The following is a 112,897-nucleotide window of genomic DNA, read 5'->3' as shown; positions in this document are numbered from 1 at the left end:
TCTGGCTCGGCGGCTACAAGTCGGACATGCTGGGCACCAAAGCCGAGAAGCTGGCGGAATGGGCGCGCGGGCAAGGCCGGGCTTTCCTGCGCCACGACTATTCCGGTCATGGCGAATCGGGCGGCGCCTTTGCCGACGGCACCATCTCTAACTGGCTTTCGCAAAGCCTCGCTGTCTTCCGCCATTTCACGCAAGGCAGGCAAATCCTGGTCGGCTCGTCGATGGGCGCATGGATCGCGCTGCGCATGGTCCAAGAACTGCGCCAAGACAAATCAGGCGAAAACCGCATCGCCGGCCTGGTGCTTCTGGCGCCGGCGCCGGATTTCACCGCAGAGCTGGTCGAGCCGGCGCTGACCAAAGCGCAGAAGCGCGATCTTGCCAAAAAGGGTTTTTTCGAAGAACCGTCGGGCTATTCGGCCGAGCCTTACATCTACACCCGTGCGCTGATCGAGGACGGCCGCAGCAACCTGACAATGACCGGGCCGATCGACACCCATTGCCCTGTTCACATTTTGCAAGGGCTGGCCGATGCCGACGTGCCGCCGAGCCATGCGCTGAAACTGGTCGGCCTGCTGCCGGCCGACGACGTCACGCTGTCGCTGATCCCCGACGGCGACCACCGCCTGTCGCGGCCTCAGGATCTCGACATGCTGGTGCGGGCGGTCGACGCCATGGTGCGGCAGGCAGGCTAGGGACATGCGCATTTCCATTCCGGTATCCGCCTTCGTCGCGGCGATTGTCGGCTTCGGCGGCACGCTGGCCATCGTCATCGCTGCCGCCAAGGCGGTCGGCGCGACGCAGGTCGAAACCGCGAGCTGGGTGACGGCGATCTGCCTCGCCATGGCGATTGAGAGCCTGTGGCTGTCATGGCGCACCAGGATGCCGGTCATCGCCGCATGGTCGACGCCGGGGGTGGCGCTGATCGCGGCATCGAGCGGCTTTTCGATCGGCGAGGCCGTCGGCGCCTTCATCGTCACCGGGATTTTGCTGATTGCCACCGGCCTGTTCAGGCCTTTGACCAAGCTGATCGCCAGGATACCGGCCTCGGTCGCGTCGGGGATGCTCGCGGGCATCGTCGTCACCTTCGCCATCAATGCGGTAAAGGCCATTCCCGTCGACCCGTGGCTGATCCTGCCGCTGATCGCCGCCTTCTTTGTCATCCGCTTGTTCAATCCGGCGCTCTCGGTGCTGGCGGTGGTGGTCGGCGGCGGCGCTGCCGCCTTCCTCACCGGCCGGGTCGGTGGTCTGCCGACCCCGGAACTTTCGACATTGACGCTGATTGCGCCGCAGTTCACCGTCACGGCGATCATCGGCCTGGCGCTGCCGCTCTATCTCGTCACCATGGCCTCGCAGAACCTGTCCGGCCTCGCTGTGCTGAGGGCCGCGGGCTATCACCCGGAACCTGGCCCGCTGATCGGCGTCACCGGCCTGCTTTCGCTGCTGTCGGCGCCGTTCGGGGCCTCGACCACCAATCTGGCGGCGATCTCGGCGGCGATCTGCACCGGCCCCGACGTGCATCCCGATCCGGGCGAGCGCTGGAAGACCGGTCCTTTCTACGCGCTTGCCTATCTCGTCTTCGCCATTTTCGGCGCCTCGCTGGTGGCGATCTTCGCGGTGCTGCCGCAGAGCCTGATCGTGCTGGTGGCCGGACTGGCGCTGATGTCGCCGCTCGCCAACGCGCTGTCGATCGCCTTGAAGGAAGACGGCGAACGCATGGCCGCCACCGTCACCTTTGCCGTCACCGCCTCCGGGCTGACGCTGTTCGGCGTTGGCGCGGCGTTCTGGGGGCTGATTGCGGGCCTGGTTGTTCTTTTCCTTGAAACGTTCAAAAAGCGATAAGGATTTCAAATGCTTGTCCGGTTTTGGCCGACACTGTCTTGAATCGCCGTTTTTCCCATCCCATTTCGATTCCACGCAGCCGAGATTGGCTGTCTCCAACTGAAGGATTGGGAGAAAATGAACACATCTGCATTGATCCGTCCGGCCTGGACGCCGGCGACCATCGCTCTGATGGTGATCGGCTTCATGGTGTTCTGGCCGCTCGGCCTCGCTATGCTCGCCTACATCATCTGGGGCGATCGGCTTGAGGGCTTCAAGCGCGACGTCAACCGCGCGACCGACGGCATCTTTGCCGGTTGCCGCCGCGGTTCCGACAGAGCGGCGCGCTGGGGCCACGGCTCCGCCCGCACCGGCAACGTCGCTTTCGACGACTGGCGCGAAAAGGAACTCGAGCGGCTCAATGAAGAGCGCCGCAAGCTCGACGAGATGCTGAGCGAGTTCGATGAATATGCCAGGGAATTGCGTCGCGCCAAGGACCAGGAAGAGTTCGATCGCTTCATGGCGAACCGCAACAAGCCGACATCTCCTACAACTGGTGGATCGACCGGCTCGACGGGAACTGGCAACGGTGGCAAATCCACGCCAGGCCTACTGGACGAGTAACGCACTTGGCCCGATATAAATAATCAAACACGGCGTCGCGTCAGCGGCGCCGTTTCTTTTTTGTTCTATTCGTTTTCCTCGAATCACGTATCGTCCTGCCATGTCATTCGGCTTCTTCCGCAACCTGACCAAACCCAGGCCCGCCCCCGTCGTGGAGCGGGAGCATTGTGTTGCCGGCCGCACGCTGCCGCTCAAGATCGTCGAGAGCGACCGGGCACGGCGGCTGACGCTGCGCATCGATTCCGGCGGCCGTGGTCTGCGCATCACCGTGCCGCCGGGCCTGCGGCGGGGCGAGGTCGAAAAATTCCTCGATCGCCATCAGGACTGGCTGGAGCAGCGGCTGGCCAAGGTGCCCAACCGGCCGCAGGTGCGGCCGGGCATCAAGATACCGGTGCGCGGCGTGCCGCATCGCATCGTTCATGAGCCTTCGAAACGCGGGACCGTCACGCTGTCGCGCGACGAACGCGGTCCGCTGATGATCGTGCATGGCGATCGCGTGCACCTGCCGCGCCGCATCGCCGATTTTCTCAAGCGCGAAGCCAAGCGCGAGATCGAGGCGCTGGTGGTCAAGCATACCGGGGCGGTCGGCAAGCGCGCCAAGGCAATCCGCTTCAAGGACACGTCGAGCCGCTGGGGATCGTGCACGTCGGACGGCAATCTATCCTTCTCCTGGCGCATCATGATGGCGCCGCGACCGGTCATAAACTACCTCGTCGCGCATGAGGTGGCGCATCTCAAGGAGATGAACCACGGCCCGAAATTCTGGAAATTGTGCGAGCAGCTCTGCCCCGACACCGAGCGCTGCAAGGATTGGCTCAAGCGCAATGGCGGCTCGCTGCAAGCGATCATGTTCGAGTAGATCGCCGGATCAATCGTCGTTGGCAGCGTTGAGCTCTTCAGGACGCAAGCCTTCGTCGGTATGGCGCGGCCATGGCAAGAAGTCCTTCTTGAAGGCGTTGCTGCCGAAATAGTCGAGCGCGCGGTGCGCCTCGGCGCCGTTGAAGGCGGCCTTGTCCATCAGATGAGCGATGACTTCGCGGGCCTGCGCGATCTTTTGCCTGAGTTGGGCGACGGTTTCGTCTGCCATGCTTGTTTGCTCCCGCCTGTACTATCTGAAGTAAGCTAGCGCGTTCCGCTCTCTTGTCTTAGGAAGGTAGCGCGTTCCGCGCTGGCGGCAAACAGAACGCTTTTTCTCGACTCTTTTGCCGTTTCGTGCCAATCCCGCGCCATGGCGCTCGACATCAAGATATGCGGATTGAAGACCGACAAGGCGTTGGCCGCGGCATTGGCCGGCGGCGCCAGCCATGTCGGCTTTATTTTCTTTGCCAAAAGCCCGCGCTGTCTCGAACCGGCGGGAGCCGGCCGCTTGCGCGAAGCGGCAATCGGCAAGGCCAAGGCGGTTGCCGTGACGGTCGACGCCGGCGATGCGTTTCTGGATGAAATCGTCGAAAAAATGCGCCCGGATATGCTGCAGCTGCATGGTTCGGAAACGCCCGAGCGGGTGGCCGAGATCAAGGCCCGCTATGGCCTGCCGGTGATGAAGGCGCTGTCGGTCAGCGAGGCTGCCGATCTGGAGCGGATAAGACCCTTCGTCGGCATAGCCGACCGTTTCCTGTTCGACGCCAAGCCGCCGAAAGGTTCGGAACTGCCCGGCGGCAACGGCATTGCCTTCGACTGGCGCGTTCTGGCCGGCCTTGACGCAGGCGTCGATTACATGCTTTCCGGTGGGCTCAACGCCGCCAATATCGGCGATGCCCTTCGGCTTGCCAACCCGTCCGGATTAGACATTTCCTCGGGTGTGGAAAGCGCGCCGGGCGTCAAGGATCCCGCGCTGATCGAACAGTTTTTCCGGGCCGTCAGGGCAGCACGCGACAACCGCGCCGCCTGACCGTGCTTCAAACCACAAGCTAGGAGATCGGCGATGAACAAGCCGGCGATACCCAATTCCTTCCGCACCGGACCCGACGAGCAGGGCATGTTCGGCATCTTCGGCGGTCGTTTCGTTGCCGAAACGTTGATGCCGCTGATCCTCGACCTCGAGCGGCACTGGAATGAAGTCAAGGACGATCCGGATTTCAAGGCCGAACTGACTGATCTTTCAACCCACTATGCCGGGCGGCCGTCGAAGCTTTATTTCGCCGAAGGCCTAACCCGGCATCTTCGCGAGGTTTCCTCGGCGCAGGGTCTTGGGGGCGGCGCAAAGGTCTATTTCAAGCGCGAGGATCTGAACCACACCGGCTCGCACAAGATCAACAATTGCCTCGGCCAGATCCTGCTGGCTAAGCGCATGGGCAAGAAGCGCATCATCGCCGAGACCGGCGCCGGCCAGCACGGCGTGGCGTCGGCCACGGTGGCGGCGCGTTTCGGCTTTCCGTGTGTCGTCTATATGGGCGCCACCGATGTCGCCCGGCAAAGCCCGAACGTCTTCCGGATGAAGCTGCTCGGTGCCGAGGTGCGGCCAGTGATCGCCGGCCACGGTACGCTGAAGGACGCCATGAACGAAGCTCTTCGGGATTGGGTGACCAATGTCGAGGACACCTATTACCTGATCGGCACCGCCGCCGGCCCGCACCCCTATCCGGAGCTGGTGCGCGACTTCCAGTCGGTGATCGGGATTGAGGCGCGCGCCCAGATCCTCGAGCAGGAAGGCCGGCTGCCGGACACGATCATCGCCGCCGTCGGCGGCGGCTCGAATGCCATCGGCCTGTTCCATCCCTTCCTCGACGACAAAGAGGTCCGCATCATCGGCATCGAGGCCGGCGGCCGCGGCCTGGACGGCATCGAGCATTGCGCCTCGATGAGTGCCGGCGCGCCCGGCGTGCTGCACGGCAACCGCACCTATCTCCTGCAGAACGCCGACGGGCAGATCATGGACGGGCATTCGATCTCGGCCGGCCTCGACTATCCGGGCGTCGGGCCGGAGCATTCCTGGCTGCGCGACTCGGGCCGCGTCGACTATGTGCCAATTCTCGACGACGAGGCGCTGGAGGCATTCCAGCTGACGACACGCGTCGAAGGCATCATCCCGGCGCTCGAATCCGCCCACGCCATCGCGCATGCGGTGAAGATCGTACCCGCCATGGACAAGGACCAGATCGTCATCGTGAATTTGTCCGGCCGCGGCGACAAGGACGTGCACACGGTGGCCAATATGCTGGGCATGGAGATCTGATCATGACCACCCGCATCGACCGCCGCATGGCTAAGCTGAAGGCCGAGGGCCGCCCGGCGCTCGTCACCTATTTCATGAGCGGCGACCCGGACTACGACACCGCTTTGGCGATCATGAAGGCGCTGCCCAAGGCAGGCGCCGACATCATCGAAATGGGCATGCCGTTTTCCGATCCGATGGCCGACGGCCCGGCGATCCAGGCGGCCGGGCTGCGCGCGCTGAAAGGCGGCCAGACGCTGGTCAAGACGCTGAAAATGGCGTCGGAATTCCGTGCCGCCGATAATGAAACGCCGATCGTACTGATGGGCTACTACAATCCGATCTACATCCACGGCGTCGACCGCTTCCTGAGCGACGCGTTGGCCAGCGGCATCGACGGGCTGATCGTCGTCGATCTGCCGCCGGAAATGGATGAGGAATTGTGCATTCCGGCGCTGAAGGCCGGCATCAATTTCATCCGGCTGGCGACGCCGACCACCGACGACAAGCGCCTGCCCAAAGTGCTGCAGAACACCTCCGGCTTCGTCTATTACGTATCGATGACCGGCATCACCGGCTCAGCGCTTGCCGACACCGGCAAGGTGGCCGCGGCAGTCACGCGCATCAAGGGCCATACCGACCTGCCGGTCTGCGTCGGCTTCGGCGTCAAGACCGCTGAGCAGGCACGCATCATCGGGGCGTCGGCCGACGGCGTCGTCGTCGGCACCGCGATTGTCAATGCGGTCGCCAATGTTCTGGGGCCGAAGGGCGAAAAGACCGCCGACCCGGCCGAGGCGGTTGCCACGCTGGTTAGCGGGCTTTCGCAAGGCGTGCGTGCGGCTCGCCTTGCTGCCGCCGAATAGTCTTGATCTTCTGGTTGACCATGATCTCCAGCGAAACCGGTTTTCACTTTTCGGGATCATGGTCTAACTCTTCGTCAGGACAGGAGCCGAAGCGATGAACTGGATCACCAACTACGTTCGCCCGAAGATCAATTCGATGCTCGGCCGGCGCACCGACATGCCCGAGAACCTCTGGATCAAGGATCCGGAGACCGGCGAGATGGTCTTCCACAAGGACCTGGAGCAGAACCAGTTCGTCATCCCGTCCTCCGGCCATCACATGAAGATCTCGGCCAAGGAGCGGCTGAGATTCTTCATGGACGACGGCAAGTACGAGACGCTCGAAAATCCCAAGGTGGTCCAGGACCCGCTGAAATTTCGTGACGAGAAGCGCTACACCGACCGGCTGAAAGACGCCAAGGCCAAGACCGGGCTGGAGGACGCCATCATCAATGCGGTGGGCACTGTCGAAGGCCTGCCGGTGGTGGTGACCGTGCAGGACTTCGCCTTCATGGGCGGCTCGCTCGGCATGGCCGCCGGCGATGCCATCGTTCGTGGCTTCGAGGTCGCAGTGCAACGCAAGCGGCCGCTGATCCTGTTCGCAGCCTCCGGCGGCGCGCGCATGCAGGAAGGCATCCTGTCGCTCATGCAATTGCCGAGAACCACGGTCGGCGTCGATCGGCTGAAGGAAGCCGGTCTTCCCTATATCGTTGTGCTGACCAACCCGACCACCGGCGGCGTCACCGCCTCCTACGCCATGCTGGGCGACGTGCACATCGCCGAGCCCGGCGCGCTGATCGGCTTTGCCGGGCCGCGCGTCATCGAGCAGACCATCAGGGAAAAGCTGCCCGACGGCTTCCAGCGCTCCGAGTATCTGATGGAGCACGGCATGGTCGACATGGTGGTGTCGCGGCTCGATATGCGCCAGACGATCGCTCGGCTGCTGAAAATGCTGCTCAAGCTGCCGGAAGAAGAAAAGCCGCTGGAACCGGAAATCCTGCCGCCGGTGGCGCTCCCGGCGGAAGCACGCCCGCAAGCCTGACGCGACATCCTTCGTCGCGAACCCCGATTGCGCGCCATCTGTGGCGCTGTAGCATCTTGATTTCGCGCATGATCCTTTCCGAAGATCGATTTCGATTTTCGGGGTCATGCACTAGGATTCTCCCATGACCACGCTTGCCGCCGACCGCGAAATCGAAAGCCTGATGTCGCTTCATCCGAAGGGCTTCGATCTTTCGCTCGACCGTATTTCGCGGCTGCTGGAGCGGCTGGGCAATCCGCAGGAGCATCTGCCGCCGGTCATCCACATCGCCGGCACCAACGGCAAGGGCTCCTGCGCCGCCTTTTCGCGGGCGCTGCTCGAAGCGGCCGGCCACCGCGTCCATGTCCACACATCGCCACATCTGGTGCACTGGCATGAGCGCTACCGGCTGGCCGCCGACGGCGGCGGCAGGCTGGTCGAGGACAAGGTCTTCGCCGACGCCATCGCCCGCGCCGCCAAGGCCAATGAGGGCCAGAAGATCACCGTCTTCGAAATCCTCACCGCCGTCACCTTCCTGCTGTTTTCCGAACATCCGGCAGATGCCGTCATCATCGAGGTCGGTCTCGGCGGCCGCTTCGACGCCACCAATGTCATCACCGAGCCGGCGGTGTCGGTGATCATGCCGGTCTCGCTCGACCACGAATCCTTTCTCGGCGACCGTGTCGAACTGATCGCCGCCGAAAAGGCCGGCATCATCAAAAGCGGTTGTCCGGTGATCATCGGCGCGCAGGAAAGCGAGACGGCGCTGCAGGTGCTTATCGAAACCGCCGAGCGGCTCGACTGTCCCGCCTTCGTCTACGGCCAGGATTTCCTCGCCTTCGAGGAAAACGGCCGGATGGTCTATCAGGACGAAGACGGGCTGATGGACCTGTCGCCACCGCGCCTGCCCGGGCGCCACCAGTTCGCCAATGCGGCGGCGGCGATTGCGGCAGTCAAGGCGGCGGGCTTCGAGATCAGCCATCGCGTCGCCGACAAGGCGATGGCCAAGGTCACCTGGCCGGGGCGGATGCAGAAGTTGCCGCAAGGCAGGCTGACGGAACTGGCGCCGAAGGGCGCCGACATCTGGCTCGACGGCGGCCACAATCCGGGCGCCGGCGTGGTCGTCGCCGAAGCACTTGCCGAGCAGGAAGAAAAGAACCCGCGGCCGCTGTTCCTGATTTCCGGCATGATCAACACCAAGGACCAGAGCGGTTATTTCCGCGCCTTCAAGGGTTTGGTGCGGCATGTCTACACGGTGCCGGTGAGCCTCAGCGAGGCCAGCGTGCCGAATGACGAACTGGCGATCCGCGCCGTCGAGGCCGGCCTGTCGGCCGAACCGGTCAGCTCCGTCGCCAACGCGCTGATGCTGCTACGCGACACATGGGACGGACCACCGCCGCGCATCCTGATCAGCGGCTCGCTCTATCTGGCCGGCGCGGTGCTGGCCGAAAACGGCACGCCGCCGGTTTGATAGTCCCACGCCTGACGCGGTTCTGCCCCTCGACGGTGAAATTGCCCGGCGCTCGGCTCGAGAGCTTCAGAAATCCCACGGCGAGATCAGCTCAAGGCTGGTGTTGCCAAAGTCACTCAGATTGCGCGTTGCCAGCCGACCGCCGTTTACGCGCGCGATCGCAGCAATCATGCCGTCGGGAGCTGACATGCCACGGCCTTGGCCCACGGCAGTTCCCATGATCTCGCCATAGGTCAGGGCAGCTTCTTCCGTCAGCCCAAAAATCCGGTCGGCAAACCGACGGCGCCACTGAGAGAAATCCCCGCTCCAAGCGATCGGCGCGTTCGTCAGGGCGTACTTTTTGAATGCCAAAGGCAATTTCAGCGATCGTCACGGTAGGAAGTGCCGACTCAGCATCATACCAGACAAGCCAGGCTACGACGGCCCGGTCCGGTGCCTTCTTCAGAGTCTCTGAAATCACGTTAGTATCGATGAAAATCAAAGATCGGGTCCCGTATGGGCTTGGCGGTCTTCGCGGATGATTTTCTCCAGATCAATGTCAGCACCACTGCTTGCCGTCAGGCGAGCATAGAAAGAGTGAGCCGGCTCGCGGCCCGCTTCACGAATTTCATAGGATTCAAGCGCACGTTCGACCACGTCGGCAATCGAACGATTTTCTCGACGAGCAAGCCTATGGGCCAGATCGCGTGCTTTTGCGCTACGCACAGAGAGCTGTGGCTCGGCCATTTTCAACCTTCCTGCTTGCAAGATATACATCTGCGCAGCTTTGCCATCAAGATGGCAACTGGCAGCTTGCCGTCTCGCACAAGTCGGACCGTTTGCTCCATCTCACGGCATCTACTTCAGCTCGATCTCGATGAAGGCATACTCGCCCTCATTGGCATTGATGACGTCATGCTCCACGCCCTCCTTGCGGAAGTAGGGCGCCCCCTTCTTCATTTCGGCAAAGGATTCGCCGTCCTTGGCCAGGAGCTTGAGCTTGCCGTCCATCAGCGGCACGATGACGTAATCGTGGCCATGACGGTGCCAGCCGGTGTTGTCGCCTGGGGCGAAGCGGTATTCGGTGACGATGACGCGGTCATTGTCGATGAAGACGGTGGCCTTGGCGGATCCGGTCATGTCGTTCTCCTGCTTTAAGCCAGACAAGAACATGAGGCGGCAAGTGGCGAGTGCCAGATCGGCAGATCGGTGACACCAACAAAAAGCCCGGCGCGAGGGCCGGGCTTGTCTGCGAAATTCTCAGTCGGATCAGGCGAGATTGCCGTTGATCCAGTGCGACAGCGCCGTCTTCGGCGCGGCGCCGACCTTCATGTCGGCCATTTCGCCGCCCTTGAAAATCATCAGCGTCGGGATCGAGCGCACGCCGAACTGCGCCGCAAGCTCGGGATTCTCGTCAATGTTAAGCTTGGCGATCTTCACCTTGCTGCCGAGTTCAATGGCGATGTCTTCCAGCGCCGGCGCGATCATCTTGCAGGGGCCGCACCATTCCGCCCAGAAATCGACGACGACCGGCTCCTTGGCGTCAAGTACATCGGTCTGGAAATTGCTCTTGTCGACCTTGACGGTGGCCATGCGAAAATCCTTTCGAGAGTTATTGTCGCACCAAATGTGGTGGTGATCGCGCCCTTCTTCAAGCAACTGTTGTGTCACGCTCCCGTGAGTCGGGCAAGAGCGTCGTCCATGACTGCCGGCGGCAGCTCGATCAATCGTGGCGCTTCAGTGAACAGCAGCGCCGCCGAGACCTCGTGCTCGGGATAAAGCGGCTGGAGCAGCGCGCGATAGAGCGCGAGCTGCAGGACATAGGCCTGTGGAACGTCCGACAGGGTTGCTGGCGCCGGCCGGTTGGTCTTGTAGTCGACGATCGACACCTTGCCTGATGTGACCGCCAGCCGGTCGATCTTGCCGGAGATCGAGCGCAACTTGCCCTTCACGTTCAGGCTGCCCATGACCGCGACTTCAGCGCGCGACGATGATGCAAACAATGGCGCGAAACGGCTGTCGGCAAGGATCGCTGCCACCGAGGCCAAGGCCTTGTCGCGCTCGGTTTCAGGCCATTGCGCGCCGGCGCGCCTGAGATAGCGTTCCGCGGCATCGCGGCGTTCGGCCTCCGCAATGCCGGGCAGCATCTGCAGCAATTTGTGCAGCGCCAGCCCCCGCATCACCGCAAAGCCTGACTCCTTCTCAGCGTCCAGCACCGGCGAGCCGGTGTCGATCACCGCTTGCTTGGCCTCGTCGATCAGCGCCGAGGCGCCGGACGGCGACAGCGGGCGCGGCAGGTCCTCGAAGGGCGGCAAGGGCTGGAACAGGGTCTTCGGCAACGGCTCGAACTGGTGCGCCTGCCGCGCCTCTTCGGCCGCCGCCTGTGCGACCGGCGGCAATTTTGTCACATGAAAGCGATGCACGGTCTCGCCGGTGGCGGGGTGCTGCCGCTCGATGCTTTCGGGGGCGCCGACCAGCGCGCGGCTGACGATGGAATGCCAGGTGCCGGCGTTCGGTGCCCGCTTGCCGTGATAGCCGCAGACGATCAGCCGGTCCTCGGCGCGGGTCATGCCGACATAGAGCAGCCGGCGGTATTCGTCGTCGGCCAGCTCGCGCGCGCGGACCGAAGCGGCCCGTGAAAATCCATTGGCGACATCGCTGGCCGAACGCCAGAGATAGCCCTTGCCGTCCCAGTGTTCGCCCGAGCCATCGAACGGCATCAGCCGCGGCAAATGGCGATCGCTGAACGGCGCCGAGCCACCATCGACCAGGAACACGACAGGCGCCTCCAGGCCCTTGGCGGCATGCACGGTCATGACACGAACCTCGTCGCGGGTCTGGTCCATTTCGCGCTTGATCTCGGGACCGGCATTTTCCAGCGTCGCCAGGAAGGATTCCAGCCCCGGCAGGCCGGTCCGCTCCTCGGCCAGGCAGAAGCTCAGAAACTCGTCGAGGATGTCGCCGGCCTCCGGCCCGAGCCGCCCGATCATCTTCTTGCGCAGGCCGTCGCGGGCGAGAGCCCCGGCATAGAATTCGAACACCGGCTTGAATGCGGCTTCATCGGACCATGTGTCGAGCTGGGCAGCGACTGCGGCCAAGGCAGCGCTTTCGCCGGCTTGCTGCCTGAGCGATGCTATCAAGGAGAGGCCGGACGGCCGCGCGCCGGCGAGCGCGAAAAGCATCTCTTCCGAAACATCGAAAATCGGGCTGCGCAGCACGGCGGCAAGCGACAGATCGTCCTCAGGCTGGACAAGAAAGTGGCCGAGCGCAATCAGGTCCTTCACCGCGATATGGCCGGGCAGGCTGAGCCGGTCGGCGCCGGCGACCGGGATGTTGCGGCGCTTCAGCGCGCGCGTTAGCGCATGGACGAAACGATCGCGCTTACGCACCAGCACCAGCACGTCGCCGGGCCGAAGCTTCTTGCCGCGGCCTTCGATGATCTCGCCGACGCCGATCCAGCCGGCAATGGTTGCCGCCACATTTTCGGCAACGCGCACCGCCGGCGCGTGGGCGTGGTCGACGGCTTGCGTCCAGTCGTCGGGTTCGTCGACGACGTCGGCGCCGATCGACGGCCAGACCTCGACATAGCCCGGCGCATCCGTGCGGATCGCCTTGTGGTTCAGCGGGTCGGGATCGTGGCTGATGCCGCGCCGCACGGCTGGGTCGGCAAAGACACGGTCCACCGCCGCAAGCACGTCGTCGGTCGAGCGGAAGGACCAGGTCAGCTTGAGATCGGCGAAGTCGGCGTTGGCGTCGCGCACCTTTCCGGCAAACAGCAGCCTTGAGTCGGCGAAGGAGTCGGGCGCCGCTCCTTGAAAGGAATAGATCGACTGTTTTTCGTCGCCGACGGCAAAGACCGTGCGGTGGACCGTGTCGCGCGCGCCGAGCCCGGCAAAGAATTCCTCGGCCAGCCGCTTCACCACCTCCCACTGGTCGGGACTGGTGTCCTGCGCCTCGTCGAGCAGGATATGGTCGATGCCCTGGTCGAGCTTGTATTGCACCCAAGGGCCGGCGTCGGGCCGCGCCAGGAGATTGACCGTTCGGGTGATGAGATCGTTGAAGTCGAGAAAGCCGCGGGCGCGCTTCAAGTGCTCGTAGCGGGCGATCAGCCAGTCGGCGATGGTCAGCGCGGCACGTGTGCCCTCCAGCATCCTGAACAAGGCCAGCCGGTCGGAGATTTCGAGGATGGCTTCGGCCGCTAAGAGATAGCGCTCGGCAAGATCCGGCAGCCGGTCGAGCAACGCCTTCTTGAACGTCTTTGCCGGCTCATAAGGCTCGCCATCGGCTCGCAGGAAGGCTTTTGCCAGCAATTGCAACCGGCGAACCGGCTCATCCTCGGCGAAGGCAAGATGGGCGTAGGGCAGCAAATTGTTCAGCACGATGCGTGCATCGGCGGCCTCAGCGGCACTGGCAAAGGTGACGAAATAGTCCGGCAGGAAGCCCGGCAGCGGCCAAACGGACGCCGCCAGGCCTTCGGCGGTCTGGCCGGCGCGAAACCTAAACTCGCCGAACAGCGCCCGGAAGCCATCGCCGCCGGCCGCGCTGATGAAGGCGCGCAGACCGTCGCGCTTGCGCACGATCTCGGTCAGCAAGGCGTCGAGCCCGTGTTCGCCGCCGCGTTCCAGAATGGTGGCGAAAGCCTCGGCCAGCCCCGCATCGCCGGCGGCTGTGCCCGAGATCATGTCGCGGCGGGCGGCGGCGAAGAGCGACGCCTCCATCTGCGGATCGAGCATTTCGAAATGAGCCGGTATGTTGGCTTCCAGCGGGAACTGGTGCAGCACCGATTCGCAGAAGGCGTGGATGGTCTGGATCTTCAGCCCGCCCGGCGTTTCCAGCGCCTCGGCGAACAGCCGGCGGGCGCGGCGCATGGTTTCGCGATCGGGCTGGCGACCGTCCAGCCCCTCTATCCTTGCCGCCAGTTCGACGTCGCCAAGCGCCGTCCACTCCGACAGCGTCGAAAACACCCGGTTCGACATGTTGGCGGCGGCAGCACGGGTATAGGTCAGGCACAGGATCTTCGACGGATCTGTGCCGCGCAGCAAGAGCCGGATGACGCGCTGGGCCAGCACATGGGTCTTGCCCGATCCGGCATTGGCCGACACCCAGGCGGAATTTTGCGGGTCGGAGGCGCTGGCCTGGCTGGCGGCGGTATCCGTCGGGATGGGATAGGCCTTCTTCATGCCTCCCCTCCCTCGTCGTCGGCGTCGCCGCCGGCTGACCATTCGAGCACGCGGGCGAGATGGTCGTAATCGCCATCGGTCTCGCCCTCGCGGAACGGCAGCGCGCGCGACAGATAGAAGGTCGCCGGGTCGGCATAGTGGATCAGCAGTTTTTCGAGCCGCGCCCAGGCCTCCTCGGCGAGATCGGCGGCGGTTCGCGGCTTGCGGTTGTATTCGAGAATCGATTCCTCGAACACCTCGCCATTCGGCTTCAGCCTGATGAAGGCCAGCTGCGACGGCTCGCGCGCGCCAAGCCCCTTGAAAGCGCCGCGCCTGAGCAGCGCGCCCTCAAGCGCCAGTTGCGGCGAAAGCAGCGTATGGGCCTGTGCCTTGGACGGCGAGGAGCCGGTCTTGTAGTCCAGGATGTCGGCCATGCCGCCGGCCAGGAGGTCGACCCGATCGGCATAGCCGGACAGCGTCACGCCGGACTGGCCCACGCCGGTTTTTTCGGCGCGTTCCTCCGCATGCCGCATGGACACGGCGAAGGCGCGGCCGCGCTCCCATTCGATGATGCCGGCGGCGAGCTTTTCGAAGCGCGGCCACCACACCGCCTCGACATCGGGAGGAAGAGCGGCCTCGGCAAAGCATGCGCGGCCGGCAGCGATGAGGCCGCCCAGCGCCTCCGGCACGAGCGGATCGGCCACTGTCCGCGAAAAAAGATGCAGGATGGCGTGAAACAGCGTGCCGCGCTCGGCAGCGCCCGGGTCGCGGATGACCGGATCGAGCGGCATCAGGCCGAGGATCCTCCTGGCATAGACCGCGTAGGGGTCGCGGCGCAGCGTCTCGATCTCGGTGACGGAGAAATGCTGCGGCCGCACAGCCAGCGGTGGCTTCGGCTGCGGTCGCGGCGCGAAGTCTCTTCTTTCGCCGGCATCGAGCGCACGGGCCCAGGACAGGAATTCATCCCCACGCCGGCGAAGCACCGCCGCATGGTCCTTGCCGATGAAGGTCAGGAGACGCTGCAGCCAGCGCGACGGCACCGCCGGCGCGTCACCCGAGCGGGCGGAGCGCGCAAGCACCACTTTCTTCGCCCCCATCGCCATCTGGAAATCATGGGCGGCCAAGCCGATGCGTCGTTCGGGCGGTTCGAGATCGATGCCGGTCTTCATCAGCCGAGACATGAAGCGATCGCTTTCCGGCTTGCGCGGCCACACGCCTTCGTTGAGCCCGCCAATGACCAGCATGTCGAGGTTCTGCAACCGGGCTTCCAGCGCACCCCAGATGGCGATATTCCTGTCGGTCCCTTGTGCCGGCTTGACGGTTTCGGGCGCGATCAGCGCTTCCATCACATCGGGCCATTCGTCCGCCGCGAAAGAGAACGACGCTGAGGCAGCGACCAGCCCGCGCAAGAGCTCGGCGACCTTTTCGCCGGCATCGCCGGCATAGAGTTCGCTCAGGCTGCCATCCGCGGTGCGGCCCAGACTTTCGAGCGCGACGACGCTGGCCCGGGTCAATTCGGCAAGATCGGCTTCGGCTTGACTGCGAAAGGCGGTCAGCGGCGCCAGCGCAGCGGCAAGGCGGACGAGCAATTCGCGGGCGCGCTCGATATTTCGGACAGTCAGGCGGGAAAACCAGAACGGCGGGCGGGTGCCGCCCAGGCCGGTGAGGCGGGCCTCGAAGAGCTCGGGCAGCGATGCGATGTCGGGGCGGCCGGTGCCGCCGCGCAGCGCCACCAGTTCGACGATCTCCGCCGCATGACGGACGCTTGTGCGTTCCAGGCCGAGGCGAAGCAACGGGTGCTTGAGCAGCGACAGCAGAGCGACCGGATCGCCGGGGCGGAAAGCGGCCTGGAGCGCCAGCCTGAGCAGGCCGGCAGCTGGCGTGTTGATGAGCGGGGTGCCGCCCGAATCGTCGGCGACGACCCCGAACCGCAAGAGCTCGACTGAGACGCGCCGCGCCAGGGCGCGATCGCCGGTGACGAGTGCGGCGCGCTGGCCGGGCTGCTCGACGGCCTGTTTGAGTGCAACGGCGATCGCCACCGCTTCGTCGCGTTCGCTGGCGGCTTCGAGAAGCGTCACGTCGGCGAAGGCTTCGGTGACATCGCCGGCCGTAAAGCGCGCGCGCGTCTCGGCCCACAGCTCGGTGGTCTCAGCCGGCCGCAGCGCCTCGCCGACAAGTGCGGCACGCAGCGCGAGCGGCCTTTCGGCAACGGCGATCTCCCCGACATCGCCGCGCAGCACGCCGATCTTGCCGATCAGTTTTGCCAGGCCGTATTGCGGGTGGCCAAGCAAGGCCGGCCGGGCGCCAGGTGCGGCGATCGCCGCGAAAGACGGCTCATCCAGCATCAGGTCGAGGCCGGGCAGCACGACCGCGCCGCTGGGCAGGCCCGCGATCACCGCAAGCAGCTCGGCGGTGGCGGGAATGGACCCGGTGGAGCCGGCGGCGATCACCGGTCCGGCCGGAGGATTGCGCTTCAGCCGCGCCGCTTCCAGCCTTATCAGCGCATTGCGATGCGCGGCAGGGTTGGAGCGATTGCGTTCCTCGAGAAGATTCGGCCAGTTTTCGGTGACGATACTCAGGAAGTCGAGCGTCACTTGCCACCAGCCGGCAAGATTGCCGGTCACCAGATCGGCGAGCCTGGTCCAGTCCGTACCTTCCGTCTCGATCTCGTCCATCAGCCGGGCCAGGTCGCGCGCCAGCCAGATGGCGTCGGCGGCCGACGCCGGCACGACGATCTCTTCGTCGAAAAGTGCCGCGACATGCGCTGGCAGGCGGCGTTTCCAGGCGCTGACCAGCGGCGCCAGCAGCAGCAGGCGCTCGATCGCGGCGATCGGCGGTGCGAGGTCAATCGCGGCGGATGCGTCGGCCGCAAATGCAGCTTCGTCCTCGTCGAACTCGCCGAGCGGCCGGATGACCGGCAGGATCGCCGAGCGGCCCCCCAGACGGTCGACGAAGACGCCGCGCAGCGCTCGTGCCGCGCGGCGCGTCGGCACGTAGATGGTGGCGTCGGCCAGCGCCAGCGGGTCGCCGTCGAAGCGGAAATCGGAAACGAGGCGTCCTGACAGCAGGGCCTCGGCCAGCGTCGGCAGAAACGGCGCTCCGGGCGGGATCGAGAAAACGCGGCGGGAGCCGCTCATTTCAACTCGGTGAGAGCGCTGGTCAACTCGGTAAGAGTGCCGGGCGACTCAGCAAGAGCGGTGGCAACGGCCGCTTCCGCAAGCGGAATGGCGTCGGGCGTGCCGACGGTGATCCAATGGCCGTGCATTACCATGCCGTACAGGCGGCCGGCTGCGATAGCCGCATCGAAATAGGCGTTGAGCGAGTGTGGGCCGGCTGGCGCATCCTTGAAAAGCCTGGGATGGACGATCGCCGCGCCGGCATAGATCAGGCCTGTCGGGTCGCCTTTCGAACGCCGCAAGGCGCCGGCCGGCGACATCATGAAATCCGTGCCGCCGCTGTGCCCGGTTGCTGACTGGGGTTCCGCGAGCATCAGCAGAATATCCATTTTCGCCGCGTCCCATGCAAGGGCGAGGCGGGCAAGGTTGGGCACGCCGCTGTCGATCCAGAAGGTGTCGGCGTTGACAATGTAAAAGGGACCCCCTCCCAGTTCCGGCAAAGCATGGACGATACCGCCGGCGGAATCGAGCAGTCTTTCGCTTTCGTCGGAAATGACGACCCGCGGGGCGCGGCGCGCGGCGACATGGGCGACGATCTGCTCGGGAAAATAATGGACGTTGACCATCGCCTTGTCGACGCTGGCCTGGGCCAGGCTGTCCAGGCTCCAGTCGAGCAATGTCTTGCCTGATATCTTGACCAGCGGCTTCGGCATCGTGTCGGTGATTGGCCGCATGCGCTTTCCGAGCCCAGCGGCAAGCACCATTGCGATCTTGGGGCGCGTCGTCACAGCGATCGTTCCTCCAACAGGCCGTGGGCGGTATAGAAATCCCGCAGGCTGGCCAGCCCGGGATGCGCCAGCGCTCGCCGGAGATAATCGCGAATGCGCGGCAGGTGTTTTAGATAATAGGGTTTGCCGTCGCGCTTTTCGAGCCGAACAAAAATGCCGAGAATCTTCGAATTGCGCTGCGCCGCCATGATCGCATAGGTTTCGACGAATTCGTCTTCGTTAAAAGCGCCAGCCTTATGGCGCGCGGCGATATAGGCATCGAGCGTCCGCCGCTCGATCTCAGGCGAAATCGTAACGCGGGCATCCATGGCGAGCGAGGCGAGATCGTAGGCGGAAGGGCCGATCAGCGCGTCCTGGACATCGACGATGCCGAGGCGATCGTGTCCGGTACGCTCGCCGCGCCAGATGATGTTGGGCGAATGAAAATCGCGCAGCATGAGCGTGTATTCGCGCCCCTCCAACCGGTCGAGAACCGCATTCCATTCTTTTGTATAACCGGCGCGCAAGGCATCGTTTGCCGGGTGGCCTGATATAGCCGGCACATACCAGTCGAGCAGCAATTCGGCTTCGATCATCATGGCGTCGCGGTCGAAAGGCGGCACGTTATGAACGACGCCGGGCGCAGCCTCGATGCGATCGGGCCACGTCTTGCCGTGCATCATGGCAAGCAGTTCGGCCGCCGACGCGTAGCGCTCCGCCACAGGCCGACCGTGCTGGCCGAGAAAACCCTCCGAGCCGAGATGCTCGAGCAGAAGAAATCCCTGGTCCAAGTCCTGCGCGTGGATCTCCGGGGCGCTGACGCCGCCGGCCCGCAACGCCCGGTCGATGGCGACGAAGGCCGCGACGGATTGCGCGGTGTGGGCAATCACCGCATAGGGCTTGCCGTCGCGGACCGGCGGCCCGAGCACCAGCCGCGGCGAGTTCATCAACACGCGCCGCGGCAGGCCGGCCAGCGAGACGATCTCATAGGAGCGGGCCGAGGCGTCGCCGATAAAATAGCGTCTCTGCGCTTCGCCCCAGCCAGCTCTTTCCAGAAAATCGCGCATTGCCAGCGATCGCGCCGTGCGCTCGACCGCTGCGCCTTGTCCCGACAATCTCGCCAGGCGGCCGTCGTCCTGATGGACCAGTTCGATCAGCACCGAAGTCTTTGGCAAATAGGCCTCTGCCCGTTCCGGCCATTCGACCAGGGCAGCGCCTTGCGCCAGCGCCTCATCGAAACCCAGCTCGTCCAGTTCGGACGCCGAGGACAGGCGATAGAGGTCGAAATGATGGACGGGAACGCGCGCTTCATAGCTCTGGACGAGCGTGAAGGTCGGGCTCGGCACGTCGAGACCGGCATCGTCGGTCATGGCCCTGATCAGTGCCCGTGCCAAACTCGACTTGCCGGCGCCGAGATCGCCTTTGAGAGCCAGCACGTCGCCAGGGCGCAGCGACATGGCCAGATCCTCGCCCAGCCTTGCGGTCGCAGCCTCGTCGGCGAGAAAACGCTCCAGCACCATGCCTGCCATCGAACGCGCTACTCGGCCGCCGCGCGGATGCCGGACGGCGTGTCGGGAAAGGCACAAATGACGGTGGTGCCCATGTCCTTGCCGGTCTCGATGCGGACGCTGCCGCCATGCAACTCGACAAAGCTCTTGACGATCGACAGGCCGAGGCCGGCGCCGCGCCGGCGGCCGCCATTGGTGCGCGGTTCGAAACGGCGGAACACCGAATCGAGCAGGTCAGGCGGCATGCCGGGACCATCGTCGTGAACGGAGAATTCCACGCCTTCGGCAAGCGAGCGGCAGGTGAGCGTGATGGTGCTCGCCTCCGGAGCGTAGTTCGCGGCATTGCTCAGCAGATTGTAGAGGATCTGGCGGATGCGGGTTTCGTCGCCGTGAAACGTCTTTGGCGCGGTAGCCGCATCGACCTTGAGCCTGATTGCATGCTCCTCCAGCCGGTCGGCAACAAGCTCGGCAGCGGCAGCGATGGTCCGGTCGACGTGAACTTCGGAGATATCGAGCTCCATGATGCCGGCATCCACGGTCGCCAGGTCGAGGATGTCGTTGACGATGGTGAGCAGGACCGAGGAAGACGAGCTGACATGCTCGACATATTCGCGCTGCTTCTGGCTCAATGGCCCGGTCGAGGGCAGTGAAAGAAGCTCGGTGAAGCCGATGATGTTGGTCAGCGGCGAGCGCAATTCGTAGGAGACGTGCTGCACAAACTCGTTCTTGAGCTGGTCGGATTTTTCCAATGCCTCGTTCTTGTCCTTCAGCGCCCGCTCGACATTGACGCTGTCGGTGACGTCGACGAAGGTCATCATCACCTGCCCGTTGGGCAGCGGGATCATCGCGTAGCGCAGCACGTTGCCGTTGTTCAGCTCGGTCTGGCCGTGGCGGTCGCGGCGCTCATCGTCGAAACCGGTGATGGCGGCAACGAACCCGCGCCAGGGACTGTCAGCGGCGCGCCGGTCGCACAGATCGCGGATCGTGGAGACGTGAACGTTGGGCTTGGCGGCGTCGGCGTCCAGTCCCCAAAGTGCTGCGAATGCCGGGTTCGACAATCTGAGCCTGCCGTCGGGGCCGAACACGGCCACGCCTTCGGCAAGATTGTCGAGCGTTTCGCCCTGGACCCGCACCGCGGTCTGGTAGCGGCTTTCGAGGTCCATCTTCTCGGTCAGGTTCTCGAACACCCAGGTCACGCCGCCCTTGGGCTGCGGATTGGCGACGACGCGGATGGTCTTGCCGTCCGGCAGATGCCACCAATGTTCCTGCGACTCGACCGCGCGATAGGCGCCAAGCAGGCTTTCCTTCCAGCGCCGCCATTCGGGCTGCTCGGCGATCTTGCCTTCGCTGCGCAGTCGGTCGAGCAACAAGGCATTGTCGGGAGCGCTGTGCAGGAAGCCGCTGTCGAGACCCCATAGTTTCTGGAACGCCTGGTTGAAAAACCGCAGCTTTTCGTCGGTATCGAAAATCGCCACGGCGGTGTTGAGCTGATCGAGCGTGTCGGCGTGGCTGCGCACGGTCCGCTCATATTCGTTACGGATAGTTTCGATGGCGCTGGTGTCGCAGGCAAGACCCGCCGAGCCGTCGGCACCGGCGAAGTCGGTCACGGCGAACATGCGGCGGTCGCCTTCGATCACGGTGGAAAGCGCCTGCTCGAAGACGGGATGCGACTTGTGCTGTGCAGCGATCGCATCGCGCGCCTGGCCACCCAAGAATTCCTTCGCGTCGCGAACCGCCGCTTCGGCGTTTTCCGCCTCGACCGCCTTGGCATAGGCGCGGTTGACCCACTTCAGCCGCCCGTTCGCCGTGCGCAGCCATGCTGGCATGCTGAGTGCGTTGAGAAGGCCGAGCATGGTGTCATAGTCGGCGGCGAGACGCTGGTTCTCGATTTTCAGCCTGGCCTCGCTTCGCTGCGTTTCTGAAAGCGAGACGAAACGGACGACCACGTGTGCTGCGCTCTTGCGCCCGTGCACTTCGAGCGGCGCTCCAGCCTGCGATTCGATAACGAGGTCGAACGGCTTCGCCTTTTCCCGCAGTCTCGCCACGGCATTTTCGAGCGCCGCCGCCGAGCGCGGCATCAGCCAACGGCCAAAGGCGAGGAAGGCGGCACGGTCTTCCGGAGCGCCGCTCTCAACCGGCAATGTCCCGACGAGCTCGGGTTTCTTGTTTTCCGAGGCCCATACGACGACACGCTGGCCGCGCAGGTTGAGCAGCGCCTCGGAGCGCTGCAGCGCTGCGTTGACGTCGGCCAGGCGGGCTCTGAGTTCGACATTCTGCGCCGAGGTGCGCGCCCGTTCGCGGATCAGGAAAATGGCCGAGACAAGTGCGGCGCCCATGACGCCGACAAACATCGCGAGTTGCATGACCTCGACGGTGCTGACCGACAGCCCGGCTTTGGACGCAGCAGCGGGTCCAGCATGTGCCGAACGGCCAAGCAGCGGACCGACGAGCGCGGACGAAGCAAGCAATTTTCCGACGCGGCTACCAGCGCGCCATAAGAGGCTTCCGCCTCTGGCAGCGGAAACCTTCGTTGCCGAATCGTTGTGGCCGCCGGAAACGGCCTGTCCCGCGCAAGGCGGGTAATCCCCCGGCATGTCCTGGTCCTCTTCGCCGCCTGAATGCAAGACCGCCCTGATGCGGGTGTCGGCCCTCGTCCCCCGGACCCGCGAATCAGCACCATAGCGCTTGCGCGAATCGGCGTGAAGAATCAATCAGCGCAAAAATAATGCCGGGCGAAAAGTCAATCGCCCGGCATCAATATCTAGTGGTAACTTCAGCTGTGGTTAATAGCGGTAGTGTTCCGGCTTGAACGGCCCCTGCGGAGTCACGCCGATATAGGCTGCCTGTTCGCTGGACAGCTCGGTGAGCCGGGCGCCGAGCTTGTCGAGATGCAGGCGCGCGACCTTTTCATCGAGATGCTTCGGCAGGACATAGACCTGGTTCTGATACTGGCCGGGCTTGGTGTACAGCTCGATCTGGGCCAGCACCTGGTTGGTGAAGGACGCCGACATGACGAAGCTCGGGTGCCCGGTGGCGTTGCCGAGATTGAGCAGGCGGCCTTCCGACAACAGGATCATCCGCTTGCCGTTCGGGAAGGTGATCATGTCGACCTGCGGCTTGATGTTGGTCCACTTCAGGTTGCGCAGCGACGCCACCTGGATCTCGTTGTCGAAGTGGCCGATATTGCCGACGATCACCATGTCCTTCATCGCCCGCATATGGTCGATGGTGACGACATCCTTGTTGCCGGTGGTGGTGATGATGATGTCGGCGGTCGGGGCGGCATCTTCGAGCGTGACGACTTCGAAGCCGTCCATCGCCGCCTGCAATGCGCAGATCGGATCGACCTCGGTGACCTTGACGCGGGCGCCGGCGCCCTTGAGCGATGCCGAAGAGCCCTTGCCGACGTCGCCATAGCCGCAGACGACTGCAACCTTGCCGGCCATCATCGTGTCGGTGCCGCGGCGAATGCCGTCGACCAGCGATTCCTTGCAGCCGTATTTGTTGTCGAATTTCGACTTGGTCACGCTATCGTTGACGTTGATCGCCGGGAACGGCAGCAGGCCCTTCTTCTGCAACTGATAGAGGCGGTTGACGCCGGTGGTGGTCTCTTCGGTGACGCCGCGGATCGCTTCCTTCTGCTTGGTGAAGAAACCGGGCGATGCCGCCATACGCTTCTTGATCTTGGCAAACAGGATTTCTTCCTCCTCGCTGCCCGGATTGGAGAGCACATCCTCGCCGGCTTCGGCACGCGCGCCGATCAGGATGTACATGGTGGCGTCGCCGCCATCGTCGAGGATCATGTTGGAGGTGCCGCCATCGGCCCACTGGAAGATATTGTCGGTGTAGACCCAGTAGTCCTCGAGCGTCTCGCCCTTGACGGCGAAGACCGGAATGCCGGCCTCGGCGATGGCCGCGGCCGCATGGTCCTGGGTCGAGAAGATGTTGCAGGAGGCCCAGCGGATATCGGCGCCGAGCGCCTTCAGCGTTTCGATCAGCACCGCCGTCTGGATGGTCATGTGCAGCGAGCCGGTGATGCGCGCGCCCTTGAGCGGCTGCGCCTTGCCGAATTCTTCGCGGCAGGCCATCAGACCCGGCATTTCGGTTTCGGCGATCTCGATCTCCTTGCGGCCCCAGCCGGCAAGCGAGATGTCGGCGACCACATAGTCATTGCTACCCGTCATGGCAGTGCTCCGATCAAGAATTGTCTTCGGGATGCGCCCGCGCCGGAAGGCGTGTCGAAGGGCGCGAGTTGCCGGCCTGACTAGCAGATCGTCGGTCGGACGACAATGGGATATAAAGAAATCTTTATCCGTGCATGTCTTCGGGGGCGCCTCGGCGCGAAACCGGAATTGATTTTGGAAGCAGGATGTCCAACGGACGTGCGGCGCTCTGGGCGTCAGGACTCCTCGCCGAAGCGGGAGGCGACCAGTTGCTCCAGCGCGTCGATCACCTGCTCGGCCTGCGGGCCGCTGGCGGTGACGCGGATCGAATAGCCGGGGCTCGCCGCCAGCATCATGAGGCCCATGATCGAGGTGCCGCCAACCGTGACGCCGTCCTTCTCGACCTGGACGGAGGCGTCGAAGCCGCTGGCGACCTGAACGAACTTCGCCGAGGCGCGGGCATGCAGGCCACGCTGGTTGACGATCGGAAATTCCCGGACGATGTCACCTTTCTTGGCCGACACCGCGTTCATTTGCTGCTCAGCAGCTGGCTGGCGACATTGATGTATTTGCGGCCGGCCGCCTGCGCCTCGTCCAGCGCTGCGCTCATATTGTCGCCCTTGCGAATGCTGGACAGCTTGATCAGCATCGGCAGGTTCATGCCGGCAATGACTTCGGTACGACCGGATTCCATCACCGAAATGGCGAGATTGGAGGGCGTTCCGCCAAACATGTCGGTCAAAACGATGACCCCCGCCCCGGTGTCGACACGGGCAACGGCGTCGACGATGTCGCTGCGGCGCTGCTCCATATCGTCATCGGCGCCGATCGCCACGGTCTCGAAACTGTCTTGTGGCCCGACGACATGTTCCACGGCATGGCGGAATTCGGCGGCCAGTTGACCGTGCGTTACAAGCACGAGTCCGATCATTCTTTGGTGGCTCCCGTCATCGCCGCTTCATAGGCGTTTCATGCTCGCCGGCCATTTCAGGCGGCGGGAGCGCTATCTTGTCGACGCGAGACGCGTTGACAAGCCCAAAATTGCACCGGCCCAGGCCATTTTGACGCATTGCAGCAAAAAACCGGGAACCGGGTCATACGAAAGGCGCAATTGGCAGCCGCGCCATCATGGCCAGCAAGGCGGGGGAGACGTTGCGTTCGGCAAAATCGATTCGCGGCACCAGAACGCCCGCGATCGGCTCGCCGAGATCTTCCTGGAAACGGGCCATCTCGTTTGCTGGCACCAGCCGGACATGAAGGTCGATCACGCCGCCGGGCTCGAACGACAATGGCCGCGGACCGAATCCGGGCACCTCGGCGAGGCCGGCGATGGGGGTGGGCACCCGGCAAACCAGCCGCCCCGCATGATTGGCAGCGAGGAGCCTGTCGTCACCGATCAGCCGCGAAAACAATCCATGCTGGCGGCAATGATCGATGAGGGCGAGCGCCAGCGTGGTCTTGCCCGAGCCGGACGGTCCCGTGATGAGGACACCACGCTCGCCGATCAGGATCGCCGTGCCGTGAATGTTCTCGGCCTGCACAGTCGAATCAGGCATGATCTTGTCCGAAACCCGGTTCCCACTTTTCGCTGCCGCGGACCCACTTTTCGGAGCCATGTTTTTTGGTTTGCGCATGATCTTATCCGAAAACCGGTGCCCACTTTTTGGGATCATGCGTCAGCCTTCGGCCGGCAGTGTCACGACGAAGCGCGCGCCCTTGATCTCGCCGGGTTTGGTGCCCGGGATGTTCTCGGCGGTCAGCGTACCGCCATGGGCTTCGACGATCTGCCTGCTGATCGACAGGCCGAGGCCTGAGTTCTGGCCGAACGCCTCGCCGGCCGGCCGGTCGGTGTAGAAGCGTTCGAAGATGCGGTCGATGTTGTCGGCCCTGATACCGGGACCATTGTCGTCGACGGTGATGATGTTGACCTTGCCGGCGCGCGCCAGAGATATGGCGATGTGGCCGCGCTCTTCAGGAACGAAGGAGCGGGCATTCTCAATCAGATTGGTGATGACCTGGCCGATCCTCAGATCATGGCCGGCGACGAAATAGCCTTTGACGCCCTGCGGCAGTTTGGCGACCTTGAACTCGATGTCGACCGTCTTCTTGTTGCGCGTGGCCGTGCGCGAAACGTCGACCAGATCCGTGATGAATTTCTTGAGATCCACGGTTCCTGCGTCTTCCCGCGCGAGCTCGGCGTCAAGACGGGAGGCGTCAGAAATGTCGGTGATGAGACGGTCCAGCCGCCTGACGTCGTGCTGGATGATCTCCATCAGCCGGCCGCGCGACGTGTCGTTCTTGGCCAGCGGCAGGGTCTCTACCGCGCTGCGCAGCGAGGTAAGCGGGTTCTTCAATTCGTGCGAGACGTCGGCCGCGAAACTTTCGATCGCCTCGATGCGGGCGTAGAGCGCATTGGTCATGTCGCGCACGGCGATCGACAGATTGCCGATCTCGTCCTGCCGGTCGGAGAAGTCCGGGATTTCCTCGCGATTCTTGACGCCGCGCCGCACCCTGACCGCCGCCGCAGACAGCCGGCGCAGCGGGTTGGCGATGGTCGAGGCGAGCAGCATCGACAGGATGGCGGTGACAAGGGCGGCGATGCCGAAAACGCGCAGGATCGCCTTGCGCTCGGCCGCGACGATCTTGTCGATGTCGCCGCCTTCCGTCGACAGCATCAGCACGCCGAGGACGGCGCGGAAGCGCTGGATCGGCACAGCGACCGAAACAATCTGCTCGCCCTGTTCGGAGATCCGCACGATGGTCGACGGGCTGCCGGTAAGCGCCTTGACCACCTCCGGAAATGCAGCGCCATTGCCGCCCGGCTGTTCGTGGTAGACCGGCAGCGCGGTGTTGCGGAAGAAGTCGAAGACGAATTTCTGGATACGCTCCAGAAGGTCGGGTTCTTCCGCGGCGACCGGCGGCAGATCGTAGCGAAGGATCTGGCCGCGCGAATAGAGATGGCGGGAATCGAGCAGCAGATTGGCGTCGCGGTCATAGATGCGGGCGCGCGTCCGTGTCGGCGAAATCAAGCGCCTGAGCACCGGCGCGACGCGCTCCGGATTGATCGGAAAATCCAGATTGTCGAGCTGATCGGAGCCGGGACCCAGGCTTTCGCCAGCCTGCAGTTCAAGCAGCTTTTCCGGATCGATGCTGATCGAATCGGTCTCGACCGTCGCTGACGCCGCGATCGCGCCGGCGATGATCTCGCCCTGGGTCATCAGGCTCTCGACGCGGGCATCGATCAGCCCGTCGCGAAACGTGTTGAGGTAAAGTATGCCGGTGACCAGGACGGCCAGGCCGGCGAGATTGAGGAAGAGAATGCGCCGCGTCAGGCTGGAAAAGATATGGTGGCCGAGGAAGCGGCGCATCGGCACCGTGATTCTCGACAGGAATGCGGGCAGAATCCGCGACGGACGCCGGGCGCCCGTTCGTCTCACTCGCTCTACGTCCACTGCCATCGAATAGCAGCCCCCGCTGAATTCATGCTTCGCGGAACCGATATCCGACTCCGTAAAGGGTTTCGATCATCTCGAAGTCATCATCGACGGCCTTGAACTTCTTGCGCAGCCGCTTGATGTGACTGTCGATGGTGCGGTCATCGACATAGACCTGCTCATCATAGGCCGAATCCATCAGCGCATCACGGCTTTTTACCACACCGGGGCGCTGGGCCAGAGAATGCAGGATCAGGAATTCGGTGACGGTAAGCGTCACCGGCTCGCCTTTCCAGGTACAGGTGTGACGCTCCTGATCCATGACAAGCTGGCCGCGCTCGAGCGAACGGGCCTGCTGGTTGGGCGTCTTGGCCGATGCCTCGCGGGCGCTGGCACGGCGCAGCACGGCGCGAACCCGCTCGACCAGAAGACGCTGCGAGAAGGGTTTGCGGATGAAGTCGTCGGCGCCCATCTTGAGGCCGAAAAGCTCATCGATCTCGTCGTCCTTGGACGTCAGGAAGATCACCGGGAGGTCGGATTTCTGGCGCATCCGGCGCAGAAGCTCCATGCCGTCCATGCGCGGCATCTTGATGTCGAGGATGGCGAGATTCGGCGGTCGCGCCGCCAGACCTTCCAGCGCCGACGCCCCATCCGTGTAGGTCTCGACGCGATACCCCTCCGATTCGAGGGCTATCGACACCGACGTCAGAATGTTGCGATCGTCGTCGACAAGCGCGATTGTTGCCATTTCAAGTGGCTCCCTCATGAGCTGTCCCTTCTTTGGTCGAGAAGGGGCTTTTGCAGGACAAATTAGGTACAAAATGTGGCACAGGCTTCGTCCGCTGTCACGAGCGGCATGCCGGCGGCCACTATCTCACCTCAGCATGGATTGGACCGATAAAGACCGCCAATCCTTTGGGTAACCGCCTGACTTTTTGCATATATAAACGATTTAAACAACTTTCAAAATATTTAAATCGATTAATTATTTGATATCATTTGGCTTTTCTGGTTCTCACCGTTACAGTCTCCTTCGTGGGGGGCTCCGGAATTCGCCGGCCAGGATGCTGCAATCGAAGAAGGAACCCCGCATGTCGGAAGCCGGCAAACGCAATCCCGCATGGGCGATCGACCGGATCGGCCTGAAAACCACCGGCGCGGTGCGCTATAATTTCGGCGAGGCCGTCCTTTACGAGGAAGCGATCCGACGCGGCGAAGCCCGGCTCACCGCGCATGGCGCGCTGGTCGCCGAGACCGGGCAGCACACCGGCCGCTCGCCCAAGGACAAATTCGTCGTGCGCGACGAGACCACCGGGCCGCATGTATGGTGGGACAACAACAAGGCGATTTCGCCCGCACAGTTCGACACACTGCTCGCCGATTTTCGCGCCCATGCGGCAGACATGGATCTTTATGTGCAGGACCTGGTCGGCGGCGCCGACCAGAACTTGAAGCTGACGACCAGGGTCGTCACGGAGCTTGCCTGGCACTCCTTGTTCATCCGCAATCTGCTCATTCGTCCGGAAGCCGCCGAGCTCGAGCATTTCGTGCCTGACATGACGATCATCGACCTGCCGTCGTTCCGCGCCGATCCCGTCCGCCACGGCACCCGCACCGGAACGGTGATCGCCGTCGATCTCTCTCGCATGATCGTGCTGATCGGTGGCACCTCCTATGCCGGCGAGATGAAAAAGTCGGTGTTCACCGTGCTCAACTATCTGTTGCCGGCCAAAGGCGTGATGCCGATGCATTGCTCGGCCAATGAAGGCGTCGGCGGAGACGCGGCCATCTTCTTCGGCCTCTCGGGAACCGGGAAGACGACGCTGTCGGCCGATCCGTCACGCACGCTGGTCGGCGACGACGAGCACGGCTGGGGTCCGCATGGTATCTTCAACTTCGAAGGCGGCTGCTATGCCAAGACGATAAAGCTCTCGGCCGAAGCCGAGCCGGAGATCTTCGCCACCACCCAACGCTTCGGCACGGTGCTGGAGAATGTGGTGCTCGACGCCGGCCGCGTGCCGGATTTCGACGACGGCAGCCTCACTGAAAACACGCGATGCGCCTATCCGCTCCACTTCATCCCCAACGCCAGCAAAACGGGCCGCGCCGGTCACCCGAAAAACATCATCATGCTGACCGCCGACGCATTCGGCGTGATGCCGCCGATCGCCCGGCTGACCCCGGCGCAGGCGATGTATCATTTCCTCTCCGGCTACACCGCCAAGGTGGCTGGGACCGAAAAGGGCGTCACCGAACCCGAAGCGACGTTTTCGACCTGTTTCGGCGCACCGTTCATGCCGCGCCATCCGTCGGAATACGGCAATCTGCTGCGCGAGCTGATCGCTCATCACGGTGTCGATTGCTGGCTGGTCAACACCGGCTGGACCGGCGGCGCCTATGGCACCGGCAAGCGGATGCCGATCAAGGCGACGCGGGCGCTGCTTGCCGCGGCACTCGACGGCTCGCTGAACGGGGCCGATTTCCGCACCGACGCCAATTTTGGTTTCGATGTGCCGGTGGCGGTTGCAGGCGTCGACCGCGCCATTCTCGATCCGAGGTCGACATGGGCCGATACATCAGCCTATGACCTGCAGGCGGCGCGGCTGGTCGGCATGTTCGCCATCAATTTCGAAAAATTCGAACCTCATGTCGACGCCATCGTGCTCGGCGCCGCGCCGCGCATGAGCGAAGCCGCGGAATAATCGCCGGCTGGGTACCCTGCGCCTCAAGGCCGGACCGGGATCGGGAACGCCCGACCCGGGGGATCGGGCCTTTTCTTTTTTCGTCCGCCGCGCCATGACTGCGGCATGAACGCCGACGACAAGATCATCATTGCCGACGATGCGGTGATCCATCCGGATGACCTGCACGAGGACTTCATCCGCTCGTCCGGCCCTGGCGGCCAGAACGTCAACAAGGTGGCGACGGCGGTGCAATTGCGCTTCGATGCGGCGAATGCGCCGGGCCTGTCGGAGCGCGTCCGCGAGCGAACCATAAAGCTGGCCGGCCAGCGCGCCACCAAGGACGGCGTCATCGTCATCGAGGCCGGACGCTTCCGCACGCAAGAGCAGAACCGGGCGGACGCCCGGGCGCGGCTTGCCGAACTGGTCGCCAAGGCCGCCGAACCGCCGCCGCCGCGGCGCAAGAAGACGAGGCCGTCGAAAGGCGCTGTCGAAAGGCGGCTGAAGAGCAAGGCTGGGCGCGGCACAATCAAGAAACTGCGCGGCCGGGTGGACGACGATTAGAGCGACGCGCCTCCACGATGCGGTAGGCGCGACATCGATCCCGCGGTCGAGACGGCTTCCAATTCAAGGTTGCAGATGGCAAGTTCGGTATTCGCCACAGCAAGGGAGACCGCAGATGGGCATGTTTGATTTCGTCAAGGGCGTCGGCAAGAAGCTCGGCTTCGGCGACGATGAGCCGGAGCCGACCGCCGATACACTCAAGAAGGAGCTCGATTCGCACGCGCTCGGCACCGACAATGTGGAGGTCGTCGTCAAAGGCGATACGGCCGTCCTGAAAGGCGTGGTCAAGGATCAATCGATCTTCGAAAAGGCTGTCATCGCCGTCGGCAACACGCTCGGCGTCTCCAAGGTGCAGGCGGACGAATTGCAGGTCGCCGCACCCGAGTCCGGCACACCCGCTACCGCGGCCAAGGAACCGACCTTCTACACGGTCAAGAAAGGCGACAACCTCTGGAAAATCGCCGAAAAGAGCTACGGCAAGGGCAAGGGTGCGAAGAACCCGATCATTTTCGAGGCCAACAAGCCGATGCTGACCCACCCAGACAAGATCTATCCGGGGCAAGTCCTGCGCATACCGGATCTCGACTAAGGTATGTTGATATTCAGGTGATGCCGGCCTGCAAACGGCGGTTTCCTGCGCTTCCGGTGCTCACGTACTTAAGTACGCTCCGCTCCGGTTCTCGGAAATCACCTGTTTGGTCGCTTCGCGCCCGTCTTCGACTCCGGCTCGGCCTGACCCGAATCTCGCCACACCTTAAGCTGGCGATTGCCATCCAAGGACAAGAACGGCGGCTTTCGGGTCGCCGTTCTTGTTTGTTGGTGGCATTGTCCGCCAGATGAACCCGATTAAGCGACCAAGCTGATGCTCGTTTTGCCCAAAGGCGTCCGCCACATGCCCGGCTATCTGTCCCGTGCGGTGCAGGTAGCGCTGGTCGAGGATGTGAGACGGGTCGTGCAGGAGGCCCCCCTGTTCGTGCCGGCCATGCCGCGCACCGGCAAGGAGATGAGCGTGCGCATGACCAATTGCGGTTCGCTCGGCTGGGTGACCGATAAGGAGCACGGCTATCGCTACCAGCCGACGCACCCGGTGACCGGAACGCCCTGGCCGCCGATCCCCGACGTGCTGCTGGAGCTGTGGCGGGACGTGTCTGCCTATCCGCATCCGCCGGAGGCATGCCTGGTCAATTTCTATTCGCCCGACGCGAAGATGGGCCTTCATCAAGACCGCGACGAGATCGATTTCTCCGCGCCGGTCGTTTCCGTTTCGCTGGGCGACGATTGCCTGTTCAGGGTCGGCCAGAGCACGCGCGAGGGCGGCACCAAATCGTTCAGGCTGAAAAGCGGCGATGTCGTCGTGCTTGGCGGCGAAGGCCGTCTCTGTTTTCACGGCGTCGACCGCATCTATCGCTCGACCTCGGCACTGCTGAAGAACGGCGGGCGGATCAATCTGACGCTGCGGCGGGTGACCTATCCTGGCTAGGGCGGCAGGTTTTCAAGTCGGCTCGAATCGCCGCTCTATTTCTTCAAGCATCGGATTTTTCCAAGACCGGCACCCGCTTCGGGTCACGGTCCAGGCCCGCCGCTGAACGGCCGGAAAATATCCAGCGTTCGAGAACGACAATGTTGACCGCCGGAATAAGAATGCAGGTGAGCAGTATCGGAATCGCGACCGGCAGGCCGAACTGCCCGACGAGGAGCAGCGGAACGAGATAGGCGATGGCAAGACCGAAACCGGTCAGCACGGCGAAACGCGGCGCTTCGAATTGATGCGAGCCGGCCGACATGAAGGTGAAGAACTTGTGGCCGAGATAGGAGAATACTGCCGCGACCGCATAGGCGGCGACGGAGGCTGTGGCCGGCGGCAGGTATGTTGAACCGGCACTGGCGAAGAGGCTGGCACAAAGCGCGTAGAGCACTGTGGCCGCAAGCCCCACCGAGGCGAATTTGAGAAGCCGGCGCGGAGCAAGTGTTCCGCGCCAGGCGGAAATGTCAGGCCGGCGCAATGCAGGCATTTTGATCACCGGCTGCTCCCGACAAATGCTCTGGAATGGCAATCGAACGATAGCGGGCACTGCCTAAAGTGCCGTTAACCGCTTCGTTACAGCTTCCTGAGCGCCACTTCCTCGACCAGATGATTGGCGCCCTTGCGCAGGATGAGATCGGCGCGGGCTCGCGTCGGCAGGATGTTCTCGCGCAAATTCTTCAGATTGATGTTGGCCCACAGGCCTTCCGCGATGGCGCGGGCCGCCGCTTGCGAAAGTTGCGAATAGCGATGGAAGAAGGAGTCCGGATTGCGGAAGGCGGTCTCACGCAACCGCATGAAGCGGGCGATGTACCATTGATGGATCAGCTCCTCTTCGGCATCGATATAGATGGCGAAGTCGAAGAAATCCGACAGGAAAGGCACGATCTTGCCGTCCTTCGGCAGCTTGCCCGGCTGAAGCACGTTGATGCCTTCGAAGATCAATATGTCCGGCCGGTCGATGGTCTGGAACTCGCCGGGAACGACGTCGTAGGTCAGGTGCGAATAGACTGGCGCGCGGACATTGCGCTGCGCCGATTTGATGCCCGACAGGAAACGCAGCAATGCGCCGACATCGTAGCTGTCGGGAAAGCCCTTGCGCTCCATCAGATTGTTGCGGCGCAGGATTTCGTTGGGAAGCAGGAAGCCGTCGGTAGTGATTAGATCGACCTTGGGGCTCGACGGCCAGCGCGCCAGCAATTCCTTGAGCACGCGCGCCGTGGTCGATTTGCCGACCGCCACAGAGCCGGCAATGCCGATGATGAAGGGCGTTTTGACGACATCCACCGCGTTGAAGAAGGCCTGGCGCTGCCTGAACAGCAGTTGGCTCGCCTCGACATGCGCCGACAACAGCCGCGACAGCGAAAGATAGATGCGTTTGACCTCTTCGAGGTCGACCGGATCGTTGAGCGAACGCAGGCGACGGATCTCGTCCTCGCCGAGCGTCATCGGCGTGTCGGCGCGGAACTGCGACCATTGCTCCGCCGAGAAAAAACGGAAGGGCGAATATTTCTCGGTGGGGGCGAGCTGGTCCATCGAGTTTCCTAACCTCCAGCGATCAGCCCCGGTCCTGCCGAGACGCCTTTTCGGCGATGCCCGAACGACCGGTGCGGCGTTCGAGTTCGGTCAGGACATCGGCAAGCGGAACGCCGGCAACGCCCAGAACGACGAGCCAATGATAGATGAGATCGGCGCTTTCCGAAACGAGGGCTTGTCTGTCACCCCCAACGGCGGCGATCACTGTTTCGATCGCCTCTTCGCCGAACTTCTGCGCCGCCTTGTCCATGCCGCGCGCGAACAGCTTTGCCGTCCACGAATCCGGATCGTCGGAATGCGCGCGTTCCCTGATGATTGTCTCCAGATCGGAGAGCGAAAACTCAGCCATGGCGCTATCTATCTGCTTGTTTAAGCATGATCTTTTCCGAAAACCGGTTCCCACTTTTCGCTGGGATCATGCTTAGAGCCGATCCCCTGGGGAGTCCAGTCGCATCGGCAGGCCGGCACGGGCCATGTGCGCCTTGGCTTCGGCAATGCTGTAAGTGCCGAAATGGAAGATCGATGCCGCGAGCACCGCGCCGGCATGGCCGTCGCGAATCCCCTCGACCATGTGATCGAGCGTGCCGACGCCGCCGGAGGCAATGACCGGCGCACGCACGGCGTCGGCCACCGCACGGGTGAGCGCGATGTCGTAGCCAGCCTTGGTGCCGTCGCGGTCCATCGACGTCAGCAGGATCTCGCCGGCGCCGCGATCGACCATCTGTTGGGCGAATTCGACCGCGTCGATGCCGGTCTTCTCGCGGCCGCCATGGGTGAAAATCTCCCAGCGGTCGGCCTCGCCTTCGCTCGACACTTTCTTGGCGTCGATTGCGACGACGATGCACTGGTTGCCGAACTTGTCGGCCGCTTCGGCGACGAAATCGGGATTCTTCACCGCCGCCGTGTTGATCGACACCTTGTCGGCGCCGGCCAAAAGCAGCTTTCTTATGTCGGCCACCTGGCGCACGCCGCCGCCGACGGTCAGCGGCATGAAGCATTGTTCGGCGGTGCGGGCGACGATGTCGAAGATGGTCTCGCGATTTTCGGACGAGGCAGTGATGTCGAGGAAACAGAGCTCGTCGGCGCCGGCGGCATCATAGGCCCTTGCCGCCTCGACTGGATCGCCGGCATCGACCAGGTCGACGAAGTTGACGCCCTTGACGACGCGGCCATTCTTGACGTCGAGACAGGGGATGACGCGGGCTTTCAGCATCAGATCCTCTCAAGCGCGGCAAGAAAATCGCCAAGCAATTGCCCGACGACAGGCGGAACTTCGCCCTTGGCGTCAAAGGCAGGATCGTAGGCGGACAAGGTGATGCCGACGATCGGGATCGACTTGGCCAGCCCGCAAACCAGTTGCCGCAGCTGCTCCGGATTTGGACCTCCCGGCCGTGCATAGCGGTTCACTTGCAGCACATCCGGATCGTGAACGTCCAGATCAAGATGTAAATGTACTTGGGCCGCGCCGGCCGCCTTCAGCTTTCCGACATTGTCGAGTGCGTTGGTCCATTGGGTGCGAATAATCGGCAACGTCTCTAGAAGCCGCCTTTCATCGGGATCGAGGTCGCGCGCATCGACCAGCATGCACCGCGACGGGTCGATCGCCAGGAAGCCGGGAATCGCTGAGGTCATTGGGCGCCAGCAGAGCCCCAGCGTCGTCGCCAGCGCCATGCCGTCGAGAAATCCGTAGGCGGACGTCTCTGGCGTGTTGAGATCGCCATGCTGGTCGATCCAGATGATCGAATCCGCTGCGTCGCCAGCCACCGCACCGGCAGCGGTCAGGCAATTTCCGGCGAGCACGATGGGGAAACGCTCACTGTCTCGTGCCAGATCGACCTTGGTGGCGATTGCCCTGCAAACGGCGAAGCCCGTCGCGATTTCCCGTTTCTGGGCATCGCCGACCTCGCCGATGTCCTCGACGACGACATCGTGGCCGCGAAAGGCAAGTTCATCAACAAGGCCGCCGGCAATGATGGCGTCGGGGCCCTGACCAGAGCCGGCATGGTAAAGGCCGCTGTCATAGGGGGCGAGGATGATCGAGAGTTTCATCGCGCCCTCGCCTTCTCCGGGCCTGCCGACAGGATCGCCAGTGCCTCGGCCGGGTCGATACGCCCGTCGTAAAGTGCACGCCCGGAGATTGCACCTTCGAGTTTTTGCGCATCGGGCATGGTCATGCGCACGATGTCGGCGATCGAGGCGAGCCCCCCGGAGGCGATGACCGGGATAGACACGGCGTTGGCGAGATCGATGGTGGCGTCCCAGTTGATGCCGGTCAGCACACCGTCGCGGTCGATGTCGGTGTAGATGATGGCGGCGACGCCAGCGCCCTCGAACTTCTTCGCCAGTTCGATGACGCCGAGACTAGAGGCCTCGGCCCAGCCCTCGACCGCTACCTTGCCGCCCTTGGCGTCGATGCCGACGGCGATCTTGCCTGGGAATGCCTTGCAGGCCTGCCTGACGAGATCGGGATCGCGCACGGCCACCGTGCCGAGAATGACGCGGGCCAGCCCGCGGTCGAGCCAGTCCTCAATCTGCTCCAGGGTGCGGATGCCACCGCCGAGCTGCACCGGGTTGTTCGTCGCTTTGAGAATGGCGCCGACCGCCGCGCTGTTGACGCTCTGGCCCTTGAAGGCGCCGTTGAGGTCGACGACGTGCAGCCATTCGAAGCCCTGCTCTTCGAAGGCGCGCGCCTGAGCGGCGGGATCGTCATTGTAGATGGTGGCGGTCGCCATGTCGCCATGCCTGAGGCGTACGCACTTGCCGTCCTTGAGATCGATGGCCGGGAACAGGATCACCGCTCAGGCGCCTTCAACAATGACGAAGTGACCGGTCGAGGCGGCAAGCCTGTACTTCAATGCCTCCCGGTATTCAGGCGACTCGTAGCACTCTATCGCCTTGTCGTAGGACTCGAACTCCACCAGGACGTGGCGGTTGCCTGTCGGGCCTTCCGGGTTCGCGTAACGCCCGGCACGCACGGGAAACTTCGCGCCATATTTCGCAAAGGCCGCCGCGTTCGCCTCGATATATTGCTTGTAGCCCTCGGGATCGCGGACATCGATCATCGCCATCCAGTAGCCTTTCTTGCTCATTGTCCTAGGGTCTCCAGCGCAGGAAATTGGTGATCAGCGCCAGGCCAAGCGCCTGGCTCTTTTCGGGATGAAACTGCGTGCCGGCAAGATTGTCGCTGACAACAGTGGCCGTCACCGGACCACCATAATCGGCAATCGCCAGCACGTCCTGCGGCTTCTGCGCGTCGAGATGATAGGAATGGACGAAATAGGCGTGCAACCCCTTGGCGCCGGTTGGAATGCCGGAAAACAGCGGATGCTTGCGCGTGAGCTCGATCGTGTTCCAACCGATCTGCGGGATCTTCAGCGCAGGATCGGCCGGGGTGATCTCCTTGACGTCGCCGGCGATCCAGCCAAAACCCTTTGTAACGGTCTTTTCCAGGCCCCGCTCCGACATCAGCTGCATGCCGACGCAGATGCCGAGGAACGGCCGCCCCTTGACGGTCGCCACCTCCTCAACCGCCTCCCACATGCCGGCCACAGCGCGCAGCCCGGCCGCGCAATCGGCATAGGCGCCGACGCCGGGCAGGACGATGCGGTCGGCGGTTCTGACACGCTCGGCATCGGCGGTCAGGTCGATCGCGGCGGCGATACCGGCTTCATGCGCGGCGCGCTCGAAGGCCTTGGTGGCCGAGCGCAGATTGCCCGAGCCGTAGTCGATGATCGCGACCCGCATGTCAGGGTCTTCCCGGAGTGTGGTTCAACCCTAGCGCGATGCCCATATGCGCTGGCCGGGCATGGGCAGCATCCGGGACGATGCGTTGCGCGGGCGCTTGCTCATCCGAATGCGCTTCGGCTTCCAGCACATAGCGCGTATCGGCATCGTCGATCCTGCCGGCCGCGACGACGCCCCATTCATGCCAGCCACGACGGCGCAACGCGGCAATCCGCAAGGCCTGACCTTCCAGACCGACATAGAGCGATACAAGCAGCGACAGCAGCGGGCCGGCGAGCCCAAGGTTCAATGCTTCGGCAAGCATCGAAAGGAGAGCCATGGCGACAAAGGCCAGGGCTGCCTCGATCCACAACCGGTGCCAGAGCAGCCACAGCGGCGGCACGAGAAAGCCGATCAGGGAAAACCCATCACGGACAAAGGCCGTTGTGTCAGGCTTTTCGCCGCGGCCCGGCGGTTCCATCACGACATAGATCGCCATCGCCTATCCCTTCAGAGATCCCTTGGTGGAAGGAACCGCGTCCGGCTGGCGCGGGTCGCTTTCAAGCGCGATGCGCAGCGCACGCGCCACCGCTTTGAAGCAGGTCTCGGCGATATGGTGATTGTTGGCGCCGTAGTGGTTGGTGACATGCAGCGTGATGCCGGCATTCTGCGCCAGGGCCTGGAAGAATTCGCGCACCAGTTCGGTGTCGAACGTGCCGATCTTCGGCGACGAGAACGCAACGTTCCAGACAAGGAAAGGGCGGCCGGAGACATCGATCGCCGCGCGCGTCAGCGTCTCGTCCATGGCGAGATCGATCGAGGCATAGCGCATGATGCCGCGCCGCTCGCCCAGTGCCTTGGCCAGCGCCTGGCCGAGCGCGATGCCGGTGTCCTCGACCGTGTGGTGGTCGTCTATGTGCAGATCGCCATTGGCCTTGACCGTCATGTCGATCAGCGAATGGCGCGACAGCTGGTCCAGCATGTGATCGAAGAAGCCGACGCCCGTCGAAATATCGGATTTTCCCGAGCCGTCGACCTGGACCGATACGGAGATGTCGGTCTCCTTGGTCTTGCGGCTTGCGTTGGCGGAACGGGGCGGCATGACCTCATCCTTGTCCAGAGTTCAGGCGTTCCAAGCGTCCACATGCTTGAAAACGAGAGCCTTCTAGCAGCATGATCCGGCGATTGCCAGTTGCCATGCCAGGGGATATCGAGCCTGGCGGATGACCGGTTTGCAATCATCGGACCTATGCATACATATGGCCGATCAAGTCACTCGTAACGCGCCAGTTGCCTTCGGGATCGGTGCTGATCGGAGCAGAAGATGTCGAATGAACTGACCATGCACGCCACGACGATCGTGACGGTGCGCAAGGGCGGCAAGGTGGTGATCGCCGGTGATGGCCAGGTCAGCCTCGGCCAGACCATCATGAAGGGCAATGCCAAGAAGGTGCGCCGTATCGGCAAAAGCGGCAATGTCATTGCCGGTTTCGCCGGCGCCACCGCTGACGCCTTCACCCTTCTGGAGCGGCTCGAGGCCAAGCTCGAACAATATCCGGAGCAACTGACGCGGGCCTGCGTCGAGCTTGCCAAGGACTGGCGCACCGACCGCTATCTGCGCCGACTGGAAGCGATGATGCTGGTTGCCGACAAGTCGGTCTCGCTGGCGCTGACCGGCACCGGCGACGTGCTCGAACCCGAACATGGCGTCATGGCGATCGGTTCGGGAGGCAATTACGCGTTGGCCGCGGCGCGCGCGCTGATGGACACCGACAAGGATGCCGAAGAGATCGCCCGCAAAGCAATGCAGATCGCATCCGACATTTGCGTCTACACCAACAACAACTTCGTCATCGAAACTCTTGATGCCGGCTGAGCTGGCCGCTGGCCATGATCCCGAAAAGTGGAAACCGGTTTTTGCTTCGCTGACCTCCGGTTCGGGAGGAGATCATGGCCAAACAAGAAAATAGATACGATTTTCGGCCGGTGACGGAGGCGGACCTGCCGATGATCGCGGCATGGCTGGCCGAGCCGCATGTCGCCGAGTGGTGGGACGATCCCGAGACGGAGATCGCGCAGATCCGCGAGCATATCGACAGCATTTCCGTAGAACCGTTGATCATCGAGCTCGACGGCGAGCCGATCGGCTACATGCAGAGCTACGACCCGCATCTGGAGGACGGCCACCCCTACAGCGACCAGCCCTTCGGTACGCTCGGCATCGATCTGTCGATCGGCAGGCCTGAGCTTATCGGACGCGGCCACGGCTCGGCAATTGTCCGGCAGTTCGTGGAACAGCTGTTCGAGGAAGGGGCGCCGCGTGTCATCATCGACCCGGATCCATCCAACGGACGAGCGATCCGGGCCTATGAAAAGGCCGGTTTCAGAGTTATCGATCGAAGGCAATCGGAATATGGCGACGCCGTGCTGATGGCAATCGACGCACAAGAGGGCGGCGCCGAATAAGGCGACGCCGAAGAGGGGCAGTAACAGCATGAGCACGACCGGCGCCGACAAACCCGTCTCGGCCTATGAAGACAGCTGGCGTATGGGACTTCTGCTCGTCCTCGGTCTGATCATATTCCAGGCCGGAGTCCTTTACGGCATGGGCCGAACGCCGATCTGCACATGCGGCTATGTCAAGCTGTGGCACGGCATCGTGCAGAGTTCGGAGAATTCCCAGCATATTTCCGACTGGTACACATTCTCGCACATCATCCACGGCTTCCTGTTCTATGCGCTGGCATGGTTTCTGTTCCCGCGCTCGCCGATCGGGCTCAGGCTGGCGTTTGCGGTCGTCATAGAGGGCGGCTGGGAACTTCTCGAGAACAGCCCGTTGATCATCGAGCGCTATCGCGCCGGCACGATCTCCCTCGACTACTATGGCGACAGCATCATCAATTCGGTGGCGGACACGCTGGCGATGGTGCTGGGATTTGTGATGGCGCGCAGGCTTCCTATATGGGTGATCGTGACCCTGGCCGTCATCTTCGAATTCGGTGTCGGCTACATCATCCGGGACAATCTGACACTCAACGTGATCATGCTGCTGCATCCGTTCGAGTCCATCCGGCAATGGCAAAGTGGAATTTAGGATATGAGCACATTCTCGCCGCGCGAAATCGTTTCGGAACTCGATCGCTTCATCATCGGCCAGAAGGACGCCAAGCGCGCCGTGGCCATCGCCCTGCGCAACCGCTGGCGGCGCCAGCAGCTCGAAGGCCAGATGCGTGAAGAGGTGATGCCGAAGAACATCCTGATGATCGGCCCGACCGGCGTCGGCAAGACCGAGATCTCGCGCCGCCTGGCACGCCTTGCCGGTGCGCCCTTCGTCAAGGTCGAGGCGACCAAGTTCACCGAGGTCGGCTATGTCGGCCGCGACGTCGAGCAGATCATCCGCGACCTGGTCGAGATCGCCATCGGGCTGGTGCGCGAGAAGATGCGCGAGGATGTCAAAGCGCGTGCCCATATCAATGCCGAGGAACGTGTGCTGGAAGCGCTCGTCGGCAAGACGGCGAGCCCGGCCACCCGCGACAGTTTCCGCAAGAAGCTGCGCGACGGCGAGCTCGACAACAAGGAGATCGAGATCGAAGTGAGCGATACCGGCACTGGCGGCATGCCCGGCTTCGAGATCCCCGGCATGCCGGGCGCCAATATCGGCGTGTTGAACATCAACGACATGCTGTCGAAAGCGATGGGCGGCCAGAAGACCAAAACGCGCAAGACGACGGTGAAGGAGTCGTACGCGGTGCTGGTCGGCGACGAGTCCGACAAGCTGCTCGACCAGGACGAGGTAGTGCGCAGGGCGCTCGAATCGACCGAAAACGACGGCATCGTCTTCCTCGACGAGATCGACAAGATCGCCTCGCGCGAAGGCGGCATGGGCGCCGGTGTTTCCCGCGAAGGCGTGCAGCGCGACCTGCTGCCGCTTGTCGAAGGCACCACGGTCGCGACCAAATATGGACCGGTGAAGACGGACCACATCCTGTTCATCGCATCGGGTGCGTTCCACGTTGCCAAGCCGTCCGACCTGCTGCCCGAACTGCAGGGCCGTCTGCCGATCCGCGTCGAGCTGCGTGCGCTGGAGAAGGACGATTTCGTCCGCATCCTGACCGAGACCGAGGCCAGCCTGATCAAGCAGTATATCGCGCTGATGAAGACCGAGGGCGTCGATCTCGTCTTCACCGACGACGCCATCGATTCGCTGGCCGGCATCGCCGTCGATCTCAACGCCAGCGTCGAGAACATCGGCGCCAGGCGGCTGCAAACGGTGATGGAGCGGGTGCTGGACGAGATCTCCTATGACGCGCCGGACCGCCATGGCACGGCGGTGACCATCGACGCCGCCTATGTGCAAAAGCATGTCGGCGATCTGTCCAGAAACACGGATTTGTCGCGATTCATCCTGTAGCAGGCGATCCATCCTACAAGAGATGGGCTGGGCGAGCCGGCAAGCTCTGAAACGTGTGGCCAAATGGAAGCATCTGGCCAGCTTTTGTCTTGCCGGGCGAAGGGGCTCTCGACTCCCCTTCCAGCTTTACCTAGTTTGCCCGGCAACTACAGCGCGCGCGTCCTTGGACGCGCAAGGGACGCTGTAGCACTTGATTTGGCGCATGACCCCCGAAAATCGAATCCGGGGGTCATGCGCTGTTACAGGCGGCGGCGCATGAAAAAACTGATCCTCGTCCTTCTCGGGCTGACGCTGACGACAGCGATGTTTGCCGCCGAAGCGGCGACGATGGTGCCGCCGGGCAACAGTCATGCCGAGCAGCCCAACATACCGGGCGCCTCGAGCCGCCGCACCCAGGCCACCAACACCACCTTCCAGGCGAAATACAGCAAGGTCTATGCGCTGCTGCAGCACGACGCCGGTCTTCGCGGCAAGATCGAGCAGGCCGCAGCGACCTATGGCATCGATCCGATGCATATCGTCGGCGCCATCGTCGGCGAGCACACCTACAATGTCGACGCCTACGACCGGCTGCAGACATACTACGTCAAGGCGATCTCCTATCTGTCGAGCAAGCTGTCCTTCGCCTATGAAGGCGAGGACATCACCGATTTCGTGCAGCGGCCGCAATTCCAGGAATGCGCCGGCAAATCGGACAGTTACGCGCTCTGGGAATGCCGCGAGCAGGTGTGGAACCAGTCCTTTCGCGGCAAGACTGTCGGCGGTGAGAGCTTCCCCGACGACCGCTTCGGCGCCACCTTTTTCCAGCCCTACTATGCCGGCCAGACTTTCGGCCTCGGTCAGCTCAACCCGCTGACGGCGTTGCAGATGAGCGATCTCGTGCACCAGGTTTCCGGCCTGCCGAAGCTCGACGTCGGCGATCCGAACGCGGTCTACAAGACCATCATGGATCCGGACCTGACATTGGATTATGTCGCGGCGACGATCCGGAAATCGATCGATGCCTACCAGAGCATTGCCGGCTTCGACATATCGGGCAATCCCGGCATCACATCGACGCTCTACAATGTCGGCAATCCGGAACAGCGCGCCCATGCGCTGAAGGCCGAGAACGACAGGCGCCGCGCCGCGGGCGAACCGGAGAAGCTGCCCGAGGAAAATTACTATGGCTGGCTGGTCAACGACAAATTGCCGGAGCTGAAGGCGCTGTTTTAGAACGTGTTGAGATTCGGATTTTGAGCCGGATTGGAGTCGTCCCTTTCGGGCGTTTGCGCTGCCCCTCATTGCCCTGCCGGGCATTTCTCCCCGTAAAGTGACGGGGAGAAAGACAAGCTGGCATCGGCTGCAACGCCCGTTCTGCGGCGCTGGCGATTGGCGAAATCCTAAGCGACAGTGTCCTTCTCCCCGTCACTATACGGGGAGAGGGACGCTTGTCCGAACCGGATAGATAGGTAACAGAATGGACTGATTGCATGGGTGACAGTTTTCTTGTCCGCCGGGAGGACCGGCGATGGTTTGGCGAGAGACTGGCATCATGGATGAGCGGCTTCGGTTTGTTGTGGAGTGCCTGGCGGGTGATGAGACGATGAGCGAGCTTTGTGCGGCCTACGGCATATCGCGCAAGACCGGCTACAAATGGCTGGGTCGCTATCGCGCGCTCGGCCCGGAAGGTTTGCATGATCTGCCGCGAGCGCCGCTCAATCATGGCCGAGCGACGGCCCTGGATCTGGTGGAGCGGATCGTTGCGGCAAAGGAGACGCACCCGCTGTGGGGTCCGAAGAAGATCATGGCGCGGCTCAGGCGCACCGCTCCCGAGTTGGCTTGGCCGTCGGCCTCGACGGCCGGTGCGATCCTTGCGCGGCACGGGCTTGTCAGCGTCCGCAAGCGGGCGCGGCTGCGGGCCTGTGGCAACGGACCATGGCCGCAAGCCGAGGAGCCGAACGCGGTATGGACGGGCGATCACAAGGGCTGGTTCCGGACCCGTGACGGGTGGCGCTGCGAACCGTTGACGGTGATGGATGCGTCGAGCCGCTACCTTTTGGCGCTCGAAGCGACGGGCTCGACAGCGGACGATGAGGCCTGGCCGGTGTTCGAGCGGCTGTTTGAGGCGCATGGTCTGCCGGATCGGCTCAGAAGCGACAATGGCCCGCCTTTCGCGTCGGCCGGCGTCACCGGACTGACGCCGCTTTCGGTGCGCTTCATCAAGCTCGGCATCACGCTGGAGCGGATCGCGCCCGGCAAGCCGCAGCAGAACGGACGCCACGAGCGCTTCCACCTGACCATGCTGCCGCTGGCCAAGGCGCCGGAGGCCGACAGAATGGCCCAGGGCCAGGCCTTCGAGGCTTTCCGGCACGCCTACAATGAGGAGCGTCCGCATGAGGCGCTGGCCATGGACCCCGGCGCAGCATTACCGCTCCTCGCCGCGCGCTATGCCCGCGACACCGCCCGAGCCCGACTATCCGGCCGAGGCGGCGGTGCGCAGCGTGCGCCACAATGGCGAGATCAGGTGGAACGGCGGCTTCGTCTACGTTTCCAAGACGCTGGCCGGCGAAGCCGTCGCCGCCACCGAAACCGAGGATGGTCAATGGGCGCTCGGCTTCCATGCCCATCCGCTCGGTATCCTCGACACCAGGCGCATGAAGCTCGTCCGCCGCAGCGCCGCGCCAACCAAACCGCTTGGCGCTGCGGCGGACAGCACAGGGTGAAAACTGTAACCCATGTATCCGGTTCAAAGTGTTACCCATCTATCAACTGGACACCGGTAGGCAGATGAGGGGCGGCGCCGGCTTTCGGCAATCGGCGTCACGGCTTACGCCGCCAGCAACGACTTCAGCTTGACCGTTTGCGAACCGAGCGCCTCCGGGGCCGGCTTGGCCCTTTTTGCAATCAGCATCTCGGCCAGCCTTATGTCGCGGGCGACCGAATTGCCCGGACCGATGCCACTCGCGGCGACCAGCCTGCCGTCTTCGGCCAGATGGAACAGGATGAACGCGCCATCATCGAGGTTGCGGCGCACGACCTTGCTGCCCTCGTCCGACAGGCCTGATATCTGCAAGGTCAGGCCGTACTGATCCGACCAGAACCATGGCACCGCCGCGTGGCTTTCGCCGGCGCCAAGCATGTTCCTGGCTGCAAGCGCGCCCTGCTCCTGCGCGTTGCGCCAGGCCTCGAGCCGCACGCGCCTGCCGCCATAAACGGCAAGCGGAAACGAGCAGCAATCGCCGGCAGCGAAGATGTCCGGATCGCTGGTGCGAAGCTCGGCATCGACAGCGATGCCGTTGTCGACCACCAGGCCGGCTTCGGCAGCCAGTCCGGTCACCGGCATGGCGCCGATGCCTATCACCGCCAGATCGGCGACGATGTCCTGCCCGCCGGCAAGCGCGATGCGCACCTCGGCACCGTCATCGGCAATGGCGGCGATGCCCTCACCGCACAGGATTCTTACGCCTTCGGCTTCATGCGCCCGGTGGATGACCTGCGCGATCTCGGCCGGCACGCCGCGCATCAGGATGCGCGGCTGCGCCTCGAGGACGGTGACCGTTGCCCCCAGCCTGCGCGCCGCGGCGGCGAGCTCAAGGCCGATGAAGCCGCCGCCAATGATGGCGACGCGATTGCCGGCGCTGAGATGGGCACGAATGGCCAGCGCGTCGCTAAAAGTCCGGAGATAGACACAGCGCGCGCCGAGGCCCGGCATCGGCAGCTTGCGCGGCACCGATCCAGTTGCCAGCAACAGCTTGTCGTAAGGCAGGACCGAACCGTCCGACAGGTGCACGAGATGCGCCGCGCGGTCGATCGCCACCGCCTGAACCGAATGGATATGCCTGATCGATCTCTCGGCCAGGACCTCGTCGCTGGCGATCGCCTTGATCTCGGGCGCATCGCTGGCCATCGCGTCTTTCGACAGCGGCGGCCGCTCATAAGGCAGATGCGGCTCGTCGCCGACCAGCGTCACCGGCCCGTCATAGCCGAGATCGCGCAGCGCCAAGGCAGCCCGCCCGCCGCATTCGCCGGCGCCGATGATGACCATCCCTTTCGTCATCACAGTGACCCGATCTGAATGAGGATTTTGCCGGCGTCGAGCTTGACCGGATACGTCCTGAGATTGACGCAGACCGGCGCGCCCCTGGCAGCCCCGGTCTTGTAGTTGAAGCGGCCATTGTGCTTCGGGCACTCTATGATGTCGTCCATCACCAGCCCGTCGGCCAGATGCACCTTCTCATGCGTGCACAGACCGTCTGTCGCGAAATATTCGTCGTCGGGGCTGCGATAGATGGCGAAGGTGCGGCCGCCATGATCGAACCGCATCACGTCCTCTTCGTCGATGTCTTCGGCATCACAGGCCTCGACCCAGTCGCTCATTGGTCCTCCCGGCAGAATTTTGCTTGGTCAACTTGCCCGGCATGTTGCCTGGCATGGGCGCATATCATTCCGCTGCTGCCGCGACAGCATCGTTGTCGTTGTGGAATTCCTCGCGATAGGGCTTGGCGGTCGGCGGCAGCGCGCGCTTGAGGAAATAGTCCTCATTGCGCAGCTGGCGCAGGAAGGCAGGGATCATCTCGCGATAGCCCGCCAGGATCGACGGCGTCGGCGCCGGCAGATCGTGCTTGATCAGCTCATGCAGCCTCGGCAGCGCGTGATAAGGCACCATCGGGAACATGTGGTGCTCGACATGGTAGTTCATGTTCCAGTAGATGAAGCGGCTGATCGGGTTCATGTAGACCGTCCGGCTGTTGAGGCGATGGTCGATGACATTTTCGGCGAGGCCCCCATGCTGCAGCAGGCCGGTCATGACGTGATGCCAGGCGCCGTAAAGCCTGGGCAGCCCGACCAGCATCAAGGGCAGGAACGAGCCGCTATAAAGTGCCAGCGCGATGGTCGCTGCATAGATCGCGGTCCAGATGCGGGCAATGCGGATCGCCTTTGGCTGCTCCTGCTCGGGAATGAAGGTCTTTTCCGCCCGGCTAATGATACCGGCCGCATTGCGCACCATGTCGCTCATGGCATGCCAGGCATCGACAATGCCGAAGAAATTGAGCGCGACGCGCAACAGGTCCGGTGAGCGCATCACCGCGATCTCCGGATCGCGGCCGACGATGATCGTATCGGTATGGTGCCGCGTATGGCTCCAGCGCCAGGTCACCGGATTGCGCATGATCATGAAGCAGGCGATCTGATAGATCGCATCATTCATCCACTGCGTCCTGAATGCGGTGCCGTGACCGCATTCGTGCCAGCGTGAATCGGTGGAAGAGCCGTAGAGGACGCCATAGACGAAGAAGAACGGCACGCACCACCACGTGGCCCAGAACCAGGCACCGCCCGCTCCGCTCAGGATCAGGGCGCCGAGCCAGATGATGGTGTCGCGGATCGCCGGCCCATCGGAGCGCTGCATCAGCTCCTTCATCCGCTTGCGGGGCACGTCGGTATGATACCACTCGGCCGCCGCCAGACCGGTTTCGACGGCGAGCTTTGCGTCGCGGCCGAGCAGGCTGTAGTCACGCCGGGACGGCATTGCGGATAGTGTCGCTTCCATTAAGGCTGCCTCCGTCGGCATCCGTCAGAACGGCTGCCCCTGCCACAGGTGCTTATGTCGTAAAATAACGCCAAGCCATGATAGACTCAATATCATGAAGATAGTTTCTATCATTTCCCATCAGAATGATGTAGACTGCTTGGCAAGCGAAGAGACAGCCATGGCAAAACGGCCGACCATCACCGATCTGGCGCGCGCCTCCGGCGTCAGCGTCGCCACCGTCGACCGGGTGCTGAACAGTCGCCTGCCGGTGCGCGAGGAAACCGCACGCCGTGTCTATGAAGCCGCGACCGATATCGGCTATCACGCCGCCGGACTGATCAAGCAGCGAATGCGCCAGGAACTGCCGGAATACCGGCTCGGCTTTCTGCTGCTGAGGGGCAATGATGTTTTCTACAGCGATTTCGCGCGGGAGCTCGAACTGGCGGTGTCGCAATCGCAGCGCTTCCGCGGCGTCGCAACCATCGACTTCGCCAGTTCGCTGGCGCCCGACGAGATCGCTGCCCAGATGCGCAAGCTGGCGGCGAAATCCAGGGCCGTCGCCCTTGTCGGTCCGGACCATCCGACGCTGACGGCAGCCGTCGAGACCTTGAAGGCAAGGGGGCAACCCGTCTTCTCGCTGCTATCCGACTTTGCCGCCGGAATCCGCGAAGGCTATGTCGGCCTCGACAACCGCAAGGTCGGCCGCACCGCGGCGTGGATGATCGCCAAGGCGGCGAGGAAACCCGGCAAGGTCGCCCTTTTTGTCGGCAGCCATCGCTTCCATGGCCATGAGCTACGCGAGATCGGCTTCAGATCATTCTTCCGCGAGCATGCGCCGGAATTCACGGTGCTGGAGACGCTGGTCAATCTGGAGGCCAACCAGGTGACCCATGATGCGATGATCGATCTTCTGGCGCGGTACCCGGATCTTGTCGGCTGCTACGTCGCCGGCGGCGGCATGGAAGGCGCGGTTTCCGCGCTACGGGCGGCCAGGCCGGCAAACATGCCGGTGGTCGTCTGCAACGAGATCAACGCCGTATCGCGCGCGGCGCTCGCCGACAACATCCTGACCATGGTGATTTCGACGCCGCTGGCAGCACTATGTCGCGAGCTTGTCGGGCTGATGGCGCACGCCATCGAGGCAGGCGCTGCCAATGCGCCGGGCCAGACTTTCCTGCCCTTCGATATCTATCTACCGGAAAACATCTAGCTTCGGGCAAAACGTCTGGGCTCAGACAATTCATCCAGGTTCAGATCGGGGCACCACGATGCGTCGGCAATGATGTGAACCATCAGCCTGATGGATTCTCGCAGAAGATTTGCCGACCCTCAGCCACGTTATCCGAAAATCCGTCATCTGATTTCGGAATCTCCTTGACGCCCGCACGCGGAATGGAATAAATATTTCACCGGATAGGTATTTTGGTTCTTTCGTTCCGGAACATCTGTTTCAAGCAGAGAGCATGGCGTTCCAGTCGACGCGGACTCCATCGGGAACGGAGTCACAATCGGGAGAGATTCCCTGGGAGATCGGGGATTCCGGGTAGATCGGTGCAGCCGGACACCAATTCTGTGGAGGAGAGATAAAATGAAGAAACTGATTTTGGGCGCCGCATTCTTGGCGTTGATGAGCTCGTCCGCCCTCGCTGCCAAGATCGGCGTGTCGATGGCGCTGTTCGACGACAATTTTCTCACCGTGCTGCGCAACGGCATGATCGAGCAGGCCAAGGGTATGGAGGGCGTGGAGCTGCAGGTCGAGGACGCGCAGAACGACGTCGCCAAGCAGCTCGACCAGATCAAGAACTTCGTCGCCTCGGGCGTCGACGCGATCATCGTCAATCCGGTCGACACCTCGGCTACCCAGGCAATGTCGGACGCCGCGGCTGCGGCCAATGTTCCGCTGGTCTATGTCAACCGCGAGCCGGTCAATGTCAACACGCTGCCGGACAACCAGGCCTTCGTCGCTTCGAACGAGGTTGAGTCAGGCACTCTCGAGACCCAGGAAGTCTGCCGCCTGTTCAAGGAAGCCGGCAAGACCGAGGCCAATGTCTACGTGATCATGGGCGAGCTGTCGAACCAGGCCGCGGTGCAGCGCACCAAGGACATTGACGATGTGATCGCCACTCCGGAATGCAGCTTCATCAAGATCATCGACAAGCAGACGTCGAACTGGAAACGCGAGGAAGCGCAGAACCTGATGACCAACTGGCTGTCGACCGGCAAGCCGTTCGACGGCGTGATCGCCAACAATGACGAAAGCGCCATCGGTGCGATCCAGGCCATGAAGGCTGCCAACATCGACATGAAGTCGGTTGTCGTCGGCGGCGTGGACGCCACCCAGGACGCGCTTGCCGCGATGCAGGCGGGTGATCTCGACGTGACCGTGTTCCAGGATGCGGCCGGCCAGGGTGCCGGGGCGCTGGACGCGGCGCTCAAGCTTTCCAAGGGCGAGGCGGTTGAACAGAAGGTCTACATTCCCTTCCAGCTGGTCACGCCGGCAAACATCGACAAGTTCCTGCAGAAGAACTGAGGCAGAGTACCGTTTTTTCGATAGGGAGCGGCGCGTCGGAGCATCGGACCGCTTGAGAAGCCGGTGCTCGAAGAACAAAAAAGCGCCGCTCCTCTTCCCCTCATCGCCGTGGACAGACGGCGGGAGGGCGACTGCGATTAGAGCGACGTGCGTCCATTTGGACGCACAAAGTACGCTCTAAAACTTTGAGGCTACGCATCGTGCTTTCCGAAAATCGATTCCGATTTTCGGGCCGATGCGGTCGGAGGAAGCAGATTTGGCACAGACAACCCATGGCGTCGGCGGACTGAGCTATGATGCGAAGAAGCGCACATGGCCTGCCGAATTCAACGTTTTCCTGGCGCTCATCATTCTCGTCGGCGCCTTCGAGCTGATAGGCCGCGTCTTTCTTGGCGACAGCTTCCTGTTCAACACCCGCGCCAACGTCGATACGATCTTCAACGAGGCGCGCCTGCAGATCATCATCCTGCAGGTGTCGATCGTCGGCATCATCGCCATCGGCGTGACGCAGGTGATCATTTCCGGCGGCATCGACCTTTCCTCTGGTTCGGTCGTCGGCGCCACGGCGATGATCGCCATGAGCTTCGCCCAGGTGGCGACGGTCAACGGGAACCCCAATCCCAAAGCGATGTTCATCGAGCAGGGCTGGACCGACCTCCCGGTGATCGTGCCGGTGCTCGTCGCGATCGGCTGCGGCCTGCTGGCGGGCCTGATCAACGGCACGCTGGTCGCCTACACCCGCATTCCGCCGTTCATCGCCACGCTCGGCATGATGGTCACCGCGCGCGGCGTCGCCAAATGGTGGTCCAAGGGGCAGCCGATCTCGTTTCCCACCGAAAGTTTCGCCGCCATCGGCAAGGGGCTGATGCCGGTCATCATCTTCATATCGCTGGCGATTTTGTTCCAGCTGATCCTGTCATACACCAGGTATGGGAAGCACTGTTATGCCATCGGCTCCAACGAGGACGCCGCCCGCATGTCCGGCATAAATGTCCAGAACCACAAGATCCTCGTCTTCGTCATTGCCGGGATCCTCGCCTCGTTGGCCGCCGTGGTGCTGAGCTCCAAGAACCTCACCGCTCAGGCCGGCATGGGCGTGATGTACGAACTGGACGCGATCGCCATGGCGGTCATCGGCGGCGTCTCGCTGTCGGGCGGCCGCGGCTCGATCATCGGAACGGTGATCGGTGCGCTGATCTTCGGCGTCATCATCTCCGGCTTCACCTTCCTGCGCCTCGATGCCTACTACCAGGAGATGGTCAAGGGCGTGATCATCATCGGCGCAGTCGTTCTCGACCAGTGGCGCCAGCGCCTGCGGGCAATGAGGGCTTGATCATGTCAGACATCGTCCTGAAGACCGAAAACCTGACCAAATACTATGGCGGCGTGCATGCGCTGGAAAGCGCGAACTTCGAACTGCGCAAGGGCGAGCATGTCGCCATCATGGGTGACAACGGCGCCGGCAAGTCGACCTTCGTGCGCCAGATCACCGCCGTCGAGCAGCGCACCAGCGGCAAGGTCTGGTTTGACGGCAAGGAAGTGAACTTCGCCGGCCCGATCGCGGCGCGCGAGGCGGGCATCGAAACGGTGTTCCAGAACCTGGCGCTCGCCGACGATCTCGACGTGCCGTCGAACCTGTTTCTCGGCCGCGAAAAGGTGCTTTTCAACCTCGGGCCTTTCTCGATCCTCGATCGCAAGTTCATGCGTAAGGCGACCGAGGCAGCGTTGATCCGCACGGCGGTCAAGATTCCCAACCTTTCCAACACCATCCGCCACATGTCGGGCGGCCAGCGCCAGTGCGTGGCGATCGCCAGAACCGCTACCTTTGCGTCCAAGCTCATCATCATGGATGAGCCGACGGCAGCACTTGGTGTGCAGGAGACGATGCAGGTCGAAAACATCATCCGCACGCTGAAAGCCAATGGCGAGCCGCTGATCCTGATCAGTCACAACATGCGCCAGGTGTTCGATCTGTGCGACCGCATCGTCGTGTTCCGGCGCGGCCGCATCGTCGCCAATCTGCGCAAGCAGGACACCGACGGCAACGACGTCGTCTCATACATCACCGGCGCCAAGACCGGGGAGGCCGAACTTGCGGCCTAAGGCGGATGCCGGCGCGGGTCATCGACCCGTCGCCGATCTGCCGCGATAAGAAAATCTACTGCGCCTCGCGCTGAACGGTGCAGGAAAGACGCACTTCTATTTTCGAACAATCCTCAAAGGAAATTCCCATGCCTCTCCGCTTCGCTCTTCTCGGTGCCGGCCGCATCGGCAAGGTCCACGCCCGCGCCGTGGGGTCCAATCCGCAGGCCAAATTGGTCGCCGTGGCGGACGCCTTTGAGAAGGCGGCGACGGATCTGGCGTCGGCCTATGGTGCGGAAGTTCGCACCATCGAGGCCATCGAAAAAGCCGGGGATATCGATGCGGTCATCATCTGCACGCCGACCGACACCCATGCCGATCTGATTGAGCGGTTCGCCAAGGCCGGCAAGGCGATCTTCTGCGAGAAGCCTATCGACCTCGACGCCGGCAGAGTGGAAGAATGCCTGGCCGTGGTCGACAAGACCGGCGCCACATTGATGGTCGGCTTCAACCGCCGCTTCGATCCGCATTTCGCCGCCGTGCGCAAAGCGATCGACGACGGCGCCATCGGCACCGTCGAGATGGTGACCATCACGTCGCGCGATCCCGGCCCGCCGCCGCTCGACTATATCGGCCGCTCGGGCGGCATCTTCCGCGACATGACCATTCATGATTTCGACATGGCGCGCTTCCTGCTCGGCGAAGAGCCGGTGGCGGTCAGCGCGCATGCCTCGGTGCTGGTCGACAGACAAATCGGCGAGGCCGGCGATTTCGACAGCGTCAGCGTCATTCTCGAAACCGCCTCCGGCAAGCAGTGCATCATCTCCAATTCGCGGCGGGCCACTTACGGCTACGACCAGCGCATTGAGGTGCATGGCTCGAAAGGCATGGTTGCGGCCGAGAACCAGCGGCCGGTGTCGATCGAACTGGCCAATGAGAAGGGCTATACGCGCCCGCCGCTGCACGACTTCTTCATGACCCGCTACCTCGACGCCTATGCCAACGAGATCGCCGCCTTCATCGCGGCGGCGACGTCAGGAAAGAAGGCTGCGCCGAGCGGCAAGGACGGGCTCGTCGCGCTGAGGCTGGCGGACGCGGCGCTGAAGTCGGCCAGGGAAGGCAAGACCGTCCGCCTCGACCAGACAGTCTAATTATCAAGCACAGGAGCAAGGCGATGAACGGTTCCGCCGGTCGCAATTCCGAAACACGCGCCATCGTCACCGGCGGCGCGCAAGGCATCGGCTTCGCCGTCGCCGAGGCGCTGGCCGATGAGGGCTGCCGCGCCCTGGCGCTGGTCGGCCGTTCCAGGGAGAAAGGCGACAAGGCGGTCGCCGAACTTGGGAAAAACGGCGTCGACGTCATCTTCATCAGCGCCGACGTCTCAGTGGTGGCCGACTGCAAGCGGGTCGTCGAAACGGCGATCGCTCATTTCGGCACCCTCAACGCGCTGGTCAACGCCGCCGCCACCTCGGCCCGCGGTTCACTGGTCGAGACCTCCGAGGAAACATTCGACCAGATCTTCCAGACCAATGTGCGCGGCCCTTTCTTCCTGATGCAGGGTGTGGTGGCACACCTGCTCGACCGCAAAGCGCCTGGCTCGATCGTCAACGTTCTGTCGATGTCGGCGCATTGCGGCCAGTCGTTCCTGACGCCCTATTCGTCGAGCAAGGGCGCGCTGATGACGCTGACCAAGAATGTCGCCAATGCCTACCGCAGCAATCGCATCCGCTGCAACGCCGTGCTGCCCGGCTGGATGGATACCGAGGGCGAGGCGATCGTACAGAAGAAATGGCACGACGCGCCGGACGACTGGCTGGAAAAGGCCGAGGCCGCGCAACCGATGGGCCAATTGGTGAAGCCGGACCAGCTTGCCCGACTGATCAGCTATATGGTCAGCCCGCAATCAGGCGTCATGACCGGATCGCTGGTCGACTACGACCAGAACGTCGCCGGATCGTCGCCGGAGTAGGATCAGCCGAGTAGCCTCACGTCCGGAAGCAGCTCGGCCATGCGTCGGCCGAGATGTACCCTGGCTCTGAAAAAAACCCCTCTCCTTCCCTGTTGCCGCCGTATTGCCATTCCCAAATAGTCAAGATGGTCAGAATGGTCACGGAGGTCGAAATGCTGGCTGCGCCCAAAGGGGATACCAATTGGACGGTCGCTGGGGCAAAAGCCCGGCTCTCGGAGGTTATCGAGCGCGCGCAGTCTTCGCCGCAGACGATCACCAGAAACGGCAAACCAACCGCGGTTGTCGTCTCGGCCGAGGAATGGCAGCGGAAGACCGCGCGCAAGGGTACGCTTGCGGAGTTTCTGCTGGAGTCGCCGCTGTGCGGCGCCGATCTCAACCTTGAGCGTCAGCGCGACGAACCGCGTGATCCGCCGCTGTGAGGCTACTGCTCGACACGAATGTCCTGTCCGAGGTGACAAGGCCGGCGCCGGACGCACGCGTTCTGGACTGGCTGGACGAGCTTGATGAGGATCGCTCATTCATTAGCGTCGTGTCGATCGCCAAGATCCGACGCGGCGTCTCATGGATGAGGGCCGGAAACGCGAGGTACTGGCCGAATGGCTCGCTCAAGACCTGCCGCAGCGCTTCGAACAGAGGGTTCTTCCGGTGGACGAACTGGTTGCCTTGGCCTGGGGCGACCTGATGGGCCTAGCGAAGCGCCGCGGTCGCGGTCTGTCGTCGATGGACGGCCACTGCGATTGCGCAGGAGCTCACCTTGGCAACGCGTAATACGAACGATTTCGAAGGCTTTGGAATTGAACTCTTCAATCCCTGGACTGCATGAACCGCTCGGCGCAGCATGTTGGGCGTTGAAGGCGACCGATGTGCCCTCGTCATCACTTCGTCATCCACGGGCGGAGCAAGGAGCGTAGCGACGCAGCGCAGACCCGAGGATCCACGCCGTGACTTCAACGCGTTGCCGCGGTGCAGAACTCTGCTCCGCTGCTCTCCTTGGCCAAGGTAACGGGCGACGGAGCTTCGCTCCTGCTTCGCCCTAGGATGACGAAGTTCGGGGGCTTCAGCCAATCGCGAATGGGCTGGAGTAGACCTCCTCCCAATCAGGCACGTGACAATCGCCACGGCTTCGACTATATGAGCTCCATGATCAACCTGACCGCCACGTATTGGTACTTTAGCAGCTCGCTGGCGGCGGGAGGATTGCGCTCGATCTGAAGATTGCAGCAACAACATCCGAACAGCCGCCAGACCTGGCGGCTTTTTTTGTTTCAGCCGGCAGGTCTCCCAACCAGGAGCAGAAAGCCGTGTTGACCACCACAGATGATCTTCGGGTCAAGAAAATCCGAGAACTGAGTACGCCGGAACAGGTGATGCGGGAGATACCGCGCACGCTGACGGCGACGCGAACCGTTGCCGCGTCACGCAACGCCATCCACGCCGTGCTGACCGGCGCCGATGACCGGCTGGTCGTTGTCGTCGGCCCCTGTTCGATCCACGACCCGGCCGCCGCCGTAGACTACGCCAGCCGTCTGGCGGGGCTGCGCGAGAGCCTGTCGGACCGCCTGGAGATCGTGATGCGCGTATATTTCGAGAAGCCGCGCACGACGGTCGGCTGGAAGGGCCTGATCAACGATCCCGACCTAGACGGCAGCTTCAACATCGACAAAGGACTGAGGCTGGCCCGCAACGTGCTCTCCGCCGTCAACAATCTCGGCCTTCCGGCAGCGACCGAATTCCTCGACATGGCGACCCCGCAATACATTGCCGACCTCGTCGCCTGGGGCGCGATCGGCGCGCGCACGACAGAGAGCCAGATCCATCGCGAACTTGCATCCGGCCTGTCCTGCCCGGTCGGCTTCAAGAATGGCACCGACGGCAGCCTGCGGATCGCCGCCGAAGCGGTGAAATCCGCCGCCCAGCCGCATCATTTCATGGCGGTGACAAAGGGCGGGCGCAGCGCCATCGCCACGACCACCGGCAACGAGGACTGCCACGTCATCCTGCGCGGCGGCATTCAGCCCAACTACGACGCGACGAGCATCACCGCCGCCTGCGCGGAACTCGCCCGGGCCGGCGGCGCACCTCGCCTGATGATCGATGTCAGCCATGCCAACAGCAACAAGAAGCCGGAGAACCAACCGATGGTGGCGGCTGATGTGGCGGGCCAGGTCGCGGCGGGCGACGAGCGCATCATCGGCGTCATGATCGAGAGCAACCTCGTCGCCGGCCGGCAGGACGTCACGCCCGGCAAGCCGCTGGTCTATGGCCAGAGCATCACCGATGGCTGCATCGACTGGGCAACCACCGAGACGGTGCTGCACGGCCTTGCCGACGCCGTCAAGCGGCGCCGGTTGGCGCGACGCGCCATGGTCGCCAGCCGTCCGGGCGCCGCCTGAAGCTTTCCCCTTCTCCCCTTGTTGTGGGAGAAGGTGGATCGGCGCGTAGCGCCGAGCCGGATGAGGGTTGTTGGAAGGAGTGCTGCGTTAAAATATTGAATGATTTTAAGTGCTATAAACTCGAAGGTAGCGATCCGTCCAACACCCTCATCCGACCGAGCTTCGCTCGGCTCCCCTTCTCCCACAAGGGGAGAAGGGGAGCCAACGGCGGCGCTACCTAACATCCACCCAGCGCTGTTCCTCGAACGAACGCGCCATGGCGTGCACCGTGCGCTCGATCTCAAGTCCTTCGTCGAAATCGATGATCCGCGCCGGCTTACCGGCAAGCCGCGTCAAAAGCTCCCGGCATTCGATGATCTTGAGGTCGTTGAAGCCGAGGCCGTGGCCGGGCGCCGGCAGGAAGGCGTCGTAGGGCTTGTGGTGCGGCGCCACCAGGATGGTTCGGTAGCCCTGCTCGGTCGGGCGGTCGGCGGTAAGGTAGAGCTGGAACTCGTTCATTCGCTCCTGGTCGTACAGGATCGAGCCCTTCGAACCGAAGATCTGGATGGCGATGCGGCCCTTGCGGCCCCAGGCCGAACGGTTGACCAGCAAGGTGCCGGCAATGCCGTTTTCGAGGTGCATCAGCACGCTGGCGATGTCGTAGGTCTCGACCGCGCGGCGCCCGCCCGACGCGACGCGGCGATCGGCATAGGGTTTTGCCATATCGCACATGACGCAGGCGACGCGGCCGAACAGCACGGCGACCAGCGACAGCGGATGCACGGCGAAATCGTCGAGCGCGCCGTAACCGGACGCTGCCTCGTGCTTCCAGAAGAACAGCGCCTCCGGGTCGGCCATGAAGTCCTCATCCATCTCGATGCGCAGATGATTGACCTCGCCGATGATCTTCTCGTCAAGCAGCGCACGGATATGGCGGATCGCGGGATTCTGAATATAGTTGTAGCCCAGAGCCGCCACCTTGCCGGACTTTTGCGCCGCCGCCGCCATGGCTTGCGCCTCCGCAAAGCTCGGCGCCATCGGCTTTTCGCACCACAGATGCTTGCCGGCTTCGAGGATGGCGATGGCCATCTCCGGGTGGAACTGGTTGGGCGTGGTCAGCGAGACGACATCGACTTCCGGGTCGTTGACGACGGCGCGCCAGTCGCCGGAAGCCTTGGCGAAGCCGAATTCGGTCGCCCGGCGCTTGGCAAGCTCCTCGTCGACCTCGCCGAGATGGACCAGCCTTGGCTTGGCCACGTCGGGAAAGACGGTGCCGACCGCGTTCCAGGCGATGGCGTGACACTTGCCCATGAAGCCTGTGCCGATAAGACCGACTCCGACCATTTCCCTTGTCTCCGTCGCCAGAAAGTTTGTGTGGATGAATTAGTCCATTTTATCCAGAAATGGAACGCATGCCTCATTTTTTATAGCCTTCTTGCACAGGCTCGCTATGATGGGGCACACACGGCATCGACTGATGGGCCTAGGCGGAGCGACGATGGACGAACGGGTGCCCCGCGATTTCGAGACGCTGCGTACGACGATCCTGGAACGGCGCCATAGCCTGCCCAAGCGCATCGCGCAGATCGCTGCCTATGCGCTCGACAATCCCGACGACATTGCCTTCGGCACCGCCGCCAGCATTGCCGCCTCCGCCGGCGTCCAGCCTTCGACCTTGATCCGCTTCGCCCAGCAGCTCGGCTTCGACGGCTTCACCAGCCTGCAGCTGGTGTTCCGCGAGCGCCTGCGTGAGCGCAATTCGTCCTATGACGAAAGGCTGGCGGCATTGCGCGCCAAGGCCGAGGAAGGCGCCGGTCACCGGGCGATTTTCGACGGCTTCGTCGCCGCGGCCAGCACCTCGCTCAACGATATTTCAGGGAGGTTGAACGAAGACCATTTCGAAGATGCGATCGCCCTGCTGGCGAAGGCGGAGACGATCTATGTGCTGGCCAAGCGCCGTTCGTATCCGGTCGCCTCCTACATCGCCTATGCGCTGGGCAAGCTCAAGATCCGCAACCAGCTGATCGAATCGGCCGCCGGCCTCAACGCCGAGATGATCAGCTTTGCCTCGCCCAGGGATGCCGTCATCGCCATCAGTTTCTCACCCTATGCCCCGGCGGCCATCGAGGAGGCGCGCGTCATTTCCGAGCAAGGCGTTCCGATCGTGGCGATCACAGACAGTTCCTTTTCGCCGCTCGCCCAGTTCGCCAAGGTCTGGTTCGAGGTCGCCGAGGCCGATTTCGCCGGCTTCCGCTCGCTGTCGGCGACGATGGCGCTGGCCATGGCGCTGACCGTCGCGGTTGGCGAGAAGCGCCGCGATGCCGGCCGCAAGCGCAAGGCCTAGATAGGCCCGACGCACGGCACTTTTCGGCAAAGGAACGCTCGTTCCATATTGACTATGGATTGGAATTATTATTTCATATTGCTGGCGCCACGCTGCCGCTCGCGCGTGTTACCCAAGACAACAAGGATGATGGGAGGTTCGAATGGGCGAAGCCGTGGACGCGAAACATGCGCCGCTCGACGTCATCACCATTGGCCGCGCCTCCGTCGATCTCTATGGCCAGCAGATCGGCTCGCGCCTGGAGGACATCACCTCCTTTGCCAAGTCGGTCGGCGGCTGTCCGGCCAACATTTCGGTCGGCACAGCTAGACTCGGCCTGCGCTCGGCGCTGCTCACCCGCGTCGGCGACGAGCAGATGGGCCGTTTCATCCGCGAGCAGCTGACGCGCGAGGGCGTTTCCGTGACCGGCCTCAGGACCGACCCGGACCGGCTGACCGCGCTGGTGCTGCTGTCGGTCGAGGACGAAGGCGTCTCGCCGATGATCTTCTATCGCTCCGACTGCGCCGACATGGCGCTTTCGGAAGACGATATCGATGAAGCGTTCATCGCTTCGGCGCGCGCGATCGTCGTCACCGGAACGCATTTTTCGCGACCCAACAGCGATGCCGCGCAGCGCAAGGCGATCCGCACTATTAAGGCCAAGGGCGGCAAGGTGGTGTTCGACATCGACTACCGCCCCAATCTCTGGGGTCTCGCCGGCCATGCCGAAGGATTCGAGCGCTATGTGAAATCCGACCGGGTCTCGGCGCAGCTGAAATCGGTGCTGCCTGATTGCGACCTGATCGTCGGCACTGAAGAAGAGATCATGATCGCCTCCGGCACTGACGATTGCCTGAGCGCGTTGAAGACGATCCGCTCGCTGTCCAAGGCCACCATCGTCTTGAAGCGCGGCGCCATGGGCTGCATCGTCTATGACGGGCCGATCAGCGATGATCTCGAAGACGGCATCGTCGGCAAGGGCTTTCCGATCGAGGTCTACAATGTGCTCGGCGCCGGCGATGCCTTCATGTCGGGCTTCCTGCGCGGCTGGCTCGGCGAGGAAGGCCTTGAGACGGCGGCGACCTGGGCCAATGCCTGCGGCGCCTTCGCCGTGTCGCGGCTGCTCTGCGCGCCGGAATACCCGACCTTCGAGGAATTGCAGTTCTTCCTGAAACACGGCAGCAAGCATCTGGCCTTGCGCAAGGACGAGGCTATCAACCATATCCATTGGGCGACGACGCGCCGGCGCGATATTCCCTCGTTGATGGCGCTGGCCTGCGACCACCGTATCCAGCTCGACGATGTCGCCGCGAAAGCCGGCGCCGATCCGTCGCGCATCCATGATTTCAAGGTGCTGACGGTCAAGGCGGCGGCAAAGGTTGCTGCTGGTCGCGCCGGTTACGGCATGCTGCTCGACGAAAAATACGGCCGCGAGGCGATGTTCGAATTCGCCCGCCATTCCTTCGCCTGGCTTGGCCGGCCAGTCGAACTGCCCGGATCTCGCCCGCTTCGTTTCGAATTCTCGCAGGACATCGGCTCGCAATTGATCGAGTGGCCGGTCGACCATTGCATCAAATGCCTGTGCTTTTATCACCCCGACGACCGGGAGGCGCTGAAGACCGAGCAGCAGCAGAAGCTCAAAAGCCTGTTCGAGGCCGCGCGGAAAGTGGGGAGAGAACTTCTCATCGAGATCATCGCCGGCAAGCACGGCGAGCTCGACGACACGACGATCCCGCGCGCGCTCGAGGAGCTCTATGCGCTTGATATCAAGCCCGACTGGTGGAAGCTCGAACCGCAGGCTTCAGCCGGCGCCTGGGCAAAGATCGAGGCGGTGATCCTGAAGAACGATCCGTGGTGCCGCGGCATTGTGCTGCTCGGCCTGGAAGCGCCGCAGGACGAGCTGGAAGCGGCCTTCGCCGCCACCGCCAAGGCGCCCATCGTCAAGGGCTTCGCCGTCGGCCGCACCATCTTCATCAACGCAGCCGAACAATGGCTTGCGGGCAAGATGTCGGACGAGGAGGCGGTGGCCGACATGGCGTCGCGCTTCGAGAGGCTGACCGAGGCATGGCTTGCCGCGCGCGGCCGCAAGGCAGCATAAGAAGGCGCGGCATAAGGACTGCGGAGGAAAACACCATGACCAAGACAATCCGCCTGACGATGGCGCAGGCGCTGACCCGCTTTCTTGCCCGCCAGATGACCGAGATCGACGGCAGGAAACTGCCGATCTTCGGCGGCGTCTGGGCGATCTTCGGCCATGGCAACGTCGCCGGCGTCGGCGAGGCGCTCTATCAGGTCCGCGACGAAATGCCGACCTTCCGGGCCCACAATGAGCAGGCGATGGCGCATGCGGCGATCGCCTATGCCAAGGCCAATTTCCGTCGCCGCTTCATGGCGGCGACCAGTTCGATCGGCCCCGGCGCGCTCAACATGGTGACGGCGGCGGCACTTGCGCATGTAAACAGGTTGCCCGTCCTGTTTCTCCCCGGCGACGTCTTCGCCAATCGTATCCCCGACCCCGTGCTGCAGCAGGCCGAAGATTTCTCCGACGGCACGGCGACAGTCAATGACTGCTTCCGGCCGGTGTCGCGCTATTTCGACCGCATCACCCGGCCCGAGCAGATCGTCCCGGCGCTGAAGCGTGCCATGCAGGTGCTGACCGATCCGGCCGAATGCGGACCGGTGACGCTGGCGCTCTGCCAGGACGTGCAGGCCGAGGCCTATGATTACCCCGAGAGCTTCTTTGCCGAACGGGTCTGGCACCAACGCCGGCCGCGTCCGGACCGCCAGGAGCTGGCGGCCGCGGTGGCAGCACTGAAGGGCGCGAAGAAGCCATTGGTGATTGCCGGCGGCGGCGTGCTCTATTCGCAGGCTTCCGGTGAACTGGCGAAGCTGGTGCAAGGCGCCGGCATCCCGGTCTGTGAGACGCAGGGCGGCAAATCCTCGCTTCCGGACGATCATCCGCTCAACATGGCCGCGGTCGGCGTCACCGGCACTTCGGCTGCCAACCGGCTGGCTGAAGAAGCCGATGTCGTGCTTGCCGTCGGCACCAGATTGCAGGATTTCACCACCGGCTCGTGGGCGCTGTTTAAGAATTCCGGCAAGATCATTATCGGGCTGAACGTCCAGCCTTTCGATGCGGGAAAGCACCAGGCGCTGCCGCTGGTCACTGATGCGGCGGAAGGGCTCGCCGAGCTTGGCGCGGCGCTGAACGGCTGGAAGGCGCCGGCTGCCTGGACCGACAATGCGGCCAGGGGCAAGAGGGACTGGCAGGCCGATGCCGGCAAGGTGACGGCGTCGACCAATGCCGCCTATCCGTCCGACGCGCAGGTGATCGGCGCCGTGCAGCGCGCCATGGGCTCCGGCGTGATACTGCTTCATGCCGCCGGCGGCCTGCCCGGGGAATTGCACAAGCTTTGGCAAGCCGGCGCGCCCGGCTCCTACCACGCCGAATACGGCTTCTCGACCATGGGCTACGAGATCGCTGGCGGGCTCGGCGTCAAGATGGCCAAGCCCGACGAAGAGGTCGTCGTCATGATCGGCGACGGCTCCTATCTGATGCTCAATTCCGAGATCGCGACCTCGGTCATGCTCGGTCTCAAGCTGACCATCGTGCTGCTCGACAACCGAGGCTATGGCTGCATCAACCGGCTGCAGATGGCGACCGGCGGCGCCAACTTCAACAATCTGCTGAAGGACGCCCGCCACGAGATTATGCCCGACATCGACTTCGCCGCGCATGCGGCAAGCCTCGGCGCCATCGCCGAGAAGGTTTCGTCGATCGCCGGGCTGGAAACGGCGCTGGCAAAGGCGAAAGACAATAGCAAGACGACGGTACTGGTCATCGACACCGATCCTCTGGTTTCGACCGATGTCGGCGGCCATTGGTGGGATGTCGCCGTGCCGGAAGTCTCGGTGCGCCCGCAAGTGAATGCGGCGCGCCGGGCCTATGATGAAAAGCGGCAGATGCAGAAGATTGGAGATTGATGTCGGCGCTGCCCCTCACCCTTACCCTCTCCCCGTGAAGAACGGGGAGAGGGGGTCGCCAATGTAGGAGCTTGTCCCTTCTCCCCGTTTTGACGGGGAGAAGGTGCCGGCAGGCGGATGAGGGGCAACGCTGACATCCAAGTTTAAGAAAATTGGAGTGACGACTTGAAAGCCAAACTGGGCATGTCCCCCATTGCATGGTGGAACGACGATCTTGCGGAACTCAGCGATGACGTGTCGCTGGAGGAGTGCTTGGCGCAATCGCGCTCGGCGGGCTTCACCGGCATGGAAATGGGCCGCCGTTTTCCCAGTGATCCGGAGATCATGCTGCCGATCCTGAAAGAGGCCGACGTCACGCTTTGCGGCGGCTGGTTCTCCGGTACGCTGGTCGACGAAGACATGGCGGGGAATAAGGATCGCATCCAGCCGATGATCGATCTGTTCAAGGCGGTGAACGCGCCTTGTATCGTCTATGGCGAGGTCGGCCGCTCCATCCAGGGTGACCGCTCGAAGCCGCTCGCGACCAAGCCCAGGCTTTCGGATGACGAGATGAAAGCCTATGCGAGGCGCCTCACCCAGTTCGGCGAATGGTGCGCCGAGCAGGGCATGCCGCTGTCCTACCACCATCATATGGCGGCGGTGGTCGAGACGGAGCCGGAGCTCGACGCGTTCATGCGCTACTCGGGCGAAGGCATTCCCCTGCTGCTCGATGCCGGCCATCTGGCCTTTGCCGGCGGTGACGTGCTGCGCGCCATCGACAACCATCACCGGCGCATCAACCATGTCCATGTGAAGGATGTGCGCATGGGGGTGATCGAAAAACTGGATCGCAACAAGCAGTCCTTCCTCGATGCCGTGGCGCTTGGCGCCTTCACGGTGCCGGGAGACGGCTCGCTGGATTTTGGCGCCATTGTGGAAAGGCTAGCGAACTACGGCTATGAAGGCTGGTTCGTGGTCGAAGCCGAGCAGGACCCGAAGAAGAATCCCCCGCTCAAGATGGCGCAAGTCGGCTACAAGGAGTTGATGCGGGTGATGATTGCTGCCGGCTACACGGTTGAAACACAGGGCTTCCCCAATGCTTGAATGCAGTATCTCCGGCGACGGGCTGTTCCGATGCGAGGGCTGATCCGATGAAGGACTCCGAGCATCCGTTCTTCCGGCCTTTGTGGCGGCGCGTTGCCATCGTCGCGGTATGCCTGGGCTGGTCCGTGGTCGAGTTTGCCACCGGCGCGCCGTTCTGGGGCACGATCGCGCTCGGCTTCGCCGGCTATGCCGTCTGGCAGTTCTTCTATCTCTACAAGCCGGCCGAAGAGGCGAAGCCTCCGGTCGAGCCGAAGGAATAAAGCAGTCCATGGCGCTCAAGGCTTACGGGTCGGGCACTGCGCCCATGACGGATCGCCTGCGTTGAAGATTTAGCTGAAACGCCTCTCGCTTCGTCATCCTGGGGCGGAGCAAGGAGCGAAGCGACGCGGCGCAGACCCCAGGATCCATGCCGTGACATCAAAACGGCCGCTACGGTGCAGAATTCCGTTCCGCTGCGCTCTTGGACTGAGGTTACGGCATGGATCCTAGGGTCTTCGCGACGGAGCTTCGCTCCTGCTACGCCCTAGGATGACGAAGTTGGGACGCTTCGGCCAATCTCGAAGATTTGCGATAGGAGAGACATAATGTCGAAACTGCTGGTTAAAGCCGATAAGGGCCACGGCCGCGTCGCCCATGTGACGCCGCAAAATGCCGGCTGGACCTATATCGGTTTCGATCTGCATCGGCTGCGGGCAGGCGAAACAACCTCCGGACAAACCGCGAACCGTGAAGTCTGCCTGGTGTTCGTCACCGGCAAGGGCAAGGCGACGGCCGGCGGCAAGGATCTCGGCCTGCTCGGCGAACGCATGTCGCCCTTCGAGGGCAAGCCGTGGTCTGTCTATGTGCCACAGGGCTCTGACTGGTCGGTGACCGCCGACACCGATCTCGAACTCGCCGTCTGCTCGGCGCCGGGGCTTGGCGGCGGCCTGCCGGTCCGCGTCATCGGGCCGAAAGATCTCGGCCAGGAGGTTCGCGGCAAGGGCACCAACACGCGCTACGTCACCAACATCCTGCCGGAGGGCAAGCCGGCCGACTCATTGCTGGTGGTCGAGGTGATCACGCCGGGCGGTCACACCTCGAGCTATCCGCCGCATAAGCATGACCAGGACAATCTGCCTGATGAGTCCTATCTCGAGGAGACCTACTACCACCGCCTCAACCCGCCGCAGGGCTTTGCCTTCCAGCGCGTCTACACCGATGCCGACCAGAATGGCGCTCGTTCGCTCGACGAGGCGATGGCGATCGAGGACGGCGATGTCGTGCTGGTGCCAAAGGGCTACCATCCTTGCGCCGCCTGCCATGGCTATGACCTCTATTATCTCAATGTCATGGCCGGGCCGAAGCGGACGTGGAAATTCCACAACGCGCCCGAGCACGAATGGCTGATGAAGGCCTGATCATATTGCCCGTCCGAGTCGGGCAAACTGGCCCAAGGCGAAAAAATCGTCGGCTAATGACCCGCGTGAACAACTTTGTTATCAGGAGCGATCATCAGCTTCGTCATTTCGTCATGCAAATCGCCTATGGCAGCGGGAGTTGACGAGGACTTCCGATGCGCTACGCTATCTATTTCACCCCCCGGCAGGACGAACCGCTGGCGCGGATCGCCGCCAATTGGCTCGGCCGCGACCCGTTCGGCGCCGCCACGAGGCCGGTCGAGGCCGTGGGCGAGCTGTCGGCGGCGGAAGTCGCCTTCCACACCGCTTCGGCGCGCCGCTACGGCTTTCATGCGACGCTGAAGGCGCCCTTCCGGCTGACCTCGAACGAGACGGAAGCCGCGCTTCGCGCGGCGCTGGACAATTTTGCCGAGGCGACGCCGGTGGTGACGATCCCGCGCCTGGTCGTCAGCCAGATCGACGGCTTCTTCGCGCTGGTGCCGGAAGGACCGGTGCCAGCGCTCAACCGCTTCGCCGACGACGTCGTGCGCGACTTCGACCGTTTTCGCGCGCCGCTGAGCGAGGCTGAGATCGAACGACGCAGCCCCGATTCGCTGAAGCCGGATGAATTCCGCAATCTCTGCCAATGGGGCTACCCCTATGTCTTCGAGACCTTCCGGTTCCATATGACGCTGTCCGGCCGGGTCTCGTCACAGGAAAGCCCTCGTCTTCGCGCAGCAATCGACAGCCTGTTTGCGCAGGTCCTTCAACGGCCGGTGCCGGTGGACGCACTGACCCTGTTTGTCGAGACCGAACCTGGCGCCCCGTTCATGGTGCTTTCCCATCACGCGCTCGGGCGCCGCTCGGCCAGAAGAACTGCCTGAAATGACTATTTGTTTTAACCGCATTTGTGCGACGCCAATCACCCCAATCGGTGATTCCAATTGGCTACAAAATGCTCCAAGGACTGCCTGAAATGACCGTCGAGACCGTTCTCAACAATGCCCGCATCGTGCGTGCCGACGAGATCGTCGAAGGCTCGATCGTGCTGCGCGACGGCTTGATCGCCGGGATCGACGCCGGCGCCGGCCGGACCGGCGAGGACATGGGGGGCGATTTCATCATTCCCGGGCTGGTCGAGCTTCATACCGACCACCTCGAAGGCCACTACGCGCCGCGGCCGAAGGTGCGCTGGAACCCGATCGCCGCTGTGCTCGCTCACGACGCGCAAGTGGCGACGGCCGGCATCACCACCGTGCTCGATGCCTTGCGCGTCGGCATGGACGACGATGCCGACATGAATTCGGCCGACATGCGCAAGCTGGCCGATGCGATCGAGGACAGCGTCCAGCATGACCGGCTGCGGGCCGACCATTTCATCCATCTGCGCTGCGAGGTTTCAGCGCCGGATTGCCTCGCAGCCTTCGCCCATTTCGACGGCGATGACAGGATCAAGCTGGCGTCGCTGATGGACCATGCGCCGGGACAGCGCCAGTTCGTCGACTTGGAAACCTATGCCTACTACTACCAGCGCAAGCTGAAGCTGACGGATCGCGAATTCCAGCAATTCTGCGAGAAGCGGATAGCGGAGTCGGCGACGAATTCGGGGCCGAACCGCGCCTTCATCGCTGCCGCCTGCCACCAGCGCGGCATCGTGCTGGCCAGCCATGACGACGCCACGACAGGCCATGTCGATGAGGCGATCAAACAGGGTGTCCGCGTCGCCGAGTTCCCGACCACCAAGGAGGCCGCAAAAGCTTCGAAGGAGGCAGGGCTTGGCGTGCTGATGGGTGCACCGAACGTCATGCGCGGCGCTTCACATTCGGGCAATGTTTCGGCTCGGACACTCGCCGGCGAAGGCCTGCTCGACATATTGTCGTCCGACTACATTCCCTTCAGCCTGATCCAGTCGGCCTTTTTCCTCGGCGACGTGGTCGACGGCATTTCCTTGCCGCAGGCGGTGGCCATGGTTTCGAAGAACCCGGCCGAGGCGGTGGGCCTTACTGATCGCGGCATCATCGAGCAGGGCCGGCGCGCCGACCTGGTTCGCGTCCGTCTCGACGACCATGTCCCGGTGGTCCGCACGGTCTGGCGGCAGGGACGCCGGGTCGCATGATGGTGTCGGCGTCGATCGAGCGTGAATTGTCCGCCGCTGCGTTTCCGATCCGCGACGGCGTCTTCGTCGCCGTCGTCGGGCCGAGCGGCGCCGGCAAGGATACGGTGATCGGCTATGCGCGGGCACTGTTTGCCGACGAAAAGCGGCTGGAGTTCGTGCGCCGGGTCATCACCCGGCCGAGCGACACGGCAAGCGAGGATCACGACACGCTCGCCGACGCGGCCTTTGTCAAGGCCGAAGCGGATGGCGCCTTCGCCATCTCCTGGGAGGCACATGGCTTGCGCTACGGCATCCCGGCTGAAGTCGACTGGTCGGTCGCCAATGGCCGCGTCGCCATCGCCAATGTCTCCCGCGCCATCATCCCGGCGCTGCGTGATCGCTATGCCAATCTGGCTGTCGTCGAGATCACCGCTTCGCCGGAAATCCTGGCCGAGCGACTGGCGATGCGCGGCCGCGAGTCGCGCGGCGAAGTGCTGGCGCGGCTGGCGCGCAGCGCCAATGTGGCGTTGTCCGGGCCGAGCGTCACCTCGATCGACAACAGCGGCCCACGCGAGGCGGCCGGCGAGCGCTTTGCCGATGTGCTGCGCCAGGCCATGGCGCTCTCCGACATGTCGGGCCTGATCTAGGTACTTTTTGCCTTCTCCCCTTGTGGGAGAAGGTGGATCGGCGCGCAGCGCCGAGACGGTTGAGGGGTGCTGCACGGAGTGCTGTCCTGCCAAGCTGGAATACCCCTCATCCGGCCGAGCTTGGCTCGGCCACCTTCTCCCACAAGGGGAGAAGGGAGTGGCGGAGCCACTACTCCGCGGCCGCACCAGCCGCGCCCTTGCGGGTTGCCTCCAGCATCAGCCGCCGCTCCCGGTACACGCCCCATTGCTGATCGACCAGCACGCCGATGAGGATCACGCCGCCCATCACCGCGAAGTTGAGCGAGGACGGGATGCCGAGCAGGTTGACGAGGTTCTGCAGTTCCTGCAGCAGAACGGTTCCGAGGATGACGCCAATCAGCGAGCCTTCGCCGCCACGCAGCGAGAAGCCGCCGAGCACTGCCGCGGCAATGGCGTAGAGTTCGTAGAACTGGCCGTGGCTGGCGGGCGAGATCGAGCGCGTGTACATCGCGAAATAGATCGCCGACAGCGCCGTCAGCACGCCGCAAATGACATAGGCCGCCATGACGACGCGGCCGGTGCGGATGCCCGAATATTTCGCCGCTTCCTCGTTCTTGCCGATGGCGTACAGATAGCGGCCGAACACCGAACGGTGCAGCACCACCCACATCACGATGGCGATGACGATCAGCGCGATGAAGCTGTTCGGCACGCCATAGGATCGCCCGGCAGTCAGGAATTCGAGCTCCGGAAAATTCTGTCCGAAGGCAAAGCCTGCCGTGCCGTCGGCTGTGTAGAACCGCGCCACGCCGCGATAGATCAAGAGGCCGCAAAGCGTCACCACGAAGGGCTGCAATTTGAGCCGCGTGATCAGCCAGCCATGTGCCAGCCCAATCATGCCGCCGAGCAGGAGGATCAGCGGCAGCGCCACCGGCCATGCCATGCCGCGCGTGGCGATGAAATCGACGAACAGGACGCCGAGCAGCGCGACCACCGAGCCGACCGACAATTCGATGCCGCCGGTGATGATGACGAAGGCCTGGCCGATCGCCAGGATGCCGAACAGCCCGATCAGGTTCGATGTATTGGCGAGGTTGATCGGCAGCAGGAAGCGCGGATTGATGATCGCCACCACCGCTCCCACCACAAGGATCAGGATCAGCAGGCCGAGATCTTTCTTGCTCATCGTCTTCTCCCAATGCCCGCGAATTATTTCGGCTGCTTGCCCACGGCCAGCAGCAGTACGTTTTCCTGGCTGAACTGTTCCTTGTCGAGAATGCCTGAGATCTGGCCCTCATGCATGACGGCGATGCGGTCGGAGACGCCGATCACCTCCTCCATGTCGCTCGATATCATCAGCACCGCGACGCCGGCATCGGCCAGCGCGCGCATCAGCCCGTAGATTTCCGCCTTGGCGCCGATGTCGATGCCGCGCGTCGGCTCATCGAGGATCATCACCTTGGGGCTCATGGCAAGCCACTTGGCCAGCACCACCTTTTGCTGGTTGCCGCCTGACAGCGTGCCGGTGCGAGTCGCCACCGACGGCGCCTTGATGCCGAGATTGCGTTTCTGCTTCTCGGCGGTGACGGCTTCGGCGCTGGCAGAAACCAGGAACCGCCGGGCATGCGCCGGCAGATTGGGGAGCGAAATATTCTGGGCAATCGACAGATCGAGCAGGATGCCGGTCAGCTTGCGGTCTTCCGGGACGAGGAAGATCCCGTTGGCGACTGCGTCGGCGGCCGAACCGAGGACCAAATTGTTTCCATCAAGGTGGAGCGCACCGCCAAGGCTCGTCTCAATGCCGAAAAAGACGCGCGCCAGTTCGGTCCGGCCGGAGCCGACAAGACCCGCCAGGCCGAGGATTTCGCCATGCCTGACGCCGAGATCGACCGGTCGGTCTGGATAGGCGCTGGTGCGAACGGCCCTGGCGGACAGAGCGACGGTGCCGGGCGGGCGCGCCGATTCTGCCGCCTTCTCTCTCTCTTTCAGCATGCGGCCGATCATCAGCTTGACCATCTGGTCGTGATTGATGGCGCTCTTCGGCAGCGTGCCGGCAAGCATGCCGTCCCTCAGCACGACGACGCGATCGGCGACCCGCTCGACCTCGTGAAGACGGTGTGAGATGAAGATGACGCTGATCCCCTCAGCCTTCAGCGCCTTGATGACGTCGAGCAGCTTGTCGGTTTCGGCAAGGGGCAGGCTCGATGTCGGCTCGTCGAGGATGACCAGCCTTGCCTCGATCGAGAGCGCCTTGGCGATTTCGACCATCTGCTGCTGGGCAAGCGACAGCGTCGATACCGGCGTGTCGGCCGAAAAATTGGCGCCCACCCTCTTGAGCAGCGGCGCCGACAGCGCGCGCAGCCTGGCCCGGTCGACAAGCCTAAGCGGACCGGCGCGCAAAGGCTCGCGGCCGAAAAAGATGTTGGCGGCAACGTCGAGGTTTTCGAACAGGTTGAGTTCCTGATGGACGAAGGCGATGCCGGAACCGATGCTGGCCTCGACGGTCAGCCGGTCATGGGCGACGCCGTCGACGGTGATCGTGCCGGTGTCGGGGGTGGTCACGCCGCCAAGGATCTTCATCAGCGTCGACTTGCCGGCACCGTTTTCGCCGACGAGACCGATGACCTCGCCGGGCCTGACCTCCATCGAAAACCCGTCCAGCGCGACCACGCCGGGATAGGTCTTGCGCACGCCCTCGAGACTGAGGAACGGGGCAATCGTGGATGCGCCGATGGATGCGTCGGAATAATTCATCATGCCTGACAACAGCCGGTGGGCCACTGTTTGAGCATGATCTTTTCCGAAAACCGGTTCCCACTTTTCGGGATCATGCTCGTGGCCACATCTGCAGACTGACGACCCTCGCAGGGCTCGTCAATGCGAGCCGCCGGCCCGGGGCAGAACCCAAGCCGGCGCAACTGCCTTCGTCCTAATTGCCGGACATCGCCTTCAGATTGGCGGCATAGGCGTCGACGTCGTCCTTGCCGATGATCTTGGTCGGGATGATGATCAGGCCGTCCTCCGGAATGCCCGATTTGTCGCCCTCGAGATAGGCGGCCATCAGCTTCATGCCCTGGTAGGCCCATTCGAAGGGCTGCTGCACCACGGTGGCGGCAACGGTGCCTTCCTTGACGCCGCCCAGCGTGATCGGATCGTCGTCGAAGCCGACGACCGTGATCTGGCCGAGCTTGCCGGCGTCGCGCAGCGCTTCATATATGCGCGGCGTGTTGTAGGAATAGAAGCCGACCATGCAGGTGACGTCGGGGCTGGCGACCAGCGCGTCCTCGACGTTCTTCTTGGCGCGGGCCTGGTCGATGTCGTCGCCACGCACGTCGATCAACTCGATCTTGGTGCCGGCGAGCCCTTCCTTCATGCCTTCGATGCGCTCTTTGGCATTGTCGGCGCCGAGCAGGCCGACGAAGCCGAGGCATTTGCCGCCGTCGGGCATCGCCTTCTTGGCGATCTCCGCGGCCTGCTTGCCGGCATCGATATTGGACGAGCCGATATAGGCGATACGCTTGGTCTGCGGCGCGTCGCTGTCGGTGGTGAACAGCGCCGTCTCCGATGCGATCTTGTTGAGCCCGTCGGTCGAAGTCTTGGGGTCGACTGCCGAAACCATGATCGCCTTGACGCCGGCCGTCACCAGATCATCCATCAGCCGCTGCTGGATGGCGACCGACGACTGCTCCGGATATTTGAGCTCGAGATTGTAGTTGGGCAGTTCGGCCTGCGCCTTCTTGACGCCTGCTTCGGCCGCCTTCCAGAAATCGGAAGCGCCGTTGACGACGAAGGCCAGCGTCGGTTTATCCTGGGCACGGGCAATCGCCGTGATAGACAGACCGAGAGCCAAGGCCGCGGCGGCGACGGACGCATTTCGTATCGCAGATTTCATGTTCAACCTCCCGTTTGATTCAGTCATTTTTGCTGATCTGAACTTTGTCGAATGCGGCTTGGACGCCCTCCTCCTCAAGGGGTGCTGGCAACGAAAGAACGGCGCCATTCCAGCCGCGATTTTGGACTTTAGAGACTCATTGGCTGTTCGTATAGTCGGATTTGTCTGACATATCCGTAATTTCGTGGCGTTGCTTTGCCGGCCCAAGAGCCGCGGACGCCGCGCCACGCGCCTGCTTGCCGCCATGACCCGTTCGGTCCCGAGCCGGGCATGACAAATTAACATTAGAACGCTTACGCGTATTAGTAAATAGTATTAGTCTTTGGTTGGAAACCTGGTGCCGCCGGCGAATGGCTGCCTCCCATGTGGCGAGAAAGGAAGGCTTCCGTCATGACGAAGCGTCCAAAGGCCTTGAAATGGGTCGCTTCCGAGAAATCGATCTTTTCAGGACCGCATATTGCCCTCTCCGCGCTGCTAGCCATTGGGCTACCAGCATGGTAATAATGATTAATCGAGCGCTTGTTTTATAAACGCGAAGGGCCCCTGGACGTCTGCCGTCTTTAATGACGCCCAGGACGACCTCTGGTTAGACAGGTCGGGAATTTGGAACACAATGCCATGAACGAACCGACGGATCTGCGCAATCCTCCCCTTGAAGCCTCCCGGCGCCGAAAGCCATCGGCCAAGCATCCCAAGGATCGCGTTACCATGACCGATATCGCCAGGGCCGCCGGCTGCTCGCAGGCAACGGTTTCGTTCGTCCTCAACAACACGCCGGGCATAAGGCTCTCGCAGCAGACCCGGGAACGGGTGATCGAGGCCGCGCGGCGTCTCGGCTATGCGCCACCAGCCTTCTCTGCTCTTCGCAGCCCTATCGCCTCGTTCGAGGGGCTGGACGGGGTGATCGGCTTTGCGGTCGATCAACTGGCGACCAGTCCCGAAGCGGTCGTCGCCATCGAAGGGGCGCGCCAGGCCTCGTGGAATGCCGGCAATGTCGTGCTGGTCGCGCAGACTTTGGGTGATTCCGTGATGGAGCCGCGCGCGATTGCGGCACTGACCAAGCGGGGTATTTCGGCGCTGATCTACATGACCATCTTCACGCGCGAGATCACTGCGCCCGACTATCTCTACGACCTCGATATCCCGGTCATCCTGCTCAATTGCTACACCGCCGACTACGCCTTCCCCGCCGTGGTGCCGAGCGAAATCGCCGGCGGGCAGAGTTCCACCCGCCACCTGATCAGCCATGGCCACCGCCGCATCGCAACCATCACCGGCGAGCCATGGATGCAGGCGGCGCAGGATCGGCTGAAGGGCTACCGCCGGGCACTGGCGACGGCCGACATCCCGTTCGATGCGGAGCTGGTGGTCGAGGGCGACTGGTCGGCGAGCGCCGGCTACGCCGCGACCGTCAAGCTTCTGGCACTCAAGAACCGGCCGACCGCGATCTTCTGCCAGAACGACCGCACCGCGATCGGCTGCTACGAGGCGCTGAAGGAAGCCGGCCTCCACATCCCTGGGGATATTTCGGTTGTCGGCTATGACGACGAGGAAATCGCCCGCCATCTGTTCCCGCCTTTGACGACGTCGATCCTGCCGCATATGGCGATGGGGCAATGGGCGATCGAGCAATTGGAAGTTCCCGCACCGCCCGGCCGTGGCCGCTACCCCATCACCAAGCTTGAATGCCCGCTGGTCGAGCGGGAATCGGTCAGTGCTGTGGCGCCTGCGCGCTCACACGGTTCGACAGCCGGCTGAGGATCTCCAGACTTCCGGCGATGCAAACGCCGCACAGGTGAAGCCCCAGCGCCAGACAAGCGCCCCGCAAAGGGCGGTTGGCCCCGAAATTGTCGCCTGGCATGGTGGATCGGGATTCTCGTATCCAGATTTCTGCGGATTGACGAGCGGTTTGCTGCAGGCCGGTTGTGGCGAGATCCTGGATCCAAGGGTAAATCTGATCGGGCTCGCCGTTTCGCCCGGCTTCGAGCCCGATCTCCTCGCTGACCCGTACATGCGGATCAGCAACCCACCAGGAGTTGTACTGCCATGAAGCTCCAGCATCCCCACGGCCCGCCGCGCGATTTCGTCGGTTACGGGCGGCGGCCGCCGCAGATCATCTGGCCGGACGGACGTCTGGTCGCAGTCAATCTCGTGGTCTGCTACGAGGAAGGGTCGGAATATTCGCTGTTCGAGGGCGACGACCATAGCGATGGCTGGGGCGAATATCCATTGTCGGCGCCGGCCGGCATCCGCGACCTCGGCACCGAAACGCATTTCGAGTATGGCAGCCGCGTCGGCATCTGGCGCATCGCCAGGCTGCTCGATCGACACGGCGTCCACGCCACGATCTCGAGTTGTGCCGAGGCGCTGCGGCGCAACCCGGAGGTGACGGCATGGCTGCGCCAATCGGGTGACGATCTGCTCGGCCATGGCTTGCGCTGGACCGAACAATGGACCCTGAGCCGTGACGAGGAGCGCGATCATCTTCAGCGCGCCGTCGCGCTATTCATCGAGCTGCTCGGCGAGCGCCCGATCGGCTGGAACAGCCGTTCCTTTCCCAGCGTCAACACGCGCGACCTCCTGATCGAGGAAGGCGGCTTCCTGTATGATTCAGATCCGTCCAACGACGACCTGCCCTATTTCGTGCCGGCACAGAACGGGCGCCTTCTGATCATTCCCTATTCCAAGACCTTGAACGACAGCCGCTACCTGGTCAGCCCTGGCTATGTGACGCCCAAGGACTTCGTCGACAACGTCGAAGCCTATCTGGACTTCCTGATCAGGGAAGCCAGGGAAGAAGGTGGGCGCATGATGACGATAGCCGTCCATGCGCGATGGACCGGCCAGCCCAACCGGGCTGCGGCACTGGAAGGCATAATCGAGACGGTTCTGTCCAGGCCGGAGGCCGTCTTCATGCGCCGCAACGATATCGCGCGGTATTGGCTGTCGCTGTTTCCGGCCGAGGGCGAAGCGCCATGAGCCACCGTCCAACTCGCATGGCGAACGGCATCCTTAAGCATCGATACGGGAAGGGAATTGCTCACCCCAACGGCATAACGCCTCTGCTCCAGCATTGAGCGCCGCTCCGCTTTCTGTCAGCGAATAGACGACCTTGATCGGCGATCCCAGATAGACCTCTCGGTTCACAAGCCCGTCAGCCTCCAGTTCGCGTAATTGCTGCGTCAGCATCTTTTCACTGATCGCCGGAATCGACTGCCTCAACCGGCCGAACCTGCGAGACGCCGTTCCAAGCTCGCAAAGAATATCCACTTTCCACTTCCCTTCGATCGCCTTGATCGCGGTTGCGAAGCCGCAATTGCCCGTCGGCTCATTCATGATGTTCTCCTTACCGTTGGGTAACCACTTACCTCCAGGTGCGTATTGTGCGCCACTCACTCCAACATACCTCTGCCCGTGACGACAATTGGCGCCTATTGCTATGGAGTGTTGCAATGAAGCTTTCAATCAGCGTTGTGGGGACGGGTCGTATGGGATCGGCGCTCGCCCGCGCCCTGCTCCGGTCGGGATATCGGACGACGGTCTGGAACAGGACAAAACAAAAGGCCGAACCTCTGGCGGCGCTCGGCGCCACCGTTGCGGGGTCCGTCCTGGAAGCCGTCAATGCGGCTGAAATTATCATCGTGAACGTAAGCGACTACCAGGCAAGCGCAATTCTGCGCGACGATGCTGTTGCTTCAGCTATTCGCGGCAAGTTGATCGTGGAACTCACTTCGGGAACGCCGCATGGCGCACGCGAAGCCGCTGAATGGTTTGCCGCGCAAGGAGCCACCTATCTCGATGGCGCGATCATGGCCACGCCGGATTTCATCGGCACAGATGCCGGGACGATACTGATCTCGGGGCCAAGGCAGGCTTTCAACGCGAACGAGGAGATGTTTCGTGCGTTGGGCGGCAATGTCCAGCATGTCGGGGGAGAACCGGGACGTGCAAACGCACTTGATAGCGCGCTGCTTGCTCTCATGTGGGGCGCGCTGTTCGGAACGCTCCATGCGATCGCCGTGTGTCAGGCCGAAGAGATCGACCTCGGCGAGTTGGGACGGCAGTGGACCGCACTAGCGCCTGTTATTGATGGGCTTGTCGCCGACCTCATCAAGCGGACGAATGCTGGCCGTTTTGCCAGCGACGACGAGACGCTCTCGTCGATCTCCCCGCATTACGGCGCATTCCAGCATCTTTTGGAGCTGATGGAGGCGCGCAAGATCGACCGCTCCGTGGTCGACAGTTACGACGCAATCTTCCAACGGGCGATTGCAGCTGGCCACCTACATGATGATTTCGCGGCGTTATCGCAATTTCTGGGAAGTCCGGATAAGAGATCTCTCCGATCCGGACCGCGCGAAGGGTCCCTTCTGGCTGGCTGAGCGGATTTGGTCTCCGGCCTTATTGAGGCGGACCACGCTTTGCCGTTGGCCGACGGGTTCGGGTTTTGTTGTCCGAGCGTCGGCCGAGTCAGACCAGTGATCTACATTAGGGGAATAGAATGCCTTTGACGCTTCTCATCGATTCGTATTGTGCTGCTTGGTCCGATGAGAACGCCGAGCAGCGGCGGGCGTTGCTGTTGCCGATCTGGAGCGATGGCGCGACATACACGGATCCTACAGTCCATGCGACTGGCGCGGAAGAACTGCTCGCGCACATCGCAAGAGTTCTGGCCAAGCATCCCGGTGCCCGCATCCTACGGACAAGTGACGTGGAAGTTCATCACGGGATCGCACGCTTTGCGTGGAAGTTTGTGATGCCTGATGGATCGTCCTTCCCTGAGGGTTTGGACATAGCCTTCCTCGACTCTGGCCAGAAACGAATAACGCGTATCATCGGCTTTTTTGGGCCGTTGGTAAGGTCCTCGGTGTCATAAGCCTTCGCTATCAAGCCGATCGACCGGCGCGTGCCAGCCCGTGCGCCACCAGGGTGTCGGCCATGAGCGTCTCCAAAACGGTCTGGCAGGAATACCGGCAGTGGCACGTTAGGGCCGCGTCCCGGCGCGCAGCCTGAACGTTCCCCGAGAAAGCCAGGAAAGCTATGCCCCGTTCGAGGCATTCGTCTCGTTGGCTGTTCGTATACGAGTATACGCTATGCGTTCAAGCTACATCGAGAAGGGTGGCTACATCGAGAAGGGTGGTGCTCTGGAGCGGCCGCCTCCTTTGTGCTCCTCGTCGAAAAGGAAGCGCATCGGCCAACACTTGACCTTTGAGTCCGTGAAAGGTGCGCTTCAATTCGCAATGCAAGTGCTGTAGTAGACAAAGAGTGCGGCCTGCCGCTTACTGAGGCAACGAAGGCGAAAGCGTATCAATCGCAGTGTATGAGAGCCACACCGATGAGATGAGACGAAGCGGCCGAAGACGGGCTAGGCCCGGCCTTCTGCTCAGCGTTAGCGCTGGTCTGCGGCTGCTCGCGTCGCTGCTCTTTTTGGTCTGGACCATTCCTGCGGCAACGGCCGACCAAGTCGGACAGGATGTGGCTAAAGAGCAAATGAGGCTCGCTGCGTCCAAACCGGTCGCGACTATCCTTGTCCGCGACATTGCGCGCCGTGTTGAAGCTGAGACTTCCCGTTTCAAGACGGGAACGCCTGCCATTGCGGGAAACGACAAGCCCTTTTGCATTATCCCGGATTTGCGCCTGCCGCTCGAAACCGCGTCAGCCACGCCATTTGGCATAGGGTCTGAAGACCGGCCGAAACTGTCGCCGATCCGCGCCTTTGATGCGCGCGCGCCTCCGTTTCTCCCGGCATGATCCTGGCCGCGCGACCGCGGCCTCCCGACTCCCAAAACTTTCACATCGCGTTCCCGGGCTCTCGTCGAGCTGCTCGCCGATCGGAACGCCAAAGCTCTTGTCGGAGGCGGTTTACGCCCGATATGGGCTGAACGGACAAGAACATGCTGCATTTTTCGCGCTGGAAGACCATTCTCATCTGGCTGACGGTCCTGGCCGGTATCCTTTACGCAGCTCCCAATTTGGTTCCCGCCTCCACTCTGGCATCGCTGCCGAATTGGCTGCCAAAGCGGCAGCTGACGCTGGGGCTAGACCTGCAGGGCGGCTCGCACATCCTGCTCCAGATCGATCGGCAGGACCTCGCCAACGAACGTCTCGAATCGGCACGCGACGAGGTCCGCACATCGCTGCGCGATGCCCAGATCGGCTATACCGGGCTTACCGGCACCGCCAATTCCATCCAGGTCCGCATTCGCGACCAAGGCCAGATCGAAGCTGCGAAGACCGCGCTCGAAAGATTGACGCAGCCGATCTCGACCGGCCTTTTCATGAGCGGCTCGGTGACCGAGATGGAGATCGCCGAGCCCGAACCGGGCCTGCTGCGCTTTACGCTGACCGAAGCCGGGGTCGACTACCGGATCGCCGCGGCGCTGACACAATCGATTGAGGTGGTGGGCCGGCGCGTCAACGAGCTCGGCACAACCGAGCCTATCATCCAGCGCCAGGGATCGGAGCGCATCATGGTCCAGGTGCCGGGCCTGCAGGATCCGCAGCGGCTGAAGGATATCCTCGGACAGACGGCGAAGCTGACCTTCCAGATGGTCGACCAGTCGATTCCGGTCGAGGAGGCGATCTCCGGCCGCCCGCCGGCGGGTTCGACGGTGTTGTATTCGACGGACGAGCCGCGGGTTCCGCATCTGATCGAGAACCGGATCATCGTCTCCGGCGAAAACCTCGTCGATGCGCAGGCGACCTTCGACCAGCGTACCAACGAGCCGGTGGTTTCGTTTCGCTTCGACAGCCGCGGCGCCACCCGCTTTGGTCAGGCTACGCAGGCCAATGTCGGGCGCCTGTTCGCGATCATCCTCGACAACGAGGTGATCTCTGCGCCTCAGATCCGCGAACCAATCCTGGGCGGCACCGGACAGATATCCGGCAGTTTCACGGTGGAGAGCGCGAACGACCTTGCGGTCCTGCTGCGCGCCGGCGCACTGCCTGCCGACCTCACCATCGTCGAGGAACGCACCGTCGGTCCGAGCCTCGGCAGCGATTCGATCGAGGCGGGCCAGTTCGCGTCGATCATCGCCGGGATCCTCGTCATCGGCTTCATGCTGTTCGCCTATGGGCGACTGGGACTGATCGCGAACATCGCGCTCCTGGCCAACGTCGCCCTGATCATCGCCGTCCTGTCGGTGCTTGGGGCAACGCTGACGTTGCCCGGCATCGCCGGCATCGTGCTGACAATGGGCATGGCGGTCGATTCCAACGTCATCATCTTCGAGCGCGTCCGCGAAGAGAACCGCCAAGGGCGCTCGATCGTGCAGTCGATGGATTCCGGGTTCAAACAGGCGCTGGCGACCGTCGTCGATGCCAATGTGACGACGCTGATTGCCGCCGTCATCCTGTTCTTCCTCGGCTCAGGGCCGATCAAGGGGTTTGCCGTCACCCTCGCCATCGGCATCGTCACCACCGTGTTCACGGCCTTCACGCTGACGCGCTGGCTGGTCGCATTCTGGCTTCGCCGGCAGCGCCCGAAAACCATGCCCAGCGGCGTCATGCGACTGGTGCCCGACGACACGCGCGTGCCGTTCATGGCATTCAGAAAATACGCCTTCACGCTGTCCCTGCTGTTGTCGATTGCTTCGGCCGTGCTGTTCTTCACGGTCGGCATGAACTACGGCATCGACTTCCGCGGCGGTTCGAGCATCGAGGTGCAGGCAAAGGGCCAGCAGGCCGACATCGGCGACATCCGTGAGCGGCTGACGGGCCTCGAACTGGGTGAAGTGCAGGTGCAGGAGTTCGGGTCGACCCGGGACGTGCTGATCCGCATCGGCACCCAGGGGGGCGGCGACATTGCCGAACAGTCCGCCGTTGAGAAAGTGAGGAGCGCGCTCGAAACCGACTACGAGTTCCGCCGCATCGAGGTTGTCGGTCCGACAGTGTCCTCCGAACTCGCGTTCAACGGCACAATGGGCGTGCTCGCCTCGCTGCTGGCGATGCTCGTCTACATCTGGATCAGGTTCGAGTGGCAGTTCGGGCTCGGCGCCATCATTTCGACGTTCCACGACGTGATCCTGATGATCGGCTTCTATGTCGTCGCCGGCATAGAGTTCAATTTGACCTCGATAGCCGCGATCCTGACCATTGTCGGCTACTCCATCAACGATACGGTTGTTGTCTATGACCGGGTCCGCGAGAACCTGCGCCGCTATAAAAGGATGCCGATTGCCGAGCTGCTCGACCTGTCGATGAACCAGACGCTGGCGCGAACGGTCCTGACCGGCGTGACCACGCTGTTTGCGCTGGCGGCGCTTTCGATCTGGGGCGGCGAGGTCATCCAGTCCTTCACGATCGCGATGATCTTCGGCATTCTCGCTGGGACCTATTCCTCCATCTTCGTCGCCGGGCCGCTGCTGATTCTGTTCAAGCTCCGGCCGGGCGCCCTCAGTCCAGAGGAAGCCGCAGCGGCGAAAGAGCCGCCGGCGCAGCAAGCCTTGTAACGCAACGATGGATGCCATCTTTTTGGCTCGCTGCAGCACTTTGATCTGGCGCATGACCCTTTCCGAAATCGAATCCGATTTTCGGGGTCATGCGCCAGCTAGACCGTCTCTCGCATCACGGCCGCCACGACCAACCCGGAGAGAAACGTCAGCGCGGCGATCGATGCGATCGCCCATGACAGCCCGAAGCTGTCGGCGATGAGGCCGGCGGAGAGCGCACCGATCGCGTAGCCGAGATCCCGCCAGAACCGGTAGACGCTGAGTGAGCGGGCGCGCCAGGTGGGATGCGAGGCATCGGAGACTGCTGCGATCAAGCTGGGGTAGACCATCGCTGTGCCGAGGCCGAGCAGAAGGCTGCCGACGATCCACCACTCGAACCGGCGCGTCGCCGCGGTGAGAAACAGACCGGCGGCCTGAACCCACATGCCGGCGACGATCAGGCCTTTGCGCCCCCAGCGATCGCTCAACGGACCCGTGACGATCTGCAAGATACCCCATGTCGCGGGATAGATCGCCTTGAGGATGCCGATGCGCTCGACGCCGAGACCGAAGGAAGCGAAGAACAACGGGAAAATGCCCCAACTCATGCCGTCGTTGAGATTGTTGACGAGGCCGGCCTGCGAGGCGGCGAACAGGTTGCGATCCCCGAACGAGGTGAGCGCGAAGACCTGCCGAAAGCCGATCGGCGCGGGCTGCTGCGCGTGGGATGAAGCCTCCAGCCGAACGTGGTCGCGCGTGTCGCGCACGAGCAGGATCGACAGTGCGGCACCGAGGACCGCATAGCCGATGCCGAGATAGATCGGCACTGGCCGAAGCCCGTATTGCGAGGCGAGATAGCCGGTCAGGAACGCCGTCACCCCGACGGCGAGATAGCCGGCGAACTCGTTGAGGCCGACGGCAAGGCCGCGCGATTTCGGCCCGACGAGATCGACTTTCATGATCACCGTCATCGACCAGGCGAGCCCCTGGTTGATGCCGAGCAATGCGTTGGCCGCAATCACCCATTCCCAGGTCGGCGCCCAGATGATCATGAACGGCACCGGCAGGCCGACCAGCCATCCCAAAACGAGCACGCGCTTGCGGCCCCACGCATCGGCAAGCTGGCCCGAGACCAGATTGGCGAGCGCCTTGACGACGCCGAAGCTGACGATGAAGGAGACGATGAGCGTCGTCGAGGTGACGTGGAACTCCTCCGATCCGATCAGCGGCACCACCGTTCGTTCTATCCCGACCATGCCGCCGACAAAGGCGTTGATCACGACGAGCAGCGCGAATTGCGGCCAGTTCTCCCTGAGGCCGAGCCTGACGGGTGAACCCGCCTTGCCTGGAACCGATGCCGCTTCGTCCATGGCTCAGGCCGCTGCCGCAGCCAGGGCGGAATTGGCGGCCCGGAGCGCCGCGGCCTCGGGCGGAGCCGGCGGAATGTCGGCGAGCATGAAGCGGATGAACGCGGCTTCGTCCTCGATCCGGAGGGCCTCGCTGTGGCAGCCTAACAGGTACGAGACGCCGGCTGGATCGGTGTGAAGGAACTGGCGAAGGATCATGGTCTTGCGCTCCGCGCTACGAAGGGCTAGAAACATTCAATCATTCGGCTGAATGTTTCACTGAGGAGAAGCCGTGTCAAGCGCTGGACCGAAACAGGCAATCTACGCGAGCCTTGCCGAAGTGGCTCAGGCGCTCGGCCATCCGCATCGGCTCGAGCTTCTGGAGCATCTCGCGCAAGGGGTGCGCAGCGTCGAGGACCTCTCCGCGCGAGCTCATCTGAGTTTCGCCAACACGTCGCGCCACCTTCAGATCCTGCGGCGAGCGCGCCTCGTCGAGACGCAGCGCCGCGGCAAGAACGTGCTCTATAGTCTTGCCGGCGACGCTGAGGTGGTGGCGCTGATCAAGGCGCTCGGCCGCGTCGGCGAGCGAAACGTGGCCGAAATCGGCCGCGTCATGGCCGACTACTTCCGGGCTCGCGATGCGATGGAGCCCGTATCGCGAGACGACCTCGTCTCGAGGCTGCACGACGGCATGGTCACGGTTCTCGACGTGCGGCCAGAGGATGAGTTCGCGGTCGGACATCTTCCAGGCGCCCTCAACATCCCGCTGGCCGAGCTGGAGCGCCGCTTGGGCGAGCTACCGGCAGATCGGGAAGTGATCGCCTATTGCCGCGGCCCCTATTGCGTTCTGTCGTTCGAAGCGGTCGCCGCCTTGCGACCGCGGGGCTATCTCGTCCGTCGGCTCGAGGACGGATATCCCGAATGGAAAGCCGCCGGCCTGCCGGTCGAAACGGCCGCCTGAACGCCGGCTGCCATCAGGATCGAAGCCCTAGGCGCAGCGAGGGTGCGCGCCAGCCGAAGGAGAAGGCTTGAGCATACGCCGTCATCAAGCGGGAACTCTAACTCTCGGCTTAAGGCCCTTTTGCCGCCTGACACCGAGAATGAGACAGATTGCAATGGGGATGCCGAGCGGGAACCCGCTCACCTCGATGATCAGCGACGCGACAACAATCCAGGCCAGCAGCGACCAGCCCAGAAAAGCCGGGACGGGAAGCTGCCTCTTGTCCAGCCAGATCACCACGGCGCCTAGCATGATCAGCGGCAAGGCAAAACTGCCGATCGTCGACCAAAAGGCGGCATTGCTTGCCAGTAACTCCAGACGCTGAGCGCGGAGCGGTCGCCAATGCTCCGCCGTCCAAAGCTCAAGCCTCAGCCAACCCGGGATTTCCGCCAGGGCGTCAATGCCCAGCACGATCATGTGCAGAATGCTGATCGTGACCATCGCAATTCCGCTCCATCTGATCATTGGTTCCGATCCTTTGATGTTCGAGGGCCGTGTCCGCGACCTTCGTCGACTCGTCCATACGGTGCCGTATGTAGCTCGATGACTTTTCAAAGTCCATACGTCGGCGTATGGACAGACGAGATGTCGCAGCACGCGCTTACGGAGGGAGCATTTGAACAGAAAAGCGCAAGACTTGACCCGCGACGATTGGGTTCTCGCCAGCCTTGCAGCGCTCGCCGAAGGCGGCATAGACGCCGTCCGAGTGGAGCGTCTCGCCAAAGGACTGAATGTCAGCAAGGGATCCTTCTATTGGCATTTCTCGGATCGCTCAGACCTGCATTCCGCCCTGCTCGATCTTTGGGAGAAGGATTTTACGGCCCAACTGATCGCCAATATCGCGTCTCTGCCAACACCACGCGCACGTTTGCTCGCGCTCGCCGAAGAAGTACTCAACGCGAGCAATGACGGTGTCGACGTGGCGCACGCCGAGGGGGCGTTTAGTGCCTGGGCGGTGCTCGACCCTGTCGCTGCGGCTAAAGTGCGCGCCGTCGAAGCGAAGCGTATTGATTATTTGGTGAGCGAGCTTTCGCTTATGGGCGCCGATGCGACAGATGCCGAACTGCTCTCCAAGGGCGTCTACCTGGCGCTGATTGGAGTCTTTGCTGCCCGCCGCTACAATCCAGTCCTGGCCGAGGACGCGGTGTTCAGGCGCGTCGTCGATCTCGCGCTGGATGCTGCGGAAAGACGGAGATAGGCCATCGCCGCGCCGATGCGGACTGGAGCCGACTATGGGATCGAACTGCCCGTCAAAGTTATACAGATCGCACCCAGCCCTCCCCGCGATGTCCCATCAACCTGTCAACAGCGAAGCGGCCGCCGCCTTGCGAGAGCGGGGCTATCTCGTCCGTCGGCTTGAGGACGGCTATCCCGAATCGAGGCTGCCGGTCGAAACGGCCGCCTGAAACAGAACACGCGGAGGCGATCCCATGAGGTCAGAAGGCCCTCAGCACGCCCGAGTCCGTATCGTCGGCACCCGCACCCTCACTGCCGCCTCTGGCGTAGAGGGCGGCGGTGCTAGGCGTTCGTGGTTTTGAACCGAAATCGCCTCAGCCTGGACGTCGCTCGTGGGCGGAACCTAGACGGTTGCGTAACAGGTCAGTTCCTAGTCCGCGGGAGTTGGGACATGCTTTTCAAGCCAGGTTCGCCACCTTGGCTCCTCCCGTTTTGCGATGCTCGCTGCGTCGTCGCCAAAGAGGAAAAACCGCAAGGACAGGTATGTCATCCCGCCCATCGGCAAGGCGAAGAGGTGCGCGACGCCCGGCGCTGGCTGGTCCAGCCGGACCACCAGCTCGGGATGGTCTTGCGGCCCTGTTCGTTCGACGACGCCCTCGAATGCTTGCGCGTTCGAAGCCACGCGCCGTTGTTCAGTCACACTCGCCAGGCCCAAGGATTCAACCAGCCTTCGCCATGCATCGGCTAAAGGTTCAGAAGACGGGACCAAGAGCTGAAAAGCCGAGCCGTGCTGCCCGGGAAAATGCGTGAGGTAGAGGCGGAGCAGGCGGAAGAAGGAGATCCATCCGTAGCTGTGGCCTTCGAACTGATCATCCCAATCATCAGAAGTAGCGAACCAGCGATGGACAACGCGAACGGTGCACAACCCGCCGGACTTCGCCTCGACGGTCCATTCCGTCGCTACGGTTCCCGGCTCACCCGGTGCTTCTGCGACAAACCGCTTGGGCGGCTGCCAAGCTGTGATGGTGGCGACGGCATCCATGCTTCCATCGGCAGCGAAATGCGAAACGGCGGTTCCTCCGATGCGGCCTTCGAGTTCGCTCGGTACGAACCATTGAGATATTCCAGGTCCCGTTGCGATCGCGTTCCAGACGTCCTGCGGTGTACCGGGGACATCCACTTGCGCCTCGACCGAGCGATTGCCGGTAGCATCTTTTTTCACTGGCATTGTAAGTCCTTTCCTTGCGGATTGGCTGGTGAGGGATGCGCCGTCACGACAAGGCGATGGGACCGTCCCTGCGGCGCGGTTTCGTCGTGATAGCGTGCCGCGAGCGTGGTGATGGCCTCGGTCAATTCACGGGTGAACGAGGCGCGGTCGGCGGCGGAGCGGAAGCGGATTTCGGTGTCGATCGCCAAGGTCGCCAGGCGCTTGCCGGCATCCGTGGCGGCGCGCTGGAGAGCCCCGATCTCCCGCACCAGCCGAGCGCCGAGCGCGATGAGGTAGCTTGCCGACAGCCGATCCGGGATGCGGTCCGGGTCGGCGCCGACCGGACCCAGCGCGCTCGTCGAGACGACATAGCTTGTGGCGCTCGCCACCATGAGCCGCTCCGTCAGGCCACCCCACTTCCGCGTGTCTGCAACCTGGACAAGCCCGTGCTCCTCCAGAGCATGCAGGTGGTAATTGATCTTCTGCCGCTTGAGACCGAGCCGTGTGGCGAGGGTAGCGGCCGAGGCGGGCTCCCGCAGTTCCGAGAGGAGCTGACTCCGAACGGGCTCCAACGCGGCGGCGGCTGCGCTCGGCCGATCTATGACTTCGATATCGAGCATTTAGCCTCACATTGACACACTTTCCTGTCAATGCCCGTTGACGAGTATATTTGTCAAGAGCGAAAGGACCGCTTTGTGCCAATAAGGGGCGGTAAGGGGTTGGCGCGAGGCCCGCTACGGCAGGCGGCGTCCCCGCCGCAGCGGGGCAATTGCAATGACAGGGCCGTTCGTTGTAGCCATTCCGACCGCTTGATTTTGAAGGAGACGCAGCATGGACCGATTCACTGGCGGTTGCCTGTGCGGCAACGTTCGAATTGTGGCGTCGGGACTCCCATACCGGGTCGGACTTTGTCACTGTCTCGACTGCCGCAAGCATCATGGAGCCCTTTTTCACGCTTCCGCGGTGTTCCCTCAGGATGCGGTGACGATCGAGGGCGAGACGCGCGACTACGCCGGGCGGTTTTTCTGTCCCCGCTGCGGCTCGACAATTTTCGGACGCACCGCAGACGAAATCGAAGTGAACCTGGGATCCCTGGATGCGCCTGACCAACTGATGCCAACCTACGAAAGCTGGATCATCCGTCGCGAGTCCTGGTTACCGCCGTTTCCGCTCACCAGACGCTACGAGCGCGATCGTGACGCCACGAGTCGCTTTGAGTAGTCGCGCGAACGGTGCGGAGGCGTTTGGGAGGTAACGCCGGCGCGTCACTCCGGAAGACCGGCTTTGCGGAAGCCGTCAACGAAGTGCTCGAGCGTCGCAGCGTCGCGGAATGGCTCCGTCGTTGCCCAGTGGCGGGTTGTGAAATACGGATTGCCGACGAGGAACAGTTCGGCCTCTGCGCGCGCCTCATCGAGCCGGCCCAGTTGGGCAAGGCTTGCCGCCAGGAAACGGCGTGAGCTTGTACGATAAGTCTCGTCCCTGCGCAGTGTTTCGACAGCGGCTTCGTATTCGCCAGCCGCATATTGCGCCTGGCCGAGCGTCAGATAGTACCAACTTGCCGGAAACGGGTTGAGCCGGAATGCCTTGCGAATGTGCTCAAGGCCCTCCTCGACCCGTCCGGCCAGGACCGCGATGTCGGACAATGCCGCCCAGGCATCGGCCTCGTTCGGATCGAGCTCGATCGCCTTGGCGAATTCCGCATCTGCCTCGGCGAAGCTGCGCTCATAGGCAAGCAGGTAAGCCAAAACCCAGCGGCAGCCGGCATCGTTGGGGTCGATCGCCACGGCCTTGCGCGCCAGTTTCAAAGCAACGCTACGGGACGTTTCGGTTGGTCCGCCGGAATGCACCCATCCCATCCAGTGGTTCATGGCAAGCCAGCGATAGGCCTCGGCATAGTCCGGATCGAGCGAAACCGCGCGGGTGAGCATCAGATGCGCTTCGCGCGCCGTCTGCGGCGAATCATCCATGAGCTTGCGCGCCCGCACGCAGAGATCGTAAGCCTCGAGATTTTTGGGCCGATTGCGCGGCGGCGGTGCGCGCAGCCTGCCGAGCAACGCCTCCACGATCTTGCCGGTGACCTCGTCCTGAACGGCAAAGATATCTTCCAGGCTGCGGTCGAAGCGTTCCGCCCACAGATGGTCGCCACTCACCGCGTCGACCAGCTGGGCGTTGATGCGCACGCGCCCCGCGGCGCGTCGTGCGCTCCCCTCCAGCAGGTAGCGCACGCCAAGGTCCTCTGCGATTCCGCGCACGTCCATCGCCTTTCCTTTATAGGCAAAAGCCGAGTTGCGTGCGATGACGAACAGGCCGGAGATCCTTGAGAGGTCGGTGATCAGGTCTTCGGTCAACCCATCCGCGAAGGATTCCTGCTCGGGATCGTTGCTGAGATTGACGAAGGGCAGCACGGCTATCGATGGCTTGCCGGGCAGCGGCAAAGATTTCCGCTTCGCGCCACCGAGTTGTTCGACGGCCCCCGTGAAGCGGTAGCCGACGCGCGGAACCGTGGCGATCCATTCGCCGCCCCCATTACTGGCATCGGCGGCCGGACCAAGCAGCTTCCGCAGCAGCGCGATCTGGACCGTGAGGTTGCCTTCCTCGACGGCCGTGCCCGGCCACGCCGCGTCCATCAACTCGGCCTTGCCAAGGATTTCGCCGGGCCGTCCAACGAGTGCCGCAAGCAGCTTTAGCCCGCGGTAACCAACGGCAACGGGGACATCGTTGCGAAGCAGCGTTCCCGCACCGGAATCAAGCACGAACGGACCAAAGGCAAAGCGCGATCCCTGCATGCGGCGTATCTATAGCCCGTTTGGAAGTTTTGAGAACTATTTGGAAGAGCTTAATTACGGCGCTGTTCGTATCCGGCAGAATTCAGCCTCTTTCCGTCGAGGGTCCCCGGACCTTCAAACCTATGGAGGTTGCTATGAACGATACTCTTGCATCAGCCCCGCAGGCAGCGCGGCCGGGAACGCCCGTGGAGCCAGCGGAAATGTCGCGTCGGCACCTGACGACCCTGCGAAGCATTATCGCGGCCTGGGGCGAGCGGAAACGCTTTCGCTGGGAACTTGAGCAAATGTCGAAGGACAATCCTCATTTGATCGACGATCTCGGTCTGACGAGACGGCAGGTCGAGGCAGAGATCGCCAAGCCCTTCTGGCGGCGATGACCCTCGTCGCCGCAAGATCGCGAAGCCGATTCACCTCGTTCTTGGTGTGCCAAAAGCATCTCGGAACGGTACTCGCTCGCGCCGGTCGCCGCGCGGACACTGACAATCGCCCGACCAGGGGGAAGACCGGCCACAGACTCTTCGGCAACATCCGGAACTCGTGCCGCTCGTTTGAGTTGAACTCCAGACAGCAAAACGGAATGTTGACATGAGCCTGCCCGCCCAACACCGAATGCGTCTCTCCGGTGGAACCGAGCTTGCCTACGTCACTGCGGGCGATCCATCCAACCCCGCTTTGTTCCTCCTGCATGGGTTTCCCAGCTCGGCACGTGCATTCCGTGACGTGATTCCCGGACTGGCGGGCGCAGCCTATGTGATCGCGCCCGACCTCCCGGGCCATGGCCAGTCCGACGTTCCGCCGACACCCTCCTTCGCCGCGATCAGCGAGGCAATTTCCGAATTGCTGGCCCACCTCGTGATCGGGCCTCGCTTCATCTACGTGCATGACTGGGGCACCGCTGTGGGCCTGCAGATCGCCATGCAAGCGCCCGAGCTGGTTTCGGGCCTCATCATCCAGAACGCAAACGCACATCGTACCGGCTTCGGCCCCCTGTGGGACGCCGCATTGAAGTTCTGGTCAGAACCGACAAAAGAGAACGAAGCGGCCGCAACCCCCGACCTGACCTTTGAATTCACGCGCGAGCAATATACGGGCGGTCTGCCGGAGGAGGTCGTCGCCACGATCAAAGGCGAACCCTGGGTCGAGGACTGGAGGGTGATGAATCTTCCCGGCCGCATGGAGACCCACCGCGCGCTCATCGCCGATTATAAGAACCACGCCGCGCGTTTCGATGCGATCGCCGGCTATCTCAAGAAATGGCAGCCGCCGGCGCTCATGCTATGGGGCCGTCACGAGCCCTATTTCGACATTGCCGAAACGCTGTCGTGGATGCAGGATCTGCCGCGTATGGAAGCGCATATTTTCGACGGCGGGCATTTCCTGCTTGAGACGCATGCCGAACCAGCACTCTCCCTCATGCTGGAGTTCATCAAGCGAACACAGAAGAGACTTACGCAATTCCCGTCGCTCTAGGCCCAACCCGAAACCAGAGTTCGGTGGCGATTCCATCCGGCGAGTCGAGGTTAAGCAGGGACGTAGGTCAACCTGATCACGTCCTCGCCAATCCGATCAGCGGTCATAAGGCGGAGCGGCGGCCGGGGTCCGGCGAAATATGGCTTGCCGTGGCCTAGCACGACGGGGTGCAGGTAGATTCGATATTCATCGATCAGGCCAAGTTCGGTGAGGCTTCGCGCCAAGTCCGGGCCAGCAACTTCGATCTCCCCGTCGCGCTCGGCCTTCAGCTCGCGGATCGCGCCCTCGAGATCATGCCCAACAAGCCTGGCGTTGGGGCCAACCGACTTCAACGAGCGTGAGACGACCCATTTCGGCTGGCTCCGCCACGCCGCCGCGAAGGCGTGTTGCTCTGCATCCCATTCAGGATGATCGTCGTCCCAGTAACGCATGACCTCATACATTTGGCGCCCGTACAGACTGCCCGCCTGCCCCTGAGCCTCCTCGATGAAGTGGCGGAAGAGCGTAAGGTTTGGCGCAAACGCCATGTGGTCGACGTAGCCGTCGAGGGACTGGTTCATTCCGAACACGAGCTTAGCCATACCCACTTCCCTTCCTTACGCGGCACATCCACGCGGCTGTGATTGCGTTATTGATTATAAGCTGGATCGACCGATGGCCGATCGACAGAAGCGAGAAAACCTCCTTCTGCATTGCCGGATCGCTGCTTCTTTGGTCCAGTTAAGGTTCTTTCTTTCGCAAGTCCTTCACCACATCGAGAAAAGCTCGCAGTGCGGGCGGCACGGCTCGATGTCCGGGATAGTAGACCGCGACCCCTTCCGGAGCGGGCATCCATGCGGTCAGGACCTTACGCAGCCGGCCATCGGACATGGCCGCTTCGGCGGCCCAATCCGCCACATAGGCGATGCCCAGACCCTCTATTGCGGCTTCGACCATCAGTTCCTCGTCATCGAGGACGATGGAGCCGTTTGCGTCGACCACGAGTTCCTGGCCGGCGCGTTCGAACTCCCATCGATAGAATTTGCCGCTGGGCATACGATGGCCGATGCAATGGTGGCGTTGCAATTCCTCGGGCGTTCCCGGGTCGCCGAAGCGATCGAGATAGGCAGGCGAGGCGACACAGATGAACGTCAACGGGCGTGCAAACGGCACGGCGATCATGTCCTTGGGGACCGACCCGAGGAGGCGCACGCCGGCATCGAACCCGCTGGACACGATATCGATGAGCCGCCCCTCGACGACGATGTCCACGGTCACGTCCGGATGGCGCTTCGCTATCTGCGGAAGAACCCAGCGAACGAGAAGAGCGGCCACCAACCGCGGTGCGTTGATGCGGACCGTGCCCGCGACATTGCCCCGGAACCCCGCGACGCTGTCGAGCGCCTCGTCCAGTGAGGCGAGCGCCGGCTGAAGGCGATCGAGCAACCGGAACCCGGCTTCTGTCGGCGAGACGCTGCGTGTGGTGCGGTTCAGAAGGCGCACGCCCATGCGTTCCTCGAGCGCACGCATCGCATGGCTCAATGTGGAAGGTGCCATGCCGATCTCGTCCGCTGCGCGGCGGAAGCTGCGGTGTGTGGCAACGGCCACGAAGGCGGTGAGATCGTTGAGCGATGGGCGGGGCATTGATGGGGATTTTGCATCATCTCATGCCGATTTCAACGGCTAATGCGCGCAATGCGATTGCCCTATCTCCTGCCTGGATCAACTCGGAGATACCCCGGCTCCGGCCCGCTGCCGGTCCGCACCCGTCATCAAGACAGAAAGGAACACGAAATGCCTGCACGTGACGCCATCTATCCGGCCAACCGCCACGCGTTGTACGATATCCACCGCTATTCCGCAGCCATTCGCTCCGGCGATCTTCTCTTCGTGTCGGGTCAGGTCGGGAGCCGTGAGGACGGCTCGCCCGAGCCCGTATTCGAGGATCAGGTTCGACGGGCCTTCGCCAATCTGCGCGCGGTCTTGGCCGCCGCCGGGTGCAGCTTCGACGACGTCGTCGACGTCACCACGTTCCATACCAACCCGGACGAACAGATCGAGACAGTTCTGGCCGTCCGAGCGGAAGAGATCGGCGCACCTCCCTACCCGAACTGGACCGCAGTGGGCGTCAATTGGCTTGCGGGCTTCGATTTCGAGATCAAGGTCATCGCCCGCATCCCTTCGACAACGAGCAGCCAAGCAGCGGACAAGCGCTGATCGCTCGCCCTGCAGTTTCTGTATTGGCGATTGTACCCCGACGACGGAAACGGCGGTAGCACGGGCTCGCGATGTCCGGCCAACGATGAATATGCGAGCTTTGCCTTGGGCCAAAATACGTCATTCGGCCGCAAACGATTCAAACTTTTTCAGCACCGATCACCGCCGTTACTACGCTTCCTCGCCTCTTGGCTATTTCGCGCTCCTCGCGCGGACGTAGTCCCAGCGGCAATGGGCGGCAATTTTCGGTGTTGGCGTCGTGGAAATGGCAAAATTGGCCCGCCGGACGAGATGAAACTGGGCGCCACTATGTGATTGAAGTCGCTCTGTAAAAACTTTCAGCCGGCTTCAGGAGCCTTGGCCTGTGCGAGGTCCTGCAGGAACTCTTCCATCAGCGGCCTGTCGCCGAACCGGCGGTAGGCGCGCTCTGCTTCCAGCGAGAATGCCGGATGCGCCTCGACCAGCTTTGCCATCGTCTGCTGGGCTGCCTCGATCTCTCCGCCCCCGGCCTGCAAAGCGGCCTGAATCAGAAGGCAGTTTGTATCGCGCGGCGCCCGGATCAGGCATTCCTCTATGACGGTGGAAGCCTCATCGCGGCGGTCAGCCGCGTAGAGCGCCTGCCCGTGCACATAGGCATAGTACTCGGGCGCCATAGGATGAAGGCGGCGGGCCCGCTCTGCGTTGGCGACGGCATCATCATACTCCCCGAAACGAACCTGCGCCTTTGCAAGCGCCATCATGCTGTCGGGATCGTTAGGGTTGAGCTCCACAGCGCGCCGTGCGGCCTGCAAGCCGCCTGAATAGTCGCCCTGCAGGGCAAGCCCGAAGCTGATGACCTGATAGCCGAGGCCAAGATTGGGATCGAGACGGACCGCCTGCCGGGCTTCGCTAAGCCCAAGATGAAGTTCCGGCGCGTTTGCCCGGCCGTCACCGCTCTGCGCCACGCTGGCGATAAAGGTCAGCGCGAGGCCTGCGCGGGCGGCCGCATAGGACGGATCCATTTCAAGGGCGCGCTGGTAGAGGCCCCGCGCCTCCAGAATGTCCTGCGGGTCATCGGCGCCGTGCCGGTAGCGGTTGCGGGCCTGCAGCACGAGGTCATAGGCCTGCAGATTGTCGGTCGGGCGTTCCGCTGCTGCCGCCGCCTCGCTCCTGCCGATATAGGGCGCGATCTGCGCGACGATTTCAGTGGTCAGCTCGCTCTGGACGGTGAACACGTCGGCGACCTGCCGGTCAAAACTGCGCGACCACAGATGCGCGCCTGTCTTTACATCGATCAGCTGCGCCGACACGCGAAGCTGGTCCCCTTCACGGCGGGCGCTGCCTTCAACCACATAATCAACGCCGAGCTTGGCCCCGAGCTTGCGCACGTCCGTATCCTGCCCGTGCACGGCGTAGGTGGAATCGCGCGCGATCACCTGCAGCTCTGAATTGCGGGCAAGGGCTGTCGTCACATCCTCGGTCAGTCCGTCCGCGAAATACGATTGCTCGCCACTGCCGCTCATCGCGGCAAAAGGCATGACCGCCACTGACGGCCGGGGGTCGGCGCGGCTCTGATCCATCGACAAGACCGCCGGGATGCGGCTGACCATGGCTGCCAGGGGGAGCGGCTGGATTTGGGTGCCAATGAGGATGAGGGCTATGGCGGCCGCGCCATAAGACCAGCGGGCGGCGGTGCTGCGCAGCACCTGCGGCACCTGCCGCCATGGCGACCACGGAGAGCCCGCCCGCCCTACGCGGTAGACGTTGAGAAGTTCGGGAATGTTCTTGGCCCGCCTGCGGCCGATGCGGACGAACCTGTCCGCGCTGTTGCGGTCGGCCGCCATCACCACGGCGCCGCTGACGAATATCTGCCCCGAATCGCACATGGCCTCAAGACGGGCGGCCACATTGACGCCGTCGCCGTATACGTCGCCGTCATCTTCGATGACATCGCCAAGATTGATGCCGATGCGCAGCTCGAACGGGCTCTTGTCGAAGCCTTCCTGTATGGCCAGCGCTGCATCTACCGCTTCGTTGACGCTGGGAAACATCGCGAGAAAGCCGTCTCCCGTCGTCTTGACGATGCGCCCGCCATGGCGGGCAATGGTCGGGTCAATGAGCTCATCAAAAACAGCGCGCAGCTTCGCGTAGGTGGAAGCCTCGTTTTCAGCCATCAACAGGCTGTAGCCGACGATATCGGCGGCCATGATTGCCGCGAGCTTGCGTTCCATCAGCATTATTCCTGAGCGGCGGGCCATGCACGGACTATTACTGCTGACACTTAAGGCGACGCAGGGCCCAAGATTAGACCCATAATCCCGGATAGGCTAATCAACACAGCTTATAAATGCGTGATGATTGTGGCCTATACCGTTCTGACCTTCGTCAGCCATCATCTGCTTCGTCCGGAGCCGTCCGTCGCCGCACTGGCGGAGGGCGACGGCGATACATACAGACGAGAGCATCTGCTTTGATGGTAGGTTCCCGAGCCTCTTCTTGCGCAAGGGATCGTCACCCGCATGGGCCGAGACGCTGCGCGGCTCGAAGCTGCCGATCTAGCCTCAACCCGTTCAAACGGCGACATAAATCCGCTTCGCTTCATCCGCGGAGCGGAAATTTTATCTACATCCGGCGCTACCCTCGCGCGGCTCCTTCCGCCGCGGTTCGGGCAGCCCGCGCCGCTCCGGCCTTCGCCTTTTCTGCCCGCTCCTGGTGCTTTTCGCCCCATTCCCCCAGCGGGGCGAGCGCCAGGTCGAGCTCGGCGCCTTCCGGCGTGACCGAATATTCGACGCGCGGCGGCACTTGGTGAAACACCTCGCGGTGGATGATGCCGTCCGCCTCCATCTCGCGCAGGTGCTGGATCAGCATCTTCTCGCTGATCTCCGGCTGCAACCTCTTCAGTTCGCCGAAGCGGCAGGGCTGCGCCTGGTGGATCTGCCAGAGCAAAAGTGCCTTCCACTTACCGCCGATCACCGCGAGCGCGGGACCCAATCCGCAGCTGTCCGGCAGTTTTCTTTGTTTTTTTTCCAAGGAACTCTCCAATTCTGAGGTTTTGGTAGGTACCTTACTTTTTTGTCTGTACTTGTGCAATCGAAAGTGCCTGCCTAGCTTTGGGCAAGGACGCCGGAGCATGCAGGCAGAAGACCTGCGGCAGGCTTCCACTGGGACAGTTTTTCGCTCGCAAAAAAGCGGCCGCTCCCGACAGTTTCAAACCGACACACCGCGGCGCCCTTCGCGCCGGGATAAGGAAGAATCATGAGCAGATTTCAGGGCAAGAAGGCCGTTGTCATCGGCGGCACACATGGAATGGGACTGGCGGTGGCGCAGGCGTTGATCGACGGCGACGCCGACGTCCTGATCACGGGGCGCAACGAAAAGAACCTCGCGGACGCCCGTCAGGCGCTTGGCGGCAGCGTCCATGCGGTCCGGTCCGATATCGCCAGTATGGGCGACATCGCCGTGCTCAGCGCGGAAGTGGGGCAGAAACTCGGCGAGATCGATTTCCTGCACGTGAACGCCGGCGTGTCGGAGCTGGAACCGTTCGACCAGGTCACCGAAGCGTCCTTCGATCGCCAGTTCAACGTCAACACCAGGGGTGCCTTTTTCACCACCCAGCGCCTCATACCGCTGATCAAGGAGGGCGGTGCGATCGTCTTCACCTCGTCGATCGCCGAGGATTCCGGCACCGCCGGCATGGCGGTGTATTCCGCCAGCAAGGCGGCGCTGCGCGCCTTCGGCAAGGTGCTGGCATCGGAACTCCTGCCGCGAAAAATCCGCGTCAACGTCGTGAGCCCCGGCTTCATCGACACGCCGACCATGGGCGTCGCCGGCGCCTCGGCGGAAGAGCGCGCCGCCTTCATGAAAATCGGCGACGAGGTGACGCCGATGAAGCGCCACGGCACGCCGGAGGAGGTGGCGCGCGCCGTTTTGTTCCTCGCCTTCGACGCCACCTTCACCACCGGCGAGCGGATCAAGGTCGACGGTGGCCTCGGCCAGGACCTGTCGCCGGCCATGGGGTGAATAGGAAAGCCGCGCGCATAGCTCGCCGCGTAACTTCACGATCGAAGCGAAAAAGAAAGGAAACAAATGTCCGACGTATCCGTCATCGGCCTTGGCGCCATGGGCTCGGCCCTGGCCGGGGCGCTCCTGAAAAGCGGCCGCAGCGTCACAGTGTGGAACCGTTCGCCGGCCAAGGCTGAGGCACTCGTGGCCAAAGGCGCTGTCGCCGCCGCGAGCGTCAAGGATGCCGTCGAGGCGAGCAAACTGGTGGTCGCCTGCCTGCTGGTCTACGATACCGTGTATGAGGCGTTCGAGCCGGCAAAGGATGCGCTTGCCGGCCGCACGCTGGTCAACCTCACCAACGGCACGCCGGCGCAGGCGCGCGAGATGGCACAATGGGCAGCCACCCGGGGCGCCGACTACCTCGACGGCGGCATCATGGCTGTTCCGCCGGTGATCGGCCAAGCCGAGGCGCTGATCCTCTACAGCGGTGCGCACACGGCGTTCGAGGCGCACGGGAAAACGCTCGGCGCGCTGGGCGCGGCCAGATATCTCGGCGACGACGCCGGGCTGGCACCGTTGCACGACATTGCCCTGCTCACCGCCATGTACGGCCTGTTCTCGGGCGTCACGCATGCCTTCGCGCTGACCGGATCGGAAAAGGTGCCGGCGGAAAAATTCCTGCCGATGCTGACCAACTGGCTCGGGGCAGTCATGACATGGCTGCCTGACATGGCACGGCGCATCGACAGCGGCGACTACCGCAGCGACGTCGTCTCGAACCTCGAGATGCAGGCGGCGGCCTTCGACAACTTTATCGCGGCCGGCGAGGGCCAGGGTGTCAGCTCCGAACTGATCGCGCCGATGTTCCAGCTCTTAAAAAAAGCCGTCGCTTCGGGCTATGGCGATGCCGACCAGGCGAGCCTGGTCGAGATGATCAGGACTAGGCCGCAGGCCGAGAGGCAGCTTGCCACATGAGTCCCCGGTCGGCGCCAGAGCCGCCAACGGCGGACGATCGACAGCTTTTTGAGGTGAGCGTAACGAGATCCGTCAACGGGCCGATGCCGAAAAACGGCACCGACCCAAGAACAGTCGCTTCATCATTTTTTGAATCCTGCGCGGTAAGGTTCCGCGCATGTGGTTGAAGACTTACTTGATCATCACCGGCGTCGGCGCGTTCGTGGCGCTGACAATGCCATGGCTGGTCATCATCGGCAGTTTCCTGATCATCCCGGGGCTCGTCCTCGCGTCGATGCCAACGGCCTTCATGTATGGCGTCGCCTTCGCGCTGTTCCGCTTGCTGCTCGGAAGTTTCCTTTCAGGGGTTCCTCTGAACGTCATGTCGGGCGCCGCGGCGCTGGCACTGTTCTGGACCATCCCCCAGCCAGGCCTCACCTGGGCGAGCGGCATGCTGGCCAGCCTGGAGGAGCCGGACATTCAGTCGAGCGCACCGATCGCGCTCAAGGGCGACATTCTCCTCGCCCGCCCATTCGAGGGCCGTTGCGATGCATTGTGCGCGGCATTGCTCAAGACCCCGGGCGTCACTTCGGTCCGCGTCCAGACCCTTCGCGGTCATTCCAACACCTATCGCGTCGTGCCGGACTCGACGCCCCGCAAACGAAGCACCGTCACCGGGCATGGCCTGCTGGAAGAGCGGCGCTACGATGCCTCCGATCCGCTCGCCCCTCAGCGCGCGCTGGAAGCCGAATGGAACCTGATGATGTCAGAGGGCAAGGCGCTGCTGCAAGGCGACGACGCTCCCGAACCCGACTTCACCATCGCGATCGAGGACGGCCCCGCCGTGCCCGATGCCAAGCCCCGATCGGGAGACTGGTCGCTCGAACCCTCCGCACCCCACCGCAAGGCGCTCACCATCACCGACGCCGGCGAACAGGTGCTGCTGCGGCAGTCGATCCTGTCGATCTTTGCTCCGGCGGCGCCATTGCTGATCGGGACTTCGGGCGGGATCGAGAACTTCCGGTTCGGCTGGGCGCGTCGGCGGCTCGGTGACGGAAGGATGTACGCCGAGGTTCCGGTCAACCGGCTGCTACTCGACCACACCAGCGTTTCGCGCGGCGTGAATATGGAAGCGGCGAAAACGAGAACGCGCGAGGAACTTGCCAGAGCGCTCGACGATCCGCGTAAGCCGGTGAGCAATCCCGCGTTCGCGCTCGCCAATCAGTGGATGGACTCGTTCCGCGCGAACGACCAGCCGCTCGGCGAGAGCGACCGGCGTCTGCTGGTTCGTATCTTGGAGGACCCGCGGGTGCGATCCCCAGACGGGCTGTGGGCGATCATCAAACAGGTCGATGGGGACTCCGCCGATCTGCGGCGGCTCGCCGCCCGCCGCTACCTCGCGGCCACCGACAAGAAGGAGGCGCGCCACTGGATCAATGCCCTGGCCGGCCTCCCTGTAGGTGCATACGCCGATCCTCTGCCGGAAGAGCGCGCGATTCTCGCCGATCCGGCGGTCAGCCGCTTTGCCACCGGCCTGATCGAGCGCCAGGGCGACCGCGGCGTCGATGCCGTGCCCGACCTGTTGCGGCTGCTGCGCGAGTACTCCGTCTACGATCCGGGCAAGTATGGCTTCAGCGACCTGACCGCGGCTGCCGATGCCGTGCGAAGCGGCTTTCGCCGCATTGGCCCTGCGGCCTCTTTCGCGCGGCCTGAGATCGAGCAGCTCCTGGCTTCGCCGGGTCTGGAGTACCGCTACAAGACGCTCGGCCAGGAAGAATGGGACACGTTGCTGGTCGTCCTCGGGAAGCCTGTCGAAACGCTTACCAAGCCGGAAAACCGAAGTGGTAGCGACGCGAGATACCGCGAGCGCGTCGCTCAACGGGCCGCCAGGCCTTACGATCCACGCCGGGATTGACCGCCGAAACGGAAGAAGAATCTTCGGGGACAGGGCTACGTCCGGCGACAGGATGGATGATGGGCTGGCCCGTTCGGGGTGTCGCACGGCCTGAATGTCCGGATCGTTTTCAGTGTCGATCAATAGCTGCCATTCCGCTTTCCACCAAAGTCGGATCGAGGCTAGAGAACTGCTCCGGCTGGAAGCGGTCATTCACAGCGAATGCGTTCCATATTCCTGGCGCCGCAATCCAATCGCGCTGACCCATTCATCGACAAGGCGAGCATATCGTCTTGCGCTCATGTGGTTTGCCTGATCACCCCGGCTCGGGAGTTCAGCCCGTATCGCGACACGCGCGGCGTCGAATTCGAACTAAGACACTTCTACCCGGCACTGACACCACCCAAATTCGGAGCTGAAGCAAACGCGGCATTGCGCCGCGCCGGGAAGGCACGCATTTTACATCCCATGATCTTCCCGACGCCAAAGTTGGGAAGATATCAGCGAGACTTTTGCGGCTAAGTTGTTGCATTTCTTGGAGAAAATGGCGCGCCCGAAGAGATTCGAACTCCTGACCCCCAGATTCGTAGTCTGGTGCTCTATCCAGCTGAGCTACGGGCGCGCAACAGGCCATGCTTTGCATGGCCCGCGATCCGATCCTTGACGACCGGCCGCGATGTGACGTGTTCCCTAGCGACTGAATTTCCGAAAAGCAAGCCGATCCGGCAAAAGTTTTGTTGTTCTTGCCTTGACGAGGATCGGGCGGGGCAAGGATCAGGCTGGGCGGCGCAGGCCGTTGCGGGCCTGATCGAGCCGGACCGGCTGGTCGGGAATGGTGACCGCGAATGTGGTGCGGCCGCCTCTGCTTTCGACAAGCTCCACCGTGCCGCCATGGGAGCGGATCAGTTCATAGGCGATCGCCAGGCCAAGACCGGTGCCGCCGCTGCGGGCCGAGCCACGGAACGCCGCGAACAGGTTCTCGCGCGCCTTCGGCGGCAGGCCGGGGCCGGTGTCGGTGACGGTGATGCGGCTGACGCTGCCGACGCGCTCGGCCGACACCGCCAGCCGGCGCACCACCGCACTTTCCGCGTCCGCCGCCATCGCCTGCACGGCGTTGCGACAAAGATTGGTGAGCACGCGAAAAAGCTGATCGGAATCGGCATCCACCTCGAAAGCCAGATCGACGGCATTGACGAATTCGATGCCGCCTTCGGTGTCGAGCAGGCCGTGGACGTCGTCGACCAGCTGGCGCAGCCTGAGCCTGCGGCGCGAGGGCGGCGGCTCCTGGGTACGGCCATAGGCGAGGACACCTTCAGAATAGGACACGGCGCGATCGAGCGCGCGCAGCAGCTTCGGCGCGAAGGCCTGCACGGTCGGGTCCTTGACCTGGCGCAGACGGTCCGACATCAGCTGCGCCGACGCCAGGATATTGCGCATGTCGTGGTTGATCTTCGACACGGCGAGGCCAAGGTCGGCGAGATGCTTCTGCTCGGAGAGCATCTTTTGCAGCCGCTCCTGCATCTGCGAGAGCTCGCGCTCTGCAACGCCGATCTCATCGGCACGGGCGGCAGGGTGGATGATCCGCCCGGGATCGTCCGGCGCCTCGGAGAAGGCCAGCATCGAGCGCGTCATCGTCCGGATCGGGCCGATCATGATCAGGTCTATGGCGGCATAGACCAGCATGGCGGTGAACAGCGAGATCAGCAGCGAGACGAAGGCGACGTTGCGCGAATAGATGAGCATGGCATTGCGCAGGCTGTAGTCGGGCATGATCAGTTCGAATTCCTTGTCGCTGTCGCCGACCGGCCCGAAAACGCGCAGCATCCGCTCGCCGCCGAAAAACAGCGTGTCCAAGGCGCCGGTCATGCCCTCGAACAGGCCGATTTTGGCGATGTCGATATGTTCATCGACGTGCGGCGGCATCTCAGCCACGACCAGAAGCCGCGAGACACCGCCGTCGCGCACGGCGATCGCCTTGGCGCCGATTGCCATCAGCACATCGTTCTGGGCAGCGCGGGACAGCGAGGCGGGCTCTCCCTGCACCAGCACGATCGAGACGGCCGCGGCGGTGCTCAGCCTCTCCTTCAGCCAACTCAGCCGATAGCTGGCGATCCAAGGCAGGAAGATAAGGACCTCGGCCAGGAGCACGAAGACGATGGTGAGCAGCAGGAGCTTTGTCGACAATCCACGCGACAACGGCACCCTCCGGGCGGCCGCGGTCGCCCGATCGGTCCTTTCCTCCGCGGATGGGATTTCACTCATGCTGCTTTTTCTTCACGATCACTTGATCAGCCAAGATTAGGCCATTGCGGCTTTTTTGCCAATTTCATCCTTCGTCCCAATACGGGATAAGACCGCCAAGACTTCGGCCATCACTTCAGCCATCGGCCTGACGGTGCCGGACGTCGGCGCCGGATTGACTTCCAAAACCCTTCTTTCTATAAGCCCGCTCACGCTCGGGCCATTCGTCCCGGCGCGGTTTCGATCGCGCCAAAGCCGGCCGGGCAAAGCTCCTGTTACAGAGTGACAGAATCAAGAAGGGCCGCACCCCGCGGTATTAAAACAAATGAAGCGTACCTACCAACCGTCCAAACTCGTCCGCAAACGCCGGCACGGTTTCCGTGCCCGCATGGCCACCAAGGGTGGCCGTGGCGTCGTCGCAGCCCGCCGCAACCGCGGTCGCAAGCGGCTCAGCGCCTGAACGGAAGACGAGATCGTTGCCCGCAACCGGCAAGCCAGTGGGAGCACATCCCAAGCGGCTTCTGAAGCGCGCGGAATTCCTGGCCGTCCGGCGTGGCGAAAAGCGCCGCGGGCGGCTTTTTCTCGTCGAGGTTCTGGACCGCAGCGACGCAGAGGCGCCTCGCGTCGGCTACACGGTGACCAAGAAGGTCGGCAATGCAGTCGTCCGCAACCGCATCCGGCGGCGGCTGAGAGAAGCCGTGCGCACGCATGCCGCGGGTGACATGGAGCCCGGCAATGACTATGTCATCGTCGGGCGCGAAGATGTGCTTACCATTCCGTTCGGCCAGTTGAAGGCCGAACTCTCCCGCCGACTGCGCGGAACACGATAGGCCAAGGCTTTCGATGGAAAACAACCGGAACTTCTTCATCACCATCGCGCTGTCGGTGCTGATCCTGTCGCTTTGGCAGTATTTTTACGTGCTGCCGCACAGCGAGGCGCAACGCGAGGCGGCCCGTATCGAAGAGCAGCGGCTAGCGGAGCAGAAGAAGGCGGCCCGAGGCACCAGTCCGGGCGGCAGCGAAACGCCGGTGCCGCAGCAAGGCGCCATTCCTAATGCACCCAATGCACCGGGGGCCGACGGCGCGACGCCTGCCGGCCGCGAGCAGGCGCTGGCGTCGACGAAGCGCGTCAGGATCGACACGCCGAGCCTGGAGGGTTCGATCAACCTCACTGGCGCTCGTCTCGACGACCTCAAGCTCAAGCACTACACGCTGACGGTCGACAAGAACTCGCCCGAGATCGAACTGCTCAACCCGGCAGCGCTGCCCACGGGCTACTATGCCGAAATCGGCTTTGTCGGTAGCGACAAGACCGGCACGGTGCCGGGCCCGGAAACGGTGTGGACTGTCGACGGCAATGCAACGCTGACGCCGGCGACCCCGGTCACGCTGAGCTTCACCAACGACAAGGGCCTGACCTTCAAGCGCACCTTCTCCGTCGACAGCGACTACATGTTCACGGTCTCGGACACGGTGCAGAATTCGGGGTCGGCCGCCGTTACCCTGTCGAATTACGGCCGTGTCACCCGCTTCGACAAGCCTGCCGTTGCCAGCATCTATGTGCTGCATGAGGGGCTGATCGGCGTCACAGGCACGGAAGGCCTGCAGGAACACAAATATGCGGCCGTCGAGGAGGACAAGCAGTTTACGCCGGGCAAGTCGACCGATGGCTGGCTGGGCATCACCGACAAATACTGGGCGGTGACGCTGGTGCCGACCGAGAAGCAGCCGTTCCAGCCGCGTTACGCCTATTTCGAGGACGGCCGTCCGCGCTACCAGGCCGACTTCCTCACCGACCCGATCACCGTTGATGCCGGCCAGTCGGCGACGGTCGAGACCGAAATCTTCGCCGGCGCTAAGGAAGTCGCCAAGGTCAACGCCTATGCGGAAGATCGCCATATCAGGCTGTTCGACCGTTTGATCGACTGGGGATGGTTCATCTGGATCACCAAGCCGATGTTTTACCTGATCGACACGATGTACAAATTCTTCGGCAATTTCGGCTTGGCCATCCTGGCCACCACCGTCGTCGTCAAGGCCGTCTTCTATCCGCTCGCCAACAAGTCCTACGCATCGATGGCGAACATGAAGAACGTGCAGCCCAAGATGCTCGAGATCCGCGAGAAATACGCGGACGACAAAATGAACCAGCAACAGGCGATGATGGAGCTCTACAAGACCGAGAAGATCAATCCGCTCGCCGGCTGCTGGCCGGTGGCGCTGCAGATCCCGGTCTTCTTCGCGCTCTACAAGGTGCTCTACATCACCATCGAGATGCGGCACGCACCGTTCTTCGGCTGGATCCAGGATCTGGCGGCGCCCGACCCGACCTCGATCTTCAACCTGTTCGGCCTCATTCCGATCGCTCTGCCGGACATGTTGATGATCGGCGTTTGGCCGCTGATCATGGGCCTGACCATGTTCCTGCAGATGCGCATGAACCCGACGCCGCCCGACCCGACGCAGGCCATGATCTTCACCTGGATGCCGGTGGTCTTCACGTTCATGATGGCGGGCTTTCCGGCCGGCCTCGTCATCTACTGGGCCTGGAACAATCTGCTTTCGATCATCCAGCAAGGCGTGATCATGAAGCGGCAGGGCGCCAAGATCGAATTGTGGGACAATCTGGTCGCGCTGTTCCGGAAGAAACCGTCGCCGGCGGAATAGAAGGCGCTCGCTATTTGTGAATCCAGAAAAGCCCAGGAGCGGGGCTTTTTGGGACAGCCGAGCAGCCCGGCGAATGGCGAAACCAGTCGGCCGGCGATCGACGCCGCCCCGAGGACATCTCCTATCAGCTCGCTATCGTTTCAGGAGCGCTCCGTCGATGAACAGGTAAGGATGATCCGCTGCGCACGCGGTTGGTGCTGCCGGGCGGATCGCGCTATTTTTGACCTGCCTGTTTTTTCGTCGATGGAGCCATCCATGATAGGACCCAACCCCAACATCAAGCACCCGATCCCGATGCATACCCGCGTCGGTTTCCTGAAGGGACTGGTCACGGCGCCGAACGTCGAGATCGGCGACTTCACCTATTATGACGATCCGGACGGGCCGGACAAATTCGCCGAGCGGTGCGTGCTGCATCATTATCCATTCATCGGCGACCGGCTGATCATCGGCAAGTTCTGCGCCATCGCCGAGGGCGCGCGCTTCATCATGAACGGCGCCAATCATGCCATGTCCGGCTTCTCGACCTATCCGTTCAACATCTTCGGCCATGGCTGGGAAGAGGGTTTCGACCCGGCAACCTGGTCGAGAGAATTGCGCGGCGACACAGTGGTCGGCAATGATGTATGGATCGGCATGGAAGCGGCGATCCTGCCCGGCGTGACGATCGGCCATGGCGCCATCGTTGCGGCAAAATCGGTGGTGACGCATGACGTGCCACCCTATGCGATCGTCGCCGGCAATGCGGCCAAGGTGGTGAAGATGCGCTTCGACGACAGGACCATCCGGCGGCTTTTGGCGGCGGCGTGGTGGAATTGGCCGGTGGAAAAGATCAGCCGCAACCTCAATGCCATTCGTGGCGCCGATATTTCTCTTCTGGAGGCAGCGGTTTGAACGCGTTGAACAAGTCCGTGATCGGCATCGAGCTGTTCACGCGGCCGTGGATCTTCATCCGCGGCGTGCCGGCGATGAAATTCCTGCCGCCTGAGGGGCCGCCGGAGATCGCCTTTGCCGGCCGCTCGAATGTCGGCAAATCGTCGCTGATCAACGCGCTGGTCAACCAGAAGGGGCTGGCGCGCACGTCCAACACGCCGGGGCGAACGCAGGAACTCAACTATTTCGTTCCGGGTGGATTTTCCGGCGAAGGCGCCGACCTGCCGCCGATGGCGTTGGTCGACATGCCGGGCTACGGCTACGCCACCGCGCCCAAGGAAAAGGTCGACGACTGGACGAAACTCGTCTTCGACTATCTCAAGGGCCGCGTCACGCTGAAGCGGGTCTACGTGCTGATTGACGCCCGCCATGGCGTCAAGGCCAAGGACGATGAGGTGCTGTCGCTGCTCGACAAGGCGGCGGTGTCCTATCAGATCGTGCTGACCAAGACGGACAAGATCAAGGCGGCCGGTGTGCCGCGGCTGATCGAAGAGACACTGCAGAAAATCAAGAAGCGGCCGGCCGCGTTTCCGTTCGTCCTCGCCACGTCGTCGGAAAAGAGTGAGGGCCTCGAGGAATTGCGCGCGGCGATCGTGCTGGCGGCCAATGGTGGCTAGGGCATGTCGCGCAAAAGTGTGCAGCGGTTTGCGATAACGACATGCATAAAACAACAACCTAAAGCGCGTCGCGTGAGGCCGGTCAAACACGACGCGCTTTTAGGACTTTGCCTCTAGCGCAATCGTCTGGGTGCTTTCTTCCGTGGCAAGCCTTTCGGTGCCGTAAGCCTTCAGGAACATGCTGACGCCAGACCTGACGATGTGGTCGATTTCATCCTGGCTCGGGGCTTTGGTGCGGTAGGCGAATATGCACTGACGAAAAAGACCTGCAAGGCACAGTTCGGTGAACTGATAGGCGGCAAGATCGACGTCGTCGATCTTGAGCAGGCCGCGCTCGATGGCGGCATTGAGAAAAGCAACGACCTTGTCATGGCCGCGTTTCGGGCCGCGTTCGTAAAAACGCGCGCCAAGTTCGGGAATCCTGTCGGACGCGCCGATTACCGTGCGCTGCGCCTGGACGACCTTGGCCGACGTGATCTTGAGGGACAGCACCTTGCCGAACTTCACCAGCGTCTCGCGAAGGTCGTCGGCGCGGTCGAGCAGATCGTACATGTTCTTGAAGATCGTGCCGCGTTCTTCCTCGATCAGCGCTTCGAACAGCTCTTCCTTGTTGGCGAAGTAGACATAGATCGTGCCCTTGGAAACGCCGGCCTCGCGGGTGATGTCGTTCATCGACGCCGCTTCAAAGCCCTTTTCGATGAAGACACGACGCGCGCCCTCGATGATCTGGCTGCGCTTGACCGGGTCCTGTCCCGCCGCCGGGCGGCCGCGACGCAGGCCATCCAGCAGATCGCACTGGTCCTTGTCAGGCTCGGTCATAACGTCACACCTCGAAAAATATTCGAACCGATCGGTTCGATCACCCTTGATATGGGCCTCTCTCCGCGCTAAGTCAACGTCAGCATCGAACCGAACGGTTCAGTCTGACTATTTGTCCCAGCGAGATGCCAAGAGAAATTCTATGTCCTCGAACGCGACCCCCACCGCCGAAGTCCGTCCATTCCCCAACGCCAAGGTCGCGCCAGCGACCGAAGCGCCGACCGCACCGACCGAGCCCGCAATAAGTCCTCCGGCCGAGGCGCCGGCGAAACAGAAGCGTTCGACACGCTCCTTTCTGTTGCCGATCATCGCGCTTGGCTTGCTGGGCGCAGGCGCCTGGTATGGCTACGATTACTGGACCGACAGGCGCTTCATGATCTCAACCGACGACGCCTATGTCCAGGCCGACATGGCATTCATATCGCCGAAAATTTCCGGCTATGTCGATCAGGTCAAGGTGACCGAGAACCAGCAGGTCAAGGCCGGCGACCCGTTGCTGGTCGTCGACAATGGCGACTACAAAATAGCGATCGCCCAGGCCGAGGCGCAGATCGCCACCTTGAGCAAGACTCTCGACCGGATCGACGCCCAGACCGAGGCGGCGCGCGCATCGCTCGAGCAGGCGCAGGCGCAGAAGACCGCCGACCAGGCCGCCGCCGCCAATGCCGCGCGCGTTCAAGCGCGCGCCGCCCAATTGCTCAAGACACATGTCGGCACCCAGGCCCAACTGGATGATGCCCAGACCGCGGTCGAGCAGGCCAATGCCGCCCTTGTAGGCGCCGACGCCCAGATCGCGGCGGCTGAGGCCAATATCGGCGTGCTTCAGGCGCAGCGCGCGGAGACGGCGAGCACGCTGGCGTCGCTGCAGCTTGCCAGGGACAAGGCCGCGCGGGACCTGTCCTTCACCGTGCTGCGCGCGCCCTATGACGGTGTCGTCGGCAACCGCTCCGTCGAGCAGGGCGACCTGATCAGCCCCGGACAAAAGCTCGCCGTCATCGTGCCGATGGACAAGCTCTATATCGTCGCCAATTTCAAGGAGACCCAGCTTGCCCAGCTGGTGCCCGGCGAAAAGGTCAGGATTTCGGTCGACGCGATCGACGGCCAGGATTTCGAAGGCACGGTGTCGTCGCTGGCGCCGGCATCCGGCGCGGTGTTCTCGCTGCTGCCGCCGGAAAACGCCACCGGCAATTTCACCAAGGTTGTGCAACGCGTCCCGGTTCGCATCGACGTGCCGGCGGATGTGCTGAAGACAGGCAAGCTGCGCGCCGACCTCAGCGTCGTCGTCGCCGTCGACAGCCGCACCGCACCTTCTGCGTCGAAGTAAGCGGGCCGGAGCACCGTCATGGCGACCGCAATCCTGACCGCGGGATCGGCGCCGGCCAAGCCGGTCGACCACATAGAGCCGCGCCGCATCATCGCCTTCCTGGCGATGGTGTTCGGCATGTTCATGGCGATCCTCGACATCCAGATCGTCTCGGCCTCGCTGGCCGAGATCCAGGCGGGCTTGAGCGCCAGTTCCGACGAAATCCCGTGGGTGCAGACTGCCTATCTGATCGCCGAAGTCATCATGATCCCGCTGTCCGGTTTTCTCAGCCGGATGCTGTCGACGCGCGTGCTGTTCACCGTCTCCGCGGCTGGCTTCACCGCGGCCAGCGCGCTGGCGGCGACCGCCACCAACATCGACCAGATGATCGTCTACCGCGCCATCCAGGGCTTCATCGGCGGCGGCATGATTCCGAGCGTGTTCGCCGCCGCCTTCACCATCTTCCCGCCGTCGCGCCGTGCCATGGTGTCGCCGATGATCGGCCTGGTGGCGACGCTGGCGCCGACCATCGGCCCGACTGTCGGCGGCTATATAAGCCATGCCACGTCCTGGCACTGGCTGTTCCTGATCAATGTAGTGCCCGGCATCCTGGTGACCGCCGCGGCGTGGTCGCTGATCGACTTCGACAAGCCCAATCTCAGCCTGTTCCGCAAGTTCGACTGGTGGGGCCTTGCCGGCATGGCGGCTTTCCTCGGCTCGCTGGAATACGTGCTCGAGGAAGGTCCCAACAACGATTGGCTTCAGGACCAGGCCGTGTTCATCTGCGCCATCCTGATGACGGCCGGCGCGGTGCTGTTCTTCTGGCGCGCCTTCACCGCCGAGGAGCCGATCGTCGATTTGAAAGCCTTCACCAACGTTAACTTCGCTTTCGGCTCGCTGTTCTCCTTTGTCATCGGCATCGGCCTCTACGGCCTGACCTATCTCTATCCGGTGTATCTCGGGCGTATCCGCGGCTACGATTCCCTGATGATCGGCGAGGCTCTGTTCGTCAGCGGCCTGGCGATGTTCGCCACCGCTCCGGTGTCTGGCATCCTGTCGCGCAAGATGGATCCGCGGCTGATGATGATGATCGGCTTCTTCGGCTTCGCCGCCGGCACCTGGCGCATGACCTATCTGACCGCCGACTGGGATTTCTGGGAGCTTTTGGTGCCGCAGATCCTGCGCGGCGCCTCGATGATGCTGTGCATGGTGCCGATCAACAACATCGCGCTGGGGACGCTGCCGCCTGACCGGTTGAAGAACGCATCCGGCCTGTTCAATCTCACCCGCAATCTCGGTGGCGCCGTCGGCCTTGCCGTCATCAACACCGTGCTGATCGATCGCAACGCCTTCCACTACGCAAGGCTGGCCGAGCATGTGCAATGGGGCAGTGCCGAGGCGCAGACCAAGCTGCAGAACATGACGCTCGACTTCCAGCAGAATGCCGGCCTGGACGCGTCCAAGGCGGCGATCTCCAAACTGTCTGCTATGGTCCAGCAGCAAGCGTCGCTGCTGTCCTTCATGGACGTGTTCTATCTCTTGACGGCGCTGTTCGCCACGCTGGCGATCTTCACCATGGTCATCCGCAAACCGGCCGAGCCAGCAGGCGGAGGTGGCGGACACTGATCGCGCAACTTTGCGCGTCCAAAAGGACGCGCGGCGCTGTAGGTCAGGCGGTGGCCGGCTTGAAGGTCAAGGCGACGCCGTTGATGCAATGACGCAAGCCGGTCGGCGGCGGACCGTCGTCGAAGACATGACCGAGATGGCCGCCGCAGCGGCGGCAGTGGACTTCGGTTCGGGTCATGCCCAGGGACCTGTCCACGGTCATGCCGACGGAATTGGGAATCTCCTGCCAGAAGCTCGGCCAGCCGGTGCCGGAATCGAACTTCGTCTCGGACGAATAGAGCGGCAGGTCGCAGCCGGCGCAGGCGAAGATGCCCTTGCGGTGTTCGTTGAGCAGCGGGCTGGTGCCGGGGTATTCGGTGCCTTCCTTGCGCAGTACATTGAAAGCGGCGTCGGACAGGATGGCGCGCCACTCGGCCTCGGTCTTGGTGACCTCGAAGGTTTCGGCCGCGTGTGCATCCTGCGGCCGGCCCATGCGCGGCGCTGCTGCCGTGCCTGCCAACAATGCCACGGCGGCACCGCTCCAAAGAAAATCGCGCCGGATCATCACCATTCCTCCTCTGTCCACTTGCCAAATTCGACCGTCACATGGAAATCAAAAGCTAGTGACGGCTGCTCCTGACAACGGCACTCCGCACCGCGCCTGGAGCGGACGGTGCGGAGTGTACGCTTGTCGATTGCGCGGGTCACGCAAGCGGAACCCGCGCACTCGGCATGGAGTCTCAGCCTTATCTTCGCTGGCGACGACCCCTTCGTTACATCTTCGGCAGGAGAACCTTGTCGATGACGTGGATGACGCCGTTCGACTGCTCGACATCGGCGACTGTGATATTGGCGACATTGCCGTTCTCGTCGGTCGCGGTGACCTTCCCGCCGTCGGCCTTGAGCGTCAGCTCGCAGCCGCCAACCGTCGTGACCTTGTGCGCGCCACCGTCGTCCATGGCCATCTTGGCGACGTCGGCGGCCATCGCCTTGGCACCGATGACATGGCAGGTCAGGATCTTGACCAGCTTGTCCTTGTTTTCGGGCTTGAGCAGCGTGTCGACGGTGCCGGCCGGAAGTGCTGCAAAGGCCTCATTGGTCGGCGCGAACACAGTGAAAGGACCGGCGCTCTGCAGCGTGTCGACGAGACCGCCGGCCTTGACGGCCGCGACCAGCGTCGTGTGATCCTTCGAATTGACGGCGTTCTCGATGATGTTCTTGGTGGCATACATGGCGGCGCCGCCGACCATCGGATTCTGGGCATAGGCGAAGGTAGCGACCGCGGAGACGGCGACCGTTCCGGCAAGCAAAAGGGTGGCGAATTTACGCATGATTTCAATCTCCTAAGTTTTATCTTTCCCCTCTTTGGGGGCGCAAGGAGATACGGAAAGTGAATGCGTGAGTTTCGTTGTTCAGGAAAAATTTCTTTTTCACAACGGCGACTCGAAGCAGAGACCCCTTCTAGTGGGCGCTCCTAAGCTCACCCCCCAGAGAAGATAGATTAAAATATTCCCGAAAAGCGGGAAGATAGGGCGATCAGATGCTCTTCAAATCGCCCGCAGCGACCACAGGGCCGGTCGGCTGACCGGTCGGCGAACCGCCGGCCGGCTCGAGGCTGACCGCAAGAACGGCGCCTTGCCCAAGTTTTTCCTGCACGGCCGGCGAGATAGTCATATGCGCGGTCTGACCGGCCGGGATGACGCCCATCGAGACCGGCGGGTTCTTGCCCTCGATCATCCACAGTTCGAAATCCTTGCCGGCGGCGCGCTCGCCGGAGACATGCGACAGGCCGACCTCGCGATGGGCGGCATCATAGACGGCAAGGAATCTGACGTCGCTGCCATCGGCAGCCAGCGAGGCGACGAGCCGCGGCTGCTCGGCCGGCGGGTTGAGGTACGGCACGGCGATATAGATCGCCAGCGCCGCGACAGCAGCGGCGGCAAGACCGCGCCAGAAGGCAAGGCTCGACCAGAGGCCGGCGCGAGGCGCTGCGACGAACAGCAGGCGATCCAATGCCTCCTTGACCCTGATCGGGGCCTCTGTCTCCGGATAGGCGGCGGCCATCGGCGAAAGACGCGCCTCCCAGGCATCGACAAGGCGCGCGAAAGCAGCGTCCGCGTCGATGCGGCGTGACGCGATCTCGCGTTCGTCCGCGTCCAGGACACCAAGAACATATTCGGCGGCGAACAGGTCGTCGCCCCCAGGTTCTGTTCCGTCGTCCTCTGCCAGCGTCATCTTTCCAGACACTCTCTGAGCTTCAACAGGCTGCGCCGCAGCCAGGTCCGCATCGTGTTCAGCGGCACGCCATGGCGTACGGCCAGTTCGGCATAGCTTTCACCGTTCAGATAGGCGCCCCGGACGGCCGCCGCCCGGTCCTTTTCCAATTCATCGAGACAACGATAGATGCGCTCCGATTCACCGCCCGCAACAACCGCAGCCTCCGGTCCCGGTGCTGGATCGGCCACCTCAAGCGCAGCATCGATATTAGGTGGCAGGCTCTCGCCGCGCCCTTATCCGATCGATCGCGTGATTGCGCGCAATGGCCACCAGCCAGGAAATCGGGCTTAGCTCCGAAACGGCGAAACGGTCCGCCTTCGTCCATATCTTGACGAAGACCTCCTGCAGCGCCTCTTCTGCCTCTCCCCGGTCCTTCAATACACGAAGGCAAACGCCGAAAAGTTTCGCGCTGGTCTGCCGGTAGAGCAGATCGAACGCAGCCCGGTCCTTCATCGAAATCCGGACGATCAGGTTGCTGATTTCCTGCGGCGTCATCGGCTGCCAAATTAGGCAATTGCAATGTATTTGCAACGGCGGAAGCGTTCTTGTGCACCGGGAGCGTCATGGACTTCGATTGCCAAGAAAATCCGCAACCGCTAGCCTTCTCACAGCGGGGAGAGCGGCAATGTCGGTTGAACGGATCTTGTGGGAGCACGACGCAACTGGGCTTGCCAACTTGGTGCGCAAGGGCGAGATCGCGCCGCAGGAGCTCGTCGATGCAGCGATTGCGCGAGCCGAAGCCACTCGCCCGGACATCAATGCCATCGCCGAGCCGCTTTACGAGGCGGCGCGGACACGGGCGAAAACCATCGACCGCAAGCTGCCGCTGGCCGGTGTGCCCTTTGCACTGAAGGATCTCGGCATCGCCATGAAAGGCGTGCCGACGCACGGCGGCAGCCGCATTCCGGCTTTCGTTGCCGATTTTGACTCGGTGATGACCGAACGCCATCTGGCCGCCGGCCTTGTCCCAATCGCCACCAGCACCTCGCCCGAACATGGGCTGAGGCTGATGACCGAATCCGCCGCTTTCGGCATCACCCGCAATCCGTGGAATACGGCGCATACCAGCGGCGGCTCGTCCGGGGGTGCGGCGGCGCTGGTCGCGGCCGGCGTCGTGCCGGTGGCACATGCTTCGGATGGCGGCGGCTCGATCCGCGTTCCCGCCGCCTGCACCGGGCTGGTCGGGCTGAAAACCTCGCGCGGCCGCGTGCCGCTGTCGCCGCTCGTCACCGAAAGCTGGTACGGTCTGGTCGTCGACCACGCCGTTGCCCGCTCAGTCCGGGATTCGGCCTTGCTGCTCGACCTGACGCATGGACCCGATCCGCTGTCACCGTATGCGGCGCCGCCGCCGAGGGGAACCTTTGCCGCCGCGGCGGCGCGAGACCCCGGCAAGCTGAAACTGGCCGTCTACCGGGAATCGCCGCTCGGCCTGGCGATATCGGCCGAGACGCTGACAGCGCTGCACACGGCTGTGGCGTTGGCACGCGAAGGCGGCCATTCGATCGAGGAGATCGACCTGACCTATATCGGTCGCGACTTCATCGCCGATTTCGCCAGGACCGTGGCTGCGGCAGTCGCCGGCGCGATGCGCGCCGAGGCTTTGCGTGTCGGCCGCTCCGTTTCGGGCGACGTCGAGCGCGCCACCCGTCTGATGAGCCGCTTTGGGGAGATCGTCTCGGCCGGCGATATCTATGCCGGCCTGCAGCGGCTGCATGCCACGTCGCGCCGCCTGATCACCGAGACCGCGCCGTACGATGCCGTGTTGATGCCTGTTATCGCCCATCCGCCGCTCGCCTGCGGCGCCATGGACCCGAAGGGCGCCGACGCATTCATAGAAGACGTCCTCGACAGGCTGCGTCTCGCTCGTCTGCTGAAATTCAAGCCGCTGTTCGGCCAGTTGATGGACAAGAGCCTGTGGTTCACCCACTGGCCGGCGATCCAGAACGTCAGCGGCCAGCCGCCGATCGCGCTGCCTGTCTATGTTACCGATGCCGGCCTGCCGCTCGGCATCCAGGCCGCCGGCCGCCCCGGCGACGAGGAGACCTTGTTGTCCTTCGCCGCGCAAATGGAGAAGATTTCGGGATGGCAGGCGCGGCGGGCGCGGCTGCAGATGCCGGCATAAGCGGGCCGATTTCACCTGATGTGGCAGCAAAGCCGTTTGCGGCTTGCGCCAATTCCCGCTAAGACGCCGCCGTTCATGCCAAGCTGGGAACCACGCCGATGACGGACCTCGCCGCCACCGCCGAAATGCAGGCCGCGCTGCTTTCGAGGGCGCTGCCCTACATGCAGCGCTACGAAAACAAGACGGTCGTGGTGAAATACGGCGGCCATGCCATGGGCGATATTGCGCTCGGCAAGGCCTTCGCCCGCGACATCGCGCTGCTGAAACAATCCGGCGTCAACCCGATCGTCGTGCATGGCGGCGGGCCGCAGATCGGTGCCATGCTGAGCAAGATGGGCATCGAATCGAAGTTCGAGGGCGGCCTGCGCGTCACCGACCAGAAGACGGTCGAGATCGTCGAGATGGTGCTGGCCGGCTCGATCAACAAGGAGATCGTCGCGCTGATCAACGCCGAGGGCGAATGGGCGATCGGCCTGTGCGGCAAGGACGGCAATATGGTTTTCGCCGAAAAGGCGCGCAAGACCATGATCGACCCGG

General features: G+C 63.0%; 107 protein-coding genes, 1 tRNA gene and 5 pseudogenes (2 of these 113 running past the window's edge). 61 read left to right on the top strand and 52 right to left on the bottom strand.

Going from position 1 to position 112,897, the window contains the following annotated elements; translation table 11 throughout:
- The 4 genes from NKH36_RS01130 to NKH36_RS01115 all read left to right on the top strand — a co-directional run.
- Positions 1-692 carry the 3' portion of an alpha/beta hydrolase gene (locus NKH36_RS01130; protein ID WP_352959746.1) on the top strand. It extends 79 nt beyond the left edge of the window, so the window shows 692 of its 771 coding nt (coding positions 80-771); its start codon lies beyond the left edge, outside the window; its stop codon occupies positions 690-692.
- A gap of 4 nt (positions 693-696) precedes the next feature.
- Entirely contained in the window at positions 697-1,839 is a 1,143-nt protein-coding gene (locus tag NKH36_RS01125) for a benzoate/H(+) symporter BenE family transporter (protein ID WP_352959745.1), read from the top strand.
- Between the two features lie 117 nt (positions 1,840-1,956).
- Positions 1,957-2,442 carry a DUF2852 domain-containing protein gene (locus NKH36_RS01120; protein ID WP_352959744.1) on the top strand — a complete coding sequence of 162 codons (486 nt, stop codon included), beginning with the start codon at positions 1,957-1,959 and terminating at the stop codon, positions 2,440-2,442.
- Positions 2,443-2,542: 100 nt separating this feature from the next.
- Complete coding sequence (locus tag NKH36_RS01115; protein ID WP_352959743.1) at positions 2,543-3,301, top strand: M48 family metallopeptidase; 759 nt, start codon at positions 2,543-2,545, stop codon at positions 3,299-3,301.
- 9 nt (positions 3,302-3,310) lie between these two features.
- Here NKH36_RS01115 and NKH36_RS01110 read toward each other — a convergent pair whose 3' ends face one another.
- A complete protein-coding gene (locus NKH36_RS01110; protein WP_095493985.1) occupies positions 3,311-3,529 on the bottom strand; it encodes a hypothetical protein in 219 nt (72 codons plus the stop codon).
- A gap of 141 nt (positions 3,530-3,670) precedes the next feature.
- Here NKH36_RS01110 and NKH36_RS01105 point away from each other — a divergent pair, with 141 nt between their 5' ends.
- The 5 genes from NKH36_RS01105 (at position 3,671) to NKH36_RS01085 (ending at position 8,927) form a co-directional block, all read left to right on the top strand.
- Positions 3,671-4,330 carry a phosphoribosylanthranilate isomerase gene (locus tag NKH36_RS01105; protein ID WP_352959742.1) on the top strand — a complete coding sequence of 220 codons (660 nt, stop codon included), beginning with the start codon at positions 3,671-3,673 and terminating at the stop codon, positions 4,328-4,330.
- 33 nt (positions 4,331-4,363) lie between these two features.
- Positions 4,364-5,614, top strand: coding sequence for a tryptophan synthase subunit beta (gene trpB / locus NKH36_RS01100; RefSeq protein WP_352959741.1), 1,251 nt, complete (start codon positions 4,364-4,366; stop codon positions 5,612-5,614).
- 2 nt (positions 5,615-5,616) lie between these two features.
- A complete protein-coding gene (gene trpA, locus NKH36_RS01095; RefSeq protein ID WP_352959740.1) occupies positions 5,617-6,456 on the top strand; it encodes a tryptophan synthase subunit alpha in 840 nt (279 codons plus the stop codon).
- A 94-nt stretch (positions 6,457-6,550) separates the two neighbouring features.
- Positions 6,551-7,477: an acetyl-CoA carboxylase, carboxyltransferase subunit beta gene (accD, locus tag NKH36_RS01090; RefSeq protein ID WP_352959739.1), complete on the top strand. Its 927-nt coding sequence runs from the start codon at positions 6,551-6,553 to the stop codon at positions 7,475-7,477.
- Positions 7,478-7,601: 124 nt separating this feature from the next.
- A complete protein-coding gene (locus tag NKH36_RS01085; protein ID WP_352959738.1) occupies positions 7,602-8,927 on the top strand; it encodes a bifunctional folylpolyglutamate synthase/dihydrofolate synthase in 1,326 nt (441 codons plus the stop codon).
- Between the two features lie 66 nt (positions 8,928-8,993).
- Here NKH36_RS01085 and NKH36_RS01080 read toward each other — a convergent pair.
- The 15 genes and pseudogenes from NKH36_RS01080 to NKH36_RS01010 all read right to left on the bottom strand — a co-directional run bounded on the left by NKH36_RS01080 (position 8,994) and on the right by NKH36_RS01010 (position 27,801).
- A pseudogene (locus NKH36_RS01080) lies at positions 8,994-9,408 on the bottom strand (type II toxin-antitoxin system VapC family toxin).
- On the bottom strand, positions 9,405-9,653 hold the full coding sequence (locus NKH36_RS01075) for a type II toxin-antitoxin system VapB family antitoxin (RefSeq protein WP_352959737.1): 249 nt from the start codon (positions 9,651-9,653) through the stop codon (positions 9,405-9,407). Before NKH36_RS01075 ends, NKH36_RS01080 begins: the two are co-directional and overlap by 4 nt.
- A 111-nt stretch (positions 9,654-9,764) precedes the next feature.
- The gene (locus tag NKH36_RS01070) at positions 9,765-10,046 is read right to left on the bottom strand and encodes a cupin domain-containing protein (RefSeq protein ID WP_352959736.1); all 282 of its coding nucleotides are present in this window, start codon (positions 10,044-10,046) and stop codon (positions 9,765-9,767) included.
- Positions 10,047-10,175: 129 nt separating this feature from the next.
- Entirely contained in the window at positions 10,176-10,499 is a 324-nt protein-coding gene (gene trxA / locus NKH36_RS01065) for a thioredoxin (RefSeq protein WP_027152031.1), read from the bottom strand.
- Between the two features lie 74 nt (positions 10,500-10,573).
- Positions 10,574-14,086, bottom strand: a complete 3,513-nt coding sequence (gene addA, locus NKH36_RS01060; RefSeq protein WP_352959735.1) for a double-strand break repair helicase AddA — start codon at positions 14,084-14,086, stop codon at positions 10,574-10,576.
- Positions 14,083-17,202, bottom strand: coding sequence for a double-strand break repair protein AddB (gene addB, locus NKH36_RS01055; protein ID WP_352959734.1), 3,120 nt, complete (start codon positions 17,200-17,202; stop codon positions 14,083-14,085). The genes addA and addB overlap by 4 nt, the downstream gene beginning before the upstream one ends.
- The gene (locus tag NKH36_RS01050; RefSeq protein ID WP_352959837.1) at positions 17,199-17,945 is read right to left on the bottom strand and encodes a nucleotidyltransferase family protein; all 747 of its coding nucleotides are present in this window, start codon (positions 17,943-17,945) and stop codon (positions 17,199-17,201) included. Before NKH36_RS01050 ends, addB begins: the two co-directional genes overlap by 4 nt.
- Before the next feature lie 20 nt (positions 17,946-17,965).
- Positions 17,966-19,477, bottom strand: a complete 1,512-nt coding sequence (tsaE, locus tag NKH36_RS01045) for a tRNA (adenosine(37)-N6)-threonylcarbamoyltransferase complex ATPase subunit type 1 TsaE (RefSeq protein WP_352959733.1) — start codon at positions 19,475-19,477, stop codon at positions 17,966-17,968.
- Positions 19,478-19,485: 8 nt separating this feature from the next.
- Complete coding sequence (locus NKH36_RS01040; RefSeq protein ID WP_352959732.1) at positions 19,486-22,050, bottom strand: sensor histidine kinase; 2,565 nt, start codon at positions 22,048-22,050, stop codon at positions 19,486-19,488.
- Positions 22,051-22,239: 189 nt separating this feature from the next.
- Positions 22,240-23,640 carry an adenosylhomocysteinase gene (ahcY, locus tag NKH36_RS01035; RefSeq protein ID WP_352959731.1) on the bottom strand — a complete coding sequence of 467 codons (1,401 nt, stop codon included), beginning with the start codon at positions 23,638-23,640 and terminating at the stop codon, positions 22,240-22,242.
- Between the two features lie 215 nt (positions 23,641-23,855).
- Positions 23,856-24,152, bottom strand: coding sequence for an HPr family phosphocarrier protein (locus NKH36_RS01030; RefSeq protein WP_352959730.1), 297 nt, complete (start codon positions 24,150-24,152; stop codon positions 23,856-23,858).
- A complete protein-coding gene (locus NKH36_RS01025; protein ID WP_029347440.1) occupies positions 24,149-24,550 on the bottom strand; it encodes a PTS sugar transporter subunit IIA in 402 nt (133 codons plus the stop codon). Before NKH36_RS01025 ends, NKH36_RS01030 begins: the two co-directional genes overlap by 4 nt.
- 163 nt (positions 24,551-24,713) lie before the next feature.
- Positions 24,714-25,175, bottom strand: coding sequence for an HPr kinase/phosphorylase (locus tag NKH36_RS01020; protein ID WP_352959729.1), 462 nt, complete (start codon positions 25,173-25,175; stop codon positions 24,714-24,716).
- 120 nt (positions 25,176-25,295) lie between these two features.
- A complete protein-coding gene (locus NKH36_RS01015) occupies positions 25,296-27,077 on the bottom strand; it encodes a sensor histidine kinase (protein WP_352959728.1) in 1,782 nt (593 codons plus the stop codon).
- 22 nt (positions 27,078-27,099) lie between these two features.
- Positions 27,100-27,801, bottom strand: a complete 702-nt coding sequence (locus NKH36_RS01010; RefSeq protein ID WP_023796909.1) for a response regulator transcription factor — start codon at positions 27,799-27,801, stop codon at positions 27,100-27,102.
- 343 nt (positions 27,802-28,144) lie between these two features.
- Between NKH36_RS01010 and NKH36_RS01005 the strand changes: the two genes are divergently transcribed.
- The 4 genes from NKH36_RS01005 (at position 28,145) to NKH36_RS00990 (ending at position 31,778) form a co-directional block, all read left to right on the top strand.
- A complete protein-coding gene (locus tag NKH36_RS01005; RefSeq protein WP_352959727.1) occupies positions 28,145-29,755 on the top strand; it encodes a phosphoenolpyruvate carboxykinase in 1,611 nt (536 codons plus the stop codon).
- Between the two features lie 105 nt (positions 29,756-29,860).
- Positions 29,861-30,298 carry an alternative ribosome rescue aminoacyl-tRNA hydrolase ArfB gene (gene arfB, locus NKH36_RS01000; RefSeq protein WP_352959726.1) on the top strand — a complete coding sequence of 146 codons (438 nt, stop codon included), beginning with the start codon at positions 29,861-29,863 and terminating at the stop codon, positions 30,296-30,298.
- A 115-nt stretch (positions 30,299-30,413) separates the two neighbouring features.
- Positions 30,414-30,887: a peptidoglycan-binding protein LysM gene (gene lysM, locus NKH36_RS00995; protein WP_095484476.1), complete on the top strand. Its 474-nt coding sequence runs from the start codon at positions 30,414-30,416 to the stop codon at positions 30,885-30,887.
- A 273-nt stretch (positions 30,888-31,160) separates the two neighbouring features.
- A complete protein-coding gene (locus NKH36_RS00990) occupies positions 31,161-31,778 on the top strand; it encodes an alpha-ketoglutarate-dependent dioxygenase AlkB (protein WP_352959725.1) in 618 nt (205 codons plus the stop codon).
- Positions 31,779-31,821: 43 nt separating this feature from the next.
- Here the strand turns inward: NKH36_RS00990 and NKH36_RS00985 are convergent, their stop codons facing one another.
- The 10 genes from NKH36_RS00985 to hisB form a co-directional block, all read right to left on the bottom strand.
- Positions 31,822-32,310: a GtrA family protein gene (locus NKH36_RS00985; protein ID WP_352959724.1), complete on the bottom strand. Its 489-nt coding sequence runs from the start codon at positions 32,308-32,310 to the stop codon at positions 31,822-31,824.
- 86 nt (positions 32,311-32,396) lie between these two features.
- Entirely contained in the window at positions 32,397-33,356 is a 960-nt protein-coding gene (gene coaA / locus NKH36_RS00980; protein ID WP_352959723.1) for a type I pantothenate kinase, read from the bottom strand.
- 22 nt (positions 33,357-33,378) lie between these two features.
- Positions 33,379-33,705: a phosphoribosyl-ATP diphosphatase gene (locus NKH36_RS00975; RefSeq protein WP_352959722.1), complete on the bottom strand. Its 327-nt coding sequence runs from the start codon at positions 33,703-33,705 to the stop codon at positions 33,379-33,381.
- 72 nt (positions 33,706-33,777) lie between these two features.
- Positions 33,778-34,572 (bottom strand): imidazole glycerol phosphate synthase subunit HisF, encoded by a 795-nt coding sequence (gene hisF, locus NKH36_RS00970; RefSeq protein ID WP_352959836.1) that lies wholly within the window; start codon positions 34,570-34,572, stop codon positions 33,778-33,780.
- The gene (locus NKH36_RS00965; protein WP_352959721.1) at positions 34,569-35,405 is read right to left on the bottom strand and encodes an arginase family protein; all 837 of its coding nucleotides are present in this window, start codon (positions 35,403-35,405) and stop codon (positions 34,569-34,571) included. Before NKH36_RS00965 ends, hisF begins: the two co-directional genes overlap by 4 nt.
- Positions 35,402-36,151 (bottom strand): 1-(5-phosphoribosyl)-5-[(5-phosphoribosylamino)methylideneamino]imidazole-4-carboxamide isomerase, encoded by a 750-nt coding sequence (gene hisA, locus NKH36_RS00960; RefSeq protein ID WP_352959720.1) that lies wholly within the window; start codon positions 36,149-36,151, stop codon positions 35,402-35,404. The genes NKH36_RS00965 and hisA overlap by 4 nt, the downstream gene beginning before the upstream one ends.
- A gap of 3 nt (positions 36,152-36,154) precedes the next feature.
- The gene (locus tag NKH36_RS00955) at positions 36,155-36,445 is read right to left on the bottom strand and encodes a DUF1330 domain-containing protein (RefSeq protein WP_292516731.1); all 291 of its coding nucleotides are present in this window, start codon (positions 36,443-36,445) and stop codon (positions 36,155-36,157) included.
- 4 nt (positions 36,446-36,449) lie between these two features.
- A complete protein-coding gene (gene hisH / locus NKH36_RS00950; RefSeq protein ID WP_352959719.1) occupies positions 36,450-37,100 on the bottom strand; it encodes an imidazole glycerol phosphate synthase subunit HisH in 651 nt (216 codons plus the stop codon).
- Between the two features lies 1 nt (position 37,101).
- Positions 37,102-37,578, bottom strand: a complete 477-nt coding sequence (locus tag NKH36_RS00945; RefSeq protein WP_352959718.1) for a DUF2628 domain-containing protein — start codon at positions 37,576-37,578, stop codon at positions 37,102-37,104.
- A gap of 3 nt (positions 37,579-37,581) precedes the next feature.
- Positions 37,582-38,181, bottom strand: coding sequence for an imidazoleglycerol-phosphate dehydratase HisB (gene hisB, locus NKH36_RS00940; RefSeq protein WP_352959717.1), 600 nt, complete (start codon positions 38,179-38,181; stop codon positions 37,582-37,584).
- A gap of 222 nt (positions 38,182-38,403) precedes the next feature.
- Between hisB and hslV the strand changes: the two genes are divergently transcribed.
- The 6 genes and pseudogenes from hslV to NKH36_RS00910 all read left to right on the top strand — a co-directional run bounded on the left by hslV (position 38,404) and on the right by NKH36_RS00910 (position 44,195).
- The gene (gene hslV / locus NKH36_RS00935; protein ID WP_029347417.1) at positions 38,404-38,955 is read left to right on the top strand and encodes an ATP-dependent protease subunit HslV; all 552 of its coding nucleotides are present in this window, start codon (positions 38,404-38,406) and stop codon (positions 38,953-38,955) included.
- A 74-nt stretch (positions 38,956-39,029) separates the two neighbouring features.
- Positions 39,030-39,545 carry a GNAT family N-acetyltransferase gene (locus NKH36_RS00930; RefSeq protein ID WP_352959716.1) on the top strand — a complete coding sequence of 172 codons (516 nt, stop codon included), beginning with the start codon at positions 39,030-39,032 and terminating at the stop codon, positions 39,543-39,545.
- A gap of 28 nt (positions 39,546-39,573) precedes the next feature.
- Positions 39,574-40,173, top strand: a complete 600-nt coding sequence (locus NKH36_RS00925) for a DUF2585 domain-containing protein (protein ID WP_352959715.1) — start codon at positions 39,574-39,576, stop codon at positions 40,171-40,173.
- 3 nt (positions 40,174-40,176) lie between these two features.
- The gene (gene hslU, locus NKH36_RS00920; RefSeq protein ID WP_352959714.1) at positions 40,177-41,490 is read left to right on the top strand and encodes an ATP-dependent protease ATPase subunit HslU; all 1,314 of its coding nucleotides are present in this window, start codon (positions 40,177-40,179) and stop codon (positions 41,488-41,490) included.
- A 255-nt stretch (positions 41,491-41,745) separates the two neighbouring features.
- Positions 41,746-42,705: a DUF1402 family protein gene (locus tag NKH36_RS00915; RefSeq protein ID WP_352959713.1), complete on the top strand. Its 960-nt coding sequence runs from the start codon at positions 41,746-41,748 to the stop codon at positions 42,703-42,705.
- Between the two features lie 295 nt (positions 42,706-43,000).
- Positions 43,001-44,195: pseudogene (locus NKH36_RS00910) on the top strand (helix-turn-helix domain-containing protein).
- 104 nt (positions 44,196-44,299) lie between these two features.
- Here the strand turns inward: NKH36_RS00910 and NKH36_RS00905 are convergent.
- From NKH36_RS00905 to NKH36_RS00895, 3 genes are all read right to left on the bottom strand, one after another.
- Complete coding sequence (locus NKH36_RS00905; protein WP_352959711.1) at positions 44,300-45,529, bottom strand: NAD(P)/FAD-dependent oxidoreductase; 1,230 nt, start codon at positions 45,527-45,529, stop codon at positions 44,300-44,302.
- Entirely contained in the window at positions 45,529-45,849 is a 321-nt protein-coding gene (locus NKH36_RS00900; RefSeq protein ID WP_352959710.1) for a Rieske (2Fe-2S) protein, read from the bottom strand. The genes NKH36_RS00905 and NKH36_RS00900 overlap by 1 nt, the downstream gene beginning before the upstream one ends.
- Positions 45,850-45,913: 64 nt before the next feature.
- The gene (locus tag NKH36_RS00895; RefSeq protein WP_352959709.1) at positions 45,914-47,023 is read right to left on the bottom strand and encodes a fatty acid desaturase family protein; all 1,110 of its coding nucleotides are present in this window, start codon (positions 47,021-47,023) and stop codon (positions 45,914-45,916) included.
- A 160-nt stretch (positions 47,024-47,183) separates the two neighbouring features.
- Here NKH36_RS00895 and NKH36_RS00890 point away from each other — a divergent pair, with 160 nt between their 5' ends.
- From NKH36_RS00890 to NKH36_RS00850, 9 genes and pseudogenes are all read left to right on the top strand, one after another.
- Complete coding sequence (locus NKH36_RS00890) at positions 47,184-48,215, top strand: LacI family DNA-binding transcriptional regulator (RefSeq protein WP_352959707.1); 1,032 nt, start codon at positions 47,184-47,186, stop codon at positions 48,213-48,215.
- Positions 48,216-48,593: 378 nt separating this feature from the next.
- Positions 48,594-49,535 carry a sugar ABC transporter substrate-binding protein gene (locus tag NKH36_RS00885; protein ID WP_352959705.1) on the top strand — a complete coding sequence of 314 codons (942 nt, stop codon included), beginning with the start codon at positions 48,594-48,596 and terminating at the stop codon, positions 49,533-49,535.
- Between the two features lie 256 nt (positions 49,536-49,791).
- Positions 49,792-50,868 (top strand): ABC transporter permease, encoded by a 1,077-nt coding sequence (locus tag NKH36_RS00880; protein WP_065011676.1) that lies wholly within the window; start codon positions 49,792-49,794, stop codon positions 50,866-50,868.
- 2 nt (positions 50,869-50,870) lie between these two features.
- Positions 50,871-51,638 (top strand): ATP-binding cassette domain-containing protein, encoded by a 768-nt coding sequence (locus tag NKH36_RS00875; protein ID WP_352959703.1) that lies wholly within the window; start codon positions 50,871-50,873, stop codon positions 51,636-51,638.
- A 128-nt stretch (positions 51,639-51,766) separates the two neighbouring features.
- The gene (gene iolG, locus NKH36_RS00870) at positions 51,767-52,768 is read left to right on the top strand and encodes an inositol 2-dehydrogenase (protein WP_352959701.1); all 1,002 of its coding nucleotides are present in this window, start codon (positions 51,767-51,769) and stop codon (positions 52,766-52,768) included.
- 23 nt (positions 52,769-52,791) lie between these two features.
- The gene (locus NKH36_RS00865) at positions 52,792-53,586 is read left to right on the top strand and encodes an SDR family oxidoreductase (protein ID WP_352959699.1); all 795 of its coding nucleotides are present in this window, start codon (positions 52,792-52,794) and stop codon (positions 53,584-53,586) included.
- A 152-nt stretch (positions 53,587-53,738) separates the two neighbouring features.
- Entirely contained in the window at positions 53,739-54,005 is a 267-nt protein-coding gene (locus tag NKH36_RS00860; RefSeq protein WP_352959698.1) for a type II toxin-antitoxin system Phd/YefM family antitoxin, read from the top strand.
- Positions 54,002-54,409: pseudogene (locus NKH36_RS00855) on the top strand (type II toxin-antitoxin system VapC family toxin). The gene NKH36_RS00860 and the pseudogene NKH36_RS00855 overlap by 4 nt, the downstream one beginning before the upstream one ends.
- Before the next feature lie 478 nt (positions 54,410-54,887).
- Positions 54,888-55,979 carry a 3-deoxy-7-phosphoheptulonate synthase gene (locus NKH36_RS00850; RefSeq protein ID WP_352959696.1) on the top strand — a complete coding sequence of 364 codons (1,092 nt, stop codon included), beginning with the start codon at positions 54,888-54,890 and terminating at the stop codon, positions 55,977-55,979.
- A 213-nt stretch (positions 55,980-56,192) separates the two neighbouring features.
- Here the strand turns inward: NKH36_RS00850 and NKH36_RS00845 are convergent, their stop codons facing one another.
- Positions 56,193-57,302, bottom strand: coding sequence for a Gfo/Idh/MocA family protein (locus NKH36_RS00845; protein WP_352959694.1), 1,110 nt, complete (start codon positions 57,300-57,302; stop codon positions 56,193-56,195).
- A gap of 154 nt (positions 57,303-57,456) precedes the next feature.
- Between NKH36_RS00845 and NKH36_RS00840 the strand changes: the two genes are divergently transcribed.
- The 9 genes from NKH36_RS00840 (at position 57,457) to phnN (ending at position 67,466) form a co-directional block, all read left to right on the top strand.
- Positions 57,457-58,302 carry a MurR/RpiR family transcriptional regulator gene (locus NKH36_RS00840; RefSeq protein WP_165848405.1) on the top strand — a complete coding sequence of 282 codons (846 nt, stop codon included), beginning with the start codon at positions 57,457-57,459 and terminating at the stop codon, positions 58,300-58,302.
- 142 nt (positions 58,303-58,444) lie between these two features.
- Positions 58,445-60,379 (top strand): bifunctional 5-dehydro-2-deoxygluconokinase/5-dehydro-2-deoxyphosphogluconate aldolase, encoded by a 1,935-nt coding sequence (locus NKH36_RS00835; protein WP_352959692.1) that lies wholly within the window; start codon positions 58,445-58,447, stop codon positions 60,377-60,379.
- Positions 60,380-60,414: 35 nt separating this feature from the next.
- Positions 60,415-62,265 carry a 3D-(3,5/4)-trihydroxycyclohexane-1,2-dione acylhydrolase (decyclizing) gene (gene iolD, locus NKH36_RS00830; protein WP_352959691.1) on the top strand — a complete coding sequence of 617 codons (1,851 nt, stop codon included), beginning with the start codon at positions 60,415-60,417 and terminating at the stop codon, positions 62,263-62,265.
- A gap of 165 nt (positions 62,266-62,430) precedes the next feature.
- Positions 62,431-63,348 (top strand): myo-inosose-2 dehydratase, encoded by a 918-nt coding sequence (gene iolE / locus NKH36_RS00825; RefSeq protein WP_352959690.1) that lies wholly within the window; start codon positions 62,431-62,433, stop codon positions 63,346-63,348.
- A gap of 47 nt (positions 63,349-63,395) precedes the next feature.
- Positions 63,396-63,608, top strand: a complete 213-nt coding sequence (locus NKH36_RS00820) for a DUF3329 domain-containing protein (protein ID WP_352959688.1) — start codon at positions 63,396-63,398, stop codon at positions 63,606-63,608.
- Between the two features lie 324 nt (positions 63,609-63,932).
- Positions 63,933-64,745: a 5-deoxy-glucuronate isomerase gene (iolB, locus tag NKH36_RS00815; protein WP_352959686.1), complete on the top strand. Its 813-nt coding sequence runs from the start codon at positions 63,933-63,935 to the stop codon at positions 64,743-64,745.
- Positions 64,746-64,900: 155 nt separating this feature from the next.
- Entirely contained in the window at positions 64,901-65,608 is a 708-nt protein-coding gene (locus NKH36_RS00810; protein ID WP_352959685.1) for a DUF1045 domain-containing protein, read from the top strand.
- A 92-nt stretch (positions 65,609-65,700) separates the two neighbouring features.
- Positions 65,701-66,840, top strand: coding sequence for an alpha-D-ribose 1-methylphosphonate 5-triphosphate diphosphatase (locus NKH36_RS00805; RefSeq protein WP_352959683.1), 1,140 nt, complete (start codon positions 65,701-65,703; stop codon positions 66,838-66,840).
- Entirely contained in the window at positions 66,837-67,466 is a 630-nt protein-coding gene (phnN, locus tag NKH36_RS00800; protein ID WP_352959681.1) for a phosphonate metabolism protein/1,5-bisphosphokinase (PRPP-forming) PhnN, read from the top strand. The genes NKH36_RS00805 and phnN overlap by 4 nt, the downstream gene beginning before the upstream one ends.
- 169 nt (positions 67,467-67,635) lie before the next feature.
- On the opposite strand, the gene NKH36_RS00795 is transcribed toward phnN, so the two are convergent.
- From NKH36_RS00795 to NKH36_RS00785, 3 genes are all read right to left on the bottom strand, one after another.
- Positions 67,636-68,631, bottom strand: a complete 996-nt coding sequence (locus NKH36_RS00795) for an ABC transporter permease (RefSeq protein ID WP_352959679.1) — start codon at positions 68,629-68,631, stop codon at positions 67,636-67,638.
- A gap of 23 nt (positions 68,632-68,654) precedes the next feature.
- Positions 68,655-70,199 (bottom strand): sugar ABC transporter ATP-binding protein, encoded by a 1,545-nt coding sequence (locus NKH36_RS00790; protein ID WP_352959835.1) that lies wholly within the window; start codon positions 70,197-70,199, stop codon positions 68,655-68,657.
- 175 nt (positions 70,200-70,374) lie between these two features.
- The gene (locus NKH36_RS00785; protein ID WP_352959677.1) at positions 70,375-71,337 is read right to left on the bottom strand and encodes a sugar-binding protein; all 963 of its coding nucleotides are present in this window, start codon (positions 71,335-71,337) and stop codon (positions 70,375-70,377) included.
- Between the two features lie 618 nt (positions 71,338-71,955).
- On the opposite strand from NKH36_RS00785, the gene NKH36_RS00780 reads away from it, so the two are divergent.
- Positions 71,956-73,095 (top strand): LacI family DNA-binding transcriptional regulator, encoded by a 1,140-nt coding sequence (locus NKH36_RS00780; RefSeq protein WP_352959676.1) that lies wholly within the window; start codon positions 71,956-71,958, stop codon positions 73,093-73,095.
- 288 nt (positions 73,096-73,383) lie between these two features.
- Positions 73,384-74,316: a polysaccharide deacetylase family protein gene (locus NKH36_RS00775; RefSeq protein WP_352959674.1), complete on the top strand. Its 933-nt coding sequence runs from the start codon at positions 73,384-73,386 to the stop codon at positions 74,314-74,316.
- Between the two features lie 33 nt (positions 74,317-74,349).
- Here the strand turns inward: NKH36_RS00775 and NKH36_RS00770 are convergent, their stop codons facing one another.
- Positions 74,350-74,673 carry a winged helix-turn-helix transcriptional regulator gene (locus NKH36_RS00770; protein ID WP_352959673.1) on the bottom strand — a complete coding sequence of 108 codons (324 nt, stop codon included), beginning with the start codon at positions 74,671-74,673 and terminating at the stop codon, positions 74,350-74,352.
- A 38-nt stretch (positions 74,674-74,711) separates the two neighbouring features.
- Between NKH36_RS00770 and NKH36_RS00765 the strand changes: the two genes are divergently transcribed.
- The 4 genes from NKH36_RS00765 (at position 74,712) to secDF (ending at position 79,787) form a co-directional block, all read left to right on the top strand.
- The gene (locus tag NKH36_RS00765) at positions 74,712-75,719 is read left to right on the top strand and encodes an NAD(P)-dependent oxidoreductase (protein ID WP_352959672.1); all 1,008 of its coding nucleotides are present in this window, start codon (positions 74,712-74,714) and stop codon (positions 75,717-75,719) included.
- A gap of 119 nt (positions 75,720-75,838) precedes the next feature.
- Positions 75,839-76,213: a hypothetical protein gene (locus NKH36_RS00760; RefSeq protein ID WP_352959671.1), complete on the top strand. Its 375-nt coding sequence runs from the start codon at positions 75,839-75,841 to the stop codon at positions 76,211-76,213.
- A 551-nt stretch (positions 76,214-76,764) separates the two neighbouring features.
- Positions 76,765-77,088: a hypothetical protein gene (locus NKH36_RS00755; protein WP_352959670.1), complete on the top strand. Its 324-nt coding sequence runs from the start codon at positions 76,765-76,767 to the stop codon at positions 77,086-77,088.
- Between the two features lie 143 nt (positions 77,089-77,231).
- Positions 77,232-79,787, top strand: a complete 2,556-nt coding sequence (gene secDF, locus NKH36_RS00750; protein WP_352959669.1) for a protein translocase subunit SecDF — start codon at positions 77,232-77,234, stop codon at positions 79,785-79,787.
- A 98-nt stretch (positions 79,788-79,885) separates the two neighbouring features.
- On the opposite strand, the gene NKH36_RS00745 is transcribed toward secDF, so the two are convergent.
- On the bottom strand, positions 79,886-81,136 hold the full coding sequence (locus NKH36_RS00745) for an MFS transporter (protein ID WP_352959667.1): 1,251 nt from the start codon (positions 81,134-81,136) through the stop codon (positions 79,886-79,888).
- 3 nt (positions 81,137-81,139) lie between these two features.
- Positions 81,140-81,331: a hypothetical protein gene (locus NKH36_RS00740; protein WP_352959665.1), complete on the bottom strand. Its 192-nt coding sequence runs from the start codon at positions 81,329-81,331 to the stop codon at positions 81,140-81,142.
- A gap of 73 nt (positions 81,332-81,404) precedes the next feature.
- Between NKH36_RS00740 and NKH36_RS00735 the strand changes: the two genes are divergently transcribed.
- Positions 81,405-82,073 carry an ArsR/SmtB family transcription factor gene (locus NKH36_RS00735; protein ID WP_352959663.1) on the top strand — a complete coding sequence of 223 codons (669 nt, stop codon included), beginning with the start codon at positions 81,405-81,407 and terminating at the stop codon, positions 82,071-82,073.
- An 84-nt stretch (positions 82,074-82,157) separates the two neighbouring features.
- Here NKH36_RS00735 and NKH36_RS00730 read toward each other — a convergent pair whose 3' ends face one another.
- On the bottom strand, positions 82,158-82,577 hold the full coding sequence (locus tag NKH36_RS00730) for a DUF6463 family protein (RefSeq protein WP_352959661.1): 420 nt from the start codon (positions 82,575-82,577) through the stop codon (positions 82,158-82,160).
- A 151-nt stretch (positions 82,578-82,728) separates the two neighbouring features.
- Here NKH36_RS00730 and NKH36_RS00725 point away from each other — a divergent pair, with 151 nt between their 5' ends.
- Positions 82,729-83,310, top strand: a complete 582-nt coding sequence (locus tag NKH36_RS00725) for a TetR/AcrR family transcriptional regulator (RefSeq protein ID WP_352959659.1) — start codon at positions 82,729-82,731, stop codon at positions 83,308-83,310.
- Positions 83,311-83,718: 408 nt separating this feature from the next.
- On the opposite strand, the gene NKH36_RS00720 is transcribed toward NKH36_RS00725, so the two are convergent.
- Both NKH36_RS00720 and NKH36_RS00715 read right to left on the bottom strand, forming a co-directional pair.
- Complete coding sequence (locus NKH36_RS00720) at positions 83,719-84,516, bottom strand: SRPBCC family protein (protein ID WP_352959657.1); 798 nt, start codon at positions 84,514-84,516, stop codon at positions 83,719-83,721.
- Positions 84,507-85,115 carry an ArsR/SmtB family transcription factor gene (locus NKH36_RS00715; RefSeq protein ID WP_352959656.1) on the bottom strand — a complete coding sequence of 203 codons (609 nt, stop codon included), beginning with the start codon at positions 85,113-85,115 and terminating at the stop codon, positions 84,507-84,509. Before NKH36_RS00715 ends, NKH36_RS00720 begins: the two co-directional genes overlap by 10 nt.
- A 211-nt stretch (positions 85,116-85,326) precedes the next feature.
- Between NKH36_RS00715 and NKH36_RS00710 the strand changes: the two genes are divergently transcribed.
- Positions 85,327-85,716, top strand: a complete 390-nt coding sequence (locus NKH36_RS00710) for a GFA family protein (RefSeq protein ID WP_352959655.1) — start codon at positions 85,327-85,329, stop codon at positions 85,714-85,716.
- 44 nt (positions 85,717-85,760) lie between these two features.
- Here NKH36_RS00710 and NKH36_RS00705 read toward each other — a convergent pair whose 3' ends face one another.
- Positions 85,761-87,281, bottom strand: coding sequence for a winged helix-turn-helix domain-containing tetratricopeptide repeat protein (locus tag NKH36_RS00705; protein ID WP_352959653.1), 1,521 nt, complete (start codon positions 87,279-87,281; stop codon positions 85,761-85,763).
- Positions 87,282-87,415: 134 nt separating this feature from the next.
- On the opposite strand from NKH36_RS00705, the gene NKH36_RS00700 reads away from it, so the two are divergent.
- A complete protein-coding gene (locus NKH36_RS00700; protein ID WP_352959651.1) occupies positions 87,416-87,658 on the top strand; it encodes a DUF1127 domain-containing protein in 243 nt (80 codons plus the stop codon).
- 208 nt (positions 87,659-87,866) lie between these two features.
- Entirely contained in the window at positions 87,867-88,751 is an 885-nt protein-coding gene (locus tag NKH36_RS00695) for an alpha/beta fold hydrolase (protein WP_352959650.1), read from the top strand.
- A gap of 50 nt (positions 88,752-88,801) precedes the next feature.
- Here NKH36_RS00695 and NKH36_RS00690 read toward each other — a convergent pair whose 3' ends face one another.
- Both NKH36_RS00690 and NKH36_RS00685 read right to left on the bottom strand, forming a co-directional pair.
- Complete coding sequence (locus tag NKH36_RS00690) at positions 88,802-89,332, bottom strand: dihydrofolate reductase family protein (RefSeq protein WP_352959648.1); 531 nt, start codon at positions 89,330-89,332, stop codon at positions 88,802-88,804.
- A gap of 139 nt (positions 89,333-89,471) precedes the next feature.
- The gene (locus tag NKH36_RS00685; RefSeq protein WP_352959647.1) at positions 89,472-90,374 is read right to left on the bottom strand and encodes a LysR family transcriptional regulator; all 903 of its coding nucleotides are present in this window, start codon (positions 90,372-90,374) and stop codon (positions 89,472-89,474) included.
- A gap of 150 nt (positions 90,375-90,524) precedes the next feature.
- Here NKH36_RS00685 and NKH36_RS00680 point away from each other — a divergent pair, with 150 nt between their 5' ends.
- The gene (locus NKH36_RS00680; protein ID WP_352959645.1) at positions 90,525-90,947 is read left to right on the top strand and encodes a RidA family protein; all 423 of its coding nucleotides are present in this window, start codon (positions 90,525-90,527) and stop codon (positions 90,945-90,947) included.
- Positions 90,948-91,285: 338 nt separating this feature from the next.
- On the opposite strand, the gene NKH36_RS00675 is transcribed toward NKH36_RS00680, so the two are convergent.
- Together NKH36_RS00675 and NKH36_RS00670 are read right to left on the bottom strand one after the other, a co-directional pair.
- Positions 91,286-93,157 carry a tetratricopeptide repeat protein gene (locus NKH36_RS00675; RefSeq protein WP_352959643.1) on the bottom strand — a complete coding sequence of 624 codons (1,872 nt, stop codon included), beginning with the start codon at positions 93,155-93,157 and terminating at the stop codon, positions 91,286-91,288.
- 403 nt (positions 93,158-93,560) lie between these two features.
- Complete coding sequence (locus NKH36_RS00670; RefSeq protein WP_352959642.1) at positions 93,561-93,956, bottom strand: winged helix-turn-helix transcriptional regulator; 396 nt, start codon at positions 93,954-93,956, stop codon at positions 93,561-93,563.
- A gap of 225 nt (positions 93,957-94,181) precedes the next feature.
- Here NKH36_RS00670 and NKH36_RS00665 point away from each other — a divergent pair, with 225 nt between their 5' ends.
- From NKH36_RS00665 to NKH36_RS00655, 3 genes are all read left to right on the top strand, one after another.
- A complete protein-coding gene (locus NKH36_RS00665; protein ID WP_352959641.1) occupies positions 94,182-94,946 on the top strand; it encodes an SDR family oxidoreductase in 765 nt (254 codons plus the stop codon).
- Between the two features lie 66 nt (positions 94,947-95,012).
- Positions 95,013-95,903 carry an NAD(P)-dependent oxidoreductase gene (locus NKH36_RS00660; RefSeq protein WP_352959640.1) on the top strand — a complete coding sequence of 297 codons (891 nt, stop codon included), beginning with the start codon at positions 95,013-95,015 and terminating at the stop codon, positions 95,901-95,903.
- 175 nt (positions 95,904-96,078) lie between these two features.
- A complete protein-coding gene (locus tag NKH36_RS00655) occupies positions 96,079-97,797 on the top strand; it encodes a hypothetical protein (RefSeq protein WP_352959638.1) in 1,719 nt (572 codons plus the stop codon).
- Positions 97,798-97,992: 195 nt separating this feature from the next.
- Here the strand turns inward: NKH36_RS00655 and NKH36_RS34770 are convergent.
- The 3 genes and pseudogenes from NKH36_RS34770 to NKH36_RS00645 all read right to left on the bottom strand — a co-directional run.
- Positions 97,993-98,106: pseudogene (locus tag NKH36_RS34770) on the bottom strand (integrase); the annotation flags it as partial.
- A gap of 215 nt (positions 98,107-98,321) precedes the next feature.
- Positions 98,322-98,398, bottom strand: a tRNA-Arg gene (locus NKH36_RS00650).
- Positions 98,399-98,550: 152 nt separating this feature from the next.
- Positions 98,551-100,038 (bottom strand): ATP-binding protein, encoded by a 1,488-nt coding sequence (locus tag NKH36_RS00645; protein ID WP_352959636.1) that lies wholly within the window; start codon positions 100,036-100,038, stop codon positions 98,551-98,553.
- 304 nt (positions 100,039-100,342) lie between these two features.
- On the opposite strand from NKH36_RS00645, the gene rpmH reads away from it, so the two are divergent.
- The 5 genes from rpmH to yihA all read left to right on the top strand — a co-directional run bounded on the left by rpmH (position 100,343) and on the right by yihA (position 104,234).
- Entirely contained in the window at positions 100,343-100,477 is a 135-nt protein-coding gene (rpmH, locus tag NKH36_RS00640) for a 50S ribosomal protein L34 (protein WP_008833937.1), read from the top strand.
- A gap of 16 nt (positions 100,478-100,493) precedes the next feature.
- On the top strand, positions 100,494-100,847 hold the full coding sequence (rnpA, locus tag NKH36_RS00635) for a ribonuclease P protein component (protein ID WP_095494090.1): 354 nt from the start codon (positions 100,494-100,496) through the stop codon (positions 100,845-100,847).
- 13 nt (positions 100,848-100,860) lie between these two features.
- The gene (yidC, locus tag NKH36_RS00630) at positions 100,861-102,684 is read left to right on the top strand and encodes a membrane protein insertase YidC (protein ID WP_352959635.1); all 1,824 of its coding nucleotides are present in this window, start codon (positions 100,861-100,863) and stop codon (positions 102,682-102,684) included.
- A 255-nt stretch (positions 102,685-102,939) separates the two neighbouring features.
- On the top strand, positions 102,940-103,578 hold the full coding sequence (locus NKH36_RS00625) for a CatB-related O-acetyltransferase (protein ID WP_352959633.1): 639 nt from the start codon (positions 102,940-102,942) through the stop codon (positions 103,576-103,578).
- A complete protein-coding gene (yihA, locus tag NKH36_RS00620; protein WP_352959631.1) occupies positions 103,575-104,234 on the top strand; it encodes a ribosome biogenesis GTP-binding protein YihA/YsxC in 660 nt (219 codons plus the stop codon). The genes NKH36_RS00625 and yihA overlap by 4 nt, the downstream gene beginning before the upstream one ends.
- A 99-nt stretch (positions 104,235-104,333) precedes the next feature.
- On the opposite strand, the gene NKH36_RS00615 is transcribed toward yihA, so the two are convergent.
- Entirely contained in the window at positions 104,334-105,053 is a 720-nt protein-coding gene (locus tag NKH36_RS00615; protein ID WP_352959629.1) for a TetR/AcrR family transcriptional regulator, read from the bottom strand.
- A 142-nt stretch (positions 105,054-105,195) separates the two neighbouring features.
- On the opposite strand from NKH36_RS00615, the gene NKH36_RS00610 reads away from it, so the two are divergent.
- Together NKH36_RS00610 and NKH36_RS00605 are read left to right on the top strand one after the other, a co-directional pair.
- A complete protein-coding gene (locus NKH36_RS00610) occupies positions 105,196-106,377 on the top strand; it encodes an HlyD family secretion protein (protein WP_352959627.1) in 1,182 nt (393 codons plus the stop codon).
- A gap of 18 nt (positions 106,378-106,395) precedes the next feature.
- Positions 106,396-107,982, top strand: coding sequence for a DHA2 family efflux MFS transporter permease subunit (locus NKH36_RS00605; protein ID WP_352959625.1), 1,587 nt, complete (start codon positions 106,396-106,398; stop codon positions 107,980-107,982).
- Positions 107,983-108,025: 43 nt separating this feature from the next.
- On the opposite strand, the gene msrB is transcribed toward NKH36_RS00605, so the two are convergent.
- From msrB to NKH36_RS00585, 4 genes and pseudogenes are all read right to left on the bottom strand, one after another.
- Positions 108,026-108,526 (bottom strand): peptide-methionine (R)-S-oxide reductase MsrB, encoded by a 501-nt coding sequence (gene msrB / locus NKH36_RS00600; RefSeq protein ID WP_352959623.1) that lies wholly within the window; start codon positions 108,524-108,526, stop codon positions 108,026-108,028.
- Positions 108,527-108,734: 208 nt separating this feature from the next.
- Positions 108,735-109,292 (bottom strand): fasciclin domain-containing protein, encoded by a 558-nt coding sequence (locus tag NKH36_RS00595; protein ID WP_352959621.1) that lies wholly within the window; start codon positions 109,290-109,292, stop codon positions 108,735-108,737.
- Between the two features lie 205 nt (positions 109,293-109,497).
- Entirely contained in the window at positions 109,498-110,196 is a 699-nt protein-coding gene (locus NKH36_RS00590) for an anti-sigma factor (RefSeq protein ID WP_352959619.1), read from the bottom strand.
- Positions 110,193-110,733 (bottom strand): annotated as a pseudogene (locus tag NKH36_RS00585) (sigma-70 family RNA polymerase sigma factor). The gene NKH36_RS00590 and the pseudogene NKH36_RS00585 overlap by 4 nt, the downstream one beginning before the upstream one ends.
- A gap of 130 nt (positions 110,734-110,863) precedes the next feature.
- Here NKH36_RS00585 and NKH36_RS00580 point away from each other — a divergent pair.
- Both NKH36_RS00580 and argB read left to right on the top strand, forming a co-directional pair.
- Positions 110,864-112,360 (top strand): amidase, encoded by a 1,497-nt coding sequence (locus NKH36_RS00580; protein WP_352959617.1) that lies wholly within the window; start codon positions 110,864-110,866, stop codon positions 112,358-112,360.
- 98 nt (positions 112,361-112,458) lie between these two features.
- Positions 112,459-112,897: the start of an acetylglutamate kinase gene (gene argB, locus NKH36_RS00575; protein ID WP_352959615.1), read on the top strand. 455 nt of this gene lie beyond the right edge of the window; the window shows 439 of its 894 coding nt (coding positions 1-439); the start codon lies at positions 112,459-112,461; its stop codon lies beyond the right edge, outside the window.

Origin of the sequence: Mesorhizobium sp. M1312, from assembly GCF_040318115.1 — a bacterium.
GTDB lineage: Bacteria > Pseudomonadota > Alphaproteobacteria > Rhizobiales > Rhizobiaceae > Mesorhizobium.
Note: the sequence above shows the minus strand (reverse complement) of the source record. Positions and strands in the feature narration are given on the sequence as shown.

What these genes read in the sequence shown, in the direction of transcription:
- NKH36_RS00905 (WP_352959711.1), bottom strand. Translation starts at nt 45,529, where the DNA reads ATGACGAAAGGGATGGTCATCATCGGCGCCGGCGAATGCGGCGGGCGG.
- NKH36_RS00840 (WP_165848405.1), top strand. Translation starts at nt 57,457, where the DNA reads ATGGACGAACGGGTGCCCCGCGATTTCGAGACGCTGCGTACGACGATC.
- NKH36_RS01125 (WP_352959745.1), top strand. Translation starts at nt 697, where the DNA reads ATGCGCATTTCCATTCCGGTATCCGCCTTCGTCGCGGCGATTGTCGGC.
- iolD (WP_352959691.1), top strand. Translation starts at nt 60,415, where the DNA reads ATGACCAAGACAATCCGCCTGACGATGGCGCAGGCGCTGACCCGCTTT.
- NKH36_RS00730 (WP_352959661.1), bottom strand. Translation starts at nt 82,577, where the DNA reads ATGATCAGATGGAGCGGAATTGCGATGGTCACGATCAGCATTCTGCAC.
- NKH36_RS00965 (WP_352959721.1), bottom strand. Translation starts at nt 35,405, where the DNA reads ATGAAACTCTCGATCATCCTCGCCCCCTATGACAGCGGCCTTTACCAT.
- NKH36_RS00770 (WP_352959673.1), bottom strand. Translation starts at nt 74,673, where the DNA reads ATGAATGAGCCGACGGGCAATTGCGGCTTCGCAACCGCGATCAAGGCG.
- NKH36_RS00685 (WP_352959647.1), bottom strand. Translation starts at nt 90,374, where the DNA reads ATGCCCCGCCCATCGCTCAACGATCTCACCGCCTTCGTGGCCGTTGCC.
- NKH36_RS00885 (WP_352959705.1), top strand. Translation starts at nt 48,594, where the DNA reads ATGAAGAAACTGATTTTGGGCGCCGCATTCTTGGCGTTGATGAGCTCG.
- arfB (WP_352959726.1), top strand. Translation starts at nt 29,861, where the DNA reads ATGAACGCCGACGACAAGATCATCATTGCCGACGATGCGGTGATCCAT.
- NKH36_RS00810 (WP_352959685.1), top strand. Translation starts at nt 64,901, where the DNA reads ATGCGCTACGCTATCTATTTCACCCCCCGGCAGGACGAACCGCTGGCG.
- secDF (WP_352959669.1), top strand. Translation starts at nt 77,232, where the DNA reads ATGCTGCATTTTTCGCGCTGGAAGACCATTCTCATCTGGCTGACGGTC.
- yidC (WP_352959635.1), top strand. Translation starts at nt 100,861, where the DNA reads ATGGAAAACAACCGGAACTTCTTCATCACCATCGCGCTGTCGGTGCTG.
- NKH36_RS00710 (WP_352959655.1), top strand. Translation starts at nt 85,327, where the DNA reads ATGGACCGATTCACTGGCGGTTGCCTGTGCGGCAACGTTCGAATTGTG.
- NKH36_RS01010 (WP_023796909.1), bottom strand. Translation starts at nt 27,801, where the DNA reads ATGGCAACAATCGCGCTTGTCGACGACGATCGCAACATTCTGACGTCG.
- msrB (WP_352959623.1), bottom strand. Translation starts at nt 108,526, where the DNA reads ATGATCCGGCGCGATTTTCTTTGGAGCGGTGCCGCCGTGGCATTGTTG.
- hslU (WP_352959714.1), top strand. Translation starts at nt 40,177, where the DNA reads ATGAGCACATTCTCGCCGCGCGAAATCGTTTCGGAACTCGATCGCTTC.
- ahcY (WP_352959731.1), bottom strand. Translation starts at nt 23,640, where the DNA reads ATGACGGGTAGCAATGACTATGTGGTCGCCGACATCTCGCTTGCCGGC.
- NKH36_RS00740 (WP_352959665.1), bottom strand. Translation starts at nt 81,331, where the DNA reads ATGATCCTTCGCCAGTTCCTTCACACCGATCCAGCCGGCGTCTCGTAC.
- trpB (WP_352959741.1), top strand. Translation starts at nt 4,364, where the DNA reads ATGAACAAGCCGGCGATACCCAATTCCTTCCGCACCGGACCCGACGAG.
- iolB (WP_352959686.1), top strand. Translation starts at nt 63,933, where the DNA reads ATGTCGAAACTGCTGGTTAAAGCCGATAAGGGCCACGGCCGCGTCGCC.
- NKH36_RS00745 (WP_352959667.1), bottom strand. Translation starts at nt 81,136, where the DNA reads ATGGACGAAGCGGCATCGGTTCCAGGCAAGGCGGGTTCACCCGTCAGG.
- NKH36_RS00595 (WP_352959621.1), bottom strand. Translation starts at nt 109,292, where the DNA reads ATGCGTAAATTCGCCACCCTTTTGCTTGCCGGAACGGTCGCCGTCTCC.
- coaA (WP_352959723.1), bottom strand. Translation starts at nt 33,356, where the DNA reads ATGGACCAGCTCGCCCCCACCGAGAAATATTCGCCCTTCCGTTTTTTC.
- NKH36_RS00835 (WP_352959692.1), top strand. Translation starts at nt 58,445, where the DNA reads ATGGGCGAAGCCGTGGACGCGAAACATGCGCCGCTCGACGTCATCACC.
- NKH36_RS00760 (WP_352959671.1), top strand. Translation starts at nt 75,839, where the DNA reads ATGCCTTTGACGCTTCTCATCGATTCGTATTGTGCTGCTTGGTCCGAT.
- NKH36_RS00715 (WP_352959656.1), bottom strand. Translation starts at nt 85,115, where the DNA reads ATGCTCGATATCGAAGTCATAGATCGGCCGAGCGCAGCCGCCGCCGCG.
- NKH36_RS00695 (WP_352959650.1), top strand. Translation starts at nt 87,867, where the DNA reads ATGAGCCTGCCCGCCCAACACCGAATGCGTCTCTCCGGTGGAACCGAG.
- NKH36_RS00790 (WP_352959835.1), bottom strand. Translation starts at nt 70,199, where the DNA reads ATGAATTATTCCGACGCATCCATCGGCGCATCCACGATTGCCCCGTTC.
- NKH36_RS00930 (WP_352959716.1), top strand. Translation starts at nt 39,030, where the DNA reads ATGGCCAAACAAGAAAATAGATACGATTTTCGGCCGGTGACGGAGGCG.
- NKH36_RS00705 (WP_352959653.1), bottom strand. Translation starts at nt 87,281, where the DNA reads ATGCAGGGATCGCGCTTTGCCTTTGGTCCGTTCGTGCTTGATTCCGGT.
- NKH36_RS01085 (WP_352959738.1), top strand. Translation starts at nt 7,602, where the DNA reads ATGACCACGCTTGCCGCCGACCGCGAAATCGAAAGCCTGATGTCGCTT.
- NKH36_RS01005 (WP_352959727.1), top strand. Translation starts at nt 28,145, where the DNA reads ATGTCGGAAGCCGGCAAACGCAATCCCGCATGGGCGATCGACCGGATC.
- NKH36_RS01075 (WP_352959737.1), bottom strand. Translation starts at nt 9,653, where the DNA reads ATGGCCGAGCCACAGCTCTCTGTGCGTAGCGCAAAAGCACGCGATCTG.
- NKH36_RS00720 (WP_352959657.1), bottom strand. Translation starts at nt 84,516, where the DNA reads ATGCCAGTGAAAAAAGATGCTACCGGCAATCGCTCGGTCGAGGCGCAA.
- hslV (WP_029347417.1), top strand. Translation starts at nt 38,404, where the DNA reads ATGTCGAATGAACTGACCATGCACGCCACGACGATCGTGACGGTGCGC.
- NKH36_RS00665 (WP_352959641.1), top strand. Translation starts at nt 94,182, where the DNA reads ATGAGCAGATTTCAGGGCAAGAAGGCCGTTGTCATCGGCGGCACACAT.
- NKH36_RS00925 (WP_352959715.1), top strand. Translation starts at nt 39,574, where the DNA reads ATGAGCACGACCGGCGCCGACAAACCCGTCTCGGCCTATGAAGACAGC.
- NKH36_RS00785 (WP_352959677.1), bottom strand. Translation starts at nt 71,337, where the DNA reads ATGAAATCTGCGATACGAAATGCGTCCGTCGCCGCCGCGGCCTTGGCT.
- iolG (WP_352959701.1), top strand. Translation starts at nt 51,767, where the DNA reads ATGCCTCTCCGCTTCGCTCTTCTCGGTGCCGGCCGCATCGGCAAGGTC.
- NKH36_RS00645 (WP_352959636.1), bottom strand. Translation starts at nt 100,038, where the DNA reads ATGAGTGAAATCCCATCCGCGGAGGAAAGGACCGATCGGGCGACCGCG.
- NKH36_RS01020 (WP_352959729.1), bottom strand. Translation starts at nt 25,175, where the DNA reads ATGCCTGATTCGACTGTGCAGGCCGAGAACATTCACGGCACGGCGATC.
- hisH (WP_352959719.1), bottom strand. Translation starts at nt 37,100, where the DNA reads ATGCGGGTCGCGATCATCGACTACGGCTCGGGCAATCTGCGCTCGGCC.
- NKH36_RS00975 (WP_352959722.1), bottom strand. Translation starts at nt 33,705, where the DNA reads ATGGCTGAGTTTTCGCTCTCCGATCTGGAGACAATCATCAGGGAACGC.
- NKH36_RS01030 (WP_352959730.1), bottom strand. Translation starts at nt 24,152, where the DNA reads ATGAACGCGGTGTCGGCCAAGAAAGGTGACATCGTCCGGGAATTTCCG.
- rpmH (WP_008833937.1), top strand. Translation starts at nt 100,343, where the DNA reads ATGAAGCGTACCTACCAACCGTCCAAACTCGTCCGCAAACGCCGGCAC.
- NKH36_RS01015 (WP_352959728.1), bottom strand. Translation starts at nt 27,077, where the DNA reads ATGGCAGTGGACGTAGAGCGAGTGAGACGAACGGGCGCCCGGCGTCCG.
- NKH36_RS00615 (WP_352959629.1), bottom strand. Translation starts at nt 105,053, where the DNA reads ATGACCGAGCCTGACAAGGACCAGTGCGATCTGCTGGATGGCCTGCGT.
- NKH36_RS00805 (WP_352959683.1), top strand. Translation starts at nt 65,701, where the DNA reads ATGACCGTCGAGACCGTTCTCAACAATGCCCGCATCGTGCGTGCCGAC.
- NKH36_RS01070 (WP_352959736.1), bottom strand. Translation starts at nt 10,046, where the DNA reads ATGACCGGATCCGCCAAGGCCACCGTCTTCATCGACAATGACCGCGTC.
- NKH36_RS01050 (WP_352959837.1), bottom strand. Translation starts at nt 17,945, where the DNA reads ATGGTGCTTGCCGCTGGGCTCGGAAAGCGCATGCGGCCAATCACCGAC.
- NKH36_RS01105 (WP_352959742.1), top strand. Translation starts at nt 3,671, where the DNA reads ATGGCGCTCGACATCAAGATATGCGGATTGAAGACCGACAAGGCGTTG.
- NKH36_RS00895 (WP_352959709.1), bottom strand. Translation starts at nt 47,023, where the DNA reads ATGGAAGCGACACTATCCGCAATGCCGTCCCGGCGTGACTACAGCCTG.
- NKH36_RS00820 (WP_352959688.1), top strand. Translation starts at nt 63,396, where the DNA reads ATGAAGGACTCCGAGCATCCGTTCTTCCGGCCTTTGTGGCGGCGCGTT.
- NKH36_RS01040 (WP_352959732.1), bottom strand. Translation starts at nt 22,050, where the DNA reads ATGCCGGGGGATTACCCGCCTTGCGCGGGACAGGCCGTTTCCGGCGGC.
- phnN (WP_352959681.1), top strand. Translation starts at nt 66,837, where the DNA reads ATGATGGTGTCGGCGTCGATCGAGCGTGAATTGTCCGCCGCTGCGTTT.
- addA (WP_352959735.1), bottom strand. Translation starts at nt 14,086, where the DNA reads ATGAAGAAGGCCTATCCCATCCCGACGGATACCGCCGCCAGCCAGGCC.
- NKH36_RS00915 (WP_352959713.1), top strand. Translation starts at nt 41,746, where the DNA reads ATGAAAAAACTGATCCTCGTCCTTCTCGGGCTGACGCTGACGACAGCG.
- NKH36_RS00875 (WP_352959703.1), top strand. Translation starts at nt 50,871, where the DNA reads ATGTCAGACATCGTCCTGAAGACCGAAAACCTGACCAAATACTATGGC.
- NKH36_RS00795 (WP_352959679.1), bottom strand. Translation starts at nt 68,631, where the DNA reads ATGAGCAAGAAAGATCTCGGCCTGCTGATCCTGATCCTTGTGGTGGGA.
- accD (WP_352959739.1), top strand. Translation starts at nt 6,551, where the DNA reads ATGAACTGGATCACCAACTACGTTCGCCCGAAGATCAATTCGATGCTC.
- NKH36_RS01115 (WP_352959743.1), top strand. Translation starts at nt 2,543, where the DNA reads ATGTCATTCGGCTTCTTCCGCAACCTGACCAAACCCAGGCCCGCCCCC.
- NKH36_RS00955 (WP_292516731.1), bottom strand. Translation starts at nt 36,445, where the DNA reads ATGAGCAAGAAAGGCTACTGGATGGCGATGATCGATGTCCGCGATCCC.
- trpA (WP_352959740.1), top strand. Translation starts at nt 5,617, where the DNA reads ATGACCACCCGCATCGACCGCCGCATGGCTAAGCTGAAGGCCGAGGGC.
- NKH36_RS00900 (WP_352959710.1), bottom strand. Translation starts at nt 45,849, where the DNA reads ATGAGCGACTGGGTCGAGGCCTGTGATGCCGAAGACATCGACGAAGAG.
- NKH36_RS00700 (WP_352959651.1), top strand. Translation starts at nt 87,416, where the DNA reads ATGAACGATACTCTTGCATCAGCCCCGCAGGCAGCGCGGCCGGGAACG.
- NKH36_RS00580 (WP_352959617.1), top strand. Translation starts at nt 110,864, where the DNA reads ATGTCGGTTGAACGGATCTTGTGGGAGCACGACGCAACTGGGCTTGCC.
- NKH36_RS00985 (WP_352959724.1), bottom strand. Translation starts at nt 32,310, where the DNA reads ATGCCTGCATTGCGCCGGCCTGACATTTCCGCCTGGCGCGGAACACTT.
- NKH36_RS00660 (WP_352959640.1), top strand. Translation starts at nt 95,013, where the DNA reads ATGTCCGACGTATCCGTCATCGGCCTTGGCGCCATGGGCTCGGCCCTG.
- addB (WP_352959734.1), bottom strand. Translation starts at nt 17,202, where the DNA reads ATGAGCGGCTCCCGCCGCGTTTTCTCGATCCCGCCCGGAGCGCCGTTT.
- NKH36_RS01120 (WP_352959744.1), top strand. Translation starts at nt 1,957, where the DNA reads ATGAACACATCTGCATTGATCCGTCCGGCCTGGACGCCGGCGACCATC.
- NKH36_RS00990 (WP_352959725.1), top strand. Translation starts at nt 31,161, where the DNA reads ATGCTCGTTTTGCCCAAAGGCGTCCGCCACATGCCCGGCTATCTGTCC.
- NKH36_RS01025 (WP_029347440.1), bottom strand. Translation starts at nt 24,550, where the DNA reads ATGATCGGACTCGTGCTTGTAACGCACGGTCAACTGGCCGCCGAATTC.
- NKH36_RS00590 (WP_352959619.1), bottom strand. Translation starts at nt 110,196, where the DNA reads ATGACGCTGGCAGAGGACGACGGAACAGAACCTGGGGGCGACGACCTG.
- NKH36_RS00605 (WP_352959625.1), top strand. Translation starts at nt 106,396, where the DNA reads ATGGCGACCGCAATCCTGACCGCGGGATCGGCGCCGGCCAAGCCGGTC.
- NKH36_RS00845 (WP_352959694.1), bottom strand. Translation starts at nt 57,302, where the DNA reads ATGGTCGGAGTCGGTCTTATCGGCACAGGCTTCATGGGCAAGTGTCAC.
- hisB (WP_352959717.1), bottom strand. Translation starts at nt 38,181, where the DNA reads ATGCCGCCCCGTTCCGCCAACGCAAGCCGCAAGACCAAGGAGACCGAC.
- NKH36_RS01110 (WP_095493985.1), bottom strand. Translation starts at nt 3,529, where the DNA reads ATGGCAGACGAAACCGTCGCCCAACTCAGGCAAAAGATCGCGCAGGCC.
- NKH36_RS00690 (WP_352959648.1), bottom strand. Translation starts at nt 89,332, where the DNA reads ATGGCTAAGCTCGTGTTCGGAATGAACCAGTCCCTCGACGGCTACGTC.
- NKH36_RS00890 (WP_352959707.1), top strand. Translation starts at nt 47,184, where the DNA reads ATGGCAAAACGGCCGACCATCACCGATCTGGCGCGCGCCTCCGGCGTC.
- lysM (WP_095484476.1), top strand. Translation starts at nt 30,414, where the DNA reads ATGGGCATGTTTGATTTCGTCAAGGGCGTCGGCAAGAAGCTCGGCTTC.
- trxA (WP_027152031.1), bottom strand. Translation starts at nt 10,499, where the DNA reads ATGGCCACCGTCAAGGTCGACAAGAGCAATTTCCAGACCGATGTACTT.
- NKH36_RS00610 (WP_352959627.1), top strand. Translation starts at nt 105,196, where the DNA reads ATGTCCTCGAACGCGACCCCCACCGCCGAAGTCCGTCCATTCCCCAAC.
- NKH36_RS00625 (WP_352959633.1), top strand. Translation starts at nt 102,940, where the DNA reads ATGATAGGACCCAACCCCAACATCAAGCACCCGATCCCGATGCATACC.
- NKH36_RS00865 (WP_352959699.1), top strand. Translation starts at nt 52,792, where the DNA reads ATGAACGGTTCCGCCGGTCGCAATTCCGAAACACGCGCCATCGTCACC.
- NKH36_RS00860 (WP_352959698.1), top strand. Translation starts at nt 53,739, where the DNA reads ATGCTGGCTGCGCCCAAAGGGGATACCAATTGGACGGTCGCTGGGGCA.
- NKH36_RS00680 (WP_352959645.1), top strand. Translation starts at nt 90,525, where the DNA reads ATGCCTGCACGTGACGCCATCTATCCGGCCAACCGCCACGCGTTGTAC.
- NKH36_RS00780 (WP_352959676.1), top strand. Translation starts at nt 71,956, where the DNA reads ATGAACGAACCGACGGATCTGCGCAATCCTCCCCTTGAAGCCTCCCGG.
- NKH36_RS00775 (WP_352959674.1), top strand. Translation starts at nt 73,384, where the DNA reads ATGAAGCTCCAGCATCCCCACGGCCCGCCGCGCGATTTCGTCGGTTAC.
- tsaE (WP_352959733.1), bottom strand. Translation starts at nt 19,477, where the DNA reads ATGGCAGGCATGGTGCTGGAGCGTTTTCTCGCCGACGAGGCTGCGACC.
- NKH36_RS00675 (WP_352959643.1), bottom strand. Translation starts at nt 93,157, where the DNA reads ATGGAACGCAAGCTCGCGGCAATCATGGCCGCCGATATCGTCGGCTAC.
- NKH36_RS00945 (WP_352959718.1), bottom strand. Translation starts at nt 37,578, where the DNA reads ATGGCGATCTATGTCGTGATGGAACCGCCGGGCCGCGGCGAAAAGCCT.